This window comes from Actinoplanes sp. NPDC023801 (genome assembly GCF_040639655.1).
GTDB lineage: Bacteria > Actinomycetota > Actinomycetes > Mycobacteriales > Micromonosporaceae > Actinoplanes.
The window spans coordinates 1-90,361 of sequence record NZ_JBFAAI010000037.1 but is presented as its reverse complement, the minus strand read 5'-3'; the positions used below and the strand labels follow the sequence as shown (position 1 = coordinate 90,361).

At 70.6% G+C, this 90,361-nt stretch carries 81 protein-coding genes; 61 read left to right on the top strand and 20 right to left on the bottom strand.

Translation table 11 applies throughout. The features are described from left to right. Positions 1-43: 43 nt before the first annotated feature. Positions 44-940 (bottom strand): pyridoxal 5'-phosphate synthase lyase subunit PdxS, encoded by an 897-nt coding sequence (gene pdxS, locus AB0G04_RS39520; RefSeq protein WP_360994271.1) that lies wholly within the window; start codon positions 938-940, stop codon positions 44-46. A 142-nt stretch (positions 941-1,082) separates the two neighbouring features. Between pdxS and pdxT the strand changes: the two genes are divergently transcribed. The 3 genes from pdxT to AB0G04_RS39505 are packed head-to-tail and all read left to right on the top strand — an operon-like array spanning position 1,083 to position 3,060. Further along, positions 1,083-1,679, top strand: coding sequence for a pyridoxal 5'-phosphate synthase glutaminase subunit PdxT (gene pdxT, locus AB0G04_RS39515; RefSeq protein ID WP_360994269.1), 597 nt, complete (start codon positions 1,083-1,085; stop codon positions 1,677-1,679). An 18-nt stretch (positions 1,680-1,697) separates the two neighbouring features. Continuing rightward, positions 1,698-2,450 carry a YebC/PmpR family DNA-binding transcriptional regulator gene (locus tag AB0G04_RS39510; protein WP_360994267.1) on the top strand — a complete coding sequence of 251 codons (753 nt, stop codon included), beginning with the start codon at positions 1,698-1,700 and terminating at the stop codon, positions 2,448-2,450. A gap of 31 nt (positions 2,451-2,481) precedes the next feature. Beyond that, positions 2,482-3,060 (top strand): Uma2 family endonuclease, encoded by a 579-nt coding sequence (locus AB0G04_RS39505; RefSeq protein ID WP_360994264.1) that lies wholly within the window; start codon positions 2,482-2,484, stop codon positions 3,058-3,060. Here AB0G04_RS39505 and AB0G04_RS39500 read toward each other — a convergent pair. Continuing rightward, positions 3,057-3,575: a hypothetical protein gene (locus AB0G04_RS39500; RefSeq protein WP_360994261.1), complete on the bottom strand. Its 519-nt coding sequence runs from the start codon at positions 3,573-3,575 to the stop codon at positions 3,057-3,059. The two genes, AB0G04_RS39505 and AB0G04_RS39500, sit on opposite strands and share 4 nt — an antisense overlap. 101 nt (positions 3,576-3,676) lie before the next feature. Between AB0G04_RS39500 and ruvC the strand changes: the two genes are divergently transcribed. The 8 genes from ruvC to AB0G04_RS39460 all read left to right on the top strand — a co-directional run bounded on the left by ruvC (position 3,677) and on the right by AB0G04_RS39460 (position 12,890). Then, positions 3,677-4,189 (top strand): crossover junction endodeoxyribonuclease RuvC, encoded by a 513-nt coding sequence (gene ruvC, locus AB0G04_RS39495; protein WP_360994258.1) that lies wholly within the window; start codon positions 3,677-3,679, stop codon positions 4,187-4,189. Continuing rightward, positions 4,190-4,792 carry a Holliday junction branch migration protein RuvA gene (ruvA, locus tag AB0G04_RS39490; protein WP_360994255.1) on the top strand — a complete coding sequence of 201 codons (603 nt, stop codon included), beginning with the start codon at positions 4,190-4,192 and terminating at the stop codon, positions 4,790-4,792. A gap of 49 nt (positions 4,793-4,841) precedes the next feature. Beyond that, a complete protein-coding gene (gene ruvB, locus AB0G04_RS39485) occupies positions 4,842-5,888 on the top strand; it encodes a Holliday junction branch migration DNA helicase RuvB (RefSeq protein ID WP_360994252.1) in 1,047 nt (348 codons plus the stop codon). A gap of 158 nt (positions 5,889-6,046) precedes the next feature. Then, positions 6,047-6,460, top strand: coding sequence for a preprotein translocase subunit YajC (yajC, locus tag AB0G04_RS39480; protein WP_360994282.1), 414 nt, complete (start codon positions 6,047-6,049; stop codon positions 6,458-6,460). Positions 6,461-6,621: 161 nt separating this feature from the next. Continuing rightward, on the top strand, positions 6,622-8,544 hold the full coding sequence (gene secD, locus AB0G04_RS39475) for a protein translocase subunit SecD (protein WP_360994249.1): 1,923 nt from the start codon (positions 6,622-6,624) through the stop codon (positions 8,542-8,544). Position 8,545: 1 nt separating this feature from the next. Continuing rightward, a complete protein-coding gene (secF, locus tag AB0G04_RS39470; RefSeq protein WP_360994246.1) occupies positions 8,546-9,709 on the top strand; it encodes a protein translocase subunit SecF in 1,164 nt (387 codons plus the stop codon). A 113-nt stretch (positions 9,710-9,822) separates the two neighbouring features. Further along, entirely contained in the window at positions 9,823-10,341 is a 519-nt protein-coding gene (locus tag AB0G04_RS39465; RefSeq protein ID WP_360994280.1) for an adenine phosphoribosyltransferase, read from the top strand. A 134-nt stretch (positions 10,342-10,475) separates the two neighbouring features. After that, a complete protein-coding gene (locus tag AB0G04_RS39460) occupies positions 10,476-12,890 on the top strand; it encodes a bifunctional (p)ppGpp synthetase/guanosine-3',5'-bis(diphosphate) 3'-pyrophosphohydrolase (RefSeq protein WP_360994243.1) in 2,415 nt (804 codons plus the stop codon). Between the two features lie 76 nt (positions 12,891-12,966). On the opposite strand, the gene AB0G04_RS39455 is transcribed toward AB0G04_RS39460, so the two are convergent. Beyond that, on the bottom strand, positions 12,967-13,845 hold the full coding sequence (locus AB0G04_RS39455) for a peptidylprolyl isomerase (protein ID WP_360994277.1): 879 nt from the start codon (positions 13,843-13,845) through the stop codon (positions 12,967-12,969). 35 nt (positions 13,846-13,880) lie between these two features. Further along, complete coding sequence (locus tag AB0G04_RS39450; RefSeq protein WP_360994240.1) at positions 13,881-14,777, bottom strand: peptidylprolyl isomerase; 897 nt, start codon at positions 14,775-14,777, stop codon at positions 13,881-13,883. 168 nt (positions 14,778-14,945) lie between these two features. Here AB0G04_RS39450 and AB0G04_RS39445 point away from each other — a divergent pair, with 168 nt between their 5' ends. The 8 genes from AB0G04_RS39445 (at position 14,946) to AB0G04_RS39410 (ending at position 25,529) form a co-directional block, all read left to right on the top strand. Next, the gene (locus tag AB0G04_RS39445; RefSeq protein ID WP_360994237.1) at positions 14,946-15,644 is read left to right on the top strand and encodes an MBL fold metallo-hydrolase; all 699 of its coding nucleotides are present in this window, start codon (positions 14,946-14,948) and stop codon (positions 15,642-15,644) included. An 11-nt stretch (positions 15,645-15,655) separates the two neighbouring features. After that, positions 15,656-16,969, top strand: a complete 1,314-nt coding sequence (gene hisS / locus AB0G04_RS39440) for a histidine--tRNA ligase (RefSeq protein WP_360994234.1) — start codon at positions 15,656-15,658, stop codon at positions 16,967-16,969. 37 nt (positions 16,970-17,006) lie between these two features. Then, entirely contained in the window at positions 17,007-17,936 is a 930-nt protein-coding gene (locus tag AB0G04_RS39435; RefSeq protein WP_360994231.1) for an acyl-ACP desaturase, read from the top strand. Positions 17,937-17,990: 54 nt separating this feature from the next. After that, positions 17,991-18,797 (top strand): cyanophycinase, encoded by an 807-nt coding sequence (locus AB0G04_RS39430; RefSeq protein ID WP_360994228.1) that lies wholly within the window; start codon positions 17,991-17,993, stop codon positions 18,795-18,797. Then, positions 18,794-21,541: a cyanophycin synthetase gene (cphA, locus tag AB0G04_RS39425; protein ID WP_360994225.1), complete on the top strand. Its 2,748-nt coding sequence runs from the start codon at positions 18,794-18,796 to the stop codon at positions 21,539-21,541. The genes AB0G04_RS39430 and cphA overlap by 4 nt, the downstream gene beginning before the upstream one ends. Before the next feature lie 393 nt (positions 21,542-21,934). Then, on the top strand, positions 21,935-23,917 hold the full coding sequence (locus AB0G04_RS39420; RefSeq protein WP_360994222.1) for a serine/threonine-protein kinase: 1,983 nt from the start codon (positions 21,935-21,937) through the stop codon (positions 23,915-23,917). A gap of 242 nt (positions 23,918-24,159) precedes the next feature. Beyond that, positions 24,160-24,414 (top strand): hypothetical protein, encoded by a 255-nt coding sequence (locus tag AB0G04_RS39415; RefSeq protein WP_360994219.1) that lies wholly within the window; start codon positions 24,160-24,162, stop codon positions 24,412-24,414. Between the two features lie 212 nt (positions 24,415-24,626). Further along, positions 24,627-25,529: a sigma-70 family RNA polymerase sigma factor gene (locus AB0G04_RS39410; protein WP_360994216.1), complete on the top strand. Its 903-nt coding sequence runs from the start codon at positions 24,627-24,629 to the stop codon at positions 25,527-25,529. A gap of 47 nt (positions 25,530-25,576) precedes the next feature. Here the strand turns inward: AB0G04_RS39410 and AB0G04_RS39405 are convergent, their stop codons facing one another. The 11 genes from AB0G04_RS39405 to AB0G04_RS39355 form a co-directional block, all read right to left on the bottom strand. Further along, positions 25,577-26,347 carry an urease accessory protein UreD gene (locus tag AB0G04_RS39405; protein ID WP_360994213.1) on the bottom strand — a complete coding sequence of 257 codons (771 nt, stop codon included), beginning with the start codon at positions 26,345-26,347 and terminating at the stop codon, positions 25,577-25,579. A gap of 2 nt (positions 26,348-26,349) precedes the next feature. After that, positions 26,350-27,048, bottom strand: a complete 699-nt coding sequence (ureG, locus tag AB0G04_RS39400) for an urease accessory protein UreG (RefSeq protein WP_360994210.1) — start codon at positions 27,046-27,048, stop codon at positions 26,350-26,352. A gap of 101 nt (positions 27,049-27,149) precedes the next feature. After that, on the bottom strand, positions 27,150-27,794 hold the full coding sequence (locus tag AB0G04_RS39395; protein WP_360994208.1) for an urease accessory UreF family protein: 645 nt from the start codon (positions 27,792-27,794) through the stop codon (positions 27,150-27,152). Between the two features lie 183 nt (positions 27,795-27,977). Next, positions 27,978-29,696, bottom strand: a complete 1,719-nt coding sequence (locus AB0G04_RS39390) for an urease subunit alpha (protein WP_360994205.1) — start codon at positions 29,694-29,696, stop codon at positions 27,978-27,980. Next, on the bottom strand, positions 29,693-30,103 hold the full coding sequence (locus tag AB0G04_RS39385) for an urease subunit beta (protein ID WP_360994202.1): 411 nt from the start codon (positions 30,101-30,103) through the stop codon (positions 29,693-29,695). The genes AB0G04_RS39390 and AB0G04_RS39385 overlap by 4 nt, the downstream gene beginning before the upstream one ends. Next, positions 30,100-30,402 carry an urease subunit gamma gene (locus tag AB0G04_RS39380; protein ID WP_360994199.1) on the bottom strand — a complete coding sequence of 101 codons (303 nt, stop codon included), beginning with the start codon at positions 30,400-30,402 and terminating at the stop codon, positions 30,100-30,102. Before AB0G04_RS39380 ends, AB0G04_RS39385 begins: the two co-directional genes overlap by 4 nt. Positions 30,403-30,589: 187 nt before the next feature. After that, positions 30,590-32,620, bottom strand: a complete 2,031-nt coding sequence (locus AB0G04_RS39375) for an acyltransferase family protein (RefSeq protein WP_360994196.1) — start codon at positions 32,618-32,620, stop codon at positions 30,590-30,592. A 620-nt stretch (positions 32,621-33,240) separates the two neighbouring features. Next, positions 33,241-35,382 carry a protein kinase gene (locus AB0G04_RS39370; protein WP_360994193.1) on the bottom strand — a complete coding sequence of 714 codons (2,142 nt, stop codon included), beginning with the start codon at positions 35,380-35,382 and terminating at the stop codon, positions 33,241-33,243. Positions 35,383-35,453: 71 nt separating this feature from the next. Next, positions 35,454-35,834 (bottom strand): RidA family protein, encoded by a 381-nt coding sequence (locus tag AB0G04_RS39365; protein ID WP_360994190.1) that lies wholly within the window; start codon positions 35,832-35,834, stop codon positions 35,454-35,456. Then, entirely contained in the window at positions 35,834-37,084 is a 1,251-nt protein-coding gene (locus AB0G04_RS39360; protein WP_360994187.1) for an amidohydrolase/deacetylase family metallohydrolase, read from the bottom strand. The genes AB0G04_RS39365 and AB0G04_RS39360 overlap by 1 nt, the downstream gene beginning before the upstream one ends. Continuing rightward, on the bottom strand, positions 37,081-38,556 hold the full coding sequence (locus AB0G04_RS39355; RefSeq protein WP_360994185.1) for a MarR family transcriptional regulator: 1,476 nt from the start codon (positions 38,554-38,556) through the stop codon (positions 37,081-37,083). Before AB0G04_RS39355 ends, AB0G04_RS39360 begins: the two co-directional genes overlap by 4 nt. Positions 38,557-38,676: 120 nt before the next feature. Here AB0G04_RS39355 and AB0G04_RS39350 point away from each other — a divergent pair, with 120 nt between their 5' ends. After that, positions 38,677-40,305 (top strand): beta-N-acetylhexosaminidase, encoded by a 1,629-nt coding sequence (locus AB0G04_RS39350; RefSeq protein ID WP_360994182.1) that lies wholly within the window; start codon positions 38,677-38,679, stop codon positions 40,303-40,305. Positions 40,306-40,367: 62 nt separating this feature from the next. Here AB0G04_RS39350 and AB0G04_RS39345 read toward each other — a convergent pair whose 3' ends face one another. Further along, positions 40,368-41,288 (bottom strand): aminoglycoside phosphotransferase family protein, encoded by a 921-nt coding sequence (locus tag AB0G04_RS39345; RefSeq protein WP_360994180.1) that lies wholly within the window; start codon positions 41,286-41,288, stop codon positions 40,368-40,370. 56 nt (positions 41,289-41,344) lie between these two features. Between AB0G04_RS39345 and AB0G04_RS39340 the strand changes: the two genes are divergently transcribed. The 8 genes from AB0G04_RS39340 (at position 41,345) to AB0G04_RS39305 (ending at position 51,016) form a co-directional block, all read left to right on the top strand. Then, on the top strand, positions 41,345-42,559 hold the full coding sequence (locus tag AB0G04_RS39340) for an alanine racemase (protein WP_360994178.1): 1,215 nt from the start codon (positions 41,345-41,347) through the stop codon (positions 42,557-42,559). Between the two features lie 9 nt (positions 42,560-42,568). Then, positions 42,569-43,123 carry a GNAT family N-acetyltransferase gene (locus tag AB0G04_RS39335; RefSeq protein WP_360994176.1) on the top strand — a complete coding sequence of 185 codons (555 nt, stop codon included), beginning with the start codon at positions 42,569-42,571 and terminating at the stop codon, positions 43,121-43,123. Positions 43,124-44,232: 1,109 nt separating this feature from the next. Then, entirely contained in the window at positions 44,233-44,796 is a 564-nt protein-coding gene (locus AB0G04_RS39330; protein WP_360994173.1) for a hypothetical protein, read from the top strand. Positions 44,797-44,883: 87 nt separating this feature from the next. Further along, entirely contained in the window at positions 44,884-46,686 is a 1,803-nt protein-coding gene (gene aspS, locus AB0G04_RS39325) for an aspartate--tRNA ligase (protein WP_360994170.1), read from the top strand. 192 nt (positions 46,687-46,878) lie between these two features. After that, the gene (locus AB0G04_RS39320) at positions 46,879-47,484 is read left to right on the top strand and encodes a helix-turn-helix domain-containing protein (protein ID WP_360994168.1); all 606 of its coding nucleotides are present in this window, start codon (positions 46,879-46,881) and stop codon (positions 47,482-47,484) included. Beyond that, the gene (locus AB0G04_RS39315) at positions 47,481-48,752 is read left to right on the top strand and encodes an MFS transporter (protein ID WP_360994165.1); all 1,272 of its coding nucleotides are present in this window, start codon (positions 47,481-47,483) and stop codon (positions 48,750-48,752) included. Before AB0G04_RS39320 ends, AB0G04_RS39315 begins: the two co-directional genes overlap by 4 nt. A 19-nt stretch (positions 48,753-48,771) precedes the next feature. Continuing rightward, positions 48,772-48,993, top strand: coding sequence for a hypothetical protein (locus tag AB0G04_RS39310; protein WP_360994162.1), 222 nt, complete (start codon positions 48,772-48,774; stop codon positions 48,991-48,993). A 178-nt stretch (positions 48,994-49,171) separates the two neighbouring features. Continuing rightward, the gene (locus AB0G04_RS39305) at positions 49,172-51,016 is read left to right on the top strand and encodes an AAA family ATPase (RefSeq protein WP_360994160.1); all 1,845 of its coding nucleotides are present in this window, start codon (positions 49,172-49,174) and stop codon (positions 51,014-51,016) included. 575 nt (positions 51,017-51,591) lie between these two features. On the opposite strand, the gene AB0G04_RS39300 is transcribed toward AB0G04_RS39305, so the two are convergent. Next, positions 51,592-52,152 carry a hypothetical protein gene (locus AB0G04_RS39300; protein WP_360994158.1) on the bottom strand — a complete coding sequence of 187 codons (561 nt, stop codon included), beginning with the start codon at positions 52,150-52,152 and terminating at the stop codon, positions 51,592-51,594. Between the two features lie 594 nt (positions 52,153-52,746). After that, the gene (locus tag AB0G04_RS39295; RefSeq protein ID WP_360994156.1) at positions 52,747-53,634 is read right to left on the bottom strand and encodes a hypothetical protein; all 888 of its coding nucleotides are present in this window, start codon (positions 53,632-53,634) and stop codon (positions 52,747-52,749) included. A 322-nt stretch (positions 53,635-53,956) separates the two neighbouring features. Between AB0G04_RS39295 and AB0G04_RS39290 the strand changes: the two genes are divergently transcribed. The 11 genes from AB0G04_RS39290 to AB0G04_RS39240 all read left to right on the top strand — a co-directional run bounded on the left by AB0G04_RS39290 (position 53,957) and on the right by AB0G04_RS39240 (position 65,115). Beyond that, on the top strand, positions 53,957-54,388 hold the full coding sequence (locus AB0G04_RS39290; protein ID WP_360994154.1) for a hypothetical protein: 432 nt from the start codon (positions 53,957-53,959) through the stop codon (positions 54,386-54,388). Between the two features lie 167 nt (positions 54,389-54,555). After that, entirely contained in the window at positions 54,556-55,605 is a 1,050-nt protein-coding gene (locus tag AB0G04_RS39285; RefSeq protein ID WP_360994151.1) for a hypothetical protein, read from the top strand. Positions 55,606-55,684: 79 nt separating this feature from the next. Further along, the gene (locus AB0G04_RS39280; protein WP_360994149.1) at positions 55,685-56,134 is read left to right on the top strand and encodes a DUF948 domain-containing protein; all 450 of its coding nucleotides are present in this window, start codon (positions 55,685-55,687) and stop codon (positions 56,132-56,134) included. Between the two features lie 24 nt (positions 56,135-56,158). Further along, positions 56,159-56,449, top strand: a complete 291-nt coding sequence (locus AB0G04_RS39275) for a hypothetical protein (protein ID WP_360994147.1) — start codon at positions 56,159-56,161, stop codon at positions 56,447-56,449. Continuing rightward, positions 56,446-59,127, top strand: a complete 2,682-nt coding sequence (gene alaS, locus AB0G04_RS39270; RefSeq protein WP_360994145.1) for an alanine--tRNA ligase — start codon at positions 56,446-56,448, stop codon at positions 59,125-59,127. The genes AB0G04_RS39275 and alaS overlap by 4 nt, the downstream gene beginning before the upstream one ends. A 258-nt stretch (positions 59,128-59,385) precedes the next feature. Further along, positions 59,386-59,847 carry a Holliday junction resolvase RuvX gene (gene ruvX / locus AB0G04_RS39265; RefSeq protein WP_360994142.1) on the top strand — a complete coding sequence of 154 codons (462 nt, stop codon included), beginning with the start codon at positions 59,386-59,388 and terminating at the stop codon, positions 59,845-59,847. A gap of 12 nt (positions 59,848-59,859) precedes the next feature. Beyond that, on the top strand, positions 59,860-61,032 hold the full coding sequence (gene mltG, locus AB0G04_RS39260; RefSeq protein ID WP_360994139.1) for an endolytic transglycosylase MltG: 1,173 nt from the start codon (positions 59,860-59,862) through the stop codon (positions 61,030-61,032). A gap of 225 nt (positions 61,033-61,257) precedes the next feature. Continuing rightward, positions 61,258-62,439: an endolytic transglycosylase MltG gene (gene mltG, locus AB0G04_RS39255; protein ID WP_360994135.1), complete on the top strand. Its 1,182-nt coding sequence runs from the start codon at positions 61,258-61,260 to the stop codon at positions 62,437-62,439. Positions 62,440-62,470: 31 nt separating this feature from the next. After that, positions 62,471-63,355, top strand: coding sequence for a shikimate dehydrogenase (locus tag AB0G04_RS39250; RefSeq protein WP_360994132.1), 885 nt, complete (start codon positions 62,471-62,473; stop codon positions 63,353-63,355). Positions 63,356-63,433: 78 nt separating this feature from the next. Next, the gene (gene aroC, locus AB0G04_RS39245) at positions 63,434-64,612 is read left to right on the top strand and encodes a chorismate synthase (protein WP_360994129.1); all 1,179 of its coding nucleotides are present in this window, start codon (positions 63,434-63,436) and stop codon (positions 64,610-64,612) included. Next, complete coding sequence (locus tag AB0G04_RS39240) at positions 64,612-65,115, top strand: shikimate kinase (protein ID WP_360994126.1); 504 nt, start codon at positions 64,612-64,614, stop codon at positions 65,113-65,115. Before aroC ends, AB0G04_RS39240 begins: the two co-directional genes overlap by 1 nt. 135 nt (positions 65,116-65,250) lie before the next feature. Here AB0G04_RS39240 and AB0G04_RS39235 read toward each other — a convergent pair whose 3' ends face one another. Further along, positions 65,251-65,961 carry a Clp protease N-terminal domain-containing protein gene (locus tag AB0G04_RS39235; protein WP_360994123.1) on the bottom strand — a complete coding sequence of 237 codons (711 nt, stop codon included), beginning with the start codon at positions 65,959-65,961 and terminating at the stop codon, positions 65,251-65,253. A 111-nt stretch (positions 65,962-66,072) separates the two neighbouring features. Here AB0G04_RS39235 and aroB point away from each other — a divergent pair, with 111 nt between their 5' ends. The 4 genes from aroB to nusB all read left to right on the top strand — a co-directional run bounded on the left by aroB (position 66,073) and on the right by nusB (position 68,637). Then, complete coding sequence (gene aroB / locus AB0G04_RS39230) at positions 66,073-67,137, top strand: 3-dehydroquinate synthase (protein ID WP_360994120.1); 1,065 nt, start codon at positions 66,073-66,075, stop codon at positions 67,135-67,137. Next, a complete protein-coding gene (aroQ, locus tag AB0G04_RS39225) occupies positions 67,134-67,553 on the top strand; it encodes a type II 3-dehydroquinate dehydratase (protein WP_360994117.1) in 420 nt (139 codons plus the stop codon). Before aroB ends, aroQ begins: the two co-directional genes overlap by 4 nt. Positions 67,554-67,645: 92 nt before the next feature. Continuing rightward, the gene (gene efp, locus AB0G04_RS39220) at positions 67,646-68,203 is read left to right on the top strand and encodes an elongation factor P (protein ID WP_360994114.1); all 558 of its coding nucleotides are present in this window, start codon (positions 67,646-67,648) and stop codon (positions 68,201-68,203) included. Then, positions 68,203-68,637 (top strand): transcription antitermination factor NusB, encoded by a 435-nt coding sequence (nusB, locus tag AB0G04_RS39215; RefSeq protein WP_360994111.1) that lies wholly within the window; start codon positions 68,203-68,205, stop codon positions 68,635-68,637. The genes efp and nusB overlap by 1 nt, the downstream gene beginning before the upstream one ends. A 182-nt stretch (positions 68,638-68,819) precedes the next feature. Here the strand turns inward: nusB and AB0G04_RS39210 are convergent, their stop codons facing one another. Next, positions 68,820-69,308, bottom strand: a complete 489-nt coding sequence (locus AB0G04_RS39210; RefSeq protein WP_014446326.1) for a transcriptional regulator — start codon at positions 69,306-69,308, stop codon at positions 68,820-68,822. A 309-nt stretch (positions 69,309-69,617) separates the two neighbouring features. Between AB0G04_RS39210 and pyrR the strand changes: the two genes are divergently transcribed. From pyrR to AB0G04_RS39120, 18 genes are all read left to right on the top strand, one after another. Further along, on the top strand, positions 69,618-70,178 hold the full coding sequence (gene pyrR / locus AB0G04_RS39205; protein ID WP_360994108.1) for a bifunctional pyr operon transcriptional regulator/uracil phosphoribosyltransferase PyrR: 561 nt from the start codon (positions 69,618-69,620) through the stop codon (positions 70,176-70,178). Further along, complete coding sequence (locus AB0G04_RS39200) at positions 70,175-71,095, top strand: aspartate carbamoyltransferase catalytic subunit (RefSeq protein ID WP_360994105.1); 921 nt, start codon at positions 70,175-70,177, stop codon at positions 71,093-71,095. Before pyrR ends, AB0G04_RS39200 begins: the two co-directional genes overlap by 4 nt. Further along, on the top strand, positions 71,092-72,357 hold the full coding sequence (locus AB0G04_RS39195) for a dihydroorotase (RefSeq protein WP_360994102.1): 1,266 nt from the start codon (positions 71,092-71,094) through the stop codon (positions 72,355-72,357). The genes AB0G04_RS39200 and AB0G04_RS39195 overlap by 4 nt, the downstream gene beginning before the upstream one ends. Then, complete coding sequence (carA, locus tag AB0G04_RS39190; protein ID WP_360994099.1) at positions 72,357-73,463, top strand: glutamine-hydrolyzing carbamoyl-phosphate synthase small subunit; 1,107 nt, start codon at positions 72,357-72,359, stop codon at positions 73,461-73,463. Before AB0G04_RS39195 ends, carA begins: the two co-directional genes overlap by 1 nt. A 4-nt stretch (positions 73,464-73,467) precedes the next feature. Further along, positions 73,468-76,782 (top strand): carbamoyl-phosphate synthase large subunit, encoded by a 3,315-nt coding sequence (gene carB / locus AB0G04_RS39185; protein ID WP_360994097.1) that lies wholly within the window; start codon positions 73,468-73,470, stop codon positions 76,780-76,782. Between the two features lie 49 nt (positions 76,783-76,831). After that, positions 76,832-77,860, top strand: a complete 1,029-nt coding sequence (locus tag AB0G04_RS39180; RefSeq protein WP_360994094.1) for a quinone-dependent dihydroorotate dehydrogenase — start codon at positions 76,832-76,834, stop codon at positions 77,858-77,860. Then, complete coding sequence (locus AB0G04_RS39175; protein ID WP_360994091.1) at positions 77,857-79,299, top strand: adenosylmethionine--8-amino-7-oxononanoate transaminase; 1,443 nt, start codon at positions 77,857-77,859, stop codon at positions 79,297-79,299. The genes AB0G04_RS39180 and AB0G04_RS39175 overlap by 4 nt, the downstream gene beginning before the upstream one ends. 19 nt (positions 79,300-79,318) lie before the next feature. Further along, on the top strand, positions 79,319-80,149 hold the full coding sequence (gene pyrF, locus AB0G04_RS39170) for an orotidine-5'-phosphate decarboxylase (protein ID WP_360994089.1): 831 nt from the start codon (positions 79,319-79,321) through the stop codon (positions 80,147-80,149). A 183-nt stretch (positions 80,150-80,332) separates the two neighbouring features. Then, entirely contained in the window at positions 80,333-80,650 is a 318-nt protein-coding gene (gene mihF, locus AB0G04_RS39165; protein WP_360325203.1) for an integration host factor, actinobacterial type, read from the top strand. A 32-nt stretch (positions 80,651-80,682) separates the two neighbouring features. After that, positions 80,683-81,270 carry a guanylate kinase gene (gmk, locus tag AB0G04_RS39160; RefSeq protein ID WP_360994274.1) on the top strand — a complete coding sequence of 196 codons (588 nt, stop codon included), beginning with the start codon at positions 80,683-80,685 and terminating at the stop codon, positions 81,268-81,270. Positions 81,271-81,283: 13 nt separating this feature from the next. After that, positions 81,284-81,547 carry a DNA-directed RNA polymerase subunit omega gene (rpoZ, locus tag AB0G04_RS39155; protein ID WP_015623990.1) on the top strand — a complete coding sequence of 88 codons (264 nt, stop codon included), beginning with the start codon at positions 81,284-81,286 and terminating at the stop codon, positions 81,545-81,547. 138 nt (positions 81,548-81,685) lie between these two features. After that, a complete protein-coding gene (gene coaBC, locus AB0G04_RS39150) occupies positions 81,686-82,903 on the top strand; it encodes a bifunctional phosphopantothenoylcysteine decarboxylase/phosphopantothenate--cysteine ligase CoaBC (protein WP_360994086.1) in 1,218 nt (405 codons plus the stop codon). Between the two features lie 45 nt (positions 82,904-82,948). Then, positions 82,949-84,139 carry a methionine adenosyltransferase gene (metK, locus tag AB0G04_RS39145; protein ID WP_360994083.1) on the top strand — a complete coding sequence of 397 codons (1,191 nt, stop codon included), beginning with the start codon at positions 82,949-82,951 and terminating at the stop codon, positions 84,137-84,139. Between the two features lie 225 nt (positions 84,140-84,364). Next, positions 84,365-84,754, top strand: coding sequence for a hypothetical protein (locus tag AB0G04_RS39140; RefSeq protein WP_360994080.1), 390 nt, complete (start codon positions 84,365-84,367; stop codon positions 84,752-84,754). Between the two features lie 147 nt (positions 84,755-84,901). Then, on the top strand, positions 84,902-87,166 hold the full coding sequence (locus AB0G04_RS39135; protein WP_360994077.1) for a primosomal protein N': 2,265 nt from the start codon (positions 84,902-84,904) through the stop codon (positions 87,164-87,166). 115 nt (positions 87,167-87,281) lie between these two features. Beyond that, entirely contained in the window at positions 87,282-87,854 is a 573-nt protein-coding gene (gene def / locus AB0G04_RS39130; RefSeq protein ID WP_360994074.1) for a peptide deformylase, read from the top strand. Between the two features lie 4 nt (positions 87,855-87,858). Next, the gene (gene fmt / locus AB0G04_RS39125) at positions 87,859-88,785 is read left to right on the top strand and encodes a methionyl-tRNA formyltransferase (RefSeq protein WP_360994072.1); all 927 of its coding nucleotides are present in this window, start codon (positions 87,859-87,861) and stop codon (positions 88,783-88,785) included. Further along, entirely contained in the window at positions 88,782-90,251 is a 1,470-nt protein-coding gene (locus AB0G04_RS39120) for a transcription antitermination factor NusB (protein ID WP_360994070.1), read from the top strand. The genes fmt and AB0G04_RS39120 overlap by 4 nt, the downstream gene beginning before the upstream one ends. Positions 90,252-90,361: the final 110 nt, after the last annotated feature.

Below are 90,361 nucleotides of genomic sequence, written 5' to 3'. Positions count from 1 at the left end.
GCTGTCTCAGGTGGCCTGAGACAGCGGTGCGCGACAGCTGATGTCACCAGCCGCGCTCGGAGAGGCGGTGCGGGACCGGCTCGTCCTCGACGTTGATGCCGACCATGGCCTCGCCGAGACCGCGGGAGACCTTGGCGATCACGTCCGGGTCGTCGTGGAAGGTGGTGGCCTTGACGATGGCGGCGGCACGCTGGGCCGGGTTGCCGGACTTGAAGATCCCGGAGCCGACGAAGACGCCCTCCGCGCCGAGCTGCATCATCATGGCGGCGTCGGCGGGAGTGGCGATACCACCGGCGGTGAACAGCACCACCGGGAGCTTGCCGGCCTCGGCGACCTCTTTGACCAGCTCGTACGGCGCCTGCAGCTCCTTGGCGGCGACGTAGAGCTCGTCCTCCGGAAGCGTCTGCAGGCGGCGGATCTCGGCGCGGATCTTCCGCATGTGGGTGGTGGCGTTGGAGACGTCACCGGTGCCCGCCTCACCCTTCGAGCGGATCATGGCCGCGCCCTCGGTGATCCGGCGCAGCGCCTCGCCCAGGTTGGTGGCGCCGCACACGAACGGCACGGTGAACCGCCACTTGTCGATGTGGTTGGCGAAGTCGGCCGGGGACAGCACCTCGGACTCGTCGACGTAGTCGACGCCGAGCGACTGCAGGACCTGGGCCTCGACGAAGTGACCGATCCGGGCCTTCGCCATCACCGGGATGGAGACCGTGTTGATGATGTTCTCGATCATGTCGGGATCGGACATCCGGGAGATGCCGCCCTGCGCACGGATGTCGGCGGGCACACGCTCCAGGGCCATGACCGCGACGGCGCCCGAGTCCTCGGCGATCTTGGCCTGCTCGGCGTTGACCACGTCCATGATCACGCCACCCTTGAGCATCTCCGCCATGCCGCGCTTGACACGGGCGGTTCCGATGGCGGGCTGGTTCTCAGACATGGGGATTCGGCTCCTCGTGCGGGTTGGCAGATGCTCGCCGATCGTACGAACCGGCGACGTGCGGTCCGATAGCCAATCGGCTCCCCGGTGGCCTGCTTTACCTCGTACGCCCGTCGGATCCGGTCGCGCCTATTGTGGGCCCGTGAACATCGGAGTGCTGGCCCTGCAGGGCGACGTGCGTGAACACCTCTCCGCGCTGGCCGAGTCGGACGTGCTGGCCCGGCCGATCCGTCGTCCCGAGGAGCTGGCCGACGTCGACGGCCTGGTGATCCCGGGTGGCGAGTCCACCGCGATCAGCAACCTCGCGGTCTCCTTCGGTCTCCTCGACCCGATCCGCAAACGGATCGCCGACGGCATGCCGGTGTACGGCTCCTGCGCCGGCATGATCATGCTGGCCGCGAACGTGCTCGACGGCCGCCCGGATCAGGAGTCCTTCCAGGGCATCGAGATGACCGTACGGCGCAACGCGTTCGGCCGGCAGATCGACTCTTTCGAGGCGTCCGTCGAGATCGAGGACATCGAGGGCGGCCCGTTCCACGCTGTCTTCATCCGTGCGCCGTGGGTCGAGGAGACCGGCCGCGACGTGCGGGTGCTGGGGCGCGTGGCCGACGGTGCCGCCGCCGGTAGGATTGTGGCCGTTCGGCAGGGGAACCTGCTCGCCACGGCTTTCCACCCGGAGCTCACCGGCGACCTTCGTGTCCATCGGTACTTCGTCGAGATGGTCCGCCAGGCCCTTTGATCACAGCGGAGGTTACGCATGTCCGGCCACTCCAAGTGGGCGACGACCAAGCACAAGAAGGCCGTCATCGACGCCAAGCGCGGCAAGATGTTCGCCAAACTGATCAAGAACATCGAGGTCGCGGCCCGGACCGGCGGCGGTGACCCGTCGGGTAACCCCACGCTCTACGACGCCATCCAGAAGGCGAAGAAGTCGTCGGTCCCGAACGACAACATCGACCGCGCGGTCAAGCGGGGCTCCGGCCTGGAAGCGGGCGGCGCCGACTGGCAGACGATCATGTACGAGGGTTACGGGCCGAACGGCGTGGCGATCCTGATCGAGTGCCTCACCGACAACCGCAACCGCGCGGCCACCGAGGTGCGCACCCGGCTGACCCGTAACAACGGCACGTTCGCCGACGCGGGCTCGGTCTCCTACCTGTTCAACCGTAAGGGCGTGGTGATCGTCCCGAAGGCCTCGCTCTCCGAGGACGACCTGATGCTCGCCGTCCTCGACGCCGGCGCTGAGGAGATCAACGACCTGGGTGAAGCGTTCGAGGTGGTCAGCGAGCCGACCGACCTGGTCGCGGTGCGTACTGCTCTGCAGAACGCCGGCATCGACTACGACTCGGCCGAGTCGTCGCTGGTGCCGACGATGAGCGTGCCGGTGGACGAGGAGGCGGCGCGCAAGGTGTTCAAGCTCGTCGACGCCCTCGAGGACTGCGACGACGTGCAGAACATCTACTCGAACGCCGATATCTCGGACGAGGTGATGGCCGCTATTGACGAGTGACATGATGTCAAGGGGCTAGTAGAGTGAGGGGGTGTTGACCGCCATGACTGAGTTCAATCCGTCATTGCTCCTCAATCTGTCTTCGATCGAGAATCTGGATGTCGACGACCTCATCTCACTGCCCAAGGGTTTCCGCTACGAGTTGCACAACGGGAACCTCGTCGTCATGACGCCGTCCACCTTCTGGCACAAGGAGATGACGGGTCGCCTCTACTTCATGCTTCGCCTGGCAGGGCTTCGCGTGTTCCAGGATCCTGGAGTGCGCGGAGCCCGGCCCCGTGACCTTCGGCTGCCGGACGTGGGCGTGGTTACGCACTTGCCGGCCGGCATGACGAACTACTCGAACCTGTCGCCATCGGCATACAGCCTCGTCGTCGAGGTCGTTTCAAAGAACTCGCCGAACGGTGAGTTCCTGGAAAAGAAGCTCTGGTATGCCGAGCACGGCATTCCGGAGTACTGGATCGTCGAGGAGACGCCCGACGCCTGCGATGACGACGGGGTGGTCACCATCATGCGGCTGGACGAGACCGGCGATGAGCCGGACTACCCCAAGGAGCGGACTCTTCTGGTCTCCGAGCTGGAAGCCGAGTACCGCGCCGGGCAGGCCTAGACGGGGTCGGCGGCCAGCCAGGACATGTACTGGACGAGTCCGCCGACCAGCAGGACGCCGAAGATCACGTAGCGGAGCAGGCGCCGCCACTGGGACCTCAGGTAGGCGTGCACCCAGGCGATCTCCGCGTCGGCGAGCGCCTCCAGGTCGGCTCTGGCCGTACTCCCGATGATCGAGGCCTTGCGCAGTGCCAGGCTGCCGCCCCGGGTGTACACCGGGGCCACCGGCTCGCGGGGCCGCAGCACCCGCACCTCGACCTCGTAGACCTGATCCTCGCGCCACTGCCCGGTCCGCGCCTGCAGGCGCTGCCGCATGTACGCGTCGGCGTTCCGGAACCAGCGCAGCCGCCGCCAGTGGCCGGCCAGATCGGTGAGCACGGCCAGATAGATCTCCTCCGACACCCGTGCGTCGCCGACCAGGCGGGCGGCCTCGGTGCGCAGCAGGGACGCGTGCGTGGTGACGAAGGCGACGTAGTCGGCCGGCGGCTCGTCGTCCATCGGCGGAATGACGTGCATGACGGACCTCCCAGCCTCCATGGTCGAGGCGTGTCGGCGGAAGCCGCAAGAGGAACGCGTATTAGGGTGTCGAACACACGTACGCGAGGGGGAGGCAGTCTGTGCGGGTTCTCGGCATCGATCCGGGGCTGACGAGATGCGGCGTCGGCGTCGTCGAGGGGATGCCGGGGCGGCCGGGCAAGCTGATCGGCTACACCGTGGTGCGCAGCGAGCCGGACGAGGACATCTCGCAGCGTCTGCTGCACCTGGACCGTACTCTGGCCGAGCTGGTCGCCGCCTACAAGCCGGAGAGCGTCGCCGTCGAGCGGGTGTTCTCGCAGCACAACGCACGGACGGTGATGGGCACCGCGCAGGCGAGCGGGGTCGCGATCCTGGCCGGCGCGCGGGCCGGGCTGCCGGTCCAGATGTACACCCCGAGCGAGGTGAAGGCGGCCGTCACCGGGTCCGGCACCGCCGACAAGGCGCAGGTCACCGCCATGGTGACCAGGTTGCTGAAACTGTCCGCACCGCCGAAGCCGGCCGACGCGGCGGACGCCATCGCCATCGCCATCTGCCACATCTGGCGTGGCGGGACCCGTATGAAGATCGAAGCCGCAGCCCGCAGGAGCCTGTAGATGATCGCCAGCGTGCGCGGTGTGGTCACCGCGATCCTCCACGACAGCGCCGTGGTCGAGGTGGGTGGTGTCGGAATGCGCGTCCTCTGCGCACCGAACACGCTCGCCGGGCTGCGCACCGGCGCCGAGGCGCGGCTCGCGACCACGCTCATCGTCCGGGAGGACTCGCTCACCCTCTTCGGCTTCGCCGACGATGACGAGAAACAGCTCTTCGAGCTGCTGCTGACGGCCAACGGCGTCGGTCCACGCATCGCGCAGGCGGTGCTCGCGGTTCATCAGCCCGATGTCGTACGCCGCGCGCTCGCCGGTGGTGACGTCGCGGTCCTGACCGCGGTTCCGGGTATCGGCAAACGCGGCGCGGAGAAGATGATCGTCGAGCTCAAGGACAAGATCGGTCCCGTCGGGCCGGCCGGTACCGGTTCGGCCGGCCTGCTGAACGGCGCCTGGCAGGAACAGGTCCGGCAGGGCGTCCTCGCGCTCGGCTGGACGGCGACGCAGGCGGACCAGGCGGTGGCCGCGGTCGCCGAGACGATCGACGGCGAGACGCCGCCGGTGCCGGTCCTGCTGCGTCAGGCGATCCGCCTGCTGGGCAAGACCCGATGAACGCCTCGCGGAGTGCGCCGTCGGGCCGTGGTGCGGCGGAGGTGACGCGATGACCGAGGATCTCGTCTCGCCGGACCCGTTCGACGAGGACCTGGACGCCGAGGCGAGCGTCCGCCCGCGCCGGCTCGCCGACTTCATCGCCCAGCACCGGGTCCGTGACCAGCTGGAGCTGCTGCTCAAGGCCTCGATGGGCCGTGGCACACCGCCCGATCACATCCTGCTGTCCGGCCCGCCGGGCCTCGGAAAGACCACCCTGGCCAACATCGTGGCGGCCGAACTGGGCACCGGGATCCGGACGACGAGCGGCCCGGTGATCGAGCGGTCCGGCGATCTGGCCGCGATCCTGACCGGCCTGGCGCCCGGCGACGTGCTCTTCATCGACGAGATCCACCGGATCGCGAAACCGGCGGAGGAGTTGCTCTACAGCGCCATGGAGGACTTCCGGGTCGACGTGGTGGTCGGCAAGGGGCCGGGTGCGACCGCGATCCCGCTCGACGTGGAGCCGTTCACGCTGGTCGGCGCGACCACCCGGGCCGGTCTGCTGTCCGGGCCGATGCGTGACCGGTTCGGTTTCGTCGCGCATCTGGACTTCTACTCGCACGCGGACCTGGACGCGCTGCTGCACCGCTCGGCACGCATCCTCGGCGTGCGGATCACTCCGGAGGGCTCGGCGGAGATCGCCCGGCGCTCACGTGGCACACCGCGTATCGCGAACCGGCTGCTGCGCCGGGTGCGCGACTTCGCCGAGGTGCGTGCGGACGGCGTGGTCACCGAGGCGGTGTCGAAGGCGGCGCTGCAGGTCTACGACGTCGACGCGCTGGGACTGGACCGGCTGGACCGGGCGGTGCTGCGTGCCCTGATCGAGTCGTTCAAGGGCGGCCCGGTCGGTCTGTCCACCCTGGCCGTGGCGGTGGGGGAGCAGTCCGACACGGTCGAGGAGGTGTGCGAGCCGTTCCTGGTCCGAGCGGGTCTGCTGGCCCGGACCCCGCGGGGCCGGGTGGCCACCGAGGCGGGCTGGGCGCATCTGGGGAAGGTTCCGCCGGCGGATGGGCGATCCGGGGTGTTTCAGGGTGACCTGTTCGCCCGGGACACGTGATGAGGGCAACTTATCCCCCGTGATGTGAACGTGACGTGTGCCGCATTCGTTATCTCCAGGTTGACCTATTAGACTCGCCGCCGTTCCATCCGGATTCACATATCGCCGCGGCGCCCGCCCACCCCGTTGCGCCGGCGGCTGACGGAAGGCATTTTTTCGTGCGCGAGGCAAGTTATGCCCAGGCCGCCGGCGGCGGCGGTGATCTCTCGTTTTTCCTGATCATCGCCCTGTTCTTCGCCGTCTTCTACTTCTTCATGATCCGGCCGCAGCAGAAGCGGCGCCGCGAGGCGCAGGACATGCAGAACACGCTCGGTCCGGGGGACCAGATCGTGACGATCGGCGGCCTTCACGGCACCGTCACCGGTGTCGCCGACGGCGAGGTCCTTCTGGAGATCTCACCCGGCGTCGAGGTGCGGTTCGCGCGTCCGGCGATCGCCAAGGTCGTTCAGAAGTCCGGCGAGGTCATCCCCGAGCCGGACGTCGACACGCCCGACGCGGAGCCGTTCGCCCGTTCGGCGGACGACCAGGCGGAGCCGGAGAGCCCCGTCACCGAAACGCGTAAGCAGGACTGACCCGCATTTCCCGAACGCACCGGCCCGGGTTGAGCTAGACGGGCCGGTGCGTCAGCCCGCCGTTCGACAGTCGACGGCCGGTCACAGACAGATGGTGCCGCGCCGTGCGCGGCCGGAACACAGGGAGACCAAAAGCCGTGGCACGACCACCACAGGGACAAATGCATCCTGGACGCCAACTCGGCGTGCTCGGTCTGGTCTTCGTCGTCCTCTATCTGTGCGTCTTCTTCGCCGCCGGTGCCTCCGGCGGATGGAAGCAGCGCCTGGAGCCGAAGCTGGGCCTCGACCTCGTCGGTGGCACGCAGGCCACCTACATTGCCTCCCAGCAGGGCGGACAGCCCACCCCGGAGGCCATGGAGCGGGCTCGCGAGATCATCGAGAACCGCGTCAACGCGCTCGGTGTCTCCGAGGCCGAGGTGGTCATCCAGGGCAACAACACCATCGTCGTCTCGCTCGCCGGTGAGGCCAAGGAGCAGCTGAAGAGCCTCGGGCAGGCCGCGAACATGCGGTTCCGCCTGCTCACCGCGGTCACCGGGGACGTCGCCGCGTCCGCGCTGAACCCGGCGAGCCCGACGCCCAGCGCGTCGGCGAGCGGCAGCGCGAACCCGTCCGCTCCCGCGGCGCCCGGGGCCACCCCCTCGGCGGGCGCGAAGAGCGGGGCCCCGGCCGCCTCGTCGTCGACCGGCGGCCAGGGCGGTGGCGAGGCCGCTCCGGCCCCCAGCACCGCCCCGTCGGCGGCTCCGTCCGCCCCCGCGGCTGCTCCGTCCGCGTCGGCCTCCGCCGCGGCTCCGGCTCCGGTCACCGCGGACGTGAAGGAACAGCGCGCCGCCGTCGCGAAGAAGGTCGGCGCCGAGGCCTGGGCCGCGGCCGAGAAGCTGACCGCGCCGGTCGACCTCAGCACCGACCCGAAGGCCGGCCTGCCGTTCAAGGCGTTCGCCGGCCTCTCCGGCGACGAGGTGAACGCGCTCGACCCGAAGATGCAGTTCAACGTCCCGACGATCAGCTGCGACCAGCTGAACAAGCGGCCGGACGGCGCGATCGACGACGTCAACATCGAGGTGGTGGCCTGCTACAACGGCGCCAAGGTCGTGCTGGACAAGGCCGAGGTCGTCGGTGACGACATCAGCAGCGCCTCCCCGCAGATCGACCAGCAGAGCCGCTGGGTCGTCTCGCTGGACTTCGACACCGAGGGCCAGAAGAAGTGGGCCGCGCTGACCCGCAAGGCGTTCGAGGCCGGCACCACCGAGCCCTGCTACATCGCGGCGAGCGCGTTCGGCCCGTCCTCCGACGGTCAGACGCACTGCGCGGTGGCCGTTGTCCTGGACAAGGAGGTCATCTCCGCGCCGCAGATCCAGGGTGTGCTCACCGGCCAGTCCCAGATCACCGGCGACTTCACCCCGGCGACCGCCAAGGAACTCGCCGACCAGCTGAAGTTCGGTGCCATCCCGGTGACCTTCCAGGCCGGCCCGGCGCAGACCGTCACCGCGACCGTCGGCAGTCAGCAGCTCGAGGCGGGTCTGCTCGCCGCCGCGATCGGTCTCGGCCTGGTGGCGGTCTACTCGTTCTTCTACTACCGCCTGCTCGGCCTGGTGATCTTCCTGAGCCTGGGCCTCTCCGCCCTGCTCACCTTCGGTGCGCTGGTCTTCCTGGGCCGCTCGATCGGCTTCACCCTGACGCTGGCCGGCATCGTGGGCTTCATCGTCTCGCTCGGTGTGGCGGCGGACTCGTTCATCATCTACTTCGAGCGACTCAAGGACGAGATCCACGAAGGCCGCAGCCCACGCAGCGCGGTGCCCCGGGCGTGGCAACGGGCCAAGCGTACGATCATCTCAGCGAACGCCATCACGATCATGTGTGCCGTGGTTCTCTACATCGTGTCGATCGGCCAGGTGCAGGGCCTCGCCTTCGCCCTCGGCCTCTCGACCGTGCTGGACCTGCTCGTGGTGTTCCTCTTCCGGCACCCGATCATGACCGTGCTCGCCAGCACCAAGGCGTTCATGTCGCCCACCGTCAGTGGCCTTGGCCGTGTTCTGCGCCGCAGCCAGACTGAGGAGCCCGTCTCCTCGCGCGTGAAGGAGGCCTGAGATGGCCCGGAACAGTCTCGCGTCACGCCTTTATCAGGGCGAGGCGAACCTCCGTATCGTCGGCCGCCGCAAGATGTGGTTCGCCGTCGTCGCCGCCATGGTGGTGATCGCACTCAGCAGCATCATCTTCCGTGGCTTCCACCTCGGTATCGAATTCGCCGGCGGTAGCGAGTTCATCGTCCCGGCCCAGGTCTCCGGGAAGACCCTGACCCAGGAAGAGATCCAGGAGGCGGTTTCCCAGGCCGTCGATAAGGTGTCCCCGGACGCCGAGGTCAAGGCCGCGCAGCAGGTCGGCGACGGAGCGGAGGCCAGCTTCAAGATCCGTTCGACGGAGCTGTCCGCGGCGGACATGCAGGAGGCCAAGGCCGGCCTCGCCGCGGATCTCGGCGTCGACGTGACGCAGATCAGCGACAGTCAGGTCTCCTCCGCATGGGGCGGCACGGTCATCAACAAGGCCGTGCTGGGTCTGGTGATCTTCCTGCTGCTGGTCACGGCGTACCTGGTCGTCCTGTTCGAGTGGCGGATGGCACTGGCGGCGTTCGCCTCGCTGCTTGTCGACCTGACGTTCACGGCGGGTGTCTACTCGCTTGTCGGGTTCGAGCTCACGCCGTACACGGTGATCGGCTTCTTGACGATCCTGGGTTACTCGCTCTACGACGTGGTCGTGGTGTTCGACAAGGTGCAGGAGAACACGCGTGGCATCACCGGGGGGAGCACGCGCACCTACGGTGAGGCCACCAACCTGGCCATCAACCAGACCCTGATGCGTTCGCTGAACACCAGCCTGGTGGCGATGCTGCCGGTCGGTGGGGTGCTCTTCATCGGCGCCGGTCTGCTGGGGGCGGGCACCCTGAAGGACCTCGGTCTCGTGCTCTTCGTGGGTATGGGCATCGGTGTCTACTCGTCGATCTTCTTCGCCGCCCCGCTGCTCAGCTGGCTCAAGGACCGGGAGCCGCGGATCAAGGCGCACAACGCCCGCGTGCTGGCCCGGCGGGCCCAGCGCTCGGACGACGTGGCGAGCGGCGAGCGCCGTCCCGCCGGCCGTCCCGCCACGGACGAGGTGCCCGCGTTCGCCGGTGGCACCACCCCGCGGCCGGGCGCCCGCCCGGCCGGCAAGCGCGGCACCGGCGGTGCCGGCAACCGTCCCGGCGGCAAGCGCCGCTGACATTCACGCAGAGCTACGGCCCGCTACCCCTCGGGGTGGTGGGCCGTCTCTCGTCTAGGCTGTCCGCCGTGAGTAGCGAGAACCCCGCGGTTACCGGCGACAGCGGTCCGGAACTGGCGGCCCTGGTCGCCGGCGGCACCGTCGACGTGCCGGACTTTCCCCAGCCGGGCATCGTCTTCAAGGATCTGATGCCGTTCTTCGGTGACGGCCCGACGTTCCGCAAGGTCGTCGACGGCATCGTCGCCCACTACGGCGCCGGTGCGTTCGACGTGGTGGCCGGGGTCGAGGCGCGAGGTTTCGTGGTGGCGGCGGCGGTCGCCTACGCGACCGGCACTGGCGTCGTCCCGGTCCGCAAGGCCGGGAAGCTGCCGCGACCGGCCTTCTCCGCGTCGTACGCGCTCGAGTACGGCGAAGCCACCCTCGAGCTCACCGAGGGCGCCTTCGTGCCCGGACAGCGCGTCCTGGTGGTCGACGACGTGCTGGCGACCGGTGGCACCGCCGCGGCGACCATGGATCTGGTGGAGCAGGCCGGCGGCGTGGTCGTGGGGTTCACCGTGCTGATGGAACTGGGCTTCCTCAACGGCCGGGGACGGCTCGGGTCACGCAAGGTACACGCCTTGTTGACCGTTTGATCCGTCTTCGATGTTCTTCGCCCGGCCGGGCCCGCTCTATTCGTAGGTTCGGCCGGGGTATTCGGTGAGGCGGTGCGGGTAGGATGGGCGTTCCGAACAGACCAGTTGATCCCGGCGAACGTGTGAGGAGGCCGGTGTCCAGCGACGTCGCCCCTCCGGCGGAGGGCACGGTGCAACCGACCCAGAACTCGGGCGATGGCACGCCCGGCGACAAGGTGGCCGCTGGCGATCTGGAGAACACCCAGCCGCTCGCGCCCGCGGACGAGCCGAGCAGCGGGTTCGGTGGTCTTGCCAGCGCACCCACCGGGCGGCGGGTGCGCGCCCGGCTCGCCCGGTTCAACGCCCCATGGCAGAGCACGCAGGTCAGTGAGGTCCTGGAGCCGCTGATCGCGACGCACCGGGCCAGCCATCCCAAGGCCGATGCCCGGGCGCTGCAGAAGGCGTTCGACGTCGCGGCCCGCTGGCACTCGGGGCAGTATCGCAAGTCCGGCGACCCGTACATCACTCATCCGCTCGCGGTCGCGACGATCCTGGCCAACCTGGGCATGGACACCACGACGCTGGTGGCCGCCCTGCTGCACGACACCATCGAGGACACCGACTACTCGCTCGAGAGCATGCGCAACGACTTCGGTGCCGAGGTGGCGCTGCTCGTCGACGGCGTGACGAAACTCGACCGGGTCAAGCTCGGTGACGCGGCCAAGGCCGAGACGATCCGCAAGATGGTCGTGGCGATGGCCAAGGACCCGCGGGTGCTGGTCATCAAGCTCGCCGACCGGCTGCACAACATGCGCACCCTGACCTTCCTGCCCCGCGCCAAGCAGGAGCAGAAGGCCAAGGAGACGCTCGAGATCCTGGCACCGCTGGCCCACCGCCTCGGCATGAACACGATCAAGTGGGAGCTGGAGGACCTCGCCTTCGGCACCCTCTTCCCCAAGCGGTTCGAGGAGATCAACCGCCTGATCGGGGAGCACCAGCCGCAGCGTGAGGCGCTGCTGCGCCAGGTGACCAACCGGGTCCAGCTCGACCTCAAGTCGGCGAAGATCAAGGCCGAGGTGACCGGCCGGCCCAAGCACCTCTACTCGATCTATCAGAAGATGATCGTGCGGGGCCGTGACTTCAACGACATCTACGACCTGGTCGGTGTCCGGATCCTGGTCGACACGGTCCGCGACTGCTATGCGGCGCTCGGTGTGATCCACGCGAACTGGCAGCCGGTTCCCGGCCGGTTCAAGGACTACATCGCGATGCCGAAATTCAACATGTACCAGTCGTTGCACACGACGGTCATCGGCCCGACCGGCAAGCCGGTCGAGATGCAGATCCGCACGTTCGCGATGCACCGCACCGCCGAGTTCGGCATCGCCGCCCACTGGAAGTACAAGGAGCAGAAGGGCGCGACGATCGTCGGCCCGCCGGCGCACATCGACGAGATGACCTGGCTGCGGCAGCTGCTCGACTGGCAGCGGGAGGCCAGCGACCCGTCCGAGTTCCTGGACGCGTTGCGGTTCGACCTGTCGAGCCAGGAGGTCTACGTCTTCACGCCGAAGGGCGACGTGATCCCCCTGCCGACCGGCTCGACCCCGGTCGACTTCGCCTACGCGGTGCACACCGAGGTCGGCCACAAGTGCATCGGCGCCCGGGTGAACGGCAAGCTCGTGCCGCTGGAGTCCCCGCTGTCGAACGGCGACGTGATCGAGATCTTCACGTCGAAGTCGGCGACGGCCGGCCCCACGCAGGACTGGCTCGGCTTCGTGAAGAGCCCGCGCGCCCGGACGAAGATCAGGCAGTACTTCAACAAGGAGCGCCGCGAGGAGGCGATCGAGGACGGCAAGGAGGCGATCGTCAAGGCGATGCGCAAGCAGGGCCTGCCCCTGCAGCGCATGCTGACCAGCGAGAACCTCATGACGATCGCCCGCGACCTGCACCTGGCGGACGTCGCGTCGCTCTATGCCGCGGTCGGGGAGAACGCCGTCTCCGCCCAGTCGGTGGTCCAGAAGCTGGTCGCCGGTTTCGGTGGCGAGGAGGGCGCGGTCGAGGACATCGCCGAGACCGCCGTCGCGACCCGGCCGCCGCGCAACCGCAGCTCCGCCCAGGATCCCGGCGTCGTGGTGAAGGGTGTCTCGGACGTCTGGGTGAAACTGGCCCGCTGCTGCACGCCGGTTCCCGGTGACGCCGTCTTCGGGTTCGTCACCCGTTCCGGCGGTGTGAGCGTGCACCGCGACGACTGCGCCAACGCCCAGGATCTGCGTGACCAGTCCGAGCGGATGGTCGAGGTCAGCTGGAAACCGACGTCGGCGTCCACGTTCCTGGTGGCGATCCAGGTGGAGGCCCTCGACCGGCACAAGCTGCTGGCCGACGTGACCCGGGTCCTGTCGGAGGAGCGGGTGAACATCCTCTCCGCCACGGTGACGACGACCCGCGACCGGGTGGCGGTGAGCCGGTTCACCTTCGAGATGGCCGACCCCAAGCACCTGGGCCACCTGGTCGCCGCGGTCCGCAAGGTGGACGGCGTGTTCGACGCCTACCGGGTGACCTCCGGCGCGTGATCTGACCGCTTGATCTGACGAAGTGACGAAGAAGGGCGGTCCCGCTGGGGACCGCCCTTCTTCGTGTGCCGATGGATCAGGCGACCGTCATCTTCTTGATGACTACCTCGGTCTTCGGGTGGCCGCCACCGGGCGACGGCTCGAAGGCCTTGTCGTCGCCGGCCTTGACCACGTTCCGGACGATGTCGAGGCCGTTGTCGATGACACCGAGCAGCGTGTAGTTCGGCGGCAGGACGGTGTCCTCGGAGCAGATGAAGAACTGGCTGCCGGTGCTGCCGGGCGCGCCGGTGTTGGCCATCGCGATCGAGCCCGCCGGGTACGGCTTCTTGGTGTCGGTCGGGAGGTTCTCCTCGACCATGGTGTAGCTCGGCCCGCCGGTGCCGTCGGTGTCGCGGTATCCCGCGCCGACCGCGAACGGGTCACCGCACTGGAGCACCTTGAAGCCGTCCTGGTTCACCATGCGGTGGCACTTCGAGTTCTCGAAGAAGTTCTTCGCCGCCAGGTGCTTGAAGCTGGCGCCGGTGCACGGGGCCTTCGAGAGGTCGACCTGCGCCGAGATGACACCGAGGTTGGTGTCGAAGGAGACGGTCGCCTTGCCGGTGTTCGGCACGTTGACCGGCGGAAGGCCGACGTCCTTGACCTTGTTGCCACCGGTCTCCTCGGACGGGGTCCAGAGGCAGTTGACCGTGCCGGGACCGGCCGGGGGAGCGCTCGGCGTCGGGGCCGCGGCGCTGGGCTCGGCGCTGGCCGAGGGGGCGCCCGCGGCCTCCGTGCTGTCCTTCTTCGTGGCCTGCACGATAAACCAGGCCGCACCGGCGATCACCACGACGGCGAGTGCCGAGCCGATGATGGCCTGGCGCTGCCTGCGCTTGCGCGCGGCTGTGGCCCGTTCGGCCATCTCCTTCTCGAGCCGGGCCCGCGCCGCGGCGCGCTGCCGGTCCTTGATCGACGACACGGTCTCCTCCATGCTGCTGTCTCTGCCTTCAGAAGTCACGATTGGGCACCTGTCGAGGGGGCGGCGCTGGCAGCGGCCGAGGCGGCCGTGCCGGCGGATGCGGGGCCGACGGTCAAGGTCTTGATGGTGATCTTGTCCTTCGGCTTGACCTTGTCACCGGTGCTGTTGGCGACCGTCTCGGTCTTGGCGATCGCGGCGAGCGTGTCCAGCCCGCCGGTCACCTTCCCGAGGATCGAGTAGCCCGGCGTGGCGGTGGCGAAGTCCTTGTGGAAGATCAGGAACTGGCTCCCGTTGACACCCTGCGGGTTGCCGAGCACGGCGACCGTCCCCTTCGGGTAGAGGACCGGGGCCGGCGTGGAGGGCGCGGCACTGGCGCTGGGCGCCGGCGACGGCTGCTCCGGCGCGACCGGCAGGTTCTCGTCGTAGTAGCTGTACGTCGGCCCGCCCTGCCCGGAGCCGGCCGGGTCACCGCAGCGCAGGGCGCCCTCGGCGGTCAGCTCGTGGCACTCGGTGTTGTCGAAGAACTGCTTGCCGGCCAGGTACGAGAAGCTGGTCGCCGCACACGGCGAGCTGGCCACGTCGACCTCGACCACGATCGGTGCGCCCTTGTCGGTGCTGATCGTCATGGTCGAGGTGCCGGAATCGGGAATGTCCTTCGTGGGCGGCGTGCCGACATCCTTGAGATCGGGGTTGCTCGCCGTGCCGAGCGGCGTCCACAGGCAGACGTCGGTGGCGGTGGTCTCGGTGGACTCCTCGGGGTCGAAGACACCACCGATCCAGGCGCCGCCGGCAGCGACGAGCAGGACGGCGAGGGTGGTGCCGACGCCCGCCGTGATCCGGCGACGGCGGCCCTCACGCTCGGCCCGGCGGGCCTGCTGCCGGTCGAATTTGGCCCGCGCGAGCTTGCGCTGCCGGTCCTTGCTGGAAGCCACCGAACGCTGTCCTTCCCTGCCTCGGATCACAGGAACGCCTGTGTATATGTCAAGGGGTGCGGCACGCCACACGCCCGCAAGAGTGTACGGGTACCTCCTGAGAAAGTGGCGTGCGCCCGTCCGGCTACTCTCGTTACGATTCGCATTCGTTCCCGAGAGGCTGCCACCGTGCTCGTCACCGGCTTTCCCGCCCAGGCCTTCGGCACCAATTGCTATGTGGTCGCCGCCGGTCCGGGTGAGCAGTGCCTGGTGGTCGATCCGGGCATCGGTGTGCTCGATCAGCTCGAGGAGACGCTCGCGAAGCACCGGTTGTCGCCGGCCGCCGTGCTGCTCACCCACGGGCACCTGGACCACACCTTCTCGGTGGCCCCGGTCTGCGGCGCGCGCGGCATCACGGCCTACGTGCACCCCGCTGACCTGGAGATGCTCGCCGATCCGGCCAAGGGGCTGAGCGCCGACCTGACTGCGATGTTCGGTGGCCGGCTGCCCTACACCGAGCCGGAGGACGTGGCCGAGCTGACCGACGGCGCGGTCCTCACCATCGCGGGCATCGAGGTGACTGTCGACCATGCGCCCGGCCATACCGGCGGGTCGGTGCTGTTCCGCCTGCCCGGAGCAACCTCCTCGTGGGACGCTGAGGAGATCTGTCTCTCCGGGGACGTGCTCTTCGCGGGCTCGATCGGACGCACCGACCTGCCGGGTGGCAGCACCCCGACGATGATGGCCAGCCTGCGGGACAAGATCCTGCCGCTGGCCGACGACACCGTCGTGCTGCCCGGCCACGGACCGGCCACCACCATCGGCCGTGAGCGCGCGTCGAACCCGTACCTGCGGGAGCTGACCGCCGCGCCCGGCCGCTTCCTCTAGGAGACACGCACGTGCCCATTTCCGGCTTTCCCGAGTGGCTGCCGCCCCAGCGCATCATCGAGCAGCAGGTGCTCGACAAGATCCGATCCACCTTCGAGCTGTACGGCTACGCGTCCCTCGAGACCCGCGCCGTCGAGCCGCTGGACACCCTGCTCAGCAAGGGCGAGACCTCCAAGGAGGTCTACCTGCTGCGCCGTCTGCAGGAGGACGACCCCACCGCGCGGTCCGACGACCAGCTGGGCCTGCACTTCGACCTGACCGTCCCGTTCGCACGGTTCGTCACCGAGAACAACGGCAAGCTGCAGTTCCCGTTCAAGCGCTACCAGATCCAGAAGGTGTGGCGCGGTGAGCGCCCGCAGGAGGGCCGCTACCGCGAGTTCCTGCAGGCCGACATCGACGTGGTGAACCGGGACACGCTGCCGTTCCACTTCGACACCGAGATGCCGCTGGTGATCGGTGACGTCTTCAAGTCGCTGCCCATCCCGGACGCGGTGATCCTGGTCAACAACCGCAAGGTGTGCGAGGGCTTCTACCGCGGCCTGGGCCTCGAGGACACGGCGCAGGTCCTGCGTACGGTGGACAAGCTCGACAAGATCGGCCCGGAGAAGGTGGCGGCCGCCCTCGTGGAGACGGCCGGGGCCACCGACGCGCAGGCCGCGGCCTGTCTCGCGCTGGCGGAGATCTCGGCCGCCGACGGTTCGTTCGTCGACCGGGTCCGTGCTCTCGGGGTGTCCGACCCGCTGCTCGACGAGGGGCTCGGCGAGTTGCTCCAGGTCGTCGAGACCGCCGGCGAGCACGCGCCGGGCCTGGTCCGGGCCGAGCTGAAGATCGCCCGTGGTCTCGACTATTACACCGGCACGGTGTACGAGACGATGCTGAAGGGCTACGAGCGGTTCGGCTCGATCACCTCGGGCGGCCGGTACGACAACCTGGCGTCGGTCGGCAACACCCGCTTCCCGGGCGTCGGCATCTCGATCGGGGTGTCGCGCCTGCTGGGCCTGCTCTTCGGCCAGGACGCGCTGACCGTCTCCCGCTCGGTGCCGACCTGCGTCGTGATCGCCCTGGCCAGTGAGGACAGACGGGCCGAGAGCGAGCGGATCGCGTCGGCCCTGCGCCGGCGGGGGATCGCGACCGAGGTGGCGCCGGCCGCGGCGAAGTTCGGCAAGCAGATCCAGTACGCGGATCGGCGCGGTGTCCCGTTCGTCTGGTTCCCGGGTGAGCCGGACACGGTGAAGGACATCCGTTCCGGCGAGCAGGTGGAGGCGGACGCGGCGACCTGGCAGCCGCCGGCCACCGATCTGTACCCGAACGTGTCCGCGCGCTGACGCTGCGTGATTTTGGTCCAGCGGCTACGGTGAGCGGATGCCGCTGGACCAGACCGCGCTGCTGATCGAGCTCGAGCCTGTCGTGGCCACCAACCTCGACCGGCACCTGGCGCTTGCCAAGGAGTGGTTCCCGCACGAGTACGTGCCGTGGAGCGAGGGCCGGACCTTCGACGGTCTGCTCGGCGGCGAGCAGTGGCGCCCCGACGACTCGAAACTGCCGGACGTGGCGCGGACCGCGCTGATCGTCAATCTGCTCACCGAGGACAACCTGCCCTCGTACCACCACGAGATCGCCAGCCTTTTCGGCCGGGACGGCGCGTGGGGTACCTGGGTGCACCGCTGGACCGCGGAGGAGGGGCGGCACGGGATCGCCATCCGCGACTACCTGACCGTCACCCGCGCCGTGGACCCGGTCGAGCTGGAGCGGGCCCGGATGGCCCACATGCAGTCCGGCTACGTCAACGACCACAACGACGAGATGCTGCACACCGTCGCGTATGTGGCGTTCCAGGAGCTGGCGACCCGGATCTCGCACCGCAACACCGGGCGGGCCACCGGCGACCCGATCGCCGAGCAGCTGCTGGCCCGGGTGGCGGCCGACGAGAACCTGCACATGGTCTTCTACCGCAACCTGCTGGCCGGGGCGTTCGAGCTGGCGCCGGATCAGGCGATGCGGGCGGTCACGGACGTGGTGGCGGCTTTCGAGATGCCCGGCGCGAACATCGAGGGCTTCGGCCGCAAGGCGCTGTCGATCGCGCTGGCCGGCATCTACGACCTGCGTCAGCACCGCGACGAGGTGCTCAGCCCGGTTCTGCGGCAGTGGGACGTCTGGGACCGTACCGACCTGCGCGGTGACGGCGAGCGGGCGCGTGAGGAGCTCGCCGCGCACATGGAGACGCTGGAGACGCAGGCGGCGAGGTTCGAGGAGAGGCGCGAGGCCCGCAAGAAGCGGCGCGGGGAAAGCTGAGCCGCATTCGAATTAGCCCGATGTTTCGGTTTTGTTCCGATTAACCTCAGCAGTGTGGAGGGGACCAGCCGACTCTTGATCATGGGCGGAGCCGTGGGGTCCGACCTGCTGCGCCGGTTCGTCGAACTCTCCGGAGCGGATGCTGCCCGCATCGTGGTCATCGCGACGGCCAGCGAGACCCCGGAGGCGACGGAGGCCGCGTACATCGGGGAGTTCGAGGCATTGGGTGCCGGCTCCGTCCGCGCCCTGCGGATCTCCTCACGGGTCGAGGCGAACGCTCCCGGCGCCGAGCCGGTCCTGCGCGCGGCCACCGGAATCTTCTTCACCGGTGGCGACCAGGAACGCATCACGGGGGTGCTGGGCGGCACCGCCGTCGACACACTCCTGCACGAACTGGTCGCCGCCGGCCGGGTGGTGCTCGCGGGGACCAGCGCGGGCGCGGCGATGATGTCCGCCACGATGATCACCGGGGGCGACCGCCCCGGTGTGGCCGCGGACAGCGTACGCACCGGCCCGGGGCTCGAGTTCCTGCCGTGCGTGGTGATCGACCAGCACTTCGCCGAGCGCGGCCGCCTCAACCGCCTGCTCAGCGCGGTCGCCCGCTACCCCCACGAGCTGGGCGTGGGCATCGACGAGGACACCGCCATCCTGACCGGAGGCGACAGTTTCGAGGTCCTCGGCAGCGGGGCGGTGACGGTGGTCGACGCCGGCGCCGCGACCGACATCCGGGTTCCACCGTCCGGGCCGATCACGCTCGCCGGGGCCCGCATCCACGTGCTGCCGGCCGGCTGCACCTTCCACCTCACGGGCCGCCGACCCGTCACCGGCCCGCCCTCCCGAGAACGGGAACGAGCCGCATGAAGATCGAGAGCCTGCGCCGCCTGCGCGGCCCCAACGTCTACCTCTCCCGGCCTGCCGTGGTGGCCCGGCTGCGGCTGGAAGACCTGGCCGGTGTGGAGACCACCGACTGCACCGGTTTCACCGAGCGCCTGCTGCGGGTGGTGCCGGGCCTGGCCGAGCACCATTGCGCGGCCGGTGCTCCAGGCGGATTCGTCAGCCGGCTGCGCAACGGCACCTACTTCGGGCACGTCAGTGAGCACGTCTGCATCGAGCTGTCGCAGCTGATCGGCCGGGACGTGACCTTCGGCCGGACCGTGGGCACCGGCGAGCCCGGAATCTACGACGTCATCATGGAGTGCCCGATCGACGAGTCCAGCGAGTCGCCGGTGCCCCGCGAACTGCTCGTCGCCGCGATCGACCTGGTCCGGGAGGTGCACGGCGGGGCCGTTCCGCCGGCGCGGGCGCTCGAGGACCGCCTGTCCGGGCTGGCCGCATTGGCCGAGCGCGAAGCCACCGGCCCGAGCACCCGGTCGATCATCACGGCCGCCCGGCGGCGCGGCATACCGGTGGAGCGGTTCGACGACCTCAGCCTGCTGCGGCTCGGGTGGGGACACCGGCGCCGGCTCGCCTGGGCGGCGATGACCGATCGGACCAGCGCCGTCGGCGTCGACATCGCCGGGGACAAGCACGTCACCCGGAGGCTGCTCGACGAGGCCGGCATCCCGGTCGCGGCCGGTGGCGCCGCCGCCACCGCCGAGGACGCGGTCCGGCTGCTGGGCGAGCTGGGCGGACCGGTGGTGGTGAAGCCACGGCACGGCCGGCAGGGACGGGATGTCACCCTGCATCTGGTCACCCCGGACGAGGTGGCCCGCGCCTTCCGCGCGGTGGATGGCGAGGCGGTGGTGGAACGGCAGCTCGACGGCCGGGACTACCGGGTCCTGGTGGTGGCCGGTGAGGTGGTGGCGGCTGCCGAACGGGTCGCCCCGCACGTCACCGGCGACGGCCGGGCCACCGTCGCGGATCTGGTCGAGCGGGTGAACGCCGACCCGCGGCGGGGTCACGGGCACTCCCGGGTGCTCACCCGCATCGAGTGGGACGAGACCATCGACCGGGTGCTGGACCGTCAGGGCCGTACCCGGCAGAGTGTCCCGGCGGACGGCGAGACGGTCCAGCTGCGCGACACCGCCAACCTCTCCACCGGCGGCACCAGCCGGGACGTCACCGACCAGGTGCATCCCGACGTGACCCGGCTCTGCCAGCGGGTCGCCGCGCTGATCGGCCTGGACATCGCCGGCATCGACCTGCGCCTGGCGGACATCGCCGTCGCGTTGCCGCCCGGCGACGAGCCGGCCGCCTCCGGGGTGATCGAGGTCAACGCCGTGCCGGGCCTGCGCATGCACCTTGCCCCGGTGCACGGCCGGCCCCGCGACGTCGGTGACGCGATCGTGCGGGCGATGTTCCCCGGCGGGTCCGACGGGCGTATCCCGGCCGTCGCGATCACCGGCACCAACGGCAAGACCACGGTGGCCCGGCTGATCTCCCACCTGCTCAGCGGCAGCGGCATGCGAACCGGGATGACCAGCACCGACGGCGTGGTCATCGACGGCCGGACGGTCCAGGTCGCCGACGCCACCGGGCCGCGGTCGGCGCAGATGGTCCTCGGTGACCCGCAGGTCGAGGTGGCGGTGCTGGAGACGGCCCGTGGCGGCCTGCTGCGGTGCGGTCTCGGTTACGACTGGACCGACGTCGGGGTGATCACCAACATCACCGCCGACCACCTGGGTCAGGACGGACTCGACTCGATCGAGGATCTGGCGCACGTCAAGGCGGTCGTGGCCGAGCGGGTCCGGGACGGCGGGACGCTCGTCCTCAACGTCGACGATCCATGGGTGCGCAGCCTGGTCGACCGTCCGCGGGTACGCGCCGACCGTAAACGGCTGGTGTGGTTCGGGCTGGATCCGGCCAACCCCGTGCTCACCGAGCATCTGGCGCGGGGCGGGGCGGCGTACGTGCTGCACGACGGCTGGCTGGTGCAGGCGACCGGGGCCCGTCGCACTCCGCTGGTGCGGCTGGCCGAGGTGCCCGGGACGTACGGCGGCGCGGCCCTGCACGTGGCGGCGAACGCCCTGGCCGCGATCGCCGCCGCCCGCGCGCTGGGCGCCCGCCCGGAGCATCTGGTCGACCGGCTCGCCGAGTTCGACCCCAGCGTGGAGAACCCGGGGCGGGGCACCCTGTTCCGGCTCGGTGACGTCGCGGTGTTCGTGGACTACGCGCACAACCCGGCCGCGCTGGCCGCGACGCTGCGGACGCTGCACCGGCTGTGGGGTGCCGAACGCTGTGTGGCGGCGGTGACGCTGCCCGGGGACCGGCGCGACGACCTGCTGGCCGCCTCGGCGCAGGTGCTCGCGGACGGGCTGACCCGGGTGGTGCTCTACGAGGACGCCGACCTGCGGGGCCGGGCCCCCGGTGAGGTCTCCGGGCTGGTGGAGCGGGAGATGCGGGCACGCCGCCCGCAGCTCACGGCGGTCCGGGCGGACGGCTACCGGGACGCCGTGACCGCGGCGCTGCGGATGGCCGGGCCGGGCGAGGTGGTCCTGGTGATCTACGAGAAGTGGGCGCCGATGCGAGCCTGGCTGGCCGAGCTGGGCGTGGCACCGGCCGGTGGGGCGCCGGTGTCGGCCGGGTTCGTGGCGCTGCCGTCGTCAGCGCCCGGGGCGGCGCCTCAGGTGGGACGGCGGCTCACCGGCACGCGGGCACGCGGATGACACAGTTGACAGATCATGGACAAAATTGATCTCCCTGCGTAGCTGAACGCTCACCTATGGTGAACGTTTCCGTCGTTGGCTTCCCCGGACGGTGGAGAGCGGAAGTTCCGACTAACCGGGCAAACCGGAGCCATTGTCGTGGCGCTACGTGCTGCGGCGGTGGCCGCGCGCGTACGGCGTACCCCTTCCGGGTGTCTCACCGGTGCCAACACACGGTGATGATGCGCAGGTAGATCGGCCTTGGGGTGGGTCGAACTGGTGACCGATAGGGACTAACATCCTCGCCGTCGATGGGGGATGCTCGGAGTCCGATGAACGGGCCCGACTCGCCCGGCGTCTGACGGCATGGCGGTGCGGTCCGGCGTTCACCTCGAAGCGCGCATGTGGGGGCACATGAGCACGACGGACCTGCCCGGCGCGGGCCTGCTCGCTGGTCGCTACCGACTGGTCGAGCGGCTCGGTGCCGGCGGGATGTCAGTGGTTTGGCGAGGGTTCGACGAAGTCCTGGGCCGGCAGGTCGCGGTCAAGGTCCTGCCGCCGTCCACCAGCGCCGACCCCTCGTTCCGGCGCCGGTTGCGCGCGGAGGCGCAGGCAGCTGCGCGCCTCACGCACCCGCACATCACGAACGTCTACGACTACGGCGAGGCGACCACCGTCGACGGTGAGCCGGTGCCGTACGTCGTGATGGAGCTCGTCGACGGGGAGTCCCTGGCCGCGGTCCTGGCCCGGGTGCGGATGCTGCCGTGGCCCACCGCGGTGCGGATCAGCGCCGAGGTGGCGGCCGCGCTGGCCTCCGCGCACGCTCGCGGCATCGTGCACCGGGACGTCACCCCGGCCAACGTGATGCTCACCCCGGCCGGTGCCAAGGTCGTCGACTTCGGCATCTCGGCCCTGATCGGGGAGAACGACACCGACCCCGACGGCAGCCTGATGGGCACCCCGGCCTACCTCGCGCCCGAGCGGCTGGAGGGCGGCCAGGTCAGCCCGGCCACCGACGTGTACGCGGTCGGCCTGCTGATCTACCGCATGCTGATCGGCCAGCTCCCCTGGGACGTGGGTACCACCACCGCCCTGCTCCGCGCCCACCAGTACGTCGAGCCCGAGCCCCTGCCGCCGGTGGAGGGCCTGCCCCACTCCGTCGAGGCCCTGATCGCCCGCTGCCTGGAGAAGCATCCGGTCGACCGGCCGTCCAGCGCCGAGCTGGCGAGCGTGCTGGCCGGCATCTCGGCCGGGGCGCCACTGGTCACCTCCGGCTTCGACGCGGACTGGGAGGACGGCGAGGACACCTTCATCCTTCCCTCCGGGTATCCGTACTCGGGCTTCGGTCCGGCGGCTGCCGCGGCGGGTGACCGGCCCACCGTGGACGCGCCGGGGCCGACGGATCCGGACGCGGTGCACCCGATCGTCGCCGCGGCGGCGACCGATCCCTCCGCGGCCGGTAATGCCGCCGCACGTACTCCCTCGCAGGCTCCTCCGCTGCGTCCCGGCGCCGGTGCCCCGCCGCCGGCCCCACCGGCCGGCCGGCCGCCGAACCGTACGCAGGTACGGGTCCGCCGGATCGTGGTCGTCGCCGGTACGGTCGCGGTGCTGAGCGGTCTGACCTACGGCTGGACGGCTCTCGGGCAGTCGGGCCGGGACCCCGCCACCGCCGCCGGGAGCGGTGCGACACCGGGGCCGAGTGTCGTCCCGGCGTCCGGCGAGTGTGTGGTCAGCTACGCGGTCTGGTCGGACGCCGACGGCCGGTTCAAGGCGCAGGTGACCCTGGCCAACCGCGCCGACGTCCCGGTCGACGGATGGAACCTGTGGTTCCTGATGCCGGGTGACCAGGTGCTCAAGGGCACGGGCAAGGTCGCGCTGACCCAGCAGGACCGCCAGGTCCGGGTGACGTCGAAGGCGGCGATCGAACCGCAGCGCACCACCACCGTGCAGATCACCGGGCGGTACATCGAGAGCAACTTGGCCCCGATGGTCTTCAAACTCAACGACCAGACCTGCGAGACGTACGTCTCCGCGGAGCCGGGCCAGCCGTCCCTGCCGGTCGAGCACCTGGACAACGGCCAGGTGCGCTTCGGTAACCCGACCACGTCCCCGGGCATCTCGATCGGCCCGAGCGGCAGCGTGCACATCACGCCGACGCCGACGACCCCGGGCACGACGAAGCCGACCGGCAAGCCGAACCCCGGCACCGGTACACCGTCCACCGGGTCGAGCGGTGGAGGGCCGACGATCTCTGTGGAGCCGTCGGTGCCACCGTCGGTGGGTCCGTCGACCGTTCCGGTGGTCGAGACGACGACCCCGACCAACTCGCCGCCGCCGGTGCTGCCGGCCGACGACTGTGACGTCGACTTCGACGACTGTCCGACAACCGGTGACTGACAGTACGTGGTTCTGCATCCGTTCGGCCACGGAAAACCGAAGGCCGAACGGTGTACCACCGCGTTACGGTGAACTCAGACCGACAGGCGCTTCTGCTCCGATCCGGGTGTCCGGGTCGCGGCATTTGGGCACGGCGTGGCTGCCGGCCTGCGCGACACCCGAGTGGATGATGGGCGAGGACCCGGGTACATCGTGGTGTCAGCCGAGTTAAAGCAGGTCGTCGACATCGGGGAGTTCGACAGATGATCAGCACAGCAGTGAAGGACCTGGCCGCCGAGGCGCTTTTCGTCTCGCACCTGCAGCCGTCCCAGAGTCCCACCCGGGTGGCCGTGCAGGAGGCGATCACGTCCATGATCCTGCGGTACGGCAGTGACGGTTGCGCAGCCGGTGTGGCGGAGGAGTTCGGTGACCACCCGGACGTCGCGGTGCGGCGGATGGCATGGGTGCACGCCGAGTTGGCCCAGGTGTTGCAGATGCGCGCACCCGTACTGCACTGACGTCCCTGCCTCTTACGGACCCGGCCGTGAACTACGGCCGGGTCCGGTGTTTAAACCTCATGGGTCCGTGGTGGTCCCCCCGATCCTGAGGTTTTTCATGAAAAAACTCCACAAAAGCAACCGATTTCGGCTCCCGCTGCACCCGACGGCCATCACTGTTCTTCTCGTAAGCCGGTTTCACCAGCCGGTTAGTACCAGCGAGGAGGACATACGTGACCACCACGACCGAACTCCCCGCCGCCATCGGCACGATCCACGACGCGCCGTCCGCGCGTGACATCGAGGACCTGATTCGCGAGAACATGCCGATGGTCGGCCACCTGGTCCGGGAACTGCTCAACCGGGTGCCGGGCCATGTCCACGCGGATGACCTCTCGTCGGCCGGTTTTGCGGCTCTGCTCGGCGCGGCCCGTTCTTTCGACGTGACCCGCGGCATCCCCTTCCACCGTTTCGCCGCCGTCCGGATCCGCGGCGCCCTGCTTGACGAACTGCGCGGCCAGGACTGGGCGAGCCGATCGGTGCGGGCCCGGGCCCGCCGCGCCGCCACCGCACGTCAGGAGCTGACCGCAGCGCTCGGCCGTACGCCCAGTGACGCCGAGGTGGCCGAGATGCTCGGCATCGGCGTCTCCGAACTCGCCAGTGTCGAGGACGACGTCCAGAAGGCCTCCCTGCTCAGCCTTCAGGGATTCCCCACCGGAGCGGCCGAGGAGATGGTGCCCGAGACGTCGGAGGGGCCCGAGGACCTGCTGCTCAAGCGAGAACGACTCGGCTATCTGCATCAGGCCATCCAGGCGCTGCCGGAACGCCTGCGGCAGGTGGTGGAGGAATCGTTCCTCCAGGAGCAACCACTCAGCGAGGTGGCGGCCCGGCTCGGCGTGACCGAGTCCCGGATCTCCCAGCTGCGGACCGAGGCGCTGCGCCTGCTGCGTGAAGGACTGAACTCGTCGCTCGCGCCGGAACTGCTCACCGTGGCGGCGGGCGGCCCCCGTACCCGCAAGGGGTGCCTGCAGCGACGGCGGTCGGAGTACTTCGCGAAGGTGGCCCAGCAGGGCAGCCTGCACACCAGGCTGGCACTCACCGACAGCCACGGCGTGCCGATCGCCGTCGCTGCCTGAGGCGGGCGGAACAACGGGAGGGCGGCCGGCGGGCCGCCCTCCCGGCGTCACCGGCCAGGCACCGCCGAGGCGGGGCGCCAAGCCGTGGGCAGGGGAGCGCGCTGCTCGCACAGCGGGTTGAGGGCGGCGGCCACCGAACGGATGTCGGCGCCGACCGCGCTGGCAAGCGTTCCCCCACCGGCCAGCGGCATCACCGCGGCGTCCGGGCCGGCCGTACCCAGGGGCAGCTCCGTACCGACCGCCACCAGCGTGCCGACGGCACGACCGCCGAGCACCGCGGCGCCCTCCCATCCGGGTGCCCCGGGACCGACAGAAAGCTCGTGCCGGTAGAGCGTGACTCCGCCGTACCGGATCATGGTGTCCTGCCGGACCGTGCCGGACCGCTCCTCGTGCCGCCCGCAGACCAGATCGTCACGCCACAGCAACGTGCCGCCCTCCGCCACGTCGACCCTGGTCACCGCGATGTGGTCGCAGCCGGCCGCGGCGATCAGCGGCTCCGGCAGCCAGCGGAGCATGCCGCCGGCCGCCACCGAGGCGGTGATCGTCAGCCGCGACGGCGGCGCCGGACGCCCCGGCAGAGCCAGCGACGCCGCCACACTGCGCATCTCCAGGCGGGCTCCCGGACCGACCTCGAGGTTCAGCCGCAACTCGTCGCCGCGCAGCGGCCCGGCCGCCCCGCCGACCAGGTGAACCGTCACCCATCCGTCCACCGGCTGCCCGGTCCGCCGCAGCAGCAGCGGCGACTCCCCGCGCAGCACGACGAGCCGGGTACCGCCCCGACCATCACCCGCCGCGACGACCCCAGCGTCCGCCCGCACCTTCAGACCCGGGCCGCGACCAGGCCACGGATCCAGTCGGCGACCGGCGTGGCCTGCTTGTCCTCGGCCAGGGACAGGAAGACCGTCGGCAGCTCGTGCCGCCGTGCCCGCGCGTCCCGGTCCATCACCGACAGGTCCGCGCCGACAAGCGGCGCCAGGTCCGTCTTGTTGATCACGAGCAGGTCGGCGGCCGTCACACCGGGGCCACCCTTGCGGGGCACCTTGTCCCCGCCGGACACGTCGACCACGAAGATCTGCTGGTCGATGAGCCCCTTGCTGAACGTCGCGGTCAGGTTGTCACCGCCGCTCTCCACCAGGACCAGATCCAGCGGCCCGAGCTTCTCCTCGAGGTCCTCGACGGCATCCAGGTTCGCCGAGATGTCGTCGCGGATCGCGGTGTGCGGGCAGCAGCCGGTCTCCACCGCACGGATCCGCTCCTCCGGCAGTACGCCGTTACGCAGCAGGAAGTCGGCGTCCTCGGTGGTGTAGATGTCGTTCGTCACGACCGCGAGCCGCAACTCGTCGCCGAGCGCCCGGCACAGAGCCGCGACCAGTGCCGTCTTGCCCGACCCGACCGGGCCGCCGATACCGATGCGCAGAGCCCGCGGCCCGCCGTCGAGCGGCTGATGCGGATCGACACCGGGTTCCGGGTGCGTGTGCGGAACCACGTCGGGCCCGTGCTCGTGCAGTTCCGGATGCATTTTTTCCTGCCCTTCACGATGCGTTCGGTGCGGCTCTTCAGGGTGGCCTCTCAGGAGGCAGGGAACCGCACCTCGTACGGCTCCTCACCTCGTACGGCTCCTCAGGAGGCGAAGAGCCGCACCTCCCAGGTGGCGTGGTGCTCGGCGCCGATGTCGAGCAGTGGAGCGCCCGCGGCCGGCAGATCGTCGACCGGGACGCCGGACCGTGCCGCGGCCTCCGCCGCGATCCGGTCACACTCAGGGGCGAGCCGCGCCAGGAGCGCGTGCACCGCGTACGGATCAAGGCCGAGAAGCCGGACCGCCGCACTCGCCGAGCCGGTCACCAGACCGTGCGCCGCAGCAATCGCGGCATCGGCGGGCGTCAGCCCGGCAGCCGCGGCCAGAACACCCAGCGCGACCGGCTGATGCGGCTCCCGGCCGATCGGAGCCAGCCGCCACATCGCCCGCCCGGCCCGCAGCAGTGCGCGACCTTGCGCCCGCGAGGCCTTGCGCAGCGCCGGCGACGGGGTGCGCGCGTCCAGACCGGCGTCGAGTTCGGCGCTCCGGGCGACATCGGCGCAGGCCGCCGCCGCGAAGGCCGCCGACACCAGACCGCCGGTGGCCAGCTTGCCGCGCAGGAAACCGTCCAGGCCGTGGAGGTCGCGTACCCGCCCCGCGGCGATCTGCGGCTCGAGCCCGCCGGAGTGCGCATGCCCGCCCGACGGCAGCCGCCCGTCCGCCAGCAGCAGCAACGTGGCAACACTCATGCCGGCACTCCCGTCCCCGCGCCTGCCGCCTCCGCCGCGCCCGCGGCCTCCGCACTGCCTGCCGCGCATGCCTTCCTGGCGATCGTGTGAGGTTCGGGTGGGACGTCCGACCTGAAACTCACCAGTTGGGCGGAGGGGGAGCGGTGGCGGAGGGCAGCCATGGCGCCGGGGCGGGGTGGCATGTCAGAAGAGGAAGTAGCGCTGGGCCATCGGGAGCACGTCGACCGGGTCGGGTTCGATGACCTGGCCGTCGATGCGCACCTCGAAGGTGTCAGCCTTCACCTCGATGCGCGGCATGGCGTTGTTGAGCGGCATGTCCGCCTTGCCGACCGAGCGGGTGTCGCTGACCGGGACCAGCGCCCGCCGGACACCGATCCGGTCGTTGAGCAGCGCGTCGATGGCTGCGGGAGCGACGAAGGCCAGTGACGTCTGTGCCGGGACGACACCGTAGGAGCCGAACATCGGGCGGGGCAGCATGGGCTGCGGCGTGGGGATGGAGGCGTTCGCGTCGCCCATCTGCGCGTAGGCGATCATGCCGCCCTTGATGACGAGCGCCGGCCGTACGCCGAAGAACGCCGGGTCCCAGAGGACGAGGTCGGCCAGTTTGCCGGGTTCGATCGAGCCGACCTGTTCGGCCATGCCGTGTGCGACAGCGGGGCAGATCGTGTACTTGGCGACGTACCGTTTGGCGCGGTTGTTGTCGGCGGCGCCGTCGCCGGGCAGGGCCCCGACGCGTGCCTTCATGACGTGCGCGGTCTGCCAGGTACGGGTGACGACCTCACCGACCCGCCCCATGGCCTGGGAGTCGGAGCCGATCATGCTGATCGCGCCGAGGTCGTGCAGGTAGTCCTCGGCCGCCATGGTCGAGGGCCGGATGCGGCTCTCGGCGAACGCCAGGTCCTCGGGGACCGCCGAGTTCAGGTGGTGGCAGACCATCAGCATGTCGAGGTGCTCGCTGAGGGTGTTGCGGGTGTACGGCCGGGTCGGGTTGGTCGACGACGGCAGGATGTTCGGTTGCGACGCGACCGTGATGATGTCCGGCGCGTGCCCGCCGCCCGCGCCTTCGGTGTGATAGGCGTGGATCGACCGGCCGGCGATGGCCCGCAGTGTCTCCTCGACGAATCCGGCCTCGTTGAGGGTGTCGGTGTGGATGGCGATCTGCACCCCGGAGGCGTCGGCCACGGTGAGGCAGGCGTCGATGGCGGCGGGTGTGGTGCCCCAGTCCTCGTGCAGTTTGAAGCCACCGGCGCCGCCACGCAGTTGTTCCCACAGGGAATCGGCGGACATCGTGTTGCCCTTGCCGAGCAGCAGCACGTTGATCGGCCAGGTGTCCAGCGATTCCAGCATCCGGGCCAGGTGCCAGGCGTTCGGGGTGACCGTGGTGGCCTTGGTGCCCTCGTCCGGGCCGGTGCCACCGCCGATGATGGTGGTGATGCCGGCGGCCAGGGCAGTGTCCAGGATGGTCGGGCTGATCAGGTGCACGTGGCTGTCGATCGCGCCGGCCGTGAGGATCTTGCCGTTGCCGGCCAGGATCTGGGTGCCGGGGCCGATGACCAGGTCGGGGTGCACGCCGTCCATGGTGTCCGGGTTGCCGGCCTTGCCGAGTGCGACGATCAGGCCGTCGCGGATGCCGACGTCGGCCTTGACGATGCCCCAGTGGTCGAGCACCACGACGCCGGTGATGACGGTGTCGGGGGCGCCCTCGGCGCGAGTGGCCCGGCCCTGGCCCATCGACTCACGGATCACCTTGCCGCCGCCGAAGACGACCTCGTCGCCGGGGACCGGCCCGGAGCTGCGGTCCTCTTCGATCTCGATCAGCAGGTCGGTGTCGGCGAGCCGGATCCGGTCGCCCTTGGTCGGGCCGAGCAGTGCCGCGTAGCGGCGACGGTCCAGTGTGCTCACCGGGGGCTCCCGTTGTGCTCGCCGGTACCTTCGTCCTCGTAGAGGGAACCGGCCGGCTCGATGTCGGTAAGGTCGGGTTCGGGTGGCGGCGGAGCCTGATCGAGCGGGCCGCCGGCCAGACCGCGCAGGCCGGGCACGATGCGGTTGCCGCCGAGCGCCACCAGGGTGACGTCGCGCGGGATGCCGGGCTCGAACCGGACCGACGTGCCGGCCGGGATGTTCAGCCGGTGCCCCCAGGCGGCCGTCCGGTCGAAATCCAGGGCCGCGTTCGACTCGGCGAAGTGGAAGTGCGATCCGACCTGCACCGGCCGGTCGCCGGTGTTGCGTACGGTCATGGCGATCGTGGCTTTCCCGGGGTTGATCTCGATGTCCCCGTCGCCGAAAAGGATCTCGCCGGGGATCGTCATGAGATCGGCCCGTGCACGGTGACGAGCTTGGTGCCGTCCGGGAACGTGGCCTCCACCTGCACCTCGGCCAGCATCTCGGGCACACCCTCCATGACGTCCCCGCGGGTGAGCACCCGCCGGCCGGCGTCCATCAGCTCGGCGACGGTCCGGCCGTCGCGCGCTCCTTCCAGGAGGAAGGCGGTGATGATGGCGGTGGCCTCCGGATAGTTGAGCTTCAAGCCGCGGTCGCGGCGACGCTGGGCGACGTCAGCCGCGACGTGGATGAGCAGTCGTTCCTGCTCGTGCTGGCTGAGGAACAAAGGGAACCTCCTGATCGCGCCCCGGAATGCTCGCAGGTGGAAGTTTCGGACATGTAACCGTCAGGTGCTGCCTGCCTGATCAAAACACGCCAACGGCCACGCCTCCATGTCCTTCGACGCGGTGGCGTGGCCGTTTCCGTTGTTCACCTGGGCAGGCGCGTTCTTCACCTGGGCAGCCGGGCGTTCCTCACCTGGGCAGTCGCGCGGAGAGCAGCGGGATCAGCATCGAGGCGTATTTCGTGGTGATGTGGTCGTCGTCGCGCCAGACCAGGATGTTGCCGACCACCGCGGGACAGGAATCCTCGGTGCAGAACCACGGCACCGGGTCGACCACCCGGACGCCGTGGGTGCGAGCGGTACGGTCGACGAGCACCTGCCGGGCGGGCAGCGCCACCGACTCGGCGGCCGGTGCCACGCACCGGGAGATCCGGCGGGAGTGTTCGGCGATGCATTCCGGCGCGTCGTGCCCCGGCCACGGCGTGTCCCGGATCTGCACCAGGGTGGTCTTCGGGCCCTTGACGGCGCGGAAGGTGGTGTCCCAGCCGGCCGCCCACAGCGGGTCGACGGTCGCGGCCGGGGCCGTGAGCCGGTTGCCGGCGTCGTTCAGCAGCGGGTTGCCGTCGTTGCCGCTGGACGAGACCACCACCAGGTACGGCTTGGCCTGCTTGATCTCGGCGAGGACCTGCTCGCGCCAGACCGGGCATTCGGTGTAGGCGCGCTTGAGGGCGGTGCTGAAGGTGCGCACCGACGCCGCGTGGCAGGCGCTCTTGGTGCGGACCATCAGCTTCCAGCCGCGCTGCCGGGCGATGGCGTCCATGGCCGGGAACCAGTGCGCCGCGTGCGAGTCGCCGAAGAGGTAGACGGTCCGTCTGCCGGCCGGGTCGCCGAAGGCGCAGGGGCCGGGCGCGACTGTCTCGAGGTACTCCAGGTGGCAGTTGACGGCGTAGTAGTCGGGTTTGTCCCGGCGCGCGGTCTCCACCTTGGGCGTGATGTTGACGGGCAGTTCGCCGGTGCCGACCGAGGCCGCGATGATCCGCTGGAGTTCGGCCTCCGGGCCGCCCGACGTGGCCACGATCCGCGCCGTGTCGACCGCCGGGGCGCCCTTGGCCAGCTGCGGCGGATTCATGATGCCGGCCTGCGCGACCAGTGCGGCCAGCGAGGAGAGCGCCAGGCCGGCGGCCAGACCGCGCCGGGCACGCGCCTTGACCCACGCCTGGTTCCGGGCCGGGTTCTCCACCAGGTGGTACGAGCCGATCGCCAGCAGCAGGGCGCCGGCAGCCAGGCCCAGGTTGAGAGGCACGTTCGGCTCGGTGTCCAGCATGTGCGGGACGATCATGAGGACCGGCCAGTGCCACAGATACCAGCTGTACGAGTACTTGCCGATCTGCTGGAACGGCCACGTGCCGAGGATCGCCACGGCGCCGCCGCGCGGGGCGGAGGTGCCACCCGCGATGATCGCGGCCGAGCCGAGCACCGGCAGCATCGCGGCGTAGCCGGGGAAGGCCGTCTCCTCGGTGTAGAGGAACGCCGAGACGACGACGGCTGCGAGACCACCCCACGTCAAACCCGCGGCCACGGTACGGGGGAGCGCGGCCAGCCGTACCGCGGCCACCGCGATCAGCGCGCCGACAGCGAGTTCCCAGGCGCGGGTGTGCGCCCCGAAGTAGGCCCACGGCGCCGACGACGCGGTCTGCAGGACGCTCACCGTCAGTGACACGGCGACGACCAGCACCAGGGTGATCACGACGGGCGCGCGCCGTTGGCCCCAGAGCAGCGCGAAGATCAGCAACAGGAGCGGCCAGACCAGGTAGAACTGCTCCTCGACGGCGAGCGACCAGAAGTGTTGCAGCGGGGACGGCTCGGCGTCGGCGTTCATGTACTGGACGCCCTCGTTCGCCAGGCGCCAGTTGATGCCGTAGAAGGTCGCGTAGATCGCGTCGGCGGCGATCGACTTGAACCGGGTGGCCGGGATCCACAGCCAGCTCGCGATCACCGTGACCAGCAGGACGACGGTGGACGCGGGCAGCAACCGGGTGGCGCGACGGGCATAGAAGGTGGCCAGGGACACGCGTCCCGTCCTGGTCAGCTCCTTGAGCAGCAGCGTGGTGATCAGAAACCCGGAGATGACGAAGAACACGTCGACGCCGACGTAGCCGCCCTCGAGGGCGCCGATGCCGGCGTGCGAAAGGACGACGAGTGTCACAGCGACCGCTCGCATACCTTCGATATCCGGTCGGAAACCTAGGTGTGCGGGCGCACTCGGCGGGCCGGATGCCGGCCGCGCACTGTGGAGTTGGGTGTCGTATGTGACCGACATGTCCTACCTAGTGATGAGTGACCGGCCGGGATCGGGGGCCGAGCTTACCTGCGCGGACACGCGTCTTCCACAGCCGGTTCATCACGACTTAATGGTGAGTTCGTCTCATTCCCGCGAGGCCACGCCGGCTGTCGATAGCTCGACCGCCACCGCGAAACCCGCGTCGTCGGCCTGACCGGAACCGATCAGTCTTCGCATCGTCCCGTTGACCTCGGTGTGCAGTAGTCCGCCGACCGGTGCGGCCGGGACGGCACCGGTGCGCTCGCCCTCGGTCGCGAGCGGGCCGGCGCCGCGCGGAACGGTGCAGAGGTGCGCTGGCCCGCCCCGTCGCGCTGGATGAAGTCGTCACCGATCAGGTGGCGCTGAGCGCGCGGAACTCGGACGCCGGATGTCGCCGTTGTTCGAGACGGGTCGTTACCCGCGCGACGTCCTCGCCTGATCTGCCGAACGGTGTGCGCCGTGTGCCCGGTTGCGTGCCTTTCCTTGCGGCCGGCCTTTGTTCTCGACCAGCTTCGCTCAGGTCAGCCGGCCTCGTTCTCGTCCGTTTCGTTCTCGTTCTCGTCCGGTGCCTCGGTTTCGGGCGGACTCGTAGTGGTCTGCTCCGGGGTGGGGGTCGTACCGGTTGTCGCCTCGCCGGCCGGCTCGGTGGTGGCCGGGGTCTCCTGGGCCGGCCGGGTAGCCGCCGGACTGGGTGACCGTGTGCCCGCATCCTGATTCCGCTCGGTCTTCTCCGGCTTGTCGGCGACCTCCCCGGCATTTGCGCCACCGGTCTTGGCCGACGACGAACGGCCGGCCGAAGTCGGCGGAGCTGCCGGCGCGTTCAATGTCGGTTTCAGATCGTTCACGAAAAGCTTGAAAGGGTCGGCGATCAGCAGCGTTCCCACGGCACCGAACAGGACGACGGCAGCAAGAACCAGAACCGGCAGAAGCCGCCGCTTCCGGGCGCCGGAGCCGGTGCCCGCGTCCGGAAGTGGCGAGTGCGGGCGGTCATCCGCCGCACTCGCCGCTGCCGGGATCACCGGCGTGGCCGGCCGGGCCCCTCTCGTTCCGTCACCAGTCCGTCCGCTGCCGGACTTGAAGGGGCCGGCTGTCGCGGTTCCCGGCACGGCTGCCATGGCTGATCTGTCGGGACGGACCTGCTGGGGTGCGGTTTCCGCTCCTGGACGGCCCGCAACGCTGCCGTCCGGCGTGCCGGTCCCGGTGGTCTCGGCGATCTCGGCCGCGTAGCCGCCGGCGCCGATACGTTGTGCGGTTGCGGGCAGTACTTCCGCGCCGCGAAATGCGTCGATCTGTGTGCCGGTCCCATCCCCGTCGATCTGTGTGCCGGTCCCATCACCGGGGTCGCGCGCATTGCCGGGGTCGCGCGCGTCGTCGTAGTTCTGCGCGTCCTCGTGGTGCGCGTCGCCGTGGTGGTGCCCGTCGTCGTAGGTCTGCGAGTCGTCGTCGTAGTCGCCCTCGTCCGAGGTGGCGTCGAGCACACTCATGCCCACCACGCCGATCCAGGGAGCACCAGCTTTGGTGGCGGCGAGCCCGTACCTGTCCCCGATCACGCCACTGCCGGACCGGGCATCCGATCCGGTCGTGCCGTCCACCGGGATGCCCAGCCGGGCGTTCCCGGCGTCCGATCCGGTCGTGGCCCGCACCGGGATGTCCGGGGCGGTGGCGTCGGGTTCCGGGATGCCCGCTCGGGTGTTCCCGTTTGCCGGATCGCCGGTTCCGGCGTCCGATCCGGTTGTGCCGTGCACCGGGATGTCCGGGGCGGTGGCGTCAAGTTCCGGGGTGTCCGGCCGGGCGTTCCCGTTCGCCGGATCGCCGGTTCCGGCCGCCCCAGCCGGTTGCCGGGTCATGCCGGTCGCCGCTGAGGTTGCCACCTGTGCCATGGAGCCCGCGGACGGGAAACGGTTCGCGGGGTTCTTGGCCATGGCGGTCCGTACCACCGCGCACACGTCGGCCGGGATGTCGTCCGGCAGCGGCGGCGGGTCCTCGTCCAGATGCTGCAGGGCGATGGCGATCGGGTTCGTGCCCTGGAACGGTGGGTGCCCGGCCAGGCAGTGATAGGCGAGGGCGCCCAGTGCGTAGACGTCCGCGGCCGGGCCGGTCTCCTGCCGGGCCACCTGCTCGGGAGCGATGTAGAGGGCGGTGCCCACGACCTCACCGGCGCCCGTGACGGTTCCGGAATGCGCGGACCGTGCCACCCCGAAGTCGACGAGCACCACCGTGCCGTCCGGTTCGACAAGGAGGTTGCCGGGCTTGACATCGCGGTGCACGATCCCGGCCTTGTGCGCTGCCTCCAACGCCTGGGCCGCCTGGGCGACGACGGACATCGTCTCGGACGGTGTCAGACGCCCACGCCGGGCGAGCATCCGGTTCAGCGGCTCTCCGTCGACGCGGGCCATGACCAGATAGGCGTCCTCGGCTTCGGTGCTGCCGAAGTCGTACACCGTGACGACACCCGGATGCCGTAGCGCCGCAAGGGCCCGCGCCTCATGCTGGAAGCGCCGTTGGAAGCCACGATCGGCCGCCCGGTCGGCGAGGAGAGTCTTGACCGCGACACCCCGCTTGAGGACGGTGTCGGTCGCCTGCCAGACCTCTCCCATGCCACCGGCGGCGATGCGATCGTCCAACCGGTAACGTCCGCCGAGCAACTCTCCGGGTTGAGGCATGGATCTCCCTCTACCCAGGAGAGCGCCCGGCTACCCGTGGCCACTCAGGCGCCGTGTCGAGGCGTGGTCGCTCAGGCGCCCGTGTACAGAACAGCGTCGATCTCGATGTCGAACCCCACGAGGGGAACCGGCAGTGTGGTGCGGACCGGCCGGTGCTCGCCCTTGATGTACTCCTGGTAGATCTCGTTCATCTCCGGGAAGTCGGCGAAGTCACGCAGATAGACGCCCACCCGGACGGCGTCGTCGAGGCTTGAGCCGGCCGCCTCCGCCACGGCGGCCAGGTTACGGAAGGCGGCGTGTGCCTGTTCGGCGAAGCTGCCGGTCACCCGAGTGCCGTCCGGCAGGGCCGGGATGGCGCCGGCGAGGTAGATCGTGTCGCCGGCAACTACGGCGTGCGAGTACGGGCCACCGGCCGGCGCCGCCTTGTCGGTCATCACAGCGCGCTTGGGCATCAGGAACTCCTCGGTTTCGTTCTCGGGAACTGTTCAGCCAGCCCGTCCACATCCACGAGTGGTGTGGCGAGCAGGGCACGGATATCGCGTTCGCGGCGGGACAGCGCCGCATGCTGGGCCTCGGTGAGCGGGATCCAGGGCGCTGGTGGGGCCGGCAGCCGTGCCGTGAGCAGGCGACCGCCCACATAGGTGGCCTCGTTCACCAGTCGCACCGGTGACACACGGACCTGCCGGTGGGCATCGACGACGGGGAACGGCTCGTCCCGTACCTCGAAGATCGCGATGTCGGCGGGGCCGCCGACCGTAAGGGTTCCGCCGGGCAGGCCCAAAGCTCGTGCGGGATGCGTGGTGACCGCCTCGACGACCTCAGGCAACGGGACTCCGGTGGCGAGAAGCTTCGCCATCGTGGTGGGCAGGTCGAAGACCGGACCGTGCAAGGAACGCGCGTGCAGGTCTGTGGAGACGGTGAACGGGCGCAGCCCGGCATCAAGTTGAGCCTCGAGCACGTCGAAGGCGAACCCTCCGGAACCGTGGCCCAGATCCAGCAGCACCCCTCGGCCGGCGGCTGCGCGCACTGCCGGGCCGAGCGGCGCGGCGATACCGCTCGCGCAGTGCGTCACGATGTCGCCGGGCCGGAGCAGGTCGAGAACCTCATCAAGGGCGGGTGGTGAACTACCGATGTGGACCATCACCGGCACGCCGCACGCCTCGGCCGCCGCCAGGCCGCGGCGCAGCGGCTCCACCCCGTTGGGGCCGACGGTCTCCGCGTCGATGCGCACCTTGATGCCGTGGATGAGATCCCGGTTGGCGCGGATCGTGTCGATCGCGAGTGCGGTGTCACAGTTCGCCAGGTCACGGCTCTCGCCGGTGCGCCCGGCGAGGCCGACCGCGGAGATGTTGAGCAGCGCCGGAACCCGCACCGCGGCAGCCGCGGCGACGTGCCGGAGGCCGGCCAGTGTGAAGGCGCCCGCCGATCCGGCGTCCACCCAGGTGGTGACACCGGAATACCAGGCGATCGGGTCGGGGTCGATGCCCCAGTAGCCGGGGCCCACGTGGGTGTGCAGATCGATCAGCCCCGGTGTGACCAGACGCCCGGAGACGTCGACGACCCGCTGCGCATGGGATCGGAGACCGGACCCGATCGCGGCGATGCGGCCGCCGGACACCGCGATGTCACCCTGTTCGGCGCCCGCCAGCACCAGGTCGTAGGTGATCCCGCCGGTGGTGGTGGGGTCCGGTTCCTGACTCATCGGGGTGTGCCGCCTTCCGGGGCGGACTGCGGGCCGGCAGCGAGGGTCGCCGCGATGGCCAGCCGGTAGAGGCGCGCCGGCCGGCCCTTCTGATGCGGCTGTGTGCTGCCGTCCCCGACGACCAGACCGGCGTCGGCAAGCTTGCGGATGAGCCGACGCCCGCTCGGATCGGTGATACCCAGTGAGTCGGCCAGCTCGCCGGGGGAGACCGGGCGGCCGCCCAATGATCTCTCCAGCGCGGAGAGCCGGGACAGCGTGGCCGGGCTCAGACCGGCCCGGCCGGCGAGTTGCTCAAGCCCGCCGTGCTGCCGATACGTATAGGTGAGCGGCGGGCCGGCGGCACCCATCGGGCCGATCATCACCCCGTCGTCGGTGATCAGGTATGCGGTGGCGGAGCCGTCCTGCTCGGCACGGTCGGCGGCCTGCTCGGCCAGAGCGACGCTGCGACGCGCGGACGGCCCGATGCCGAACCCGGCGAACGCCCCGGCGATCCGGCCGGTTCCCGCCGCCGTGGTGTCGGCCGGGATGGCGTCAGCCGGGACGGCGTCATCCGGAGCGGTGTCTGACGGAGCGATGTCTGACGGAGCGGTGCTTGCTCGAATGGTGCCTGCTGGAACGGCGTCTGACGGAACGATGCTGTCCGGGTCGGCAGCGGGATCGCTTCCGGCCCGGGTGTGCCAGGGACCGGGAGCCTTGACCCAGTGCCCGGTGATCTTCTCGAAGACGGCCGCCGGCGCGAATGCCACCACATCCCGGTCGCCGTGCTCCTCCACCCATGCGTCGGCCAGCTCGGGAACCTCCCGCAGCATCCTGCGCAGCGCGGCTCGGGTACCTGTGGCGGGGGACCGGAAGACCGCCGCCGCGAACCGCTGTTCGTCGGCGCGCTGCCGCCGGATCCGCAGGACCAGTTCATGCAGGTCAGCGCGGATCGTGCCGGGTGTGGCCAGGGCGTGCAGGACGGCGGCGCGGCCGTCGAGCGCAGAGGCGACACCGGTGCGCACGGTGATGACGTAAGGCGCGCCGGTACGGCAGAGGTGGTCACGATGGAAGGCGACCACCTCGTCGAGAGACTGGTCAGGGTCGAAGGGCATCGTCGCGATCGCCGGGCGATCGAGGTCAAGTGCCGCGGCGACCTCGTCGACCGTCTCGATGGCGAAGGTGTCGATGCTGACGGGTGTGGCCGGCCATCCGTTTCCACGTGCCCGCGCCCATGCCAGTGCCAGGTCGAGAGCTGCGGACCGGGTGACCGAGACCGGCAGGCCGGCCGGAATCAGATCACGTGCCCGCGACCATGGAACGAGCCCAAGCAGCAGACCGTCGACGTCGCCGGCCGCCAGGAGCTCGCTGACGCGGTCGCGGATCTGATCCTCCCGCTCGTAGACCGCCCACGCGAACGAGACGCCGGTGAGCGTGCGCGCCGCCTCGGCGAAACGCTCGCGGTGGCCGGTCTGGACCACCAATCCGATGACCATCCCGTCTCCTCCGGCGCCGGTTGCACTTCTGGATCGTGTCACTTGTGGTTCGAGCACTTGTGGTTCGTAAGTGGCTCGTATTAGCGTCCTCCATAACGCTCACCGGGTCAAGGAGGCGTCATGAACGAGCTACTTACGAGCATCGTGCCGCTTCCCCGGTCGATCACCGCGTCGAGCGGCGTGTTCACGTTCGACGCGACGACGGCCCTGACACCCGGTCCCGGCACCGAGCGGGTGGCCGACTGGTTGCGCGGCGCCCTCGGGCCCGCCACCGGTGCCTCGCTGATGCCCGGTGCCGGCGGTATCCGGCTCCGGATCGATCCCGGGTTGCCGGCCGAGGGATACACGCTCGAGATCAGCACATCCGGGGCCGGCATCGCGGGCGGTTCCGCCTCCGGCGTCTTCTACGGCGCTCAGACACTGCGCCAGCTGCTCCCGCCGGCGACGTTGCGCCGGGGCCGTGTGACCTCCGGCCCGTGGGAGGTGCCCGCCCTGCTGATCGTCGACGAGCCGCGGTTCACCTGGCGCGGCGTCCTTCTCGACGTGGCCCGCCACTTCATGCCGCTGCCCGACGTGTTGCGGCTCATCGACCTGGCCGCGTTCCACAAGCTCAACGTGCTCCACCTGCACCTCACCGACGACCAGGGCTGGCGGTTCGAGGTTCCGGGCCGGCCCCGTCTCACCGAGGTGGGCGCCTGGCGGCCGACGACCATGCTCGGCTCACGCGGTCACGAGCGTTACGACGGGCGCCCGCACGGTGGCTTCTACACCACCGACGACCTGCGCGAGATCGTCGCCTATGCGGCCGACCGGCACATCACCGTGATCCCCGAGGCCGACATGCCCGGCCACATGCAGGCCGCCATCGCCGCCTATCCGGAGCTCGGCAACGGCTTCGACGGGCCGGTCCGGACCGCCTGGGGCATCTCCGAGCACGTCCTCCAGCTCGGCCCCGAGGGACTCGACTTCTGCCGCGCGGTCCTCGACCACCTCTGTGACATCTTCCCCGGCGAGCTGATCGGCATCGGCGGCGACGAGTGCCCGGCCACCGAGTGGGAGACGAGCCCGTCCGCGCTGGAGCGGGTCCGTTCCGAGGGCCTGGCCGGCGCGCACGAGCTGCAGCGCTGGTTCACCGGCCGGATGGCCGAGCACCTGGCCGGTCGTGGCCGGCGACTCTTCGGCTGGGACGAGATCCTCGCCGGCGGTGCGCCACCCGGGGCGGTGGTGGCGGCCTGGCGCGGCCACGAGCCGGCCGGGCACGCAATCCGGGCCGGTCACCAGGTGGTCGCCTGCCCTGACATCACGGTTTACCTCGACTACCGGCAGTCCGACGATCCGGGCGAGCCGACACCGGTCGGCACCAGGCTCACTCTCGCCGACGTGCATGCCTTCGAGCCGGTCCCGCCCGGGCTCGGCGCGGCCGAGATGGGCCTGGTCCTCGGTGGCCAGGCCAACATCTGGACCGAACACCTGGAGTCCGCCCGCCGGGTCGACTATCAGGCGTTCCCGCGACTGTGCGCGTTCGCCGAAGCGGTCTGGGGCCCGGCCGAGCGTGATTTCGCGGGCTTCTCCGCACGGCTGCCCGGCCACCTGGCCCGGCTCGACGCGCTCGGGGTCAACTATCGACCGCTGACCGGACCGCGGCCATGGGATGCCAGGCCCGACGCACCCGGCAACCCCCGGACCCTTCCCGACCGCCTCGCCGAACTGCACGAGATGACCGCTGACCTGCGTCGGGAGCGGCGGTGACGGCAGCGGCAGCCCGGGGCGCCGGAGTGACGGGCGTGGCAGCCGGAGTGACGGCCGGACGGTCAGGGCAGGGCCGGCAGAAGTCGCCGGGCCAGGCGCAACGGCCGCGTCGTCCGGCCGCCATCGCCCTCGAAGCTCCACACCTCCGACAGGACCGCCTGGACGAAACCCCACGCGACCACCCGCTCGAGCGGCATGCCGAGGCCGTCGGCGATTTGCTCCGTGCGAGGCTCCACCATGTCCAGAACGGTGTCGTCGGTGTCAGCGGGGTCCGGGTTGTAAAGCAGCGCCCCGATCTCGTAACCCGGGTCGCCCACGACGCCGTGCGGGTCGATGGCCAGCCACGGCTCACGATCGGCGGCCAGCACGTTGTCGTGGTGCAGGTCGCCGTGCAGCACGACCCGTCCGGTCGCGGTGGCGCACAACTCTTCGAAGAGGCGTCCCGCTCGTTCGACCAGGTTCCGGGGCAGCGGATCGTCTCCCGGGAAACGGCGCAGGTGCCGGTCGAAGGACGCGCTGCGCCGGCTCAGTTCGGGCAGTGTCACCCCGGCCGGAGCCGGCCGGTGCAGCCGCCTCACCATCTCGATGAGAATGGCCGTGGCCTCCTCGTCCCGGTGCGGCACGAGCTCCCGGAGCGGGGTGCCGGGACGGGCCTCCTCCAACAGGAGTGCACCCCGGGCGTCGTCGCGGGCCAGGACGGTGATCGCGCCCTGCCCGGCGAAGCACTCGAGGGCGGTCGCCTCGTCGGCGAGGTGGCCACTGTCCGGCAGGCCGAGCTTGAGTACCGCCCCGGTCCCGTCCGCCCGGCGGACCCGGCCGACCCAGTTGATACTCAGCGGAAGCGGCCCGGCGAGATCCAGATCCCATTCCCGCAGCAATCCGCCGGCCAGTCCGGGCAGTTCGGCCAGCCATCGCCGTCCGGTGCTGCCCCAGATCCGCTCGACATTGCGGGTGAAGCCGGTGGACATCGCGATATCGACCATGACGAGCAGTCTGACAACGGCCGGCAACGGACAGCTGTGGCAGGAGGCGGGACGACATGACGATCGACTGGCGGAGCAAGGGTTTCTGGCAGCCGGACGGAGCGATCGAGCCGGAGCGGATCGCCGCTGCCCGGCCGAGCATCTTCGGCGGCGGGTTCACCTGGCCGCTGCTGGTGGTACGCCGCGCCGCGATCGAGGCGAACATCGCGACGATGGCGGAGTACTGCCGCAGGCACGGCTTCGACTTCGCGCCCCACGCCAAGACCACGATGGCGCCCGGCCTGCTGGAGGCCCAGATGCGGGCCGGAGCGTGGGCACTGACCGTGGCCACACCCAACCAGGCTCTCGTGCTGCGGCGGCTCGGCATCGACCGGGTGCTGATCGCCAACGAGGTCCTCGACCCGGTCGCGTTGCGCTGGCTGGCCGCCGGGAGTACGGCCGGCTGGGAGGCGTACATCCAGGTCGACTCGATCGCCGGAGTCGCGGCCGCCGCTTCGGCCGTCGCGTCCTCCGGCGCGGGTGAGGGCGGCGTGATCCGGGTGCTCGTCGAGCTCGGGCACGTGGGCGGGCGTACCGGCGTCCGCGATCTCGACGAGTTGGCGACGGTCGCCCGGGCGGCCGCCGAAGCACCGGGTGTCGAACTGGCCGGAGTCGCCGGCTACGAGGGCCAGCTGGCGGATCAGAGCGGTGTGGACGCGTTCCTCGAGCAGCTGGCCGCGAGTGTGAGCCGCCTGCGGTCAGGTGCCCTGCTGCCCGATCAGCCGATCGTCGCCGCGGGCGGAAGTGCCTGGTTCGACCGTGTGACCGAGGGACTCGGCGGTCTGCGGGGGTCGGCGCGGCTGGTTCTGCGCAGCGGCGCGTCGGTCACCCACGACGACGGGTTCTATCGGGAACGGACGCCGTTCGTCCGCGTGCCGGAGGAGGGCCCGCTCTCCGCCGCTCTGGAGATCTGGGCGCAGGTCATCTCCGTCCCGGAGCCGGGGCTCGCCATCGCCGGCATGGGCAAGCGGGACGCCCCGTTCGACGAGGGACTCCCGGTGCCCATGGAGATCCGCCGGGTGGACGGGGCGGCGGCGCCCGCCGGAGGACTGCGGGTGACCAGACTGAACGATCACCACACGTACCTCGCCGTCGACGACGGTGACCTGGTTCCGGGCGATCTCGTCCGGTTCGGGCTGTCCCATCCGTGCACCGCGTTCGACAAGTGGCGTGACATCCCGGTCGTCGACGAGGACCGGCGCGTCGTGGATGTGCTGCACACCTATTTCTGAGGAGGAGCCATGCTCGGGTTTCGGCTGGAGAGATGGGATGAGCGTGCGCCGGCCCTGCAACGGCGTGCCAACACCGCGCAGATGCAGGCCTTCCTGGCCGGGGTGGAACCAGAGGAGGCGCTGACCGCCCGGCATCAGCGGATCCTCGACGGGATGCGGGACGGCAACACCGAGATGTTCCTGATCGTGCTGGACGAGGCGGGCCCGGTCGGTTCGGTCGGCTACTGGGAGAAGGAGTGGGGCGGCGAGACCGTCTACGAGCTCGGCTGGAAGGTGCTGCCCGAGTTCCAGGGACGGGGCCTCGCCGGTCAGGCGCTCGCCCGGGCCCTGGCGCACGCCGCCGGACGGGGCGGGATCCGCTGGGCGCACGCGTTCCCGAGGATCGACAACGCGGCGTCGAACGGTCTGTGCCGCAGAGCCGGGTTCGAACTTCTCGGCGAGGTCGACTTCGAGTTTCCGAAAGGCAACCCGCTGCGGTGCAACGACTGGCGTCACGACCTGTCGGCGATCGGCGGGAATGGAGACGGGCCGGACGATCCGGCATGCCATGCACCTCGACCGTGACGCTATGACGTCGATGACGCTGTGGAGGCCTACCGGACGACCACAACTTCGGCACGATCGATGTGATCGTCGAGTTCACCGGTGCGGCGTCCGGGTGAATCGGGAGCGCGACCGCCGTACTCATGAATGTCGGTCCCCTCGTGGGGGATGGCTTGCCTGATCGATGGTGTTTACGGTGGTTGAGCGTCGAACGAGCGCTTTAACCCACTGCGCGTCAGGAGTCCGTCATGCCCGTATTCCGCGCAGCCGCTGACGAACCTGCCGTCCACCGTCCGCAGATCGGTGGTCCGTACGCCGCGAGTGCGATGCCGCAGCGTCACCCCCTTCCGCCCGGGTCCTGGGTTCCACCTCAGCGCACGCAGGACTCCGCATACCCGGACGGTCCCACCGAGCCGCTGGGAGCGGTACGGGACGCCGCGTCCCGGGAGATCGCGACGCGGGAAGCGCAGGTGAGGGACGCCGCCGCGCGCGAGATCGCGATGCGGGAGGCGCAGGCGAGAGAAGCCGCAGCCCGCGAGATCGCGATGCGGCAGGCCGAGGCCAGAGACGCCGCGGCGCGGGAGATCGCGGTGCGGGAGGCGGAGCTCAGACAAGCGGCCGCGAGGGAAGCCTCCATCCGGGAGGCGGGGGCGCGGCAGGCGGCGGCGCGGGAGGCCGCGTTCCGGGACGCGGATGCAAGGGACGCGGATGCAAGGGACGCGGATACGAGAGACGCGGATACGAGAGACGCGGATACGAGGGATGCCGAAGCGTGGGCTGCCGGAGCTCGTAGCGCTGAGAGCCGAGGCGGAGTCGAGAGCGGTCGCGCTGAGAGCCGAGGCGGAGTCGAGAGCGGTCGCGCTGAGAGCGGCCGCGCCGAGAGCGGCGGCACTGAGAGACGCGGTGCCGGGACGCGGAACGGCGAAGCCTTCGGCGGCGAAGCGAGGGACACCGGGGCAGCCGATGCGAACCCGGGGAATGCGGGCTCGAGGAAGGCCAAGCTACGCGCCGCCGCAACCGCCAGGAAGAACGTCGCTGCAACCAGGAAGAACGTCGCCGCGGACCCGGTGGATCACGCATCGACGGCGTCCCGGACAGGTGGCAGACCGCGCCGGCGTCCCGGCGTCGTCGTGGCCGTACTGCTCAGCCTGCTCGCCCTGCTGATCTCCGGCGCCGCGGGTTTCCTCTCGTGGCGGACCTTGGAGTCGGCCAAATCGGCGGCCGCGCCCACGCCGCCGGTTTCCTCCGTGGTGGCCTCGGCACGGGCCGACAACCGGCCGCCGCGCCCGGAGTCGTACCCGGTGGCGTACGCCAAGGAGCCGTTACGCCTCCCGCTCGACTGCGCCGCGGTGTTGTTCCTGGACCTCGACGAGCCCCGGGCCGATGCCCCCGAGGCGCTGGGCGATCTGCGCTACGAGAGCCGATGCGGCAGCCGGCCGGCCCAGCTCAGCCTGGGCGCGGGGGCGGCCGGTGGCAGCCGTCAGGCCAGCGCCGACACCGACGCCGCCGGATGCGACCGGGCGATCCGGACCAGCCCGCTCGGCCGTGGCCTGCCGGTCGAGGTCAGGAGGGGCACGGCGCTCTGTGTCCTCACCGCGGCGATTCCCGCCGCACTCGTACTCGTGGAGATCATCGACGTCGGCGGCTCCGGCACCGCCGGCCTGCGTGCCACCTCGTGGCAGGTTCCGTCGTAGGCGGTTGACCGGCCCGTGGCACGCGGCGCGGGGCGCTCCTGACAGAATGTCGGGTGCGCCCCGCGAACTCTGTTAGGAGACGTTTCCGTGATCCGTACCCATGACGCCGGCACTCTGCGCGCGAGCGACGCCGGCACGACGGTGACGCTCGCCGGGTGGGTGGCCCGTCGGCGTGACCACGGCGGTGTCATCTTCGTCGACCTCCGCGACGCCTCCGGCGTGGTGCAGGTCGTGTTCCGCGAGGAGGACGCGCACGCGCTGCGTAACGAGTTCTGTGTCAAGGTCGTCGGCGAGGTCAGCGCCCGCCCGGCCGGCAACGAGAACCCGGAGCTGGCCACCGGCGAGATCGAGGTGGTCGCGAGCGAGCTGACCGTGCTCTCCGAGGCGGCTCCGCTGCCGCTGCCGGTCGACGACACGATCACCGCCTCCGACGACCTCCGCCTCAAGTACCGGTACCTGGACCTGCGCCGGTCGGGTCCGGCGAAGGCGCTGCGCCTGCGCAGCCGCGCCAACCAGATCGCCCGCGAGGTGCTGCACGCCCGCGACTTCAACGAGATCGAGACGCCGACGCTGACGCGTTCGACGCCGGAGGGCGCCCGCGACTTCCTGGTCCCGGTCCGCCTGCAGCCCGGCACGTGGTACGCGTTGCCGCAGTCCCCGCAGCTGTTCAAGCAGCTGCTGATGGTCGCCGGCATGGAGCGGTACTACCAGATCGCCCGCTGCTACCGCGACGAGGACTTCCGCGCCGACCGCCAGCCGGAGTTCACCCAGCTGGACATCGAGATGTCCTTCGTCACGCAGGAGGACATCATCGAGCTCGGCGAGGAGATCGTCTCCCGTCTGTGGAGCGAGCTCGCCGGCTACCAGGTGCAGTTGCCGATCCCGCGGATCACCTGGACCGATGCGATGAACCGCTACGGTTCGGACAAGCCCGACCTGCGGTACGGCGTCGAGCTGGTCGAGCTGACCGAGTACCTGCGTGGCACCGCGTTCCGGGTGTTCGCGGGCGCGATCGACGCCGGTGGTTACGTCGGTGCGGTGGTCATGCCGGGCGGCGCCTCGCAGACGCGTAAGGAGCTGGACGGCTGGCAGGATTGGGCGAAGGCCCGCGGCGCCCGTGGCCTGGCGTACGTGGTGCTCGACGCCGAGACCGGCGAGCCGAAGGGCCCGGTCGCCAAGAACCTGTCGCCCGAGCACCTGTCCGGCCTGGCCGACCAGGTCGGCGCGAAGCCGGGTGACGCGGTGTTCTTCGCCGCGGCGACCGAGCGTCGTGAGGCGCAGGAGCTGCTCGGCGCGGCCCGGATCGAGATCGCGAAGCGGGCCGGCCTGATCGACGAGTCCGCCTGGGCGTTCTGCTGGGTGGTCGACGCGCCGATGTTCGAGAAGACGGACGACGGTGGCTGGACCGCGGTGCACCACCCGTTCACCTCGCCGAACGAGGAGTGGATCGACAACTTCGAGTCGGCTCCGGACCGGGCGCTCGCTTACGCGTACGACATCGTGGTGAACGGCAACGAGATCGGCGGTGGCTCCGTCCGTATCCACCGGGCCGATGTGCAGAGCCGGGTCTTCGATCTTCTCGGCATCACGCCGGAGGAGGCCGCGGACAAGTTCGGCTTCCTGCTGGAGGCGTTCAAGTACGGCCCGCCGCCGCACGCCGGTATCGCTCTCGGCTGGGACCGGACCTGCATGCTGCTCAGCGGCAACGACTCGATCCGCGAGGTGATCGCCTTCCCGAAGACGCGCGGCGGCTTCGACCCGCTGACCACCGCGCCGACGCCGATCACCGCGCAGCAGCGCCTCGAGGCCGGCATCGACGCGAAGCCGAAGGCGGCTGCGGGCACGCCGGGCACCGACGGCCAGGCCGCGCCGGTTCAGCACTCCAACTGACGTTCACGGGCCGCCGCCGGGATACGCCCGGCGGCCGGCCCTGTGCGGCCGGCGGTGTGCTGCCGACCAGCTGTTCAAGCTCACAGACTTAAAAACTTTGCCCGGGTACGCCGTACGCGTACCCGGGTTTTCTTGTGTCCGACGCGTGCAAAGAACTTGTGCATAGAATCTGTGCACATTTATTGTGGATACATGACGAGTAACGACGCGACCGGCGAAGCGGAGCGGATGACCGAGGTGCACCTGAGCGCCCGCCAGATCCAGGTGCTCGCCCACCCCCTGCGCATCCGCCTGCTCGGCCAGTTGCGGCTCGGCGGCCCGGCGACCGCCACCGGGCTGGCCGAGGCGCTCGCCACCAATACCGGTGCCACGAGCTACCACCTGCGCCAGCTCGCCGACGCCGGCCTGGTCGTCGAGGAGGACCGGCCGGGCAGCGGGCGGCAGCGCTGGTGGCGGGCACTGCACGAGCTGTCCAGCTGGCAGCGCAGTGACTACGCCGACGACCCGGCCGCCGCCGCTGCCGTGGACTGGCTGGAGGCGTACCAGCTGAATCTGCTCGTCCAGAGGATCGAGGGCTGGCGCCTGGTCGCCCCCGGTGAGCCGGTCGAGTGGCGTGACGTCGCCGGTCTGGGCGACTACGCGCTCACCATGAACCCGGCACAGTTGGGTGACCTCCAGTCCGACCTCGAGGAGCTGGTGGAACGCCACCGGGCCCGGGCCGAGGCCGACCCGCAGCCGGATGCCCGTCAGGTGCTGTTCTTCTACGCCGGCGTGCCCGATGTGGGGGAGGAACGATGACCGTCGCCCAGATCCGCAGCCGGTACGTGTTCCTGATCGCGATGCGATGGCTGCCGGCCGGGCTGCTCATCCCGATCGTGGTGCTGCTTCCGCTCGAGCGCGGGCTCAACATCGCGCAGATCGGTTCCGTGGTGGCGATCCAGGGCATCGTCGTGCTGCTGCTGGAGTTGCCGACCGGCGGGCTGGCCGACGCTGTCGGCCGCCGTCCGGTGCTGCTCATTGCCGGGGCGATCAACCTGGGCTCACTGGCGCTGCTCGCGTTCGCCGACACGGTGGCACTGCTCGGCATGGCGTACCTGCTGCAGGGTGTCTACCGGGCACTGGACAGCGGGCCGCTCGAGTCCTGGTTCGTCGACCAGGCACTGGCTGCCGACCCGGACGCCGACATCGAGACGGGACTCAGCCGTGGCGGCACGGCATCAAGCCTGGCCATCGCCGGGACGGCTCTGCTCAGTGGCGCGCTGATCTGGCTCGGCCCGATCGGCCCGGTGAGCGCGCTGACCGTACCCGTCCTGGTTGCTCTTGGCCTTAGTGCCCTCAGCACGCTGGCCGTGGCACTGCTGATGACCGAGGAGAGGTCGTCGCGGGGAAGGGCAGCGTTCGCGGCTTCGCTGCGTGGGGTGCCCACGGCAATCGGTGGAGCCCTGCGGCTGGCCCGCGGCTCCCGTGTGGTGCTCGCCCTGATCAGCGTCGAGTTCCTCTGGAGCTTCGGCATGGTCACCTTCGAGCAGTTGATGCCGGTCCGGCTCAGCGAGGTGACCACTGCGGCCGGTCCGCTGATGGGGCCGGTCAGCTCGATCGCCTGGGGTGCCTCGGCGGCCGGGGCCGCGCTGGTCCCGCTGCTCAGCCGGCGGCTCGGTGCCCGCTGGACCGGCTTCACTCTGCGGATCGTCCAAGGGCTGACAATCATCGGGATGGGCCTGCTGGCCGGGCCGATCGGGGTGATCGGCGCGTTTCTGCTCTGCTATCTCGTGCACGGTGCCGCCAACCCGGTGCATGCCGGGCTGCTGCACCGGCAGGTCGAAGGGGAGTCGCGGACGAGTCTGCTGTCGCTCAACTCGATGGTGGGTCAGCCGGGCTTCGCCATCGGATCGATCGTCCTCACCGTGGTGGCCGCCGGGGCCGGTACGCCGGTGGCGATCGTGGCCGGTGCCGTGGTGCTCGCCGCAGCGGCGCCGCTCTATCTCGTGAAAGCGCGGCCGGGAAGGTCCGTGATGGAGTTTCGGGAGCACTCCCATCCGGGTACCAGCGAGTCACAGGCTCTCTGACCCCCCCGGAGGAAATCCGATGCTCGCCATTGCCGCCGCCGTAGTCTTCGGCATCTACCTGCTCGCTGACCTTCTCGACACCAACTTCGGCGCCCCCGATCTGTTCAACTTCCCGACCGTGGCGTCGCTGGGTCTGCTGCTGCTCTCCCTCTACCTGGCCGGTATCGGCAGCGGCCCGCGCGCCAGCTCGGGCACGGGCTCCGGCCGCCGCTTCTACGGCCGCCGCCCGGGACGCGGCTGACCTGCGCGGCCGACCGGCCGCCAGCCCTCCGGCTACTCCGGCCCGTCCTTCCCCCGGGCGGGCCGGAGGTCTGTCCCGGACACTCTCCGTGAAGGCGTCGTGGCTGCTCGGGATGGTTGTCCACAGGCGGCCGGTGGAGTTTCGGATCGGCCCGCTCCGGCCGGTACTGTCGGTTGTGATGGACACGGATGGGCTCTTCTCACTCGCACCGCCGGACCCGCGACCCGCGGACCCGGCCGGCGCCGCGACCGCCGGATTCGGGCGGCCCGCAGGTGACGCGCCGCTGCCGGTGCGGATGCGGCCCGCGTCCCTCGACGAGCTGATCGGCCAGGAGCACCTGCTCGCCCCCGGTGCGCCGCTGCGCCAGCTGGTCACCGGGGCCAGTCCGATGTCGGTGATCCTCTGGGGGCCGCCGGGCACCGGCAAGACCACCATCGCGCACCTGGTGGCCAACGCCACCGACCGCAAGTTCGTCGCCATGTCCGCGCTGACCGCCGGCGTCAAGGACGTGCGCGCGGTGATCGACACGGCGCGGCGGGAGCGGCGCTACGGCGGACCGCCGACCGTCCTGTTCATCGACGAGGTGCACCGCTTCAGCAAGACCCAGCAGGACTCACTGCTCGCGGCCGTCGAGGATCGCACGGTCACCCTGCTCGCGGCGACCACCGAGAACCCGTACTTCTCGGTCATCTCGCCCTTGCTCTCCCGGTGTGTCCTGCTCACCCTTCAATCCCTCGGCGAGGACGACGTCCGCCGCCTCCTCCGGCGTGCGATCACCGACGAGCGCGGCCTGGGCGGCGCGGTCACCCTGGCCGCCGACGCCGAGGACCATCTGGTACGGCTGGCGAACGGTGACGTCCGCAAGGCACTGACCGCGCTGGAGGCCGCCGCGGGGTCCGCGCTCGCTCAGGACGCGGCAGAGATCGACCTCGCCACCGCGGAGAAGGCGGTCGACGTGGCGGCCGTCCGCTACGACCGGGACGGCGACGCTCACTACGACGTGATCAGCGCGTTCATCAAGAGCATGCGCGGCAGTGACCCGGACGCGGCCCTGCACTACCTGGCCCGGATGCTCGTCGCCGGTGAGGACCCGCGGTTCATCGCCCGGCGCATCGTCATCTTCGCCAGCGAGGACGTCGGCATGGCCGACCCGCAGGCACTGCTCGTCGCGACCGCGGCGGCCCAGGCCGTGCAGAACGTCGGGCTGCCCGAGGCCGGCCTCAACCTGGCCCACGCCGTCGTGCACCTGGCCACCGCGCCCAAATCGAACAGCGTCACCGTGGCACTCGGCGAGGCGATGGCCGATGTCCGCGCCGGTCGCGGCGGACCGGTGCCACCGCACCTGCGGGACGCGCACTATCCGGGCTCGCGCGGGCTCGGTCACGGCCGCGGCTACCGCTATCCGCACGACGATCCGCGTGGCGTCGTCCGTCAGCAGTACGTCCCCGACGATCTCGTCGGAACCGACTACTATCGGCCGACCGATCACGGCGCCGAACGCGCGGTCGGGGAACGGGTGCCGCGACTTCGCCGGATCGTGCGGGGTCCCGGACCCACGGCGCGACCTACCGGTGGTGACTCCGCCGCCGGGCCGGTGAGCAGCACGGTCACCGCTTCGGCCAGGACCGTGGACCGCGCGGCGGGTGGTGCACAGGCCGCCGATGAGTCACAGTCTTCGGCGGACTCGCCATCGGTGGCCACACCACCGGAGGCGGTCACCGGGAGGGACGGCGTCGCTGGCAGTGACGTTCCGGCCGGGAGCGGTGCCGACACTGCCGACGGCGGGACACGTGACGTCGCCGGGGCCGACGGCGTTGGTGCTGTCGCCGGTGTCAACCAAAACGTGGGTGGTGACGGTGACGGTGCAGCCGCCGACGACGGGCGCACCGCCGGCGGCGGCAGTGGCAAGGGAGCCGCTGTTTCCGGGGAGGATGCTGCCGGTAGCGGTGGCGGTAACGGTGCCGCTGATGGCGCTGAGGGCAGTGACGACAGCGGCGACAGTGCCGGGAAGGAACAGCGGTGACAGGGCGGGGTGCCGAACGGCCCGACGATGACGCCGGCCAGGGTGGTAAGAACCGCCGGCGCTTCGGGCGAGGCAGCCGTGCCGAGCAGCCGGCCGTTCCCCAGGAGGTCCCGCGCGAGGAGACCGGCTGGCTCGACGACCTGCGTACGGCCAAGGAGGAAGGCGGGGCGATCGGGCCCGGCGTCTCTCCCGGCGAGGCGCGGATCAGCAAGTCCGGTCGCAGAGCCCCCGGACCGGACGACGCCCCCGCCGACGACTTCGGATTTCCCGGCGGCCTGGACGACGAGTTCGCCGCTCCGGCGGGCCCCGGCGACGGCGAGGCCACCGGTGGGTGGCAGGGGTCGCCGGCCGGTCAGCGTTCCGGTCCGGTGCCGCGGGCCGCTCAGGTGTCGCCGGCCGCGGTGCCGCCCGCGGCCGGTCCGGGCGGTCAGGTGCGGCCTGGGCGGGGTGGGCAGCGTTCGGCATCGATGAACCCGGGAGCGGGAGGACCGGCCGGACAGCGTTCCGGTCCGGTGGTGCCGCCCGGTCCCGGAGGGCCGGGGCCACAGCCGGGTGCGGGAGCGACCGGCCCGGTCTCACCGGGCCAGTCCGGAGCCGGTCCGCGTGGTGCCGTCCCACCCGGTCAGCGTCCTGGTGCCGTCCCGCTCGGTCAGCGTCCTGGTGCTGTGCCGCCCGGTCAGCGTCCTTCTGCTGTCCCGTCCGGTCAGATGGCGCCCGGTCAGCGTCCTGGTGCCGTTCCGCCCGGTCCGGTCGCCCCCGGCCGGAGTCCCGCCGGTCAGGTGCCGCCCGGTCAGGTGCCCCCAGGCTGGCGTCCCGGTGAGGTGCCGCCCGGACCGGCGGCAGGCGTCCCGCACGGTCAGATGCCGCTCGGACAGGCGAGACCCGGTCAGATGCCGCCGGGTGCGGTCCCGCCCGGTGCTCGCCGTGGTGGTCCGGCGGGTAGCCCCGAGATCGGTGGCGGCCGCCGCCAGGTGGACGCGGACCCATCCGGACAGATCTACCCCGGCCAGGCGCCGGCAGGCGGTGCGGTCGTCCCGCCCTCCGGTAACGCACCCGAGGTTCCCGCTGCCCGGCCCGCGCAGCCCGGTGCCCGCGGCGCCGCGCCCGGCGTCCGGCCGGTCTCGCCCGGGGCGCATTCCATGGGTCCCGGAGTCCGTCCGGTGTCGCCGGGTGCACCGGCGAGGGCCCGGTTCCGTCCGTCCGATCCGGTTTCGCCGGGCCGCCCGGACAGCAGGCACCAGCCGGGACAGGTTCCAGCCGGATACGACGCTGTGCATCAGTCCGGTCCTATCCCGGCCGGTCATGACGCCGTGCACCAGTCCGGTCCGATCCCCACCGGTTATGACGCTGTGCATCAGTCGGGACCGATTCCCACCGGGCGCGACGCCGTGCACCAGTCCGGTCCGATGCCCGCCGGCTATGACGCCGTACATCAGTCCGGGGCCATCCCGAACGGGTATGAGCAGGGCGGACCCGGCGCCGGCGGTACCTACGGGGCGGGCACCCCGGGACAGCCCGACGACCGGTCAGGCCGCAGCCGCGGCCGGCGGGCACGGCCTGAGGAAGTTCCGCCCGGCCAGGAGCCGACCGGTCGTCACGCGGGCCGCGGCGTACAGCCGGCCCACGGGGCTCCCGAGGGCGGCCCCGATCACCGGCCCGGCCATGCCGCGCCGCAGCAGGGTCCCGGCCGGCACGGAGCTCCGGACGGCGCGATGCGGACCGGCTCGGGCTCACATGCTTTCGTCCAGACCGGAACCGACAGCGGTGCGCACGCGTTCGTGCCGCCCGGCGGTGACACCGGCACACACAGCGTGATCCGCCGCGGCGAGCAGGCCCCTCCCGGGGACGGCCGGCCCGACACCGACCGGCGACCCGGTGTTGACGGGCGGCCCGGCGAGGGCCGGTCCCGGAGTGAGGCGCGCCGGCAGCGGAACGTGCATCAGGGCTCGGATCCCGACGAACCGGAGGCCGGTGGGTTCACCGGAACACCGGACGTGCCGGGGCCGCGCCGCGTCGGTCCCGGGGACGGGCGTCCGGTCCGGGCAGCCGCCGTGGTTCCGCCGGTGGTTCCCGGGCGGCAGGGTGCCCGCACACCGGTGGTGCCCGGCCGCGCCGGCGCCATGGCCGAGAGCACCTCGGGCGTGATCCAGCGTCCCGGCCGCGGCCAGCATGGACCGCAGCCCGGCGACGACCGGGGCGCACCGGGCGGAGCCCCTGTGCCCGAGCAGGCAGGTCCGGGCCGGCGTGCCGGCCGGGCTGACGGGCCGGGCGGGGCGCCGGGAAACTTCGGGCCGGACGGCGAGGAACACACCGGACGACACAGCGGGATCCGGCCGGACGGCCCGGGTTCCGCACAGGCGGGCGTCGCGGTGCCGGGCGGCGGTCCCGGTCAGTCGACGGGTGCGGTGCGGCCGGGGCCGGGTGGTGGTCCGGGTCAGCCGCCGGGTGCTGTGCGGCCGGGCCCGGGTGGTGGTCCCGGTCAGTCGACGGGTGCGGTACGGCCAGCTTCGGGTGGTGGCCTCGGTCAGCCGGCGGGTGCTGTGCGGCCGGGCCCCGATGGTGGTCCCGGTCAGTCGACGGGTGCCGTGCGGCCGGGCCCGGGAAGTGGTCCCGGGCAAGCGATGGGGGCCGGGCAGCCGGGTCCCGGTGCTGGACCGGACGGCGGCGTCCGGGGTGGCCCGCGCCCGCCCGGCCAGGGGCCGGGGCGTGGTGCTCAGGGACCCGCACGCGGTGGCGCCGGAGTCGCCGGCCGTGTGCCGGACGGTCTGCCCGGGACGGCTATGGGCGCCGCGGCTGCCGGCGCGACGGGCGCTGTGGCCTCCGGCCGGGGCCGTTCCGGTCCGGGAGGTGGCCCGTCGGGTCTGCCCGGCCGCGGCCCGAACGGCCCGAACAGTCCGAACGTTTCCAATGGTCCGAGCCATCCTCACGGTCCGAACAGCAATGCGCCGAACCGCAACATCCCCGACGCTGACGATCGCGGTCCCGATGGCCGGGGCCCGGACGGTGGACCGTCACGGGTCATGGGTGCCGCCGGCCGCCAAGGTCCCGGCAGGGGCGCCGCAGTGCCCGGCCGTCCCGGTACGGTCCCGGACGGCGAGCCGTCAGGTCTGCCGGGCCGCGGTCCTTCAGGCCCGGACGGCGCCCCGGGCCGTGTCGGTCCCGGTATGGGCCAGGGCGTTCCCGGCGCGGGTGCCGGTGGCCCCGGTGTGGCCGGTCCCGGACGCACCGGCACGGACGGTCCGTCGCGGGCCATGGGCGGTGCGGGAGTGCCGGGTCGTGTCCCGGCAGGCCCCGATGGACCGCAGCGCGGCGCGGGCGGCGCCGTACCCGGCCGCCCCGGCGCACCGATGGACGGCCCGTCACACGGCGTGACCAGGCCCGCAGGCCCGGACGGTCCGTCGCGGGCGGTGGGTGGTGCTTCGGTTCCGGGTCGTGGGCCGGACGGACTCGATGGTCCGTCGCGGGCGGTGGGTGGTGCCTCCGTTCCGGGTCGTGGGCCGGCGGGCGAGGGCCCGTCGCGGGCGGTCGGTGGTGCTTCGGTGCCCGGACGCGGGCCGGGCGTGGACGGACTCGACGGCGGCGACCGACCGGGCGGCCGCCCGGGTGAGGGCATGGCACCCGGCGGACCGGGCACGGCACGCGGTGGCGCGCAGGTGCCGGGCCGCGGCGTTCCGGACGGCGGGACGGCGGTAGCCGGTGCCGCTGCTGTGGGCGCGGCATCGGTGGGCGCCTCCGCTCCCGGGCGGGGGTCGGTCGGCCGTGACGGTGACCGTGAGACCGGGCGTGGCGTTTCCGCAGCCGGTGCCGGGGGTGTGAGCGGCCGGGTGGTCACCGGTACCAGGGCGGCTGCTCCGGGCGTACCCGATGACGGGTTCGAGAATGCCAAGGGTGACGCCGCGCCGGAGGGTGGTCTGCGCGGGGCGAGCGCCGAGCTGCGCCAGAAGTTGCGCACCGAGCGCCGCCTGCGACTGATCACCCTGGTGTCGCTGGCCGCTCTGGTGCTGCTGGTGCTGCCGGCGTTCTTCGGTATCCGGGCGATGACGAGTGACCCGGTGCTTGCTTCGCTGGATTCGTTGCAGGTGCCGGCCTGGGCCTCGAAGAACGCGACCGAGTTCGAGAGCGGCAACAGTCTGTGCATCATGGAGTGCGAGTTCCGGGAGCGGGTGACCGAGTCGGACCAGCCGTTCGCTGAGACGTCGAAGGTCTACACGACGGCGCTGAAGTCGGCGGGGTGGACCGAGCGCAGGGTGGCGGGGTGCCCGGAGTCGCCGATCCGGGAGGACGAGGGCGTCTATTCCTGCTGGGAGCGGGACGAACTCACATTGGACCTGTCGGTGGGCCTTCCGGGCTGCGCGGTGGATCAGCTGGCGGCGGAGCAGAATCCGTCGGCGGGTGCGGAGGCCGTGGAGCCACCGGTGCCCGGCGAGTGCGTGGGTTCGACGGTGCGGATCAAGGTGTGGAACGCGATCGTCGACGAGCGCGGCAAGACGGACACCGCGCCGGGACCGGTGGGGCAGACGCCGGATGCGGTTCTGCGGACCGACGATTCCATCTTCCAGCAGACACAGCCGACACCCGAGGCGTCGTGACGCGTGCGGTGGTCACGGACGGTAGGGTCTGTTGGTCGACCCGCCGAACCGTGACCACCCGAAGAGGAGAACGCGCCACATGGATGCCGGAGATATCGCAGGTCTGATCGCGGCGGGCGCCTTCCTGATGCTCGTCCTGGTGCTGGCCGTGCCGATCCTGAAGCTGGGACGCACGATCGATGCCACCACCCACGCGATCAACGACGTGGTGGACCGGACGGGTCCGCTGCTCACCAACGTGAACACCACGGTGGAGAACGTGAACACCGCTCTCACCCAGACCCAGGTCACTTTGGACGGGGTGAATCTGCAGCTCGCGAAGGTCGACACGATGACCGAGCACGCGCAGAACATCACCGCCAACGTCGCCAACCTGGTCACCGTCGTCTCGGCGGCCGCGGCGAACCCGCTGGTCAAGGTGGCCTCGTTCGGGTACGGGCTGCGCAAGGCCGCCAACGCGCGCCGCAGCGCCGAGGACGAGCGTGAGGTCCGTGCCGCCATCAAGCAGCGCCGCAAGGCCGCCCGCTGACCTCCAGGAAAGGTAACGCCCGTCATGAAGCGCCTGCTGTGGCTCGGCGTCGGCTTGGCCGTCGGCGCCCTCGTCGTCCGCAAGTTGAACCAGAAGGCCAACGAGTTCACCCCGACCGGGATCGCCACCTCCCTGTCGGAATCCGCTGGCGGCCTCGTCGAGTCGCTGCGTAGCTTCGTGGAGGACGTCCGCGAGGGAATGGCCGAGCGGGAACATCAGATCCACGAGGCGTTCGCCGCGGGGGAGCTGTACGAGGACAAATTCGCCGAGTTGCGTGACGACGCGCCGCCCGGCTCGCAGGAGGGACATCGATGAGAACGGCGGAAGTGAAGCGGCGCTTTCTGGCGCATTTCGAGGCGAACGGGCACACGGTGGTCCCGAGTGCCCCGCTGCCGGCTATCGACGACCCGAACCTGCTGTTCATCAACGCCGGCATGGTGCAGTTCGTCCCGTTCTTCCTGGGTCAGCGGACCCCGCCGTACCAGCGCGCCGCGAGCGTGCAGAAGTGCATCCGGACGCCGGACATCGACGAGGTCGGCAAGACCAGCCGGCACGGCACGTTCTTCCAGATGAACGGCAACTTCTCGTTCGGTGACTACTTCAAGGCGGGCGCGATCCCGCTGGCGTGGGAGCTGTCGACGAAGCCGGTCTCGGAGGGCGGTTTCGGCCTCGATCCGGAGAAGATCTGGGCGACGGTCTACCTCGACGACGACGAGGCCATCGAGATCTGGAAGCAGACCGGCATGCCGGCGGAGCGGATCGTGCGCCGCGGCAAGAAGGACAACTTCTGGTCGATGGGCATCCCCGGTCCGGCCGGCCCGTGCTCGGAGCTCTACTACGACCGCGGCCCGGCCTACGGCAAAGAGGGCGGCCCTGAGGTCGACGAGGACCGTTACCTCGAGTTCTGGAACCTCGTCTTCATGCAGCACGAGATCACCGACGTGAAGTCGAAGGAGGACTTCACGATCGTCGGTGACCTGCCGAAGCAGAACATCGACACCGGCATGGGCCTGGAGCGCATCGCGTCGATCCTGCAGGGCGTCGACAACCTGTACGAGATCGACGAGGTCCGGCCGATCCTCGCCAAGGCCGCGGAGATGACCGGCCGGGAGTACGGCAAGCGTTCCGGCCACGCGGCGTCCGAGAGCCACCCCGACGACGTACGCCTGCGGGTGATCGCGGACCACGTGCGTACCGCGCTGATGCTGATCGGTGACGGTGTCACGCCGACGAACGAGGGCCGCGGCTACGTGCTGCGCCGGATCATGCGCCGGGCGATCCGGTCGATCCGCCTGCTCGGCTGGCAGGAGCGGGCGCTGCCGATCCTGCTGCCCATCGCGCGGGACTGCATGGCCCCGTCGTACCCGGAGCTGGCGTCGGACTTCGAGCGGATCTCGACGTACGCGTACGCGGAGGAGGACCAGTTCCTCTCCACGCTGAAGTCGGGCACCACGATCCTGGATCTGGCGATCACCGACACCAAGAAGGAGGGCGGCCGGCAGCTTTCCGGTGACAAGGCCTTCCAGCTGCACGACACGTACGGCTTCCCGATCGACCTGACCTTGGAGATCGCGCAGGAGCAGGGCCTCGACGTCGACCACGAGGGCTTCCGGCGGCTGATGGCCGACCAGCGGGCCCGGGCGAAGGCGGACGCGGCCGCGCGCAAGACCGGTCACGCGGACCTTTCGTCGTACCGTTCGGCGCTGGACGCGGGCGGCCCGGTCGAGTTCACCGGTTACCAGGAGATCACGCGCGAGTCGCGGGTCCGGGCGCTGATCGGTGACTCGGGCCGGATCGAGGTCGCGGGCGAGGGCGACTTCGTCGAGCTGGTCCTCGACACCACGCCGTTCTACGCCGAGGGTGGTGGCCAGCAGGCCGACACCGGTGTGATCAACGTGGGCGGGGGCCGCCTGGAGATCGTCGACGTGCAGCAGCCGCTGCCCGGCCTGATCGTGCACAAGGCGCGGGTGGTCCGGGGCGAGGTGCGCGCGGGTGAGACGGCGCTGGCCGAGATCGACGTGACTCGCCGGAAGGCGATCTCGCGGTCGCACACGGCGACGCACCTGGTTCACCAGACGATGCGGAACTTCCTCGGCGAGTCGGCGACGCAGGCGGGTTCGCTGAACGCGCCGGGCCGGCTGCGGTTCGACTTCCACACGCCGGGCGCGGTCAACCCGTCGGTGCTGTTCGACGTCGAGCAGCAGATCAACGAGGTGCTGCTGCGCGACCTCGAGGTGAACGCCTTCGTCACCTCGCAGGAGGAGGCGCGGCGTCTCGGGGCGATGGCGCTGTTCGGCGAGAAGTACGGCGACGAGGTCCGCGTCGTCGAGGTCGGCGACTACGCGCGTGAGCTGTGCGGTGGCACCCACGTCGCGCGGTCGGGCCAGCTGGGCCTCGTCAAGATCCTCAACGAGTCGTCGATCGGCTCCGGGGTGCGCCGTGTGGAGGCGCTCGTCGGCCTGGACGCGTTCAGTTTCCTGGCGAAGGAGCACCTGCTGGTGTCCCGCCTCGCCGACCTCTTCCGGGTGCCGGGCGACCAGGTGGCCGACCGGGTCGAGCAGACCGTGACGGCGCTGCGCGACGCGGAGAAGGAACTGGAGAAGCTGCGGGCGCAGATGGTTCTGGGTGGGGCGGCGGCGCTTGCCGGCCAGGCGAAGGACGTACGCGGGGTGGCCTACGTCGGCACCGAGGCGCCGCAGGGCGCGGCCGGTAACGATGTGCGGACGCTGGCGCAGGAGATCCGCGGCAAGATCGACGCGGCGCGCCCGGCGGTGGTCGCGGTGACCGCCCGTGCCAACGGCAAGGCGTCGCTGATCGTGGCGATCAACGGTGCGGCGAAGAGCCGGGGTGTTTCGGCGCAGGACCTGGTCCGGGCGGCGCTGTCCGGCCGGGGTGGCGGCAACGCCGACCTGGCGCAGGGCGGCGGTGTCCCGGCGGACGAGGCTCCCCGCCTGCTGGCGGCGATCGAGCAGGCGGTCGCCGACAAGGCCTGATTCCCACGTGATGAGAACGCCCCGGACAACTCCGGGGCGTTTTCTTATCACGTTGGGTGATCGGGCGCTGCTGTTTGGGTACCCCGTTTCTTAGCAGAACTTTAGGCCTTGCCCCGGGCGGCGGCACTCCAGCCAGCGTTGGGGCTAAGCTCTGGGGCGCGATCGGGTGACGATCATCGAAGCGTACGATCGCTACTCTTCGCATCAATGCGTAATCGGGGACGGGAGATGCGGGTTGCTGCTGTGCAGGGTGGGAGCGTGACTCAGCGCTTCGCTCGGGGCGTCCGCCTGGGGGTGGACGTGGGTCAGGTGCGGGTCGGTGTCGCCAAGTGCGACCCGGACGGCATCCTGGCCAGTCCGGTGGTGACCGTGCCGCGGGACCAGGAGACCGGGGACGACGGCACTCCGAAGGACATGGCGGAGCTGGCTCGGCTGGTGGCCGAGCACGAGGCGACCGAGGTCGTCGTCGGGCTTCCGGTGGCGCTCAACGGGCGCGAGGGTGTGGCGGCCGGCCACGTCCGCGCCTACTCGGAGCGGCTCGCAGCGGTGCTCGCACCGGTGCCGGTGCTGCTGACCGACGAGCGCATGTCCACGGTCGTGGCCAGCCGCCGGCTCTCCGAGCGGGGTGTGAAAGGGAAACGCCAGCGTGCGGTCGTGGACCAGGCGGCCGCGGTGGAGATCCTGCAGGGCTGGCTCGACGCGCGGCGGAGGCAGGCTTAATTGATCGGCGAGATGGAAGACCTCAAGTACGAGAAAAACCCCGATCCCGGACGGTGGCGACACCGTAAGAAGGAGGGGAAGGGGCGTCCCGTCGCCGCGTTCGTGATTGTCCTGCTGCTGCTCGGTGGCCTGGGTGCCGGCGGCTGGTACGGCTATGACCGCTTTGCCGGCAGCTTCCTGGCCGCGGACTACGACGGTCCGGGCAGTGGCGAGGTGATCGTCGAGGTGAAGAAGGGCGACAGTGCCTCCGCGATCGCTCAGACATTGCTCGACAAGGGCGTGGTGAAGAGTACGAACGCCTTCGTCAACGCGGCCAAGGAGAACTCCGACAGTACGGGCATCCAGGTCGGATCGTACAAGCTTCGGAAGCAGATGAAGGCCAGCGACGCGCTGCTGATGCTGCTGGACCTGAAGAACAAGTACGTCGAAGGTGTGGTCACCATCCCCGAGGGGTGGACCAAGATGCAGGTGTTCGAGGCGTTCTCCAAGGAGACCGGCATCAAGTACGAGGAGTTCGAGAAGGCCGCCGCGGACATCTCGAAGCTCGGCGTCTCGTCCGTCTGGCTGAAGCGGACCGACGGCAAGAAGGTCGACAAGTCCAACATCGAGGGCTTCCTCTACCCGGCGACCTACGAGATCCCGGAGAACCCCACCGCGACCGTGATCCTCAAACAGGTGATCGCGAAGTTCAACGCGGAGATGAAAAAGCTCGACTTCGCCGCCAAGGCACAGAGCAAACTCAAGATTTCGCCGTACGAGGCGCTGGTCGCCGCCTCGATCACCCAGGTCGAGGCCCTGCTGCCGGAGGACATGGGTCCGGTGTCGCGGGTCCTCTACAACCGCGCGTACACCGGTGACTTCCCCTGTGGCTGCCTGCAGCTGGACAGCACGGTCAACTACTGGCTCCGGTTGAACGGCAAAGAGGGCAAGTCTTCCGAGAAGCTGACGATCGACGAGATGCACGGCGAGAACAACCCGTACCGGTACAACGCCCCGGGCATGTCGATCGGGCCGATCAGCAATCCGGGTGAGATCGCACTCAAAGGCGCGATCGACGCCCCCAAGAGTCCCTACTTCTTCTTCGTGACGATCGACGCCAAGGGGACAATGGCGTACGGCAAGACGTTCGACGAGCACAACGCCAACATCCAGGTCGCCTGCAGGAACGGCATCCCGATCTGCTGAGAAAGGTGCCGGCCTCCACCCTGACGGGTTCGAGTGACCGGCCGGAGTTGCCCCGGCCGGTCACTGCACGTTAGGCAGGATCGCAGGGGTGGGCGGGGAGGCATCGATGTGGGTATGGTGCGCGTCAGTGTGCTGGTCACGAACTGACCGCGGATCGGCCGTCGTGGGGACGGCCGTGATGGGTACCCCGCGGAGTCGGCCGGACGGGCAGCGGAGGCAGACGAGATGATCGACGAACTGGACGTGGCGTTCGAAGAGGACGCCGAGCCGAGCGGGTCCCGGCGTAAGCACCGGGGCGGGAAAGGGCGGGGCCGGTCGGCCGTTGCGCTGGTCCTGACCCTGCTGCTGTTCGCGGTCCTGGGCGGTGGCGTCTACTTCGGTTACACCAAGGTGCAGAGCTTCTTCGTGGCCGCCGACTACGACGGCGCCGGAACCGGCCCGGTCGAGGTCACGATCGCCAAGAACTCCTCGCTCACCGAGATCGGCAACGCACTGGTCAAGGTCGACGTGGTGAAGAGCACGAAGGCGTTCCTGGAGGCTGCCGAGGCTGAGCCGCGCAGCAAGAACATCCAGTCCGGCACGTACGTCCTGCGCCGGCAGATGGCCGCGAAGTACGCCGTCACCCAGCTTCTCGACCCGAACACCCGGCTCAGCCGCGGAGTGACGATCCCCGAGGGCAAGACCGCCAAGCAGACCTACGAGCTGCTCGCGAAGGGCACCGGCATCCCGGTGAAGGACTTCGTGGAGGCCGCGAAGGACCCGATCGCGCTCGGTGTGCCCGACTGGTGGTTCAAGCGCAACGACGGCAAACAGGTGTCCAAGACCGTGGAGGGCTTCCTCTTCCCGGACACGTACGAGTTCGACCCGAAGGCGAGCGCCGAGCAGGTGCTGCGCACCATGGTCGGCCGATTCCTGACGGTGAGCGGTGAGATGGCCTTCGCCGACGAGGTGCAGCGCAACCGCAAGGTGTCGCCGTACGAGGCACTCATCGTCGCGTCGCTCGCACAGGCCGAGGCCGGGGTCGCCGCCGACCTGCCCAAGGTGGCCCGGGTCGCCTACAACCGGGCGTACGTCAAGGACATGGTCCTGCAGTTCGACGTGACCACGAACTACTGGCTCGAACTGAACGGCAAGGACCCCAAGCACTCGGGCAGTCTCCTGACGAAGGAGATGGAGGACCCGAAGAACCCGTACAACACCGAGATCGTCAAGGGCCTGCCGGTCGGACCGATCAACAGTCCGGGCAAGGCGGCGCTGATCGGGTCGATGAAGCCGGCCACCGGGCCGTGGCTGTTCTTCGTCGCGGTCGACAAGAAGGGCAACTCGGCGTTCGCGGTCACCGACGCCGAGCACCAGAAGAACGTGCAGAAGGCCTGCGCCAACGGCATCGACCTCTGCGGGAAATAGGCTCTTCGCCCGGCCCCGTAAAGTGGGCCGGGTGCAGAGCCAAGACGAGACCCCGTCCAGCGGCCGGAAGGTCGCCGTGTGCGGTAAGCCGATCGCACACTCGCTCTCCCCGGTGATCCACAATGCCGGATTCGCCGCCGCCGGCCTGACCGGGTGGACGTACGAGGCGATCGAATGCGCCGCGTCCGAGCTGCCGGATCTGGTGGCCGGGCTGGGCCCGGAGTGGGCCGGCCTGTCGCTGACCATGCCGCTCAAGGAGGCCGCGCTGCGGCTGGCCACCTCGGCGTCACCGGTCGCCATCGCGGCCGGCGTGGCGAACACCCTGGTCCGTCAGCCCGACGGTTCCTGGCACGCCGACAACACCGACGTCCCCGGCATGGTCCACGTGCTGCGGGAAGCGGGTCTGGGCCTGAGCCGGGGCCGGCACGCGGTCAAGGAGGCGCCCCCGCGGATCACCGTGCTCGGTGGCGGCGGCACCGCCCGCGCCGCCCTCGCGGCCGCGGCCGAGCTGGGCGCCGAGACGGTCACCGTGGTGACCCGCCGCCCGGACGCCCGGGAGGAGCTGGAGCCGGTCGCCGTGGCCCTGGGCATCACCCTTGCGGGTGTCGCCTGGCCGGCGGCGGAGGGCGCCTTCGACGCCGACGCGGTCCTGTCCACGGTTCCCAAGGGTGCCGCCGACGATCTCGCCGAGCGGGTGACCTGGCGGCCCGGCAGTGTGTATTTCGACGCTCTCTACGACCCGTGGCCGACGCCGCTGGCCGCCTCGGCGACGAAGCACGACGTTCCGGTGGTCTCCGGGCTGGACCTGCTGCTGGCCCAGGCGCTCAGCCAGTTCGAGCAGTTCACCGGGGTCCGTCAGGCCCCCGAGGAGGCCATGCGCCTGGCGCTGGAGGACGCTGTCCGGGCTCGCGGCTGAGCGTCCCGCCGGTGTCCGTCAGGCGGGATGGGGACGGCCTCGTGCCGTCCCGCCCTGGTGGCGTGCCAGACTGTTGCCGTGTTGCGCTGGCTGACTGCAGGAGAATCGCACGGACCGGCGCTCGTCGCGCTGCTCGAGGGTGTCCCCGCCGGGATCGAGGTGACGAGCGCTGACATCACCCGTGATCTCGTGCGCCGGCGCCTCGGCTACGGCCGCGGCGCCCGGATGAAGTTCGAGCAGGACGAGCTCGAGATCATCGGCGGTATCCGGCACGGGGTGACCCAGGGATCGCCGGTCGCGATCCGGATCGGCAACACCGAGTGGCCCAAGTGGCAGACCGTGATGGCGGCCGACCCGGTCGACGCCGAGGTGCTCGCGGCCCAGTCGCGCAACGCCCCGCTGACCCGTCCGCGTCCCGGTCACGCCGACCTGGCCGGCATGCAGAAGTACGGGCATGCCGACGCCCGCCCGATCCTGGAGCGCGCCAGCGCCCGGGAGACCGCGGCTCGCGTCGCCGTCGGTGTGGTCGCGAAGAAACTGATCAAGCAGGCGCTCGGCATCGACATCGTCTCGCACGTGATCGAGCTGGGTTCGGTCGCCGCAAAACCCGGCGTGATCCCGACCCCGGACGACTTCGACCGGATCGACGAGGACCCGCTGCGCTGCCTCGACCCGGAGGCCAGCGCCCGCATGGTGGCCGAGGTCGACGCCGCCAAGCAGGACGCGGACACGCTGGGTGGCATCGTCGAGGTCCTCGCCTGGAACGTACCGCCGGGTCTCGGCTCGCACGTGCAGTGGGACCGCAAGCTCGACGCCCGGCTCGCCACCGCGCTGATGTCGATCCAGTCCGTCAAGGGTGTCGAGATCGGAGACGGTTTCACCCAGGCCCGCTCGCGGGGTTCGGTGGCCCACGACGAGATCGTCCCGACGCCGGACGGCGTCAAGCGGGTCACCGACCGGGCCGGTGGCCTGGAGGGTGGCATCACCAACGGTGAGCCGCTGCGGGTCCGTGCCGCCCTGAAGCCGATCTCCTCGCTGAACCGGGCGCTGCAGACCGTCGACATCACCACCGGCGAGCCGGCCACCGCGATCAACCAGCGTTCCGACGTCTGCGCGGTTCCGGCCGGCGCGGTCGTCGCCGAGGCGATGGTGGCCCTGGTCCTGGCCGAGGCCGCGACCGAGAAGTTCGGTGGTGACTCGGTCGCCGAGATCCGGCGCAACCTCACGTCGTACCTCGACAACCTGATCATCCACTGATGGCCCCGGTCGCGGTCTTCGTCGGTGTGATGGGCGCCGGCAAGAGCACCGTCGGCAGGGCGGTCGCCGCCGAGCTGGGTGTGTCGTTCGCCGACACCGACGCGATCATCGAGGAGCGGGCCGGCAAGCCCATCCCGGAGATCTTCGTCGACGACGGCGAACCGGCCTTCCGTGCCCTTGAACGCCAGGTCGTCGCATCGTCGCTGGAGACGTTCGACGGCGTGCTCGCCCTGGGCGGCGGCGCGATCCTCGACGAGGACACCCGCAAGCTCCTGGCCGGTCACACGGTGGTCTACCTGTCGGTCGAGCTGCCCGATGCGATCAAGCGGGTCGGGCTGGGCGCCGGTCGCCCGTTGCTGGCGATGAATCCGCGGGCCACCCTGAAGTACCTGCTCGACCAGCGCCGCCCGCTCTACCTGGAGGTGGCCACTCACACGGTCACCACCGACGGCCGCGACGAGCAGGATGTGACCGCCGAGGTCCTCACCCGCTTGCGCGCCTGACAACCCCCGGCTGGCTCTCACCGCCGTCTCAAGCGGTGCGAGACAGCGGTGTGGGGTAGCCGGAGTGGCGGGGCTCGGGGTGGCCGTTGTCTCAGCGCAGCTGAGACAACGGCGGAGGCCAGCCGATTCTGGGGTTCAGTTCAGGCGGCTCTCCAGAGCCTCGATGCGCTTGACCAGCGGGGCCAGCTCGGCGCGAACCGCGTTGAGCAGCGCCGGCGGCGCGGCCGGGTCAGCGGTGGTGGCCCGCAGATGGGCGTAACCGGCGACAGCGGCGGCGACGGTGCGGCGGGCGGCCTTCCCGTCGACGGCACGGGAGCGCAGCAGCTCACCGGCGGCGCCTTCGGGCTCTGCGGCCAACCCGACGAGCAGATGTTCACACCCGACGTAGTTGTGCCCGAAGCCGATCGCCTCACCGACGGACAGTTCCAGGGCGATCGCCGCGGGCCCGCTGAACCGCAGGCCGTCGCCGGTGGCGGCAGGTTCGGCCACGGCCGGGGCGGTCAGTGATCCGGGGGCCACGTCCATCGCGGTGAGGATCTGCAAGCCCAGGTTCTGACCCTCGGTGAGCAGGCCGTGCAGCAGGTCACCCGTGGTGACTGAGACGGCGCCGGTCTCCCGGGCCCGGCCGGCGGCCAGGTTGAGCACGGTGATCAGGCGGGCGGTGAAGCTGGGCAGGCGCTCGGCGAGCCAGGCCGGGTCGATGTCGGTGAGGACGGCCTGGCGGATCGTGGTGATCCGGCGGACGGCCTGTTCCAGGGCTCGCTGGCAGATCGGGGAGACGGGCAGGCCGGTCTCGCGGACGGCGTCGGCGAGTTCGTCGGGCAGGTACACGTTGACTTTCGGCATGCGTCATGTGTAACCCCTATGGGGTCATCTGTATATAACCCCATATCCGAGGGGTGGAACGAGGGTGTGGGGGCATGAGTGCCACCCGGCGCACGCCCTAGGGTGTAGCCCGTGGTGACGCGGATTCCGGTGACGGGTGACCGTCCATATGACGTGGTGGTCGGCCGAGGGCTGGCGGGCGAACTGCCGGCGATGATCGAGGGCGCGGCCCGGGTGGCCGTGCTGCACCCGCCGACGCTCCGGGCCCGCGCGGAGGCGGTCGCCGCGTCGGCCGGTGTCGCGACCGTGGTGCCGATCGAGGTGCCCGACGCTGAGCGGGGCAAGTCGATCGAGGTCGCCGCCCGGTGCTGGGACGAGCTGGGGGCCGCGGGCTTCACCCGTACCGACGTGGTCGTGGGTGTCGGGGGCGGAGCGACCACCGACCTGGCCGGTTATGTGGCGGCTGCCTGGCTGCGTGGTGTCCGATGGGTGCCGGTGTCCACCTCGGTGGCCGGCATGGTCGACGCCGCGGTGGGCGGCAAGACCGCGGTGAACATCGCGGCCGGCAAGAACCTGGTCGGGGCCTTCCACCCGCCCGCCGGTGTGCTCTGCGACCTGGACGCGCTGGACACCCTGCCGGCGGAGGACATCGCGGCCGGTCTGGCCGAGGTGGTCAAGGGCGGTTTCATTGCCGACCCGCGGATCCTGGAGCTGATCGAGGCCGATCCGGCCGCCGCCCTGGACCCGCGCAGCGACGTGCTGCGGGAGCTGGTCGAGCGCAAGATCCGGGTGAAGGCGCACGTGGTCGGGGTGGACCTCAAGGAGTCCGGGCTGCGGGAGATCCTGAACTACGGGCACACCCTGGGTCACGCGATCGAGCGACGCGAGAAATACACCTGGAAGCACGGGCACGCCATCGCGGTGGGCCTGATCTTCGCGGCCGAGCTGGGACGGCTCACCGGGCGGCTGGACGACGCCACCGCCGACCGGCACCGGACGATCCTCGAAAGCCTGAAACTGCCCACGGCGTACGACCGGGATGCCTGGGCCGACCTGCTGCCCGCGATGCGCGTCGACAAGAAGGCCCGGGCCGCCACCCTGCGTTTCGTCGTCCTGGACGGCCTGGCGAAACCGGGCATCCTGGCCGGACCGGACGAGGCCCTGCTGGAGCGCGCCTACGCGGAGGTAGCCCGATGATCTACGTGCTGAACGGTCCGAACCTGGGCCGGCTGGGTCTGCGTGAGCCGGGGATCTACGGGTCTTCGACCTACAAGGACCTGGTCGAGATGTGCCAGACGGTCGCCGACGACCTGGGCCTCACGGTCGAGGTGCGACAGACCGACGCCGAGCCCCAGATGCTCGAGTGGCTCCACCGGGCGGCCGACGAGGGCGCCGACGTGGTGCTCAACCCGGGCGCGTGGACGCACTACAACTACGCCGTCCGGGACGCCTGCGCGATGCTGCGCGGCAAGCTGGTCGAGGTGCACATCTCCAACATCCACACCCGGGAGGAGTTCCGGCACCATTCGGTGATCTCGGCGGTCGCCACCGGGGTCATCGCGGGCCTGGGCTTTGACGGATATCGCCTGGCACTGGAGCACATCGCCCGGTAGGCCCGATTCGCTCCGGACGGCTTCGCGTCGGTAGACTCGTTCGGTCACCGATACGTATCAAGATCAACGGTCTGAGAAAACAAAGGCAGGACATGGCTTCCACCAACGACCTGAAGAACGGTTTGGTTCTCAACCTCGACAAGGAGCTGTGGTCCGTCGTTGAGTTCCAGCACGTCAAGCCCGGTAAGGGCCCCGCTTTCGTGCGCACCACGCTGAAGCACGTGCTGTCCGGCAAGGTCGTGGACAAGACCTTCAACGCCGGCACCAAGGTCGAGACCGCGACCGTTGACAAGCGCAGCATGCAGTACCTCTACCAGGACGGCGACGACTACGTCTTCATGGACCTGGACACCTACGACCAGATCCACGTCCCCGGCGCCACCGTGGGTGACAACGCCAACTACCTGCTTGGCGAGGCCGAGGTCACCGTCGCGCTGCACGAGGGCGTGCCGCTCTACATCGAGCTGCCGACCAGCGTCTTCCTCGAGGTCACCTACACCGAGCCGGGTCTGCAGGGCGACCGCTCCACCGGCGGTACCAAGCCGGCCACGGTCGAGACCGGCGCCACCGTCAACGTCCCGCTCTTCATCACCACCGGTGAGAAGATCAAGGTCGACACCCGCGACGGCCGCTACCTCGGCCGCAGCTGATGGCGGAAGGTCCCAAGAAGGAACGGCTCGCGCGTCGTAAGGCTCGCAAGCGAGCGCTGGACGTCCTTTTCGAGGCCGATCTCCGTGATCTGCCGCCGGGCCAGGTGCTGCTCACCTACCTGGACCGGATCGCCAAGCCACACCCCGATCACCTGGAGTACTCGAAGACCCTGATCGACGGTGTCGCCAAACACCTCGACCGGATCGACGAGCTGATCGCCAGTTACGCCGAGGGCTGGACGATCGACCGGATGCCCACGGTGGACCGCAACCTCGCCCGGATCGCGGTCTACGAGCTGCTCTTCGAGCCGGACGTGGACGACCCGGTGGCGATCACCGAGGCGGTCGAGCTGGCGAAGGAGATGTCGACCGACGACAGCCCGCGTTTTCTCAACGGGCTGCTCGACCGGATCGCGGCTTTCGCTACGCGCTGAACATGGGAACGGCCCGGGTCTTCGGATCCGGGCCGTTTTTCGTGTCCTGGCTTTCGAAGGTCCTGACTTTTGAAGACCCTGGCTTTCAAATGGTGCAAAATGGCGAAAGCCCGCGTCGGGGGGACGCGGGCTTTACGGGGGGCGCTACTGGCTGTTGCTGATTCTGTTAAGCCGGCCGAGGATCAGCTGGCGAAGAAGGCGCGCGGGTCAGCGACCAGGACGCCCTGCTCGGTCAGGCGCTCGATGAGGCCGGACGGCGAGATGTCGTACACGATGGCGAGCGCGCGCAGGTCGTCGGCCCGGATCGAGAGGACGCGGCCGTTGTAGTCGCCACGCTGCTGCTGGATCGCCCGGGCGTAACGCGCCACGTAAGCGAGGTCCTCGCCGGTGGTGTCGTACAGTTTCTCGAGGTCAAGCACGATCTTGTTGGTGGCCTCGAGCCGGATACCACTGCCGTCGGGCAGCAGCTCGGAGACGGGCACACGGTAGAAGTCGGCCAGTTCGGCCAGACGCGACACGGTGACGGCACGGTCACCCCGCTCGTAGGAGCCGACCACGACCGCCTTCCAGCGGCCGTTGGACTTCTCTTCGACACCCTGCAGGGACAGGCCCTGCTGCTGGCGGATGGAGCGCAGGCGAGCGCCCAGCGACTTCGCGTACTCAGACGGCATACGGACACTCCCGGTACTGTGCTGGCCCGGAGGGTTCTTTCCTCGCGGATCGCTACGCTGCGTGACGGTACGGAGTTTGCGACCGCCGGTCAAGTGTTGGTTACCGATGAGTCGCGCGGGCCCGCACCAAAGTTACCGGCTGTATCCCTAGACGGGGGGATTTGTCCGGTCTGCTCCAGTCGGGCACGTCACCATGGTCATCGCTGTATCCACTGGTAACGTAGCGTCAGCCATCGCGTCCGGGTCTTCCCTGGACTCGACCGACGTCCTTTAACGACCCGTCCCGTGAGGCGGGGAAGGAGGTCCGCCGTGGCACGACCACGCGCAGACGCACCCAGCAAGATCATTCTGGCGGAGTCCGACCTGCATCGGGTCGTCGACCGAATCGCCCACCAGATCCTCGAGAAGACCTCCGGCGCCACCGGAACCGTGCTGCTCGGCATCCCGACCCGCGGAGTACCCCTGGCTCACCGCCTCGCCGCGCGGATTCACGCGTTCGAGGGCGTCGAGGTGCCGGTCGGCTCGCTGGACATCACGCTCTACCGCGACGACCTGCGGCTCAAGGCCACCCGCGCGCTCGGCCGGACCGAGCTGCCGCCCGGCGGCATCGACGGCCTGCGGGTCATCCTGGTCGACGACGTGCTCTTCTCCGGCCGCTCGGTGCGGGCCGCCCTGGACGCGCTCAACGACGTCGGCCGGCCCAGCTCGGTACAGCTCGCGGTGCTCGTCGACCGCGGTCACCGCCAGTTGCCGATCCGCGCCGACTACGTGGGCAAGAACATCCCGACCGCGCTCAGCGAGAGCGTCAAGGTGACCCTCACCGAGACCGACGGCGCCGACGAGGTCAAACTGCTCGGAGGCCTCTCGTGATCAAGCATCTGCGCTCCGCCGCCGACCTGGACGCGGCCACCGCCACGCTGATCCTGGACACCGCCGGCGAGATGGCCGCCCTCTCCGGCCGCGAGGTGAAGAAGCTGCCCGCGCTGCGCGGCCGGACCGTGGTCAACCTGTTCTACGAGGACTCGACCCGGACCCGGATCTCCTTCGAGGCGGCCGCCAAGCGGCTCTCCGCCGACGTCATCAACTTCTCCGCCAAGGGTTCCAGCGTGTCCAAGGGCGAGAGCCTCAAGGACACCGCGCTGACCCTGCAGGCGATGGGTGCCGACGCCGTGGTGATCCGCCACTCGGCCAGCGGCGCGCCGCACCGGCTGGCGAACTGGGTGGACGGATCGGTCGTCAACGCCGGCGACGGGACGCACGAGCACCCGACCCAGGCGCTGCTCGACGCCTACACGATGCGCTCGCGCCTCGGCCGTCTCGACGGCCTGAGGGTCGCGATCGTGGGCGACGTCCTGCACAGCCGGGTCGCCCGCTCCAACGTCCTGCTGCTGACCACCCTCGGCGCACAGGTCACCGTGGTCGGCCCGCCGACCCTGATCCCGCTCGACGTCGCGGCGGCGCTCTCCGAGAAGACCCAGGTCTCCTACGATCTGGACGCGGTGCTGCCGGACAGCGACGTGGTGATGATGCTGCGGGTGCAGACCGAGCGGATGCAGGACTCCTACTTTCCCTCGGCCCGTGAGTACAGCCGCCGCTACGGCCTCGACGTCGGCCGCATGCGGAAACTGCCGGAGCACGCGATCGTCATGCACCCCGGCCCGATGAACCGCGGGATGGAGATCGCGCCCGAGGTGGCCGACTCGCCCCGCTCCACGATCGTCGAACAGGTCGCCAACGGCGTCAGCGTCCGGATGGCCGTCCTCTACCTGCTGCTGGGAGGCAAGTGATGGCGTACCTGATCAAGGGCGTCTCGATCCTCGGTGCCGAACCGACCGACCTGTACATCGCCGACGGCGTGATCGCCGGCGGGCCCGTCGAGGGCGCCGAGGTGATCGACGCGACCAGCCTGGTCGCGCTGCCCGGCCTGGTGGACGTGCACACCCACCTGCGTGAACCCGGCCGGGAGGATGCCGAGACCGTCGAGACCGGCTCCCGCGCGGCCGCCCTCGGCGGTTACACGGCCGTCTGCGCCATGGCGAACACCTCGCCGGTCGCCGACACCGCCGGCGTGGTGGAGCAGGTCTGGCGGCTGGGCCGGGAGGCCGGTCTGGTCGACGTGCAGCCGATCGGTGCCGTCACAGTGGGCCTGGCCGGCAAGCAGATGGCCGAGCTCGGCGCGATGGCCACCTCGGCGGCCGCCGTGCGGATCTTCTCCGACGACGGCTTCTGCGTCGCCGACCCGAAGCTGATGCGCCGCGCCCTGGAGTACGTGAAAGCGTTCGACGGCGTCATCGCCCAGCACGCCGAGGAGCCCCGGCTCACCGAGGGCGCCCAGATGCACGAGGGCGAGGTCAGCACCCGTCTCGGTCTCACCGGCTGGCCGGCCGTCGCCGAGGAGGCGATCATCGCCCGCGACGTGCTGCTCGCCGAGCACGTCGGCAGCCGCCTGCACGTCTGCCACGTCTCCACCGCCGGTTCGGTCGAGGTACTGCGCCAGGCCAAGGCTCGCGGCGTCCGGGTGACGGCCGAGGTCACCCCGCACCACCTGCTGCTCACCGACGAGCTGGCGGCGGGTTACGACCCGGTCTTCAAGGTCAACCCCCCGTTGCGTACGCGCAGCGACGTCGAAGCCCTGCGCCAGGCCCTGCTGGACGGGGTGATCGACGTGGTGGCCACCGACCACGCCCCGCACGCCGTGCAGGACAAGGAATGCGAGTGGGCGCACGCGCGGCCCGGCATGCTCGGTCTGGAGACGGCTCTGCCGATCGTGCTGAGCATCTACGGACCGCAGTGGGAGCTGATTGCCGACCGGATGTCGCGGGCCCCGGCCCGGATCGCCGGTCTGGCCGGGCACGGCGGTGAGCTGACCGCCGGCAGCCCGGCGAACCTCACGCTGGTGGACCCGTCCGCCCGCCGGGTCGTCGACCCCGCGGAGCTGGCGAGCCGCAGCCGCAACACGCCGTACGCGGGTATGACCCTGCCCGGTCGCATCGTCGCGACCTTCCTGCGGGGCGAGGCGACGGTTCTCGACGGGAAGGCAGTCAAGTAATGGCAAAGGCGATCCTCGTCCTCGAGGACGGGCGCACGTTCCACGGAAACGCGTACGGTGCGGTGGGTGAGACGTTCGGCGAGGCGGTCTTCACCACCGGGATGACCGGATATCAGGAGACGCTGACCGACCCGTCGTTCCACCGGCAGGTCGTCGTGCAGACCGCGCCGCAGATCGGCAACACCGGCGTCAACGACGAGGACGACGAGTCGGACCGCATCTGGGTCGCCGGCTACGTGGTCCGCGACCCGGCCCGCCGGCCGTCCAACTGGCGTTCCACCGGCGACCTCGGCGACCGGCTCAAGGCCGAGGGCGTCGTCGGCATCAGCGGCGTCGACACCCGGGCCCTCACCCGCCACCTGCGCGAACGCGGCGCCATGCGGGTCGGGGTGTCAAGCGTCGACCTCGATCCGCGCTCGCTGCTGCAGCGGGTGCAGGCCGAGCCGCAGATGCTCGGTGCCGACCTGTCCGCCCAGGTCACCACGCCGGAGCGCTACACGGTCCAGGCCGAGGGCGAGCACCGCTACACGGTCGCCGCGCTCGACCTGGGCATCAAGCGCAACGTCTCCCGGCGCCTGGCCGCGCGCGGTGTGACCACACACGTCTTCCCGGCCTCGTCCGCGATCGAGGACCTCCTCGCGGTCGGCCCGGACGCCGTGTTCTTCTCGCCCGGCCCCGGCGACCCGGCCACCGCCGACGGCCCGGTCGCGCTCGCGCGGGAGGTCATGCGCCGCCAGGTGCCGCTGTTCGGCATCTGCTTCGGCAGCCAGATCCTCGGGCGTGCGCTCGGCTTCGGTACCTACAAGCTGGGGTACGGCCACCGCGGCATCAACCAGCCGGTGCTCGACAAGACCACCGGCAAGGTCGAGGTGACCAGCCACAACCACGGTTTCGCCGTGGACGCCCCGGTCGGCGAGCGGGTCGACACCGAGTTCGGTGGTGTCGAGGTCTCGCACGTCTGCCTCAACGACAACGTGGTCGAGGGCCTGCGGGGCCTGGAGGTCCCGGCTTTCACCGTCCAGTACCACCCTGAGGCCGCTGCCGGCCCGCACGACGCCGACTACCTCTTCGACCGGTTCGTCGAGCTCGTGGAAAAGAAGGGCTGAGCAAGTGCCGAAGCGTGAAGATCTCAAGCACGTCATGGTGATCGGGTCCGGCCCGATCGTCATCGGCCAGGCCTGCGAGTTCGACTACTCCGGCACCCAGGCGTGCCGGGTGCTGCGGGCCGAGGGCATCCGGGTCTCGCTGGTCAACTCCAACCCGGCCACGATCATGACCGACCCGGAGTTCGCCGACGCCACCTATGTCGAGCCGATCACCCCGGAGTTCGTCGAGCTGGTCATCGCCAAGGAGCGGCCGGACGCGATCCTGCCGACCCTGGGCGGCCAGACCGCTCTGAACACCGCGATCGCCCTGCACGAGAGCGGCGTTCTGGAGAAGTACGGCGTCGAGCTGATCGGCGCGAACGTCGACGCCATCCGCAAGGGCGAGGACCGGCAGCTGTTCAAGGACATCGTGGCGCTCGCGGGCGGCGAGACCCCCCGTTCGCGGGTCTGCCACTCGATGGACGAGGTGCGGGCGACCGTCGCCGAGATCGGCCTGCCGGTCGTCATCCGGCCGTCGTTCACCATGGGCGGTCTGGGCTCCGGCATGGCGCACACCAGTGACGACCTGGAGCGGATCGCCGGCGCCGGCCTGGCCGCCTCCCCGGTGCACGAGGTGCTCATCGAGGAGAGCGTGCTCGGCTGGAAGGAGTACGAGCTCGAGCTGATGCGCGACAAGCACGACAACGTCGTGGTCGTCTGTTCGATCGAGAACATCGACCCGATGGGCGTGCACACCGGTGACAGCGTGACCGTGGCCCCGGCCATGACGCTCACCGACCGGGAGTACCAGAAGCTGCGTGACCTGGGCATCGCGGTGCTCCGCGAGGTCGGCGTGGACACCGGCGGCTGCAACATCCAGTTCGCGATCAACCCGGACGACGGCCGGATGATCGTGATCGAGATGAACCCGCGGGTCTCGCGCTCGTCCGCGCTGGCGTCGAAGGCCACCGGCTTCCCGATCGCCAAGATCGCGGCGAAGCTGGCCATCGGCTACACCCTCGACGAGATCCCGAACGACATCACGCTCAAGACGCCGGCCGCCTTCGAGCCGGCCCTCGACTACGTGGTCGTCAAGATTCCGCGGTTCGCGTTCGAGAAGTTCCCGGGCGCGGACAAGGAGCTCACCACCACGATGAAGTCGGTGGGTGAGGCGATGAGCCTGGGCCGCAACTTCGCCGAGGCGCTCAACAAGGCCATGCGCTCGATGGAGACGAAGGCCGCCGGCTTCTGGACCGCGCCGACGTTCGAGAACGTCGACGAGGCCCTGGAGGCGCTGAAGATCCCGCACGACGGCCGGCTCTACACCGTCGAGGCGGCGCTGCGGCTCGGTGCCACGGTCGAGCAGGTGCACGCGGCGTCCGGCCGGATCGACCCGTGGTTCCTCGACGAGATCCAGGCCCTCGTCGACCTGCGCGCCGAGATCCTGGCCGCGCCGGTCCTCGACGAGGAGCTGCTGCGCCGGGCCAAGCGGTCCGGGCTCTCCGACAAGCAGATCGCGGTGCTGCGCCCCGAGCTGGCCGGTGAGGACGGGGTCCGGGCGCTGCGGCACCGGCTCGGCCTGCGGCCGGTGTACAAGACCGTCGACACGTGTGCCGCCGAGTTCCAGGCGAGCACGCCGTACCACTACTCGTCGTACGACGAGGAGACCGAGGTCGCGCCGAGCGACCGGCCCAAGGTGATCATCCTGGGCTCGGGCCCGAACCGGATCGGCCAGGGCATCGAGTTCGACTACTCGTGCGTGCACGCCGTACAAGCGCTCCGTGGTGTCGATTTCGAGACCGTCATGGTCAACTGCAACCCGGAGACCGTGTCGACCGACTACGACACCGCCGACCGGCTCTACTTCGAGCCGCTCACCTTTGAGGACGTCCTCGAGGTGTTCCACGCCGAGGACAGCTCCGGCAAGGCGGCCGGCGGCCCCGGCGTGATCGGCGTGATCGTGCAGCTCGGCGGCCAGACCCCGCTCGGCCTGGCCAACCGCCTCAAGGCCGCCGGCGTGCCGATCGTCGGCACCAGCCCCGAGTCGATCGACCTGGCCGAGCACCGCGGCCTGTTCGGCGCGCTGCTCGCCGAGAACGGCCTGCGCTCGCCCGACCACGGCACCGCGACCAGCTTCAGCGAGGCCAAGGCGATCGCCGACACCATCGGTTACCCCGTCCTGGTCCGCCCGTCGTACGTGCTGGGCGGCCGGGGCATGGAGATCGTCTACGACGAGCCGACCCTGAAGGGCTACATCGAGCGGGCCACCGAGATCTCGCCGGACCACCCGGTGCTGGTCGACCGGTTCCTCGACGACGCCATCGAGATCGACGTGGACGCGCTCTGCGACGCGACCGGTGAGGTCTACCTCGGCGGCGTGATGGAGCACATCGAGGAGGCCGGTATCCACTCCGGCGACTCGGCCTGCTCGCTGCCGCCGATGAACCTGGCCGCCCCGCACATCGCCGAGGTGCGCCGCTACACCGAGGCGCTGGCCCGCGGCATCGGGGTGCGCGGCCTGATGAACGTGCAGTACGCGCTCAAGGACGAGGCCCTCTACGTGCTCGAGGCGAACCCGCGCGCCTCCCGGACCGTCCCGTTCGTCTCCAAGGCGACGGCCGTCCCGCTGGCCAAGGCGGCGGCCCGGATCATGCTCGGCGCCACCATCGCCGATCTGCGCGCCGAGGGGATGCTGCTGCCCGAAGGGGACGGCGGCACCACGCCGCCGAACGCGCCGATCGCGATCAAGGAGGCGGTGCTGCCGTTCAAGCGGTTCCGTACCCTGTCCGGCAAGAACGTGGACAGCCTGCTCAGCCCGGAGATGAAGTCGACCGGTGAGGTGATGGGCATCGACGCCGGCTTCGGCCAGGCGTTCGCCAAGTCGCAGGCCGCGGCGTACGGCTCGCTGCCCACCAGCGGCAAGGTCTTCGTGTCGGTCGCGAACCGGGACAAGCGCTCGATGATCTTCCCGGTCAAGCGGCTCGCCGACCTGGGGTTCACCATCGTCACCACCGCCGGGACGGGCGAGGTGCTGCGCCGCTACGGCATCGAGTGCGAGGTCGTCCCGAAGCACTACGAGGACCCCAGCCGGAAGAACGCGGTCGAGCTGATCCTGGCGGGCGAGATCTCGCTGATCATCAACACCCCGCAGGGCTCGGGCGCCAGCGCCCGTCTCGACGGGTACGAGATCCGCAGTGCCGCCGTGACCGCCGACGTACCAAGCATCACCACGGTCCCGGGCGCGGCAGCCGCCGTGATGGGTATCGAGGCGCTCCGCGCCGGCGACATGACCGTCCGGCCGCTGCAGGAGCTGCACAAGATCCTGCGGGGTGGCGAGTGACCGCCCGCGTCGTGCGGTACCGCTCGGCGCTCACCGCCGGGGGCATCCGGTGAGCCTGTTCACGCGCGTCGCCCGGCCGGCACTGTTCCGGCTGGGCGGCGGCGACGCCGAGCACGCCCACGAGTGGACGCTGGACCAGCTCGCCCGGCTGCCCGCCCCGGCCCTGGCCGCCATGCGCCGCTGGTACGGGTTCTCCAACCCGGTCGAGGTCTTCGGGGTCCGCTTCCCCAACCGGGTCGGTCTGGCCGCCGGCGTCGACAAGAACGGGATCGCCCTGCCCGCATGGCCGGCGCTCGGCTTCGGCTTCGTCGAGGTCGGCACGGTCACCGCACGACCGCAGCCGGGCAACGACAAGCCGCGCCTGTTCCGGGCGAAGACCAGCGAGGGCATCGTCAACCGGATGGGCTTCAACAACGCCGGTGCGACCGCCCTGGCCGATCGGCTGGCCGAGCTGGGCCCGCTCGACGTGCCGCTCGGCATCTCGCTCGGCAAGTCGAAGGTCACCCCGCTGGAGGACGCGGTCGACGACTACCTGACGTCCTACCGGCTGCTGCACCCGTACGCCGACTACATCGCGGTCAACGTGTCCTCGCCGAACACGCCGGGCCTGCGCAACCTGCAGGACAGGGATTCGATCGCGGCGCTGCTGAAGGCGCTCACCGGCCCGGTGCCGGTACTCGTCAAGATCGCTCCCGATCTGACCGAGCCGGCCATCGCCGAGCTGCTCGAGGTCTGCCTGGACCACGGCGCGGCAGGGATCATCGCCACCAACACGACGCTGTCCCGCGACGGGCTCGCGCCGGCCGATCAGCACCTGGCGGGCGAGGCCGGCGGTCTCTCCGGAGCGCCGCTGACCGTCCGGGCCCGCGAGGTGGTGCGGTTCGTGCACACCGAGTCCGGCGGGCGGCTGCCGATCATCGGGGTCGGCGGGATCATGTCGGCTGACGACGCCTCCCGGATGTTCGACGCCGGTGCGGCCCTGGTGCAGCTCTACTCCGGTTTCATCTATCGCGGTCCGGACCTGGTCCTGGAGGTCGCCCGGGGCGCCCGCCCGTCGCGGGCGGCAGCGGCGCGATGAGCCCGGCCGGGCGCGACCCCGTTGCGCTCGGCCCGTCGTCCGGGCCACCCGGCCCGGGCGGCAGCGCCGCGGCGAACCCGCTCGAGCCGTCGTCCGGGCCACCCGGCCCGGACGGCAGCGCCGCCGCGAACCCGCTCGGCCCGTCGTCCCGGCCACCCGGCCAGGGCGGCGGTAGGGCGGCGGAACTGCTGGCGCTCGACCGGGCGCATGTCTGGCACCCGTACGGGCCGATGCCCGGCCGTAGCGAGCCGTATCTGGTGGAGAGCGCCGAGGGCGTGCGTCTGCGGCTGGCCGACGGCCGGGAACTGGTGGACGGGATGTCGTCCTGGTGGGCGGCGATCCACGGCTACCGGCACCCGGCGCTGGACGCGGCGCTGGCCGATCAGGCCGGGCGGATGAGTCACGTGATGTTCGGCGGGCTCACCAACGAGCCCGCGATCCGGCTGGCCGCCGAGCTGGTCGAGATCACTCCGGCCGGGCTGGAGCACGTCTTCCTGTGCGACTCCGGTTCGGTCGGCGTCGAGGTGGCGGTCAAGATGGCGCTGCAGGCGCAGCGGGCCCTGGGGCGGCCGGGCCGGCAGCGGCTGGCGACGTGGCGCGGCGGATATCACGGTGACACGTTTCACCCGATGAGCGTCTGCGACCCGGTCGGCGGCATGCACGCGCTCTGGACCGGGGTGCTGCCCGTGCAGTTCTTCGCCGGCCCGCCGCCCGCCGGATGGGACGAGGACTACGCCGCCGCGCTGACCGGGATGATCGCCCGGCACGCCGATGAGATCGCCGCCGTGATCGTGGAACCGGTGGTGCAGGGCGCGGGCGGGATGCGGTTCCACCATCCGGAGTACCTGCGGGTGCTGCGCGAGGTGACCGCGGCGCACGGCATCTTCCTGATCTTCGACGAGATCGCCACGGGATTCGGCCGGACCGGACGGTTCTTCGGCGCCGATCACGCCGGCGTGAGCCCGGACATCATGTGCCTGGGCAAGGCGCTGACCGGGGGATACCTGACCCTGGCGGCCACCCTGTGCACCGGCGAGGTGGCCGCGGCGATCTCGGCCGGGGAGGGTGGCGGGCTGGCGCACGGCCCGACCTTCATGGGCAACCCACTCGCCTGCGCCGTCGCGGTGGCCTCCCTGGGGCTCCTGCGTGACGGCGGATGGGCGCGGCGCGTACCGGAGATCGAAAAGGGCCTGAAAGCCGGCCTGGAGCCGCTTCGGGGGGCTGCAGGGGTCGCTGACGTGCGGGTCCTGGGCGCCATCGGTGTCGTGCAGATGGATCGCGAGGTGGATCTGCCGAGGGCCACCGCCGCGGCGGTGGCCGAGGGAGTCTGGCTGCGGCCGTTCCGGGACCTGATCTACACCATGCCGCCGTTCGTCACGGACGACGCCGACCTGGCCCGCATTACCGCGGGAATCGCCGCCGCGGTGGCGGCTAGCTGACACGGAAGAGGTAACGCTGATGGAAACGTTCGGCGAACGGCTGCACGCGACGGTAGCGGAGCGTGGTCCCCTGTGCGTCGGGATCGATCCGCACGCCGCTCTGCTGGCCCGCTGGGGACTCTCCGACGACATCGCCGGCCTGGAACGCTTCGCCCGTACGGTCGTCGACGCCTTGGCCGATCGGGTGGCTGTTCTGAAGCCACAGTCCGCTTTTTTTGAGAGATTTGGGTCACGTGGCGTCGCGGTTCTTGAGTCAACTATCCGACAGTCGCGAGAGGCCGGCGCGATCGTCCTGCTCGACGTGAAACGTGGCGACATCGGCTCGACGATGGCGGCGTACGCCGACGCGTACCTCAATCCAGCCAGTACTCTCCGTGCTGACGCGATTACGGTAAGTCCCTATCTTGGAGTGGGTTCTCTGCAGCCCGCGTTCGACCTGGCGGCCGCTCACTCCGGTGGAGTCTTCGTCCTGGCACTGACCTCGAACCCCGAGGGCGCGGCCGTCCAGCATGCCGTCGGCGCCAGCGGAAAAACCGTCGCGCAAACCGTGATCGATGAGATTTCCCAGGTCAACGCGGGTGCGAAGCCGCTCGGAAGTCTCGGGCTCGTCGTCGGCGCGACGATCGGCAGGACCGGCCACGACCTCTCCGCGGTCAACGGCCCGCTGCTTGCGCCGGGCCTCGGAGCGCAGGGTGGAACGCCTGATGACCTGCGCGCGGTCTTCGGTGAGAGCCTTCACAACGTGTTGCCGTCGTACTCACGCGAAGTTCTCGCCGCGGGCCCGGAGATCGCCGATCTGCGGGCCGCTTCGGACCGCGTTCTGGCCGGCGTGCGCGCCGCGCTCGGGTGAAACGGCCTGCTTAGCAGGCTCCCGAAGAGCCGGGGCGGGGGTACCCCCACGTTGCCGAAACCCGGTTTGACCGCTAGTTTTCCCGGCGCCGGGAACCATATGCCCCTTCGGTTCCATGGCACACCACGTTTCACAGAAGCGCCGGTATTGAACTACCGCCGCTCAGGGACCTGAGGAGAACTGGTGCCGCTCCCGTCATTGAGCCCCGAACAGCGTGCTGCTGCGCTGGAGAAGGCCGCGGAAGTTCGCAAGGCTCGGGCTGAGCTGAAGGAACAGCTCAAGTCCGGCAAGACCACCCTCGCCGCCGTGCTCGAGCGCGCGGAAGGCGACGAGGTCGTCGGCAAGCTGAAGGTCTCGGCCGTGCTTCAGGCGCTGCCGGGCATCGGCAAGATCCGTGCGACGCAGATCATGGAGAAGCTGAAGATCGCCGAGAGCCGCCGGCTCCGGGGTCTCGGCGACCAGCAGCGCAAGGCCCTCCTGGGGGAGTTCGCTGCGAACTGACTCATGGGCTCGTGTAGGAATGAGCCGTGAGCATGGATGACGACGCGCAGCCGGCAGCCCGCCTCACTGTTCTTTCCGGCCCTTCCGGGGTCGGAAAGGACAGTGTGATCGAGCTGATCCGGCTGCGCTCGCCGTGGATCAAACTCTCGGTGTCGGTGACAACACGCAAGAAACGCGACTACGAGACCGACGGCGAGCACTACCACTTCGCGACCAGGACCGAGTTCCAGCGACTGATCGACGGCGGTCAGCTACTGGAGTGGGCGGAATTCGCGGGCAACCTCTACGGCACGCCCCGCGCGCAGGTCGAGGGCTGGCTCTCCCAGGGCCGGCCCGTTCTGTTGAAGATCGATCTGCAGGGCGCGCGACAGGTCCGGGCGGCCATGCCGGACGCCCAGCTGGTCTTCCTGGCCCCACCCAGCGTCGAGGAGCTCCAGCGCCGGCTGATCGGCCGGGGCACCGACGACGAGGAGACGATCAAGCGCCGGCTGGCGCACGCGGACGAGGAACTGGCCGCCGAGGCGGAGTTCGACGTCACCGTGGTCAACGACTTCGTCGAACGTGCCGCTGATGAGCTGGTAGGATTGCTCGGTTCGTTATACCTGGCACACGAGCATTAAGGACTTCACCAAAGTGGGAACCATCGCGAACCCCGAAGGCATCACCAACCCGCCGATCGACGAACTGCTCGACAAGACCTCGTCGAAGTACTCGCTGGTGATCTTCGCGGCCAAGCGCGCCCGCCAGGTCAACGCCTACTACAGCCAGCTCGGTGAGGGCCTCCTGGAGTACGTGGGACCGCTCGTCGAGACCACGCCGCAGGAGAAGCCGCTCTCCATCGCCATGCGCGAGATCAACGCGGGCCTGCTGACCGCCGAGGCGACCGACAACCCGTAGCTACGTGTCCCGGGTGCCCTCTGTTCGCAGGAAACGCGAACCGGGGGCACTCCGCATTTCTGCCCCGGGGCCGAGTCCCCGGACCCCGCATGACGAGCGTCATGCCCGGGATGTGGCCTCGAGGTGGGAGCCCTTTCTGTGACCGAGATCGTGCTGGGCGTGGGTGGTGGGATCGCCGCCTACAAGGCGTGCGAACTGCTGCGCCTGTTCACCGAGTCCGGCCACGGCGTCCGGGTCGTCCCGACCGATGCGGCGCTCAAGTTCGTCGGCGAGCCCACCTGGGCGGCACTGTCCGGACGGCCGGTCGCGACCGGTGTCTGGGACGACGTGCACGAGGTGCCGCACGTGCGGATCGGCCGGGCCGCGGAACTCGTCGTGGTGGCTCCGGCGACCGCCGACCTGCTGGCCAAGGCGGCGCACGGCATTGCCGACGACCTGCTCACCAACACGCTGCTCACGGCCACCTGCCCGATCGTGTACGCGCCCGCCATGCATACCGAGATGTGGGAGAACCCGGCCACCAGGGCGAACGTGGCAACTCTGCGCGAGCGTGGGGCGATCGTGATCGAGCCCGCTGTAGGCCGTCTCACCGGGAAGGACACCGGCAAGGGGCGGCTGCCCGATCCCTCGTCGATCTTCGAGACCGCTTTGCGCGTACTCAGGCGGGGCCTTGATCTTGATCTTGCTGGTCGTCATGTCGTGGTGACCGCGGGTGGGACGCGCGAGCCGCTCGACCCGGTCCGGTTCCTCGGCAACCGATCTTCCGGCAAGCAGGGGTACGCGCTGGCCAAGGCCGCCGTCGCGCGCGGCGCCCGGGTGACACTCGTCTCGGCGAACGTCTCGCTCGCCGACCCCGCCGGAGTCGACCTCGTCCGGGTCGGCACCACCGAGGAGCTGCGCAAAGCCACCGTCGAGGCGGCCGCTTCGGCCGACGCGATCGTCATGGCGGCGGCGCCCGCCGACTTCCGCCCGGCAACGGTCGCCGAACAGAAGATCAAGAAGACCGGCGACGGTACGCCCGCAGCGATCGCCCTGGTCGAGAACCCGGACATCGCCGCCGAACTCGGCGCGGCCAAACGTCCCGGCCAGATCCTGGTCGCCTTCGCGGCCGAGACGCACGACGCCCTGGAGAACGCGCGCGGCAAGCTGGTCCGCAAACGCGCCGACCTGATCGTCGTCAACGAGGTCGGCGCCGGCCTGGTGTTCGGCCAGGACAGCAACACCGTCACCCTGCTGGGTGCGGACGGCTTCACCGCCACTCACGGGGAACTACCCAAAGACGATGTGGCCGATATGATTTTGGATCAAGTCGCCGCCCGCCTGGACGCCCAGGTAGGACACGCTCAGCACCCCTGACTACACTTCCGCGTTACCTTGTATTCGACAAATCTGAGGAGCACCGTGGCACGCCGCCTGTTCACCTCCGAGTCGGTCACGGAAGGCCACCCGGACAAGATCGCTGACCAGATCAGCGACGGGATTCTCGACGCCCTGCTCGCCCAGGACCCGCGGAGCCGCGTCGCGGTGGAGACCCTGATCACCACGGGCCAGGTGCACGTGGCGGGCGAGGTCACCACGCAGGCCTACGCCGACATTCCCAGCATCGTGCGCGACACGATCCTGAGGATCGGCTACGACTCGTCGAAGAAGGGCTTCGACGGCGCCTCCTGCGGCGTGAGTGTCTCCATCGGCTCGCAGTCGCCGGACATCGCGCAGGGCGTCGACAGCGCCATCGAGCTGCGCGAGGGTGACTCCGAGCACGTTCTCGACTCGCAGGGCGCCGGCGACCAGGGCATGATGTTCGGCTTCGCCTGCTCCGAGACGCCCGAGCTGATGCCGCTGCCGATCGCGCTGGCCCACCGCCTGGCACGCCGGCTGTCGGCCGCCCGCAAGGACGGCACGATCCCCTACCTGCGTCCCGACGGCAAGACCCAGGTCACCATCGAGTACGACGGCCTGCGTCCCGTACGCCTCGACACAGTCGTCGTGTCGTCGCAGCACGCCGCCGACATCTCGCTCGAGTCGCTGCTCACGCCGGACGTCCGCGAGCACGTCATCGCGCCCGAGCTCGAGGGCCTCGGCCTGGACTTCGAGGGTTACCGGCTCCTGGTGAACCCGACCGGCCGCTTCGAGATCGGCGGCCCGATGGGTGACGCCGGCCTGACCGGTCGCAAGATCATCGTGGACACCTACGGCGGCTACGCCCGCCACGGTGGCGGCGCGTTCTCCGGCAAAGACCCGTCCAAGGTGGACCGCTCCGCGGCGTACGCCACCCGCTGGGTCGCCAAGAACGTCGTGGCCGCCGGCCTGGCCGAGCGCTGCGAGGTCCAGGTCGCCTACGCGATCGGCAAGGCCCACCCGGTCAGCCTGTTCGTGGAGACCTTCGGCACCGAGAACGTGCCGGTCGAGCGGATCGAGAAGGCCATCAAGGAGGTCTTCGACCTGCGGCCGGCCGCCATCATCCGCGACCTCGACCTGCTGCGCCCGATCTACCAGCAGACCGCCGCGTACGGCCACTTCGGCCGTGAGCTGCCGGACCTCAAGTGGGAGAGCACCGACCGCGCCCAGGACCTCAAGAACGCTGCTTCCTGACATCTGGCCGCCGACGAGGCGCCCACCCCTTCCCGGGGATGGGCGCCTCGTCGTTTTCCGCCCCGCCGCCGCTCCCTGTTGCGCCCCCGCCTCGCCGCTCCCCGCCGTCTCGCGCCGCCGCCGCTCCCCGCCGCCTCGCGTCGTCCGCCCTCTCGCCTATTTCGCTGACCTTGTGAGTTTCGAGTGCTGCTGGCGGCGCGAACTCACAAGATCGGTGAGGGGGGATTGAACGCGGCGGTGCAGGAGATCGCCGGTGCCCAGCGGGTCGTCCGCGACGCCGGCCTGGCCGAGGTCCATCGCCCGCACGTGTGGTTCACCGACGAGGGCTACCAGGCCGCCGCCGAATCGTACGCGCGAGGTGGGTGCCCCGACGGCTGGGAACCGCGCGATGAGGTGATCGGCCGGTTCGACGCCGCGGTCGTACGTCACGCGGCCACCGCCGCCGAACACCACCGCACGCTGGTGATCGGCACTCACGGCCTGGCACCGACGGTGTGGATGGCAAGCCGATACCGCCTCGCCACCGACCCGGCCCGCTTCTGGGCCGACCTCCGCTTCCCGGACATCGTCGAGATCGACCTCCGCGAGCAGACGGTGACCTGCCTGACCCACTGACGTCCCGGCCGCCAGCCGCATGCCGCGGACCGCTGGCCCGGCGGGCGGGTGGATGTGCCGGCTGGGGGGTTGAGCCGGTGGGCCGGCGGGCCAGTGGAGGGGCCGGCCGGGCGTGAATGTCATAGGGGCCGGGCAGAATGTGCGGCGATGGGGACCAAGGGTGTACGTGCGGAGCGGGAGCCGGCCGAGCGGCTGCCGGTCGCCCGTGTGTGCGTCGACGTGCCGCTCGCGCATCTCGACCGGCCGTTCGACTATCTGGTCCCGGCGGCCGACGACGAGGCGGCGCAGCCGGGCGTCCGGGTGAAAGTGCGGTTCGCCGGTCAGCAGGTCAACGGATTCCTGCTGTCCCGGGTCGAGTCCAGTGACCACGGCGGCAAGCTGGCCTATCTGGAGAAGGTCGTCTCGCCCGAGCGCGTGCTCGACCCGGAGATCGCCACGCTGGCCCGGGCGATCGCCGACCGCTACGCCGGCAATCTGGCCGATGTGCTGCGGCTCGCTGTGCCACCACGGCACGCCCGGGTGGAGACACAGAGTTCCCCGGCCGCCGCGGACTCCGAACCGCCGGAGAGGCCGGATGCAGCGGCGAGCCCGGACGCGGCGGTGAGCCCTCACGCGGCGGTGAGCCCTCACGCGGCGAGCCCGGACGCGACGGCGAGCCTGGAAGCAGCGAGCCCGGGCGCAGTGGCGAGCCGGGACGTAGCCAGCCCGGACGCAGTGGTGAGCCAGGACGTAGCCAGTCCGGGCGCAGTGGTGAGCCAGGACGTAGCCAGCCCGGAAGCGGCGGGAGGCCCCGGCGCCCCCGCGGATGCCGCTGTCCCGGTCGATCCCGACGTGACCGTGAGCACGAACGACGCCGCTCACCCGGCCGGCGGCTGGGACTCGTACCTTGCCGGGCCGGCCTATCTGCGGGCCGTGCGGGAGGGGCGCCCGGCGCGGGCCGTCTGGTCGGCGCTGCCGGGGGAGGACTGGCCGGCCCGGATCGCCGAGGCCGCCGCGGCCACCGTCCTCGGCGGGCGCGGTGTGGTGATCGTCGTTGCCGACGCGCGTGACCTCGACCGGGTCGATCGGGCGCTGGCGGAGACCCTCGGCGAGGGGCGGCACGTCGCGCTGAACGCGGCGCTCGGCCCGTCGGAACGCTACCGGCGGTTCCTGGCGGCGAGCCGGCATCAGGTGCCGGTGGTCGTCGGGACCAGGGCCGCGGTGTGGGCACCGGTGCCCCGGCTGGGACTCGTGGTGATCTGGGACGACGGGGACGACGTGCACGCCGAGCCGCGGGCGCCGTACCCGCACGCCCGGGACGTCCTGCTCACCCGGGCCCGCCTGGCCGACTGTGCGGCACTGGTGGGTGGCTTCGCGCGTACCGGTGAGGGGCAGCTGCTGCTCGAGACCGGCTGGGCGCGGGAGATCGTCGCTGACCGGGCGGTGCTGCGCCGGCGATCACCCGCGATCGCGCCGACCGGCGACGACTTCCAGCTGGCCCGTGACCCGGGGGCGGTGGTCGCCCGGCTGCCGAGCCTGGCCTGGCAGACCGCGAAGCAGGCGCTCCAGGCGGGTGCGCCGGTGCTGGTGCAGGTGCCTCGCCGTGGGTACCTGCCGTCGGTGGCGTGTGCCGAGTGCCGCGCTCCGGCGCGCTGCCCGCACTGTGCGGGGCCGCTCGGGTTGCACGGCGCCCGGGACGTGCCGGTCTGTCACTGGTGCGGGCGGGCGGCGGCCGACTACAGCTGCCCCCATTGCCATGACCGGCGGCTGCGGGCGTCGGTGATCGGCGCCCGGCGTACGGCTGAGGAACTGGGCCGGGCCTTTCCGGGGTTCCCGGTGCGCACCTCGGGGCGGGAGCAGGTGCTGAGCGAGGTGCCGGCCGCCCCGGCCGTGGTGGTGTCGACGCCGGGAGCTGAGCCACTTGCCGAGGGCGGGTTCGGGGCGGTGCTGCTGCTCGACACGTGGGCGCTGCTGAGCCGGGCCGACCTGCGGGCGGCGGAGGAGACGATGCGCCGCTGGCTCAACGCGGCGGCCCTGGCCCGTCCGGCCCACGAGGGTGGCCGGGTGGTGGTGGTCGCGGACGGTTCGCTGGCGCCGGTGCAGGCGCTGATCCGCTGGGACCCGGGCTGGTTCGCGGCGCGTGAGCTGGCCGAGCGGCGTGATCTGGGTTTCCCGCCGGCGGCACGGATGGCGAGTGTGACCGGCCAGGCGGCCGCGGTGGCGGAGCTGTTGTCGCTGACGCATCTGCCGGACGGCGCCGAGTTGCTGGGGCCGGTTCCGGCATCGGACGAGCAGGAGCGGATGCTGCTGCGGGTGACCCGGTCGCGGGCGGCCGAGCTGGCCCACGCCCTGCACGAGGCGGCCGGGGTGCGCAGCGCCCGCAAGGCCGCTCTGCCGGTGCGTATCCAGGTGGATCCGGCCGAGTTGTTCTGAGACCGTCCGCCGAAGTGTGCCGGCCGGATCACGGCGACGCTGTCACCGACAGCGTTGCGTGGGTCACTCCGTAGACTGGTCAGGTACCGCCCATCAGAGTCAGGAGTCCCGCCGCGTGACCGTCCAGCCCATCCGTCTTTTCGGTGATCCGGTGCTGCGCACGCCGGCCGACCCCGTCGTCGATTTCGACAAGGAACTGCGCAATCTCGTGAAGGATCTGATCGAGACGATGCAGGACGAGGGTGGCGCCGGTCTGGCCGCTCCGCAGCTCGGTGTCGGCCTGCGCGTCTTCAGCTTCGACATCGACGACGTGGTCGGGCACATCGTCAACCCGGTCCTCTCCTTCCCCGACGAGGAGGAGCAGGACGGGCCCGAGGGGTGCCTGTCCATCCCCGGCATCTACATCGACACGAAGCGCCGGCAGAACGTGGTCGCGAACGGTTTCAACGAGTTCGGCGACCCGGTCCAGGTGGTCGGCACCGGTCTGATGGCGCGCTGTGTCCAGCACGAGACCGACCACCTCGACGGTGTTCTCTTCCTGGATCGGCTGGACGCCGCGGCCCGCAAGGACGCGATGAAGCAGATCCGCTCAGCCGACTGGTACGACGCGGCCAAGCCGCCCACGATCAAGGACAGCCCGCACGGCCGGGGTGTCTTCGGGTCCGGCATCTTCAGTCCGGGCCGGTGATCGGATGCGCCTGATCTTCGCGGGCACCCCTGAGGTGGCCGTGCCGAGCCTGGAGGCGGTCGCCGCGTCCGGGCACGAGCTGGTCGCCGTGGTGACCCGTCCGGATGCTCCGGCCGGCCGGGGGCGGCGCCTGGTGCGCTCGCCCGTCGGCGCGTGGGCCGACGAGCGCGGCATCGAGGTGCTGACCCCCGAGAAACCCCGTGACCCCGAGTTCCAGGAGCGGCTGCGGCAGATCGCGCCGGACTGTGTGCCCGTGGTGGCGTACGGCGCCCTGGTGCCCCCGTCAGCGCTGGAGATCCCGAAGCACGGCTGGGTGAACCTGCACTTCTCCTTGCTGCCCGCCTGGCGCGGTGCGGCTCCGGTGCAGCACGCGGTGCTGCACGGCGACGAGGTGACCGGCGCGAGTGTCTTCGAGCTGGAGGCGGGCCTGGACACCGGCCCGGTCTACGGCACCCTGACCGAGCAGATCCGGTTCAACGACACCTCCGGCCACCTGCTGGAACGGCTCGCCGTGGACGGTGCGGGGCTGCTGGTGACGGTGCTCGACGCGATCGAGGCGGGCACGGTGCGGGCACATCCGCAGCCGGCCGACGGTGTCAGTTTCGCGCCGAAACTGACCGCCGAGGACGCCCGGGTCCGCTGGGACGATCCGGCGTTCGCGGTGGACCGCCGGATCCGGGCGTGCACGCCGGCGCCCGGCGCGTGGACGACATTGCGTGACGAGCGGCTGAAGCTGGGCCCGGTGCGACCGGTGGCGAACGCGCCGTCGCTGCGGCCGGGCGAGCTGCTGGTGGAACGCAAGCAGGTACTGGCCGGAACGGCGACGACGCCGGTGCAACTCGGAGAGGTGCGCGCGGCGGGCAAGAAGCCGATGGCGGCCACCGACTGGGCACGGGGGATGCGAATCGAAGCAGGGGAGAAACTGGCGTGACGGAACATCGGGCTTCGCGACCGCACGGTGGGCGGCCCAGCCGGCCGAGCGGCCCGGGCCACCCGCGGGACGGGCGCAGCGGCCGGGCCCCGCGCGCCGGCCGGCCACCGTCGGACCCGGCACGGCAGGCGGCTTACGAGGCGGTTGCGGCGGTGCACCGCGACGACGCGTACGCGAACCTGGTCCTCTCCGACATCCTGAGCGGCATGGGCCTGCACGGCCGGGACGCGGCCTTCGCGACCGAGCTGACGTACGGCACGCTGCGTGCTCTCGGCACGCTGGATCTGATCATCGCGGCGGCTGCCGAGCGGGAGGTCTCCCGGATCGACCCGCCGGCCCGGGACGCGCTGCGTCTCGGCGTCTACCAGTTGCTCTACACGCGGGTGCCGTCGCATGCGGCGGTCAACCAGACGGTCGACCTGGTCCGCTCGGTGGCGCCGGGTGCGCACGGGTTCGCCAACGCGGTCATGCGTACGGTCTCCGAGACCTCGCTGGAGAAGTGGCTGGAGCGGCTCGCCCCGTCGTACGAGACGGATCCGGTGGGTCATCTGTCGGTCATCCACCACCATCCCCAATGGGTGATCCGGTCGTTCGCCGAGGCGCTCGGCGGCGATCTGGACGACACCGCCCGCCTGCTGATCGAGGACAACCAGCCGCCGGTGGTGCACCTGTGCGCGCGGCCGGGCCGGGCCGACGCGGTCGAGCTGGCCGACGAGGTCGACGGTGTTCCGGGCGCGTTCTCGCCGTACGCGGTCTATCTGAACGGCGGCGCGCCGCGTGACCTGGCCGCCATCCGCGAGGGTCGCGCCCATGTCCAGGACGAGGGTTCGCAGCTGGTCGCGGCGGCGCTGCTGGCCGCTCCGATCGAGGGCCGGGACACCCGCTGGCTCGACCTGTGCGCCGGGCCGGGCGGCAAGACCGGCCTGATGGGGGCGATCGCGGCCGGTCGTGGCGCCGACGTGACGGCGGTGGAGGTGGCCGAGCACCGGGCCCGGCTGGTCGACATCGCGACCGAGGGCATGCCGGTCACGGTGCTGCCGATGGACGGGCGTTCGGTGGGCCGTGATCCGGATCTGCCGGAGGAGTCGTTCGACCGGGTGCTGGTGGACGCGCCGTGCACCGGGCTGGGTTCGCTGCGGCGCCGCCCGGAGTCGCGCTGGCGCAGGCAGCCGGCTGACCTGCCGCCCCTCACCAAACTGCAGCGTGAGCTGCTGGTGGCGGCGCTGCGGGCGGTACGCCCGGGTGGCGTGGTGGCCTACGTGACCTGCTCCCCGCACATGGTGGAGACGCAGGTCACGGTGAGCGAGGGGGCCCGGCGCAGTGGCGTCGAGGTCGACTTCGTGGACGCGCGGCCGTTGTTGCCGCCGGGCATGCCGGGCCTGGGCCCGGGGCCGACGGTGCAGTTGTGGCCGCACCGGCACGGGACGGACGCCATGTTCCTGGCCGTGCTCCGGCGGACTGCCTGAAAGTCGTGGGGGTGGGCGGTCCGGCCGCCCAGACGACACCAAATACTTCAACCCCTGGAACGATCGCCGATCAAAGCGCCGCGCATACACGCCGCCCACAAAACACCCCG

Coding starts and splice junctions, on each gene's coding strand:
- AB0G04_RS39510 (WP_360994267.1), top strand. CDS start 1,698: ATGTCCGGCCACTCCAAGTGGGCGACGACCAAGCACAAGAAGGCCGTC.
- pyrF (WP_360994089.1), top strand. CDS start 79,319: ATGGAAACGTTCGGCGAACGGCTGCACGCGACGGTAGCGGAGCGTGGT.
- AB0G04_RS39315 (WP_360994165.1), top strand. CDS start 47,481: ATGACCGTCGCCCAGATCCGCAGCCGGTACGTGTTCCTGATCGCGATG.
- pdxS (WP_360994271.1), bottom strand. CDS start 940: ATGTCTGAGAACCAGCCCGCCATCGGAACCGCCCGTGTCAAGCGCGGC.
- AB0G04_RS39355 (WP_360994185.1), bottom strand. CDS start 38,556: ATGGTCATCGGATTGGTGGTCCAGACCGGCCACCGCGAGCGTTTCGCC.
- carA (WP_360994099.1), top strand. CDS start 72,357: ATGGCAAAGGCGATCCTCGTCCTCGAGGACGGGCGCACGTTCCACGGA.
- AB0G04_RS39210 (WP_014446326.1), bottom strand. CDS start 69,308: ATGCCGTCTGAGTACGCGAAGTCGCTGGGCGCTCGCCTGCGCTCCATC.
- efp (WP_360994114.1), top strand. CDS start 67,646: ATGGCTTCCACCAACGACCTGAAGAACGGTTTGGTTCTCAACCTCGAC.
- ureG (WP_360994210.1), bottom strand. CDS start 27,048: ATGCATCCGGAACTGCACGAGCACGGGCCCGACGTGGTTCCGCACACG.
- alaS (WP_360994145.1), top strand. CDS start 56,446: ATGAGAACGGCGGAAGTGAAGCGGCGCTTTCTGGCGCATTTCGAGGCG.
- AB0G04_RS39415 (WP_360994219.1), top strand. CDS start 24,160: ATGATCAGCACAGCAGTGAAGGACCTGGCCGCCGAGGCGCTTTTCGTC.
- mltG (WP_360994135.1), top strand. CDS start 61,258: ATGATCGACGAACTGGACGTGGCGTTCGAAGAGGACGCCGAGCCGAGC.
- AB0G04_RS39375 (WP_360994196.1), bottom strand. CDS start 32,620: ATGCGAGCGGTCGCTGTGACACTCGTCGTCCTTTCGCACGCCGGCATC.
- secD (WP_360994249.1), top strand. CDS start 6,622: ATGCATCCTGGACGCCAACTCGGCGTGCTCGGTCTGGTCTTCGTCGTC.
- AB0G04_RS39280 (WP_360994149.1), top strand. CDS start 55,685: ATGGATGCCGGAGATATCGCAGGTCTGATCGCGGCGGGCGCCTTCCTG.
- fmt (WP_360994072.1), top strand. CDS start 87,859: ATGCGCCTGATCTTCGCGGGCACCCCTGAGGTGGCCGTGCCGAGCCTG.
- AB0G04_RS39395 (WP_360994208.1), bottom strand. CDS start 27,794: ATGAGTGTTGCCACGTTGCTGCTGCTGGCGGACGGGCGGCTGCCGTCG.
- AB0G04_RS39420 (WP_360994222.1), top strand. CDS start 21,935: ATGAGCACGACGGACCTGCCCGGCGCGGGCCTGCTCGCTGGTCGCTAC.
- ruvA (WP_360994255.1), top strand. CDS start 4,190: ATGATCGCCAGCGTGCGCGGTGTGGTCACCGCGATCCTCCACGACAGC.
- AB0G04_RS39300 (WP_360994158.1), bottom strand. CDS start 52,152: ATGCGCCCCGGGCGAGACCGGCCGGACGCCGGGCGCGGCGCCGCGGGC.
- nusB (WP_360994111.1), top strand. CDS start 68,203: ATGGCGGAAGGTCCCAAGAAGGAACGGCTCGCGCGTCGTAAGGCTCGC.
- secF (WP_360994246.1), top strand. CDS start 8,546: ATGGCCCGGAACAGTCTCGCGTCACGCCTTTATCAGGGCGAGGCGAAC.
- AB0G04_RS39290 (WP_360994154.1), top strand. CDS start 53,957: ATGCGCCGAACCGCAACATCCCCGACGCTGACGATCGCGGTCCCGATG.
- AB0G04_RS39350 (WP_360994182.1), top strand. CDS start 38,677: ATGAACGAGCTACTTACGAGCATCGTGCCGCTTCCCCGGTCGATCACC.
- AB0G04_RS39175 (WP_360994091.1), top strand. CDS start 77,857: ATGAGCCCGGCCGGGCGCGACCCCGTTGCGCTCGGCCCGTCGTCCGGG.
- AB0G04_RS39435 (WP_360994231.1), top strand. CDS start 17,007: ATGCCGCTGGACCAGACCGCGCTGCTGATCGAGCTCGAGCCTGTCGTG.
- AB0G04_RS39385 (WP_360994202.1), bottom strand. CDS start 30,103: ATGACGATCCCCGGCGAGATCCTTTTCGGCGACGGGGACATCGAGATC.
- AB0G04_RS39370 (WP_360994193.1), bottom strand. CDS start 35,382: ATGCCTCAACCCGGAGAGTTGCTCGGCGGACGTTACCGGTTGGACGAT.
- mltG (WP_360994139.1), top strand. CDS start 59,860: ATGGAAGACCTCAAGTACGAGAAAAACCCCGATCCCGGACGGTGGCGA.
- AB0G04_RS39500 (WP_360994261.1), bottom strand. CDS start 3,575: ATGCACGTCATTCCGCCGATGGACGACGAGCCGCCGGCCGACTACGTC.
- AB0G04_RS39320 (WP_360994168.1), top strand. CDS start 46,879: ATGACGAGTAACGACGCGACCGGCGAAGCGGAGCGGATGACCGAGGTG.
- AB0G04_RS39240 (WP_360994126.1), top strand. CDS start 64,612: ATGGCCCCGGTCGCGGTCTTCGTCGGTGTGATGGGCGCCGGCAAGAGC.
- AB0G04_RS39335 (WP_360994176.1), top strand. CDS start 42,569: ATGCTCGGGTTTCGGCTGGAGAGATGGGATGAGCGTGCGCCGGCCCTG.
- AB0G04_RS39235 (WP_360994123.1), bottom strand. CDS start 65,961: ATGCCGAAAGTCAACGTGTACCTGCCCGACGAACTCGCCGACGCCGTC.
- AB0G04_RS39340 (WP_360994178.1), top strand. CDS start 41,345: ATGACGATCGACTGGCGGAGCAAGGGTTTCTGGCAGCCGGACGGAGCG.
- cphA (WP_360994225.1), top strand. CDS start 18,794: ATGAAGATCGAGAGCCTGCGCCGCCTGCGCGGCCCCAACGTCTACCTC.
- AB0G04_RS39360 (WP_360994187.1), bottom strand. CDS start 37,084: ATGAGTCAGGAACCGGACCCCACCACCACCGGCGGGATCACCTACGAC.
- AB0G04_RS39310 (WP_360994162.1), top strand. CDS start 48,772: ATGCTCGCCATTGCCGCCGCCGTAGTCTTCGGCATCTACCTGCTCGCT.
- AB0G04_RS39135 (WP_360994077.1), top strand. CDS start 84,902: ATGGGGACCAAGGGTGTACGTGCGGAGCGGGAGCCGGCCGAGCGGCTG.
- AB0G04_RS39365 (WP_360994190.1), bottom strand. CDS start 35,834: ATGCCCAAGCGCGCTGTGATGACCGACAAGGCGGCGCCGGCCGGTGGC.
- AB0G04_RS39275 (WP_360994147.1), top strand. CDS start 56,159: ATGAAGCGCCTGCTGTGGCTCGGCGTCGGCTTGGCCGTCGGCGCCCTC.
- aroQ (WP_360994117.1), top strand. CDS start 67,134: ATGATCTACGTGCTGAACGGTCCGAACCTGGGCCGGCTGGGTCTGCGT.
- AB0G04_RS39305 (WP_360994160.1), top strand. CDS start 49,172: ATGGACACGGATGGGCTCTTCTCACTCGCACCGCCGGACCCGCGACCC.
- ruvB (WP_360994252.1), top strand. CDS start 4,842: ATGACCGAGGATCTCGTCTCGCCGGACCCGTTCGACGAGGACCTGGAC.
- AB0G04_RS39345 (WP_360994180.1), bottom strand. CDS start 41,288: ATGGTCGATATCGCGATGTCCACCGGCTTCACCCGCAATGTCGAGCGG.
- gmk (WP_360994274.1), top strand. CDS start 80,683: ATGGATGACGACGCGCAGCCGGCAGCCCGCCTCACTGTTCTTTCCGGC.